The organism is Xylanibacter brevis ATCC 19188, assembly GCF_000621725.1.
GTDB classification, from domain to species: domain Bacteria; phylum Bacteroidota; class Bacteroidia; order Bacteroidales; family Bacteroidaceae; genus Prevotella; species Prevotella brevis.
In genome coordinates this window covers 1-87,933 of sequence record NZ_JHXM01000019.1, presented here as the reverse complement: position 1 = coordinate 87,933, position 87,933 = coordinate 1, and the positions used below count along the sequence as shown (strand labels likewise).

Here is an 87,933-nt window from a genome sequence, read left to right as displayed (position 1 = left end):
GGGGTGGCACTACCAACACCTGATGTATCAAGAACTGCTCAAAAAACATGGTATCGTGCAAAGCATGTCCAGAAAAGGAAATTGCTTGGATAATGCAATGATGGAGAACTTCTTCGGTCTGATGAAGAATGAACTGCTATACATTAATCAGTTTGACTCCGTAGAGGATTTTGAGCAGCAACTGAAGAAATATATTCTCTGGTATAACAATAAAAGAATAAAATTGAGGTTAAAAGGAATGAGCCCGGTACAATACCGAGCTCACTACTATAGAGAGATTAATAATTAACGATTAATTTAACGTCCAACTTTTCGGGGGCACTTCAGATTCGCTCTTTTTTATTTCAGAAAAAAAGCAATGCTACTTATATCAACTGGAAGTGTCGCAAGGCCTGTTGGATGCCATCCTCATCCACGGAGGTGGTGGTGTAGTCGGCCACCGCTTTTAATGATTCCAACGCATTGCCCATAGCCACACCTATGCCTGCTGCCTTGACCATCGAGGTATCATTGCCGCCGTCGCCAAAAGCCATGGTGTAGTTCATGTCAATGCCCAAACGCGCAGACAGGGTCCTGATGCCCTCGCCCTTATCGGCGCCCTTGGCCGTAATATCGGTGAAGGCAGGGTGCCATCGCCCTGAGGTGCAGCCAGGCATACGCAGCAGGATCTCGCGCTCGTAGTCCTGTGAGAAGAAAGGTGTGAGTTGAAGGATGCGCTGCTGCAGTACCACGTCTAGTGGCTTCGAGAGGTGAAGGTTCTCTACAGCTATCTCCCCACGAAAAACTCTATCCACCTCACCATGGGGGTCGAGCACGGCCACATCCTTTTCGCCTACCACAATCAATCCGTAGTCCTTCTGCTGCGCATCGTTTACCAAGGTCAGGACGTCCTCCTGGGGGATCGCTTTGCAGCTGACCACCTGGTTATCTACAAAGCATAAAGCACCATTGATGGTGACAAAGCCATCGATGAGCTGCTGGATAGCACCAAGATTGGTGATAATCAGCGGAGGCCTGCCGGTAGCAATGAAAATCTTGTGGCCATTGGCTTTGGCCTGAGTCAGAGCCGCTATCGTAGAGGCAGGGATGGTATGGGTCTTGAAACTGACCAGCGTACCATCGATATCAAAAAAGAGTGCATACTTGTGTCCGCACGCGTTGGGAAATGACGTTTGCTGATGGTCCATGCGCTATTACAGTTTAGACAAAAACTTCTCTCTATCTACCACAAAGCGCAGGTGGGTGCCTTCGCCAAGGAGCGTATCGCCACAATAGGCAGACACCCTGAACATGATTTTGCGACCATCAATCTGGGTCAGTTCGCTGGTATGTTTCAATCCTATTTCTATCATATCATTACGTTTGCATTCGCTAAAAGAGGATGCAAAAGTAAGCATTATTCTCCATTTGCGCAACAATTATGATCAAGAAGTCAATACAAACAGACAAATAATGCTTACTTTTCCTCACAGCGAACTTATGAGATAGGAAGCTCCAATACGAAGCGGCAACCGTCGTGATAGCTGGCATCCAGCGTCAGGTTTCCGCCCAGCGATTCGGCATGACGCTTAGACAGCGGCAGCCCCAAACCCAAGCCCTCGGTAAAGTCGTCGACCTTGCTAAAGAACCTGAATATTTTCTCCCTTTCCGCTTCCGGAATACCCTTACCCGTGTCGGTCACGATGAAGCTCACCGTCTGGTCGTGGCATTTCACCTGCAGCGCCACATGTTGCCGGTCGGAATAGCGCACCGCATTGTTCAGAAGTTCCTCGATGGTGTACTCCAGGTAGCGCCCGTTCGTGTGCAACAAGAAGTCGTCGGCCACCTCGCTCTCGAATCCCACAGGCACATCGGGGTTCTGCCTTGTGACGAATTTGATGGCCCTACGGCACACATCATTGCAGCCCACCGGCTCGCGCTTATTGATTTTGCTGGTTTTCACCTTGCCCACATCCGAGCTGTCGAACAGCATCATCACCATGCGCACCAGCAGATGACTGTTGTGAGTGATTGTGGCCGCTATGCTTTTGATTTCGTCCGATTCCATGGCATCGCCCAGCGACGCATCGTCTGTAGGAATGTTAAGCACCTGCGAGAATCCCATAATGATGTTCAGGGGTGTTCTGATCTGGTGCGACACGTTCTGAATGAACACAATCTTCTGCTGCTCGGCTTCCATGGCCAACTTGGTGGTGTGTTCCAGTCCACGATTGTAGCGCTGCGTCTGCTCCGTGGCATTGCGCACACTGTTGATGTAGTAGTTCAGCGACTCAAGCATCGTGGCAAAGCTGTTTTGCAGCACACCGATGATGTCCGTGCGACCGGTATGCGTGATGTCCACATCCAGTTTGCCGTTGGTCACGGCCTGCGCCTTCTCCAACAGGGGCTGCAGTGGTTGCAGCATGAAGGTGATGTCTTTGTGGCAATACACAAATATCAATATCAGACCAATGATGAGCAGCGCCACGACGACGTAGGTCAGCCGGTTGAAGCCCTTCATGATGTCGCTGTCAGGACAAACGATGGCCAGGCTCCACGGTGTTCCCTCTACGGGCATGTAGCACACCAGCGACTTGGTGTTGTTGATCACCACCGACATGTTGCCCTTCTTGCCCCTGGTCATCTCATAGCCCAGCGCTATCAAGTCCGACTCGCGTTGCGGATCGGCCACGCTGAAGATGGTCTTGCCCGACAGACGTGTAGAGTCAGGATGGCCCACAAAGCGCCCCTCTTCGTCGAGCATCATATAGTAAGAATGCGGATACGGTCGCACCTCGGCCAACAAATGCGAGATGTGGTTCAGCGAGAGCCATGTAGAGATGATGCCCACAAACTGTCTGTGCTCGTTGTAGAGCGGACGCGGATAGGAAGCAATCATCACCTCGTCGTCCATGTCCAGCTCGCTCTTTTTTTCGTTCGACACCACCCACACCGACTTCTGCTGCGCGCGAGGCACGGCATACCAGCGCTCCTGGAAATACACATGGTCTGTCTCAATTAAAGTCTTGATAGTGCCTTTGTCGTTGAACGACACAGCCATGAATCCATCGGGATGGCCCGGAATAGCCCCCGGTTCGGTACTGATGGCACATCCGTCTGTATAAGGGTTGGTGGTGGTGATGCGATTGGTGAACGACAGCAGCGAGTCGGCCCTGAGCGACTGTTCCACCAGCCACGCATTCGAGTTGGTGGCCGTTTGTGCCGTGATCAGATAGCGATTGATGCGGTGCATGGCCCCCACCAACACGTCGCTGGCCCTATGCACGGCCTCGTTGCGTATCATTTTGTGCGACTGCCAGAACAGCACGCCTACCGATGCCAGAAACAGAGGTACAGAAATGAGCAGTACCCACAAGCTGACCTTGGTCGAGAACGACAAACGAATGCGCCTCATAACTCACCTCCTTTCTTTTGTCTCTGTTCTATTTCCCGGTCTATCTCTTGACCTATCCTTATCTCATTGTCAATCTCGGCCTCTTTCTCCTGTTCTATCTCTTTCTCCGAGAGATTAATCAGGTTGTTCAGTATCAGCGTGATGGTGGTGCCGTTTTGCTGTATATCGTCCACCAGCTGGCCTACGCTCATAGCACTTGACTCGCGGTCGAAGTGGTTCAGCGCCGCCACATCGTTTTGTATGGCGAAGGCGGGGTTCAGCATCTGGTCCGTCATGTTGTGCAGAAAGGCCGTCTTCACCCTGTCGCCCTTCTTAGCCTGTTTGTAGGCAATGTGCAGTTCCTTGCTGCGCTTCTGGATGGTGTCGGTCAGTTCGTGCAGCTCGTTGATGTTGGTCGATACCGAGCGTTGCATTTTCTGGAAGTGGCGTTGCAGCATGCCTATCTCGTCGTTGTTCGTGTGTCGCTTGGGGAAAGGCTCATCATAGTGCCCCTGAGCTATTCGCTCGGTGAGCTGAGTCAGCGACTTCAGCGGTTTCAGTCGGTGGCGTATGATGAGGTGCGTGTGCAGACACATCAGCACGATGCCCACGATGGCAATAATCAGCACATAGTAGAGCAGCGCATTATAGCCGCCAAAAATCTCGGCCTCGGCAAAGGCCACCCCGAGGCTCCATTCCAGGTCGTCCATAGAGCGGTATGGCACCTTTGCCAGCGTGAAAGGCTTGTAGAACAAGATAAACTTGTGGCCGTTCACCTCGAACGGCATGCTGCCTTTGTCGCCAGACATCACCCTTTTCACAGCCTCTTGCAGCGACTCGCCAGGCAGGTTCTTGGCCTTGATCTTCTGCAGATGGCCGCCCGTGGGGTCAACGACGAACGACCCATGTCGGTCCAGCAATGCACAGTACGACTGTGGCGATGGCTTGGCAGCCACTATCAGGTTGGAAAGCAGCCCCGTAGATACAAACGTGCATATCACGCCATAGGGCTCACCTTTGGCATCTCTGATTGGTGCGCTGACGGCCGTGAGCGGCTCGATGTCTGTCTCCATGCCCTCGAGCGGGTTCAGCCAGATAGCCTTGTTCATGGTCATGGTGCGCGTGTACCATATCTGTCGGGTATAGGGTTTCGTGCCAAACGTGTCGGCGTGTACTATCAGAGCATTCTCACCGTCCTGCTGTGTGCTGTCCACCCGAAAGGCATAGGCCACAAACTCGTTGTGCCCCTTGAAATAGCCAGGCCTGAAGGCTATGGCGCAACCGCTGATATACGGGTTGCTCTCCACAATGCGGTGGGCAAAGCCATACATTTTCTCGGGGTCGTCGAACTTCATATTGAAGTACACGTTGCCGATGGTTTCCTCCACGCTCAGCAAGGTATTGTCGATGTTCGTATTGGCACGTTCCAGTGTGTTTTCGGCCCTTTTCAGCGCATCTTCTTTCATCGTCTGGCGTGTGAAGCGCAGCATGATAAATAGCGTGACGGCCAGCAGCACCGAAATGCCCACAGCTATTCTCAAACTGAGACGTAGCGGCAAGTCGCGGTTAATCTTTCCTTTGAGTGATGTCATATTAAGTTAATTCGTTAATAGATTAATTGACTTTGTATTCTTATCGCGGTTAGCAAACATGTACTTCCCAGTACGCGTTTATTATTAGATTTGGTGCAAAGATACATAATATAATTCTATCTACCATCGTTTTCCCAAACTTTTTTTTCATGCGCGACTTAATGCGAGAGAGAGAAAAGCGCAGGCTAAAATTTTGTTTTTCGCGTTTTTCATTGTATCTTTGCCCGGTAATAAGAATGATGTGTTTATGAAAGAACAATTAGAAGAAATGCTCACGGAGATGAAGGATGCTGCCGTACAGATGGCGCTGCATTGCGGCAAACTGCAGCTGGCTGCCTTTCGGTCAAACAATATAGGTATTGACACGAAGAGCAATGTCTATGATGTCGTCACGAAGGTGGACAAGGCCTGCGAGGACTATCTGCTGGCAGAGATTTCGCGCCTCTACCCCACACACTCTGTCATCGGCGAGGAGACGGGGCAGCACCTGCACGCCGAGAGCGAATGGGCCTGGGTGGTAGATCCGCTCGACGGCACCAACAGCTATTCGCAGGGCCTGCCCGTGTTCTGCGTCAGCATTGGCATCACCTACCGTGGTGAGTGCATGGTGGGCGTGGTCTATGCCCCCTATCTTGACGAGCTCTATACGGCCATCAAGGGCCAGGGCGCCTGGCTGGGAAAGGCCGGCAGCGAGCGCATCAACAGCCTGCACGTGTCTGCCAAGACGGCGCTGAAGGAATGTGTGGTGGCCTCGGGCTTTCCTTACGACAAGGCTACTCATCCCGTCAACAATATCCGCGAGGCTAGCATCGTCATTCCGCAGGTGCGTGGCTTCCGCAGAATGGGCAGTGCGGCCTACGACCTCTGTTGCACGGCGATGGGAACCATAGATGCCTACTGGGAGTACAACCTCAACCTCTGGGACGTGTGTGCCGGACAGCTCATCGTCAGCGAGGCCGGCGGCATCATCGTGCCCCTGGCTGAGAATCGCAAGATCAGCATCATCGCCGGACCCGAGAAGCTGGTACGACTACTGCAGGAGACCTTGACGCATTGTTAAGGCCTCTTCTGTGCTTTATTGTCTCATCGAGACTATCTGGTTAATCCAGAAGAAAAATTGTTTTTTAGGACCGTAGGTCCGAGGTTTTTCCTTTTTGAGCCAGACAGCCCCCAGAATGGGGCAACGCTGTTGGTGGAAGACTCGACAGAGGCTTCTGGCTCAGAAAGGGGTTTTCTTCGGTTTTTGTTATTCCACGAGGCGCAAAAAAAAGCTCCCTCTCCCTCGGAGAGGGCTGGGGAGAGGCTGTTCCCTCGGAGAGGGCTGGGGAGAGGCTTTTTTTTCAGTATCTTGAAAAGTGGCGACGCAGGAAATAATTGAGCGTAGCCAAAAACAGGCAGCAGAAGGCTAAACCGGGTACCACGCCGAAGCCCTCGGTGTGATGCAGCATGGCGTACAGCCCCTTCAGCAATGCCTCACCATAGCAATAACCCATGACCCCGATGCCCAACAGACTGCAGGCACCGATGGTCACCGTGGCCACCACTTTTTCATGCCGCTGGCGCGCCTGCTGCTCTTTCGCGATTCTGCGCATGGTAGTATAGGCAAAGTTCGATGGCAGCTCCATGGGGTGCTGCTCTGCCTGTTGGCGCAATGCCTCGTGTAGTGCACGGTCTGTCATAGCTTCTCTGTTTTTTTGATGATTAGATATAGTTTCTTGCGGATGCGGAAAAGCCGTGTAGCGATATTGCCCTGTTCGAGTCCCAGGATATAGGCGATGTCGCGTATGGGCTTTTCGTCGTAATAATATAGGTTGACGAGGGTTTGCTCGTCGGGCGTCAGTTGGGCGCAGGCATCGCGGAGCTGCTCTACGCGCGAATTATCGTCCAGCAGTCGGTCGATATCCGCATCGCTGATGTCCGGGCGCTCGTCTATGCTGATGTATTTCATCTTCTGCTTGCGCAGCCAGCTCACCGTGAGGTTGTAGGCAATGCGGCATAGCCACGTCTGAAACTGCGCCTCGCCGGTATAGGTGTCCAGACGGTTGAAGGCACGAACGAAGGCATCCTGCACCAGTTCCTCGGCATCCTGCTGCTGGGGAACCAGTCGGGCCACGAGCCGGAACACCTCCTGCCCGTAGCGCGTCAGGAAATAGCCGTAATCCTCGGCGTGTCCGTCGAGGATACGGGCTATCAGTTGCTGTTCGTCTGCCTGCTGCATCAGATTTGATTGTCGTCGTTCTTCTTATCCTCAGTCTGTTCAGCCTTGCGTTCTGTATAATATGATATAAGCAAGCCTAAGCCACCAAAGAAAGAGATGCTGGACACATAGATGATGCCACCTATTTTATTCATGAATTGCCACTCGGTGAGGGTTTCGAGGTTTCCACTAGCCGACACAAAGTTGAGAAAGAAGCCTACAAAGAAGCCCAAGCCCACTCCCATCAGAAGCCATGCAAAGCGCAGAGCTGTAAACTTATTGCCGCTGTTGTAGAGTTTGATACCCTTGAAATCGACGTTTGATATCTCCGTCAGTTTACTGATGAGCGTCAGTCGTTCGCGCTTGCGTACAAACAGTTCCACCACTTTGTAAATAGTGCCGAACACGATCAGGCAGTTCAGCGGAATCATGATCCAATCCATAACTTTCTTGTTTTAAAATTGTTGTTACTATTGTTTCGTTTCTCTATCCTTATATACGCAACATCAGAGGCAAATATTACAAACCATAAAAACTTTTTTCGTACTTTACGGTTAAAAATCCAAGGACTCCGCAGCCACTCCCCTCCCATGTAGGGGAGGGGAGTTCGCGGATGCTACATGCAAAGTTATAGAACATACCCAAAACGTACTATACGGTTGAATATCCAAGGACTCCGAAGCCACTCCCCTCCCATGTAGGGGAGGGGTCGGGGGTGGGGTCAGCATTGTTCTAACTGCAAATGGAGATACAGACCCCACCCCTGCCCCTCCCCTTCTTGCGTCCCTTCGGTAGCAAGCGAGCAGAGCTCGAGCGGGAAGGGAGGGGAGTTACGGATGCTATATGCAATTTATAGAACATACCCAAAAAAGGAATCTTTCGTACTATACGGTTGAAAAATCCAAGGACCCCGTAAGCGCTCCCCTCCCATGTAGGGGAGGGGGCGGGGGTGGGGTCAGTATTGTTCTAACTGCAAATGGAGATACAGACCCCACCCCTGCCCCTCCCCTTGAAGGGAGGGGAGTTCAGCGGATGATATATGCAATTTATAAAACATACCCAAAACGTACTATGCGGTTAAAAATCCAAGGACTCCGTAAGCCCTCCCCTCCCATGTAGGGGAGGGGTCGGAGGTGGGGTCAGCATTGTTCTAACTGCAAATAGAGATACAGACCCCACCCCTGCCCCTCCCCTACATGGGAGGGGAGTTCGCGGATGATATATGCAATTTATATGGGAATTGTCATACCAAAATTATGGTAGGCAGGCTTACAAATCAGGACATAGGGTAATACTGTTCAAGTTTCCACATAGAGTTAAACACCATTAAATTTTAAGGTAAAGAAAGACATAAACCGGAAATTATTAATAACTTTGCAACCGCAAATGAAGAGATTTAGCCACATATTGCTGCCTTTACTCCTCTCCGTAACGATATTGTTCATTGGGGCAGGTGTTGACATCGTACAATGCAGTTGTACGGGAATGGCAAAGGTGGTTCCATGTGGTATGAAGGTAAACGATAAAGGGTGTGCGCCTGATGAGGGCTGCCTGACGGTGGAACATGTAAATCTGTCACCAACGCTCACAGCGCAGTCCATCACTTACGACTTTCATGTCCTACAGCCTCTACTGGCTATTCTGCCAAGCCTTGCAACAGAATGGATTCTGCCTAACACTTGCAAGGCGAACGTTCGGTCTATCTATGTGGAGTGGAAGATTCCGCCCAGCGATTACCTGAACTTCATCCAAGTCCTGCTGATTTGATTCTTAATATGATTCAACGTTTTTTTTAGGAGATTGCCTTTTACTGGCAGTATCCTGACGAGTAATTGTATCATATTAAAATCAATATCTGAAAGAATGAAATTTTTACTGACTAGCATCATTATGATGCTTTGCATGTCCGTCTATGGACAGAATAATGATTCGTTGCAGGTTGACACGATGAAGACACAGAACTTGGGCAACGTCACCATCACCTCGCGCCGTGCAGGAACAAGGCGGATGGCAGGACCCGCTAACGCTGTGATGATAGGCCGCGAAGAGCTGTTCAAGGCTGCCTGCTGCAACCTCGGCGAGAGTTTTACCACCAACCCATCAGTCGATGTGAACTACAGCGACGCCGCTACTGGCGCCAAACAAATCAAGCTCTTGGGACTGAGTGGCACCTATGTGCAGATGCTCACAGAGAACCTGCCCAACTTTCGTGGAGCGGCTGCCCCCTATGCCCTCGACTACGTTCCCGGTCCCTGGATGAGTGGCATCCAGGTGTCGAAGGGTGCCTCGTCAGTCAAGAACGGTTATGAAAGCATCACCGGACAGATTGACGTGGAATATCTGAAGCCTGATGATGAACAAGGCATTACGCTGAACCTCTACGGAAACACGAAGAGCCGCATGGATGCCAATGCCGATGCCAATATACACCTGAATAGCCAACTGAGCACGGAGTTGTTGGTACACTATCAGGATGACTACGGAAACCACGACGAGAACAACGACGGTTTCCTCGACCAAGCCAACGTGCGCCAATGGAACCTGCAGAACCGCTGGCATTATAGGAATAGCCAATATATCTTTCATGGCGGCATAAGCATGATCAAGGAGAAGCGTGAAGGAGGACAGACGGGACACACCTCACACCTTTCACATCCTTATAATATAGGTATAGAGACCAATCGCTACGAGGGCTACATGAAGCATGCCTTCGTCCTCGACCCTGAGCACGGCACGAACATAGCCCTGATGACCAACCTCTCGATGCACCAGTTGGATGCCAACTATGGTCTCAAGCACTACGACGTGAACCAAAAGAATGCCTACGCACAACTGCTCTTCGAAACGAACTTTACGAAACAGCACAACCTGTCGGCAGGTCTTTCGCTGAACCACGACTACCTGACGAGCAACGAAAAGGAAACCACGCCAGGCGTCTATGCACAGTACACCTACAACCTCAATGACAAGCTTGTTGCGATGGCTGGCATTCGCGCCGACCATAGCAGCCGCTACGGCACGTTTGTGACACCCCGTTTCCACCTGAAACTGACACCCAACGAAATTGTCAACCTCCGACTGTCAGTAGGAAAAGGCTACCGTACCGTCTGGGCGCTGGCAGAGAATAACTATCTGTTGGCAAGCGGACGCCAGCTGGTCATCGACGACCTGAAACAGGAACAGGCTTGGAACTCAGGCGTTAGCAGCTCGTTCTATATCCCCTTGTTCAGCCATACGCTTAAGTTGAATGCCGAGTTCTATCATACGCATTTCAACGAGCAGGCCGTCATCGACTACGACAGCAACCCCACAGAGATTCGCATCGCCAACCTCAATGGAAAGTCCTATTCCAATACCTTCCAAATCGATGCTTCATATCCCATTGTCAAAGGCATGGAACTGACAGCCGCATGGCGTTGGAACGACGTGAAGTCCACCTATGGCGGCAAACTGATGGAGAAACCGTTGACCAGTCGCTATAAGGGTCTCGTCACAGCCAGTTACAAGACGCCCCTCGGCATCTGGCAGTTTGATGCCACGCTGCAACTGAACGGTGGCGGACGCATGCCAACACCTGTCAGTGGTCTTTGGGACGAGCACTTTCATGGTTACGAGCAAGTGTCTGCACAGATCACCCGCTGGTTCCGTCATTTCTCGGTCTATGTTGGTGGCGAGAACCTCACAGGCTTCCGCCAGAAACAGCCCATCGTCAATGCTGCCGACCCGTGGAGTAGCACCTTCGACCCCACGATGGTGTGGGGACCCGTTCATGGTGCCATGTTCTATGCAGGCATCCGCGTGAATATAGGAAGACTATAACAATCCCATAAAATAAGAGCAATGAAAAAAGTATTCGTATTAAGTGCCATGATGATGACCGCTATGGTTGCTCTGGCAAAAGACATCAAGACCGTTGTGTTCACCACCAATCCTGAGATGCATTGCGAAAGTTGCGAAAAGAAAATCAAGGGCAACCTTCGTTTCGAGAAAGGTATCAAAAATATCGTTACAGACCTCAATGTCAAGACTGTCACCATCGAGTATGATGCAGACAAGACCAACGTTCAGAACATCATCAAAGGCTTCAAGAAAATTAAATACGAGGCCTCGGAGGTGAAGAAGAAAGCTACAAACGAGCAAAAGCCCGTAAAAAAGTAGTGTCTTTGCGCCGCAAGGCGCACCACCTCTCACTTCTCACCTCTCACTTCTCACTTCTCTAAAAAGGTCAACTTTTCAAAAAACAGGCGCTGCGAGGTTAAAAATCGCTAATTCCAATTGACTTTTGGTGGTTTTAATAGTCGTATAAGTATATTTGCACCCGATTTTTTATGTTTAATCAATAAAAACTGAACGATTATGAAGAAGAACATGATGATGGTTGCAGCCGTGGCTGCCATACTGCTGAGCAGCTGTGCCAGCAAAAAAGAACTGACCGAATGTCGCGACGACAACAAGGCACTGACGGCCAACCTGCAGAACACACGCGAGGACCTGGCTGGCAAGAATGCACGCATCACCTCGCTCGAGGAACAGATCAAAAACCAGCAGAAAGCACTGGACGAACAAAAGGCTGCCTACGCCAAACTGCAGGCATCGCTCGACAAGAGCCTCTCAAACGCCTCGCAAAACAATGTGTCTATCGATAAACTCGTAGACCAGATCAACGAGTCGAACCAGTATATCCGCCACCTGGTAGAGGTGAAGTCAAAGAGCGACTCGCTGAACATGGTGCTCAGCAACAACCTCACCCGCTCGCTCTCGAAAGAGGAACTGAAAGAGGTTGACGTACAAGTGCTGAAAGGCGTGGTATATATCTCGCTGGCAGACAACATGTTATACAAGAGCGGCTCTTACGAAATCAACGACCGTGCCGCCGAGACCCTGTCTAAGATTGCCAAGATCATCACCGACTATAAAGACTACGACGTGCTGATCGAGGGTAACACGGACAACGTGCCCATTGCGCGCGAAAACATCCGCAACAACTGGGACCTCTCTTGTCTGCGTGCATCGTCGGTAGTACAGGCTCTCCAGACCAAGTATGGTGTTGATCCCAAGCGCCTCACCGCAGGCGGTCGTGGCGAGTACAACCCCTTGCAGAGCAACGACACCGAGCTGGGCAAGCAGCGCAACCGTCGCACCCAGATCATCATCACGCCAAAGCTCGACGAGTTTATGGAGCTCATCGGCGAGGCCCCCGAGACGAAGTAAGCCCTATATTAATATCATATTTGCAGAAAAGAGCGCTACCCCACCACAGATAGCGCTCTTTTCATTTTTTCGTTCGTCAGCAGTCCTCACCGCCGTTCGTCAATCATTTCCAGAAAGCTGTTCTTGATGTCCCTCAGATCATCCGTCAGCAGAGCATCACACCGCTCTGCTATCTCCTCAGGAATAGCATACCTACAAGCAGCAATAGCCCCAGCCATCGCACCTATCGTGTCAGAGTCGCCACCAAGCGAGATAGCCAGGCGTATAACCTCTTCAAACGAGTTCCCTTCCAAGAAAGCAATTATCGACTCAGGCACACTTCCCTGACACGACACGTCAAACCCGTATCGCGGACGAATCTCCGCTATCGTGCGATGCAGGTCGTAGCCAAACGTCCTCTCCACATACTCCCTCATCTCCTCCTTCGACCATCCTTGCCTACACAGGAACACACACGCCGCTATCGCCTGCGCCCCTTTTACTCCTTCAGGATGATTATGACTCACAGACGCCGTCAAAGCCCCTAGAGCCAATGCCTCGTCAAGCGTCCTGGCATACAGTCCCACAGGGCTCACCCTCATGCCAGCCCCGTTGCCCCAACTATTATACGGCTGAGGATTCTCCTCGCAGAGCCACCCCATGAATCGTCCGCCATACCCCGCATAAGGATGACGCCTGCCAAGCTCCTGCATGCAACAAACCAAATGGTGAATACTATGCGTCGCATCCTCCAGCAGCCATTTTGCCACCGCCAACGTCATCACCGAGTCATCCGTAAAACGGCACCCCCTCTCAAACATCACGAAGTCCGTTTTCTTCGTGTTATACCATTCATACGTAGAGCCAACGATGTCGCCCACCAAAGCCCCCAGCATCTTAATCTTTTCCATAACGTAATTGTTTAATACCATTATAATTTGTCATCATTAACAGAATCAGGCCCCACCTGGACGTACTGATGCTTTTCCCATACCACATTAAAGCCTGGATAATTTAATAGTGCTTTGTCCGTACAGTCGTCGGGCAAAAGACAATCCAGGACATCACCACCTATCATCCCCAAACCTTTATTCTGATTTTTTAGCTGGAGGAGCTTTGTACGCATCATCTGATTGGTACAATTGTCATAAACAACTTTCAATTCATCAGACAATTGTTCAGACACCTGACGTCGATAGTTCATCCATTCATTCCAAAGTTGCCACTCTTTACGGAGATTTTCCTGATAATCCATTCTGTAGTCATTATACTCATCTTCTCCTGCCACTTTTATGAATATCCTATAGGCTCTCGATATCATGCCCGAGGTAAACCTTGTTTTACTGAACGATGTACGTTTTCCTTGCATGTGGAGATAGAGATTTCGGAAAGACGCCTCCCTGAGACTTATTCCCTGTTTAAGCATATCATCAACAAACATGGGCGTTGAACTGCCATGATACTCACAACCCGCCAGTTCACGCACTCCCTTCTGATACCTCTTCCAGTACTTTTTCTCTTTGTTGAAGACATCCCGGTATTGAGGTAATAGCACCAACAACTGCTGAAACTCCCTCTCTATACTATCATTGTATTCAAGCATCCATGTTCCATGAAGATCGTTCAATTCTCTTTGATCTTGGTATTCATATCCCTGGTTCTCCTCCCTTACCGAATCTTTCTCTCCACCAACATCAACGCACGAGTCAGCCCCTGCCCCTTCAGCAACAGTTTCCACCTCATTATCCGCCACAGGCTTCTCCGCCGTCCCTTTACAGCAGGCGAAGAAAACAATGGCAAAAACGAAAGCAATATACACCTTTTTCATAACATAACAGTTTTGTTTGCAAGGCTGCGATTAAGCAAGTACAAAAGAGAGTTAGCTCTCATTTTGTCGAGCATTAGCAGCTTCGCACTTTTTTTGCTAAGATAGCAAAATCCAACCATTAAACCAAACCTTTTCGCCCCGCAAGGCTTGCGGATTTTTATTTTTCTCTCCTTAGAAAACACATATGTCACTCACCTGTCCCTAGACACAAAATTCGGCGTTCTTATAGCTGGGTGTCAAGATGCTGCCACCACCATTAAAACCATGCTCTCGCAATATGGCATCGTCAAGTTCATAGCCTTTATACTCATCCCGGTACTCCAATTTGTATGTAGGATCGTGTGATGGTGACACTTGCCAGTATTTGTCATCTTGTCTGTCACAATTCTCAGCAACGACCTGGGTTTTGAAACGGACACGGCGTTCATCTGAGACATATAGGTAAACGTAATCACCGATGTTCATTTTAAAGCTTTTTCTTGCTTTCCAGTTGACAAAGCCCAATTCATACAAGGCTTCTGCATGGTGACAGTAGTCTCGATTTGCAAATACTAACCAGTTCTTGTAACCTTTCATACGACCCAAAAATTAGAATGGCAATGTATCATCATTTATGTCAAGCCCCAAATCTCCAACAAGTTTCTTAACAGCAGGATTTTCGGCTATCAATTCTTTCAGAGCAGTAGGATCTGCAGGTTCAGGAAATTCAGGCTTCGACGGTCTCTTGATTCCTTCACGAATTTTGTTCTCTTTGAACCATTCATGTGGAGTAAGAATGCTATCGACATTAAAATTCTCTGTCTCTTTGTATTTGTCATCCAGTGCGAGATAAGCGTATTTCTTGGCTATTTTTGCCTTTGCTTCTCGTAAATCATATTCGAGTAAGTCCGCAGTTAAAACGGTCTTGTACTCTGAGCTGCTGAATACAGTTCTTTGCACGCCTTCATTCCACGTTTCAAACTGTCGTACAACGTCTATCAAATCCATCTGCCTCAAATAATAGACAGCCAGATTTACACTCTGGAAGAGGATAGGACTGATGATAGCATCTTTACCTACAGTCGCATACCTTGATAACTGAGTATAATAGCTGTCCTCAGTGCAGACATCGTGAACTGTTTTATAAAGCAGATCACGCGCTTCATCATCTGACAATGGCCTATCTGTATGATATAGCACAGATAGGTAGTCTGTTACCGAAAGCTTGCTTCTGTCAATAATATAGTTCTTATCCTCTGCTAATCGCAGACAAATGAAATAATAATCTCTATCATCGGTAAACTTATCGATGTTTTGAGATAGGTATTTTGTCGGGAAGTGGCGTGTTACCACCCAAGAGCACTTATCTTCATGCAACTGTTCCCATAGCTCCTTTATTCTAGGTTCAAATGATTTATCCCAGTTGTCAACAAGTTTAGAATATGCCCATAACCTATCGGTCTTTCCCGATTCAAGGAAAGCTTGCATGATCTTCTTCTGATCCTTCCAATCCAGATGGTCAAAACGTCTCTGAATTTCTTCACGGGACTCTGCGACTTTGCCACTTTTCTTGTTGATATAGTTCTTAATCAACGTGGCTACTGGGGTATTTCGTTTCTTTATATCGAATTTCATCTATGTATCTTATTAAAATGGTAAGTCATCTGTTGCGTCTGGCTCTGTGGCTTGGGGTATAATAGGCACCATAAATGGAGGCGCAGGATAAGGCATGACGGTTGGATCAAGAGGCATTCTTCCTGAACCTGGCATAATACCACAATCTGCATGTGGGTTTTCTATTTTCAGCCTATCTAAGTCATCCGCAGAGATATAAAGCCTAGACTTTCTCTTTACCTCCTTGAACTGACGTATTATACTTTCTTCATTTGCGTGACGCGGAACCTGTCCCCCTGTCACACTCACCTGTCCATAGACGCAATTTTACAAAACATATTCGTAATCTGTTATAACTTATAAAATTTCCGTTTTCACTTTTCTTTGCTTTTCCATTTCCCATTTCCACAGATAATCATCAAAAAGTTTCTCGATATTTTGGTTAACCAGTGGAAAGAACCTGTCCAAGTAAATCTTCTCATTTCTATTTTCAAAAGCATTCTCTAACCACACAAAGATACCAATAATAATCCAAGAAGAAATAAAACATATAGGAAGTCCCCATGCAGATTCTTGCTTATCTAGCCACAAAAATAACGCAGGAGTAACGGATAACGTTAATAATATACCTACAAAAGAAATGGCTATTATAACTCGTTTCTCACGTTTAGTATTCCATTCGTTATTTAATTTTTGACCTAACTTCAAATCTTCAGCATATTTTTTACATTCTTCCTCAGTTACATAATAATCCCTAGGATCGCAATATTTGTCATTGTATTTATTAATTGCAGATATAACGAAATCTGGATTTGTTTCATATCGATTAAAAAGTTCCATATCTATTATCTTCTCAAGAATTCTTTTAAAGAGATTGTGGCAATTCCCAATCCATTCGCTTTTACTTGTAATCCATTATCCGATGTCATTAATATCGGATTCTCATGTTTGAACTTTAATGCAACTGTTAAGATGCTATTATCTGGAGATTTCTTATTGAAATCTGAAGGAAGTAATTCGGGATTCGATAGTACCATCTTTACATTTCGTCTATCCATTGCCTTATTTATATTACGCAAGGCTTTTTCGACATTTTGTTTCTCTGTTTCTTTTGTTTAAACAACTATTCACTAAATCTATTGCTTTTGCAAAAATACTAATTTATTATCAGATATTTGTTAGTATTTACTCCGCAAGCCTTGTGAAAAAAGGCATTTTATAAGCTTTTAATTATTGGATGTTGCAAATATATGAAATAAACTCATAAGTTCCAAATCCAAACTGGACTTTTTTTCTTTTTGCATGTCATTAATTGCAGCAAACCATATGTCACTCACCTGTCCATATACACAATAAAACATATTATTTAATCTAAATTCCAAATTGCTTCCATATCACCACCAAGTGCATCATACATTGCTTCTTCATGGCTATAATGTTCCCACTCATTATAATCATCTTCTTTTTCGTTTGCTTCCTCTTCTTCGTCATATTCGTCATTATTGATTTTACCGAAGTTTTCAGTATCGAAGGGGAAAAAACAAAGAGAATCACCAGAGAATTTTATCCTCTCATTGTAGCATATAATTGAATTACATTCCTTTTCAAATTGTTCTTTATCTTCAAAATAAGCATGAACTTCATCTAATGTCTTACTTGTGAAGAGATTTATTCCAGTTGTATGAATAGAATCTTCTTTTTTTATTTGACTTCTTACTTTGATAACTTGACAGTCATATAAAACAGAATCATCGTCTTTGCTCGTTTCGATTATTCCAAGTGTGTAACCGTTTTGTGGTACGGCTATTGCATAATATTCAAATGGGAGTTTTAGTTTTGAAAATAATATTAGCCCAACTTTTTCATTTGGATTCTGAACGAAAGCTAATCCATTGGCTATTACATAGAATCTTTGATACAGAGATTTTGAAATAGCCATTTTCCTAATTGAAATTCTGAAAAACTCTTTTTCTTCATCATAAACAAGCGTATAGGCTCTATGTGGAGTTTTCTTTAATCCACCGATGCTATAGAGTAACTGCCCTTTTTTGTCGAATAAGTCCAATCCACGCCAATTCTTCCCTATCAAGAACCTACCGAAGTCATAAATTCTTCGGTATTCAAAGGGTACAAGTAATTGGTGAACCATGTTCACGCATCCCCATGCTTCTGCTTTTTCACAGTCCTCAACCTTTATGACAAATGCAATATCTTCATCTTCACAGAAATATGCTGTTTTATACAATCCTATTGGGTTGTATCTGCTTCGGACATAATGATTCACAAACTTTTGATGTTTTAGAGTTAATTTCTTTTTAAATATTCTCATAAAGACTAATAATAGGATGAAAAACCGAAATATTCATATGCTTTTACAGACTGGAAAATGTATCATGAATCACCCTTAAGTCTAGGGACAGTCCCCAGATATATGTGTCTCACACTTCACCTTCTCAGCCATCTCCAAGTCTTCGTATATATCACTACCAAGTAATATCTTTGTTAAAAAATCTTTTAACGCCATGTAACTTCTTTTTAATATATTAACCGATAATACTCTCGCTTTCGTCACTATGTTTATCTTTATTCTTAAGAACTGCCTTTTTGCTGGTATTTGCATAACAATACACACAGAAATGACGGCAGGTTTTATAAACTATTTCAAAACAAGGAATAAAATTGCAACAATAGTAGCAAGCGATACAGCATTGACGATTAAGCTGTACTTCAGTTTTGTTTGGATATCAACCAATGAGTCTTTAAACTCTTCTGATGCATTGGAAAGTTTTTCAGTTGCAGCAGTTGCAGCATTAATGACTGTTTCACGGTCTTTCTCAAACGCCTTTACTTTCTGAGAATAATCCTTGCCGATGGTATCAACAAGTTCCTGAATCTTAGTCGTAATAGTGCCGAGTTTACTGACATACTCAGCGGTAGTTGAATTAAGACCATCGTAGGAATTGACAGTCTTTTCCACTTGTTTTCGTGCGGACTCCATGCTTTTAAGTCCTTGCTCTAACTCTCTAAGTGAGTTGTTGATTTTCTCGTCGATCATATTTCATTGTATATTTGATTAATTCTATTGAGTTCTGCAACATGATCTTCCAGCTGAATGGCAAACTGCATCTTCTCTATATACACCTTGTCTTCTGAAAGTATGGCTGTATGCTGCAATAACAAATCAGTATATTCATTGAGAAGGCCAAGTTTCCCTTGGGATGCATACAATCTCATGACTGCTTTGTAGTCGTCATATAGTTCTTGCTCCAGCATCTCATTCTCATGTTGACCAAGGAACAGGATGCAGAATATATTCAAGAGGTTCAGCACAGGGTTCATTTCTGCGATAGCACGTCTGATGAGACGTACAGCACCTTGCAAGTGCTTGATATTGTCTTTTTGGGAATCATTGTTGACAATATCAGGATCAACCACCCTCATATACTTTCTCACAAGATTGAAATCTGATATTTCACTTTCACTGTGAATATCGTAATTGGTGTCATCTTTGAGTGAGAATGGTATTTCCTGGCGCACACTTGAATCATATGTAACGAAGCCTTCTCTTGCATATTTAGAATTGAAATAGTAATAAATAAAGTCCTTCAGTTCTTCATTCGTTTCTTTCCAGTCCTTGCCTGAGCTGATAGCCATATTACAGAATTGCTCCATATCCAAGATACCCCTGGCTCTCTTATCCGCAATACTCTTATATATAAAAGAGGTAAGGTGCTTCAAGCATGCCATGATGACACCATCATTGACCGCCATCTGCTTGACTTCATTAATCATGATGTCAACCCTATCCTCGGAGTAATATTTCCGATAGTATTGACTGAGGTAATCATAATAGTGCGATTCGTCCTGACATACTGTCGTAATACGGAAAGTCTTTTGGGCGTAGTCCTCTGTAAAGTCATCTATCAAGCCTATAATGCACATTCTGTAGATAGCCTTTTGAATTGCATCTTTGTATTCAGCCGAACCATAGTCCCGAATATAGCTGAATCCTCTGTCATTCTTTGCGTTCTTGGCATTCCATGTACTGAACAGAGGCATTTGCCTTTCTTTTAAATATGTATTATATTCGTCGAGAATATGCTCATTTTCTTCGTATGATACATAATATGTAAGGGTCGTTCCTTTGGCATATCTGTTGATGTATTGAAGAATACCTTTACTATTTCCATATTTCAGAGTCTCAATACCAGCAATCTCTTCATTGCTGATACGGATATTCAGACCATTCATCAAGAGTTCCATCACGTACAACTCAAACTCTTCACCAAGGAAGTTGCTGTCATAGAAGAACTTGTTATTTGTATAGTCTGCAGAGAAATGGCTCCATTGACGAGTCCTGGCATTTATGACAGGATAGGTTTTAGGCGAATACATGATGGTTGCTAAAGCCATCTTTTTGTCACGTCCAGCTCGTCCGGCTTCTTGAACAAATGATTCCAAAGATCCAGGGTAATTCAGGTGAACTGTCAAACGAACGTTTGGTTTGTCAATACCCATTCCAAAAGCTTTTGTCGCAACCATTAGATTTGTCTCACCTGCAAGGAAATCATCCTGACATGACGTATCATCGCCTCCTTTGTATGTCGAAATACGATTGATATTGTGTTCTCTTAGGGTATTGGCTACAGTAGGAACACTCAGTTTTACGTCAGGTTTTCCATCCTTGTTGGCTCGTAAGCAGAACACAATTCCGGCAACATCTGTATGCTTTGCAGTATACCAATCTTCATTAACATCTGTGTGCAGGTCAGTAGAATTGACTTCTGTGATTTTCCCTTCATCAGAGATATTCTCTCTTTCAAGGAATCGTTTCTTAATCTCACTGATGCTATCATCGTTTTGAATCTCTTGTATCTTCTCCGTTGCATCATTAATGGCATTAAGAACCAAATCCTCTTTAATTTCATCAACTTTTCGGGCTTTATCAGCAGCCGAAGCATCCACAGGATAGATATAATATTGGAGTTCCAGTCGATTGGTGTTTTCATATCTGACTGTGGCATCGTCTTCCAATGAATACGAATTACTTCCCGATAGTTCTCTTTCCACATCAGCGAGGACGTCAAACGATGCAGTTGCCGTCAGTCCAAACAGGGATATGTGATTATCTTCGCCTTCGACTTCTTTGGGTAGAACGTAGTTGAAAAGGTTCCGTCCCAGATGCAGGTAAGCAAGTCTGAAGTCATGGCCCCACTCAGAAACGCAGTGAACTTCATCGATAACACCATAAGCAAAGAAAACGTCAGATTCACGCATTGAACGCAAGACCTCTCTGAATCGGTGTATGCTTAGTCGCTCAGGCGATAAGAACATAATCTGTATTTGAGAACCAGTAAGTGCATTTTCCCTTCGTTCTCTTTCTTCTCTGTCCTTTGTGATGTCACTATTAATGTACGAGATACAATCGATACCCGTCTTTAGCAAACCATCATATTGGTCTTTCATAAGACCTCTTAACGGATCAACAACCAAGGTAACGCCAGGTTGTAGTATGGCAGCCAGCTGATAGGTAAGGGATTTACCACCACCTGTTGGCAATAGTCCGATGACACTCTTTAGCTGTAATGCCCGACTAAGGATGGGAAGCTGGCCAGGTCTGAAATCTTCTTTTCTGAAAATCAGGTTCAGAAAATAGCGCAGGTGGCCACAAACATCCTCAATATTGTGATAATTTCCTTGTGTGTCCTTTTCAACGAGAGGTTTATACTTGATTCTCTCAGTTGTATAGAGGAATCTCTCCGCATATACTGACTTTGAAGAGCGAACAATAAAGTAGCAGTCGTTGTTGGCCTTATATTTAGAGAATACCACTTCTTCAGGATTACATAATTGGTCGATAGACACATCAATGATAGCATCATAAGTTGTTTGTGTCTTAGCCTCACTCTTACCATATATGTTAATTTGGGGAAGGGTCATATTCGAATAATCCTGCGTCATGGCAACGATATGATGGTATAGCTCAACAAAATCGTTGATGGCAATCTTTGCCACTGACGTGTCATCTTCAATCACAAGAATATTCAAAGTATCCTTATTCAAATCCATGCGATCGGAAATCATTGCCTCTATGAAGGTCTTCTGAATACGAGCAACTGCATTAAGACTCTTTGCTTTATCCTTCGAACTGATGGTATCCAAGACCTTTTGGCTGGCCAATGTTGGACAACCACGTGAAATAAGATTGCTAACAAGGACATAGACCGGGCAAAGATTCTTATGTGCTGTCATATCAAATGGAGCCAGAATCTCAAAAGCACCTTCTAACAGATAGTGTCCCCTTAAACTTCTATCATAATATGATGCAAATTGCTCATTGGAAATGGTATCAGAATAAGAAGCAAATAGTTGAACGGGAGCAAAGTAACTGTATTTATGGAGAATGTCTTTGTTACGTGTCAGGCTATAGGTGAAACTCTTAATCAGACAACCATACGCTTTTCCATTCGGGTGATGGCCAAAATTAACATCGCGATATTCTGTGAATACCCGTAAGCCTTCCTTCTTAAAATAATAGGTGAAGGTATTGATTCGACTTTCATTTAGATTTGCTGGACCTATACACAGGGCTATATGCTGAGTGCCAGAAGATGTAATCATCTTGGAAACACCCTTCAAACTGACTTTTTCAATATCCAGAATATTCGAGAATATATGTATGGCACATGGTTCATGAACATCTATTTCCGTAATATGCTTATATTTGTCCCTTTCATCAGACGGTAGATAATCAGGAATATTCACTATCTCGGCATTGTGTTCTTCTAGTGCCTGCCTAACATGCAATACAGCTCGTTGCCTGGCCACATTAGAAGGTTCCTCTAATGTGACCTTCTTCAGCTTTGACAACCACCCAAACTGCCGTAATTTTTCAATGATAGCAACAGTACCAATACCCTGACCACATCCCCAATCATAAATCTCCACGCCATTGTTCAGGTTTTTGTATGGGAATTCATTCTCATCTAAGGCGCGAATTAGCTTGTGGCGATGCATCGGGCCATAGGCGGCCATGTATGCACAGCACTGTTCTTCTGTTTCGAGCACAGCGGTACCATGTTCCAACGTTCGTCCCTCGCTATCCCTATACGCCCAAGGACATGGCTTGAATAGATCAGGAACATAACGTAAGGAGACCTTGATAATATCATTTATAGTCAGGTCACTTATCTTTTGTATATCGGTTATGTAGCTCATAAAATCAACATTATCGTATTCCTTCAAGTCATGATGTTAAAATGGCAAGTCCTCGTTATCTAAATCATTTGTGTTATCAGGTGCGAAGCCGTTGTCCACCCAACTGCGTTGATAGAAAGCGAATCCTTGTGTCTCACTATACACACCCAATCTGATAAGCGCATCTATAGCCATATTTAGATGTTTTTCTGCTGCCATTTTATAATAGCTAACGGCTACATCCATGTTTTTTTCGATACCATTACCATTTTCATATGCAACCGCTAAATTGAACAATCCAAAGGGATGACCCATTACTGCCGCTTTTTTATAGTAAAGGACGGCCTTATCATAATCTTGAGCAACCCCATTTCCAAAATAGTAAGATACTCCAAGATTTGAATATGCTTCAGCAGTTCCTTTGCCAGAATCTATTATATATTTCCAGCATGTAACAGCCTGTTGCATCATCTCGCAGCGAGCAAAATCCGTTCCAATGTTGACTATGCTGTCGGTATCACCTTTTTGAGCCAACTTGTGCCATTGCTCATTATAATATAGGCAATTGGGATAATCGTTTATTACTTCGTTTATACTCATATTATTTGCCAGTTATTGTTTCACTAAATGGGTTTTCCTTGTGACATTTCCAGTTTTGTAATGCTAATTGCTTGGAGACATTGGCATAGCAATACTCGCAAAGATGTGGGCAGGTATTATATTCGCCAATGTCTTTTGATGCCATACATTCACAGAACTGTCTTTGCCCAGGATCTTTCTTATGCGTACTGATGAAGTAGTGATTATTAGGCAATACTATGGCTCCTTTAGGTAATTCTGGCTCACCAAACAAAGAAGGAGCAGGTACATCTTCAATCTTGACCTTCATAAAGTCCATGAGTTCTTTATCATCCCATGCAAGGCGGGTAATCAAATCACCATCAATGCAACGATTATGTAGGATGCCATGTTTGTTAATGTCGATTTTTTCGCCACAGGTAGCAAGTTGAAAGTTCCAGCCACGTTCATCATTCATGGCAGAAAGCTTTTCTGCGAAATCTTCCATCAGTCCAACTTCCCATTCATGATAAGGAACACCACTTGCTTCCAAATTGTGCTTCACATTTTTGTACATAGCGATGTCAGCATAGCTAAAAACCAACTTTTCAGTATAATCTTTCAGTTGGTCACCAATCTTCTGGACTTTCTGCAGCAAGTTGTCAACAGAAATATCATCAGTCAATATCATTGGGTCAAATCGCCAGATTACGGCATCTTTCCCAAGTTGATCAACAAGAAGTTTGAATGTTTCAATGCGATCAGTTAGAGAGGGTACTTTTTCTAGTTTCTCTTGCTCATAATCGTTCAGAGTATATTGAATGTAGCACTTGATATTCCGTTCTTTCAGTAAATGCAGATATGGTAATAGTGATTTTGGATTCTTCGACCAGAACACGATAAAGCGTGTATTCTTGTACGATACATAGCCTCTGACCCCATTGAAAGGATTCGTCCAAGCAGAATAACCAACCTTCAGGCGATGGAAAAACCAATCAGCATAAAAGGCAGGAATATCCGTACTTCTACTTGCAGAAACAATTTCAGGAACCTGCATCCATACTTGCTCTCCATTCTCTCTGGTCAATAATTCTTTATTCCAACTTGCCATACATCTATCATGCTATTTTGTTATGCCTACAAAAATACAACTTTATTTTGAAACAACAAGTTTATTTTGCAAAAACTATATCCCCTGCGGAGGGAAAAACAATCGGCCATTCATTATTTGAAGTCGGTAGCGTTTGAATAATTCCACGCCAAAGAGACCATCGGCACCATATAAAAATAACATCGTTGAGATTATCGCGGGAAGTATCCCGAATTGTTGTGAATATGATATGCCTCCTACTAGTAAATCAACGTCACAAGTAAATAATGGCGTTAGGAAGTTGCCTATGTATGGCGAAAAATCTTCGACATTATTTTCTTCCTTCATACCATTGACGAAGTTTGGGCTGATGTATGAGATCTTTGCACCTGAGTCAACAATCATCTTTGCTGTTCTCTTATTGACTTTTACCTTAATACAAAGCAAACCGCCCAGACTACGGCTCATGTTAAGATTACAAAACTCTGTGCCAAAGGGAGCATCATCGTTCATAAGCAAAAAGCCGTCTTTTAGACTAATGGTAGTTGAATGATTGTTAATGATATCCATAGCTATCAAACCCTGTACATCACAACCAATGTTTTGCGACAGGTATTCTGCCAATACTTCTGGAAGAGATGTAGGAACGGTTATGGTTTCATCTCCTATAAAAATATGACCTAAACTATGGAAACTAAGAGGGCTTCCTGTATCAAATACAAGTTTTTGTTCGTTATTAATAATTATATGATTATTTACCATTTTTATTAAATAATCTGTCATAATAGATAATAGTGCATTTTACTTGTTTTTATTCATCACCTCATCAAACCTCTCGCTTACCTCTACCATCCAGTCGGGGAGTTTTTTCATGGCCTGATAAACGAGGGCATCAGGCATCTTCTTGTAATAGGCGTAGGCCATGGGACCTGCAATATCGCCTATAGCTTCGCTAATCAGATAATTCTTCATAAGCATTAAATGTATTGATGTGGCAAAGATACTCTATTATTTTTTAATCTATAGTATATACACGCTCCGCAAGCCTTGTGAAAAAGGAATTTTATAGGCTTTAATTATTGGATTTTGCAAATAAATGAAATAATCGCATAAGTTCCAAATCCAAACTGGACTTTTTTCTTTTTCAAATACTAAAGGGGCACTTTTGCAACGCAAAAGCAGTGGTGTCGCGACTGAAAAGTGGCGCTTTGGTAACTTTCGACTTAAGTCGTGAGATCTTTCGACTTAAGTCGTGAGAACTGTTGACTTAAGTCGTGAGAACTGTTGACTTAAGTCGTGAGATCTTTCGACTTAAGTCGTAAATTGGAATAGTGGCACTTTTAGGTTAGCAAAGCAAAGGCGTTCTATCGTCATTCATAGTCGTCGATCACGGAATTCATCATGTCCATCATGGGCTTGGCGGCACGGAACATGGATGACATTTCGTCGAGCCAATGGTCGGTTTGGAAGAAATCGTTGGGCACACGATGCCAACAGCAATAGTCTTTCAGGCGCAGATAGTGCACATACGCCCAGTCGCGAGGGAAACCCGACGGACAGGTCTTCAGGCGGGTGAGGCCGAAACCCTGGGGCTGGTCCCAGCTATCGACATCGGTGGGAGTGGTGGTATGGTTTGCGTCGGTGCTGCCATAGTAGCTGAGGAACTCGGGACTCTCGACACACTGCAGCCACTGGTCTATGTTGGCCATGATCTCGTTGCGACAAGAGGTGAGGATGTTGGTGGGCAACCAGTAGTTGCCACATGCCACCATACAGTGGTCGGGCTCCAGATGCAGGTAGTAGCCACCGTGCAGCGCCTTCTTGCCATGGGCGGCGATGTAGGCCCCGAAGTGGTTTTTGTAGGGCGACTTGTCGGCAGAGAAGCGCGTGTCGCGATTGAAGCGGTAGGTGCAGTCTTTGACGCGCAGGTGCGACACGGTGGGGTCGAACGTGACGATGCGCTCGATGGCTTGTTGCACGCCACACTCGAAGTCGGCACGCACGGCGTCGTACTCGGCCTTATGCTCCAGATACCAAGCACGGTTGTTGTTGACCTGAATCTGGCGGAGGTATTTCAATATTCTTTTTGTATCCATGGACTCTATTTTTTTCGTTGTTTTACAGATGCAAAGATACTATTTTCTGTTGAAACAACAAAAAAAGGGGGCGTTACTCGTTGCTGATGGGCACGACGAGGGTGCCGTTGAACACAATCTCGCGACTGCTGTTCCAGCGGAACTTATAGTCGGAGAAGGCCACGGTGAAGCTCTCGGCATCGGCACGGGTGATCTGGGCAGAGCCAGAGACGTAGGTGCACTGGCGCTCGTTGATGCCTATGGTGACGCTGGTGGCATCGCGTTCGAAACCGTCGTAGCCCTCGCAAAAGAATGTATAGGGGTTGGTGTCGGCCGGAAACTCCATCAGGAAGTCGCAATAGATGGGGGTCACGATACTCAGGTAGCTGTCGTCGAGCGAGTGGACATACTCGCCAAAAAATCCCAGACAACGCATGTATTCCTGGTCGTAGTCGTGGCTCTGACCGTCAACGGTGATGGTCAGCGGGCCATCGGTCTCTACGTTGAAGTCTTCGTCTATGCTGCATGCCGTCATTGATGCAGCTACTATACACGTTAATATGATATTCAAAATACTCCACTTCTTCATAACAGTTATTCATTTTCATTAGGTTCGTTACCACTGTTAAGAGATTCATCGCTATGAATGGGAAGTCTATGGCATCGATTATGTTGCTACAAAAATAAGGAATAAAACTCGAACAACAAAAATAAAATGAAGAAAATTATCGAAAGCTGCACACAAGGCATAAAAGTGTGCACGAATTAACACGGAATAATTTGGCTCTTCACCGATTATTTTGTACTTTTGTGGCAAAATAAATCAAAATAAAAATACTGCATCATTGAATAGCATGAACATCGTAGAAAGATTTCTGAAATATACACAGTTTGACACGCAGTCGGCAGAAGATAGCGAGAGCGTGCCCAGCACGGAGAAACAGTTGGCTTTTGCAGCCTATCTGAAAGAGGAACTGAAAAGCGAGGGACTGGAAGACGTGGAACTGGACGAACAGGGATATCTGTATGCCACGCTGCCTGCCAACACAAAGGCTGAGGTGCCTACCATCGGATTTATATCGCACTATGACACCAGCCCCGACTGCTCGGGTGCCAACATCCGTCCGCGCATCGTGGAGCACTATGACGGGGGCGACATCGTGCTGAGCGAAGGCATGGTGTCGAGTCCGAAGATGTTTCCAGAACTGCTGGCGCACGTGGGCGAAGACCTGATCGTGACCGATGGCACTACGCTGCTGGGAGCCGACGACAAGGCGGGCATTGCCGAGATTGTGCAGGCCATGGTGTGGCTGAAGGCGCATCCGGAGGTGAAGCACGGCAAGATTCGTGTGGCCTTCAACCCCGACGAGGAGATTGGCATGGGGGCCCACCACTTCGATGTGGAGAAGTTTGGCTGCGAATGGGCCTACACCATGGACGGTGGCGAGGTGGGCGAACTGGAGTTCGAGAACTTCAACGCGGCCAGCGCTAAAATCACCATCAAGGGGCGCAGCGTGCACCCGGGCTATGCGAAAGGCAAAATGCTGAACGCCAGTTTGCTGGCGACTGAGTTCATCGGGATGATGCCTGCCGACGAGCGACCAGAGACCACCGAGGGCTATCAGGGGTTCTTCCACCTGACGGGCATGGCAGGACAAACCGAGCATGCCAAGCTGAGCTACATCATACGCGACCACGACCGCACCCGCTTCGAGGAGCGCAAGCGACTGATGGTGCGTGCGGCTGAACAGCTGAACGAGAAGTATGGCGAGGATACCGTCTGCATTGAACTGGCCGACCAATACTACAATATGAAGGAGAAGATAGACCCGCAGATGCACGTGATAGATCTGGTGCTGAAGGCGATGCAAGAGGCGGGAGTGGCTCCGAAGGTGAAACCCATACGCGGCGGCACCGACGGCGCACAGCTGTCGTTCATGGGACTGCCCTGCCCCAACATCTTTGCCGGTGGCATCAACTTCCACGGCCCATACGAGTTTGTGCCCATCCAGTCGATGGAAAAGGCACAGAACGTGATTATCAAGATATGTGAACTAGTAGGCGAATATAATGGCTGAACTCCCCCCAATGATACAAGACCTGGCGCTGATACTGATGGTGGCAGGCATCGTGACACTGGTGTTCAAAAAGCTGAAGCAACCACTGGTGCTGGGCTATATCGTGGCTGGCTTTCTGGTGTCGCCCCACATGCCATACACGACATCGGTGGTGGACATGTCTAACATCCACCTGTGGGCAGACATCGGCGTGATGTTCTTGCTGTTTTCGCTGGGACTGGACTTCTCGTTCAAAAAGATTCTGAAGATGGGGGCCTCGCCCATCATCTCGACCATCAGCATCATCTTCTCGATGTCGCTGCTGGGCGTCATTGTGGGACATCTGTTCCACTGGTCGCGCATGGACTGCATCTTCCTGGGGGGTATGCTGGCCATGAGCTCTACCACCATTATATATAAGGCGTTCGACGATCTGGGACTGCGACAACAGCAGTTTGCGGGCATGGTGATGTCGGTGCTGATACTCGAGGATATTCTGGCCATCGTGATGATGGTGATGCTGAGCGCCATAGCCAGTGGCAACAATCCCGACAGCGGCGAGATGCTGAGTTCGATACTGAAGATTGTGTTCTTCTTGGTGCTGTGGCTGGTGGTGGGCATCTTTGCGGTGCCTATCTTCCTGCGCAAGGTGCGCCAGCTGATCAACAGCGAGGTGCTGCTCATCGTGTCGCTGGGATTGTGTTGCGGCATGGCGGTATTCTCGTCGAAGGTGGGCTTCTCGTCGGCCTTTGGTGCTTTCATCATGGGCAGCATCCTGGCCGAGACGATCGAGGCCGAGCGCATCGAGAAGCTGGTGGACCCGGTGAAGAACCTGTTTGGTGCCATCTTCTTTGTGTCGGTAGGTATGCTGGTGGACCCACAGATACTGGCAGACTATGCCTTGCCTATCGTCTGTCTGGTGCTGACCATCATCGCAGGTCAGGCGGTGTTCGGCTCGCTGGCCTTCCTGTTGGGTGGCCAGAGTCTGAAGTCGGCCATGCGTTGCGGCTTCTCAATGGCGCAGATTGGTGAGTTCTCGTTCATCATTGCGTCGCTGGGCCTGTCGCTGGGCGTCATTGGCGACTTCCTCTACCCGGTAGTGGTGGCGGTGAGTGTCATCACCACATTCCTGACGCCCTACATGATCAGGCTGGCACTGCCCTCATACAACGTGATGGAGAAGCGCTTGCCAAAGCGCATCATCCGCATGATGAACCATCAGTCGATGAACCAGACCACAAGCAACAACCCCAATAAATGGAAAAAGCTGCTGCTGCAGATGTCGATGAACGTGGTGATATACTCAATCCTCTCGATTGCCGTCATCATCATCATGTTCACGTTCTTCAAGCCTTTGATGATGGAACTGCTAAGGCCGAGATATGCTAACGTGGCCACAGGACTGGTCACCATCTTGCTGATAGCGCCCTTCCTCAGGGCTATGGTGATGAAGAAAAACCGAAGCGAGGAATTCAAGGCGCTGTGGAAAGAGAGCAATCGCAACCGTCTGCCGCTGCTGTTCACCATTCTGTTCAGGATGATGATTGCGCTGGGCTTCGTGTTCTACATCGGACAGCATATTTCTACCTTCGGACCGGCCATCGTGCTCACCATCGGCGTGGTGGTGGTGATAGCCATCATCACCTCGCGCAGCATCAAGCGGCGCAGCATCTTGCTGGAACGTCTGTTTATCAACAACCTGCGCTCTCGCGACATCGAGGCACAGGTGCACGGCAAGAAGAAGCCTCTGTACGAGGGTAAGCTGCTGGATCGCGATATCCATATTGCCGACTTCGACGTGCCTGGCAACTCGATGTGGATGGGACACACGCTGAAACAGTTGAACCTGGGACGAAAGTATGGGGTACACATCAGCAGCATTCTGCGTGGCGGGCGCCGACTGAACATCCCCGATGGCGACTACATCATCTTCCCAGGCGACCGTCTGCAGGCTATCGGCAGCGATGAGCAGTTGGCTAAATTCGGTTTGGCAATAGAAACGGAACTGCTGGGCGAGGACATGGAAATGGAAAAGCGCGAGATGAAGTTGCGCCAGATCGTGATTGGTGCCGACAGTCGTTTCATTGGCAAGACCTTGCAAGAGAGTGGCATCCGCAATCGCTACAGTTGTATGGTGGTGGGAATGGAGGAAGGCAAGGAGAACCTGACAGCCGTGCCTCCTCAGCGCAAATTCGTAGAAGGCGACATCATCTGGATTGTAGGCGAAGAAGAGTCGTTGGAACAGCTGCTGAAAGGCGGTGCGCCTTCGGCGCAAGATGAGAGATGAGAGATGAGAGATGGTGCGCCTTTGGCGCAAACTGAGAGTTGAGAGTTGAGAAGTCTCCCCTTGGGGAGATTTAGAGGGGGTTGGTTGAAAATCCGAGGACTACGTAGGCACTCCCCTCCCTTCAAGGGGAGGGGTTGGGGTGGGGTCTGTAACTCCATTTGCAGTTAGAACAATACTGACCCCACCCCCAACCCCTCCCCTACATGGGAGGGGAGGAAAAACAGACCAGGAACCCCTCCCCGACCCTCCCAAGGGAGGGGGTTAAGTCTCCCCTCGGGGAGATTTAGAGGGGGTCCTTCTCACTTCTCACCTCTCACTTCTCACTTAGAAAAGCACTAATACCACTGGACGCTGTTGCTATAGCTGCTGCGTTTGTCGTACTTCAACGCATCGGTAAGGGTTGAAGCATTACAACGGAAAGAGAAGTTATAGCTGGTGTATGGCGCCAATACCACAGAACACGACATGTTGAAACAGTGAAGGTCGCGACTGAGCGATGCTGTGGTCATGGATATCTTCTTGTTTTCGAAATCATAGCCCGACGAGAAACTGATGTTCCATCCTTCCGACAGACGGACATTGCCACTGACGTTCAGGTTCTGCGAGAACTTGTAAGGATAGCGCATCGTGTTGTAGTTGAACTTGCTGACATCGGTATGCTCGCGCATGGTGACACCATAACCAAAACTCAGCGACCAGGGCAGCGAGAACTTCATGTAGCCATCCTCATCGGTCTCTGCCATATTACCCTGTCCCTTAGCCCCATGCTTACCTTTCTCAAGGTCGCGATCGAGGTTGGTCTCCACCTCGTTCTCGTCCTCGTCTTCTTCCTCATCATCACGCTTCTGCTTTTTCTCCACGCGCTCGCCACGAAGCCACTTGAAGAGGTTGGAAATCTTATTATTATCGAGGGTATAAGACAAGTTCTGCGACATACCCTGGAAACGACCTATCTTACCCTGCTGCCAATAGGTGGTGTGCTCGCTGACACGAGGTGTGGCACCAACAGAGTCGGCCTCATAGACATAGCTGGCAAAGACCGCATTCATGTTGAAGGTATAGCTCTTGGTCAGCTTCAGTCGCATACGCACGGAGAGGTCACTCAGCGGACGAATATCCGTAGCCATATTATAAGACATGGCAGCGCCCAACTCGTCGATAAGACTGATCTTCTTGAAGCCTGTGGTGTCTGCATCTGACTTAATCTTCATCTCTACGTTGTTCGACAAATCGAACGAGAGACTACCTGTCTTGCCTTTGCCCGGCACGCCATAGAGCGAGCCCTGATAGGGAGAATACTCGACCATAGAGACATTGCCATTGGCATCTGTCTTCATGTAGGTATCGTAATAGCCATAGCGCGAGGCGCTGAAGTCGGGCGCATAACTGAAGCTGACAGAGGGGGTCAGCACGTGGCGTACGGCCTGAACCTTATCGCCAAAGAGTTTGCGCGAGGGTATATAGAAACCATATAGTTTCGTAGAAGCAGAGAGCGACAGGTTCCAATTATAGACATTATAAAATCCATAGGTGGTGTCGCGAAGCTCTGTTTGGGCGGCATCGTCCCATGAGCGCTTCACCTTATTGGTATAGGTACGGTCGGTGAAGTTGAACGAGGGGTTGATGTTGATATAGTTAAACAGGGTGAAATTGGCCGAAACGGGGATGTTGTGCTGCATTCCGTTGCGCCAGTCTTTCACCAAACTGGAATGCATCAGCTTGTCTTCCTTTGTAGAGATAGAGTTAGAGAGACGACCCGTATAGCTCAACGCAATCTTCTCGTACCAACGCTCCTTGCCCACCATGTGCTTGCGCTTGAAGGGATAGAAGCGCGACACCGAGATGTTCAGGTCGGGCAGCGTCATGGCGATAGAAGAGTCGCGCATGTTCTGACTGAGGTTCATGGTGGTGCTCAGGCTGAGACCAAGACTGGAGAAGCCTGTGCTGTACGACACCGACGAAGTACGTGTGGACTGTGTCAGCGCCTGCGGATTATACATCGAGGTCAGGTTGTTGCGCTCGTAGCTGCTGGTGGCAAAGTTGACACTGGCAGAGAGGTTGGAATAAGGATTGGCCTTAGCATCCTGGCGATGCGACCACTGAATCTTGAAGCTGGTCTGCTTGGCATAGTCAGGCATGTTTTTCTCGCCGGTGATGGTGTTCTGATAGCTACCAAAGAACGAGCCACTGTACTTGTAGCGACGACGATAGTTGCTGGCTGCACTGATGCCCCATGACCCCTTGGTATAAATCTCGCCCAGGAGTTTCAGGTCCATCTTGTCGCTGATGGCAAAGTAGTAGCCACCATCGCGCAGATAGAAACCTCGTGAGGTCTCGTCGCCATAAGTTGGCATGATGAAACCACTGGAATAGCTCTTGGTGAAGGGGAAGAAGCCATAAGGGATTGCCAACGGAAGGGGCACGTCGGCCACCACCAGATAGGCGGGTCCGAAGACCACATCCTTGCCGGGGCGCACCTTGGCACGCGACAGAGCCAGATAGAAATCGGGATGGGGTTCGTCGCAAGTGGTGTAGCGTCCGTGGCGCAGATAGAGCTCGCCATTGGCACCACGCTTCGACAACTCACTGGTCAGGAAGCCATCCTCTTGCTGGGTGTAAACCTGCTGGATAAGTCCTTTCTTGGTCTTGAAGTTGAAGGCCATTGTATCGCTCTCGTAGCTATCGCTGCCCATCTTGAACACAGGCGTGCCGAACATCTCGCCAAGGGTGTCGCGGGCACCAGTGGCATGAACCAGCGAAGAGTCGAGACAGAGGTAAATCTTCTCGCTGGTGAGGTCCATGTTCTGATAGGTGACGTGCGATGAACCATAGAGATGAGCCATGCCTGCGCCAGCTTGGTAAACCAGCGAGTCTTCGGCAGAGAACTTCACCGGCGAATCGATACCGTTTTTCTTCTTGCGATTGATGCTATCCAGCGCCAGCGAATCGTCGATGGCCTTATTGTGCTTATAGATAGCCAGTTCGAGAGAATCCATCTGAGAGGTATCGCGCTTCAACGCCGCCGCAGCGGGCTTAGCATGAGGCGAGATAGAAGTGTCGTGAGGCAGTGTGTCGGCAAACAACGAGTCGTCCATCACCCTGTTAAGAATCATGTTCTGAAGGGGCGATGAAGGTATTTCCGCCAACACAAAGATGAAAGCGGAAAGCAAAACAAATATCGCATATTTGCGTTTCACGGGTGCAAAGATACGAAAAAGTTGAGAGTTAGAGGATAAGAGTTATGAGTTTTTTGACGTAGAGCCCATTATTTTACGCTTTATTCAAACATTTTGGCCCAGCCAAGAAACTTTTCGACGCCTTCATGACCAAAGCGTTCCAAACTCTGAGCGGCCTGTTCGACGGTAAGCACACGCTCGGGATGTGATTTTGAATAAAACTTGTCGGCATAGCACACCAGCTGTTCTTCAAGGGTCTCGGGCTCGAACCCCGGCAGTCCGGTACCGGTATGTCGTTCGCAGACACGGGCATGGCGCTCGAAACCCAGTTGGCGCAGCAAGCGTCCGCCAATCTGTCCATGCTCGATGTAAGGGGCTTCGCCTACACAAAAGATGGAAGGCGCGTGGCACCAGCGGATGCCGATGTCGTGGAGCATGGCTGCCTCTTCCACAAACTGTACGTCGAGCGACAACTCGGGATGCTGGCGACAGATAGCCAGACTGCGATCGGCCACCTGACGAGAATGAAAAAGCAGAAGACGACGCAACTGATCATCTTCTGCATAATACTGATTTATAATTGATTGATAGTCCACTTCCTTACTTGGCATCGCGCTCTATCCAAGCCAGCACATCGCCCTTGCGGACCTTTGCGCCCTGCTTGACACCAACCTCAACAAGTTTACCACCGAGTGCTGCGGGGATGGGCACAATCTCACCCCATTTCTCCATCAGGTAGCAGAAGGTCTGGCCTTCCTCGTACTTCTGACCGATGAATGGTTCGAGACAAGGTGCGCACTCGCCCTCGCCATTGAACTCGTAGAAAATCTGACCAGCAGAAGGACTTACCAATGCGTCGGCCTTAGCATGCTTGAAGGCTGCCAGCTCCTCAGCGCTCAGCTGGGTGCCAAGCTTAGCATCCTTAGCCTTCTGAAGGTCTGCCAGGAACTGCTTCTTGGCCTGACCACTCTTGTAGGCACGATACTGCTCGGGGTGCATGGCCAGCTCGAAGAGCTCTTCGTTGTCCTTACCATAGTCCCAACCGTTCTCGTCCATTTCCTTCTTGAAACCATCGAGGGCATTCTCGAGCAAGGTGTGAGGATCCACATCAGTGAACTCACGCTTCTGCTGCTTAGCCAACTCAACAAGCTCGGGATCAACAGTGCCGGGAATCTTACCACTCTTACCGAGGATCATGCCCCACATAGCGTCGTCCATCATCACGAAGCGACCCTTGCCCTGCTCGATGGTGAGAAGGTTCATCAGGGCAATGTTCTTGGTATATTGAGAGAATGGTGTTACCAATGGGGGATAACCTACGCGTGGCCATACATACTCAACCTCGTTGAAGAGCTTCACAAGCATGTCGTCCATGGTCAGCTCGGGCTCGCCTTTCTGAGCACGCAGCTTGTTGATCATGGTCTGGATGCCACCAAGGTCGGCCATCATAGAACCCATCATGCCGCCAGGCAGTCCGCAACCCAACAGGAGTGAAGACATGTGCTTGTTGGCAGGATTGATAAAGTAGCCCAGCCACTCGTCGATAAACTCCTGAGTGAGCGTACGTGCCTGCATATAGGCATTCATGTTAATCTCAGGAACATCGAAGCCCTCGTTCTTCAGCATAGACTGAACAGAGATGATATCGGGATGAACCTTACCCCATGACAGAGGCTCAATGGCTGTATCGATGATGTCGGCACCATTGTTACATACCTCGAGAATAGAAGCCATAGACAGACCAGGACCTGAGTGACCATGATACTGGATGATGATATCGGGATGCTTGGTCTTGATGGCCTTGGTCAGAGCACCCAGCATAGCGGGCTGACCAATACCGGCCATATCCTTCAGACAGATTTCCTCGGCACCAGCAGCAATCACTTCGTCGGCAATGTTTGAATAATAGTCAACGGTGTGAACGGGTGAGTTGGTGATACAAAGGGTGGCCTGAGGAATCATACCTGCAGCCTTGGCCCATTTGATAGAAGGAATGATATTACGTGTGTCGTTCAGACCACAGAAAATACGGGGGATATCAACACCCTGAGCCTTCTTGACCTTATACATCAGCTCACGAACATCGTCGGGCACAGGATACATGCGCAGTGCGTTCAAACCACGGTCCAACATGTGGGTCTGAATGCCTGCCTCGTTGAATGGCTTACAGAAAGCACGTACGGCATCGTTAGGATTCTCACCTGCCATGAGGTTCACCTGCTCGAAAGCGCCACCATTGGTCTCAACACGAGCGAAGCATCCCATCTCGATAATGACGGGAGCAATGCGCTCCAACTGATCCTTGCGTGGCTGGAACTTACCAGATGACTGCCACATGTCACGGTACACAAGACTAAACTTGATTTTCTTTTTTCCCATAGATTTATCAAATAGATTTTATCAAATATTTCGGTACTGAAAATTAAAATTGGTGCAAAGGTACTAAAGAGTTGGGAGTTAAGGACCTCGCAGATAAAGTAATTTGTACCATTTAACGTTTTTTTACTGAATGACAATAAAAAAATATCACATTAGCTATACTTTAACTGCCAACTTTTCATTACCTTTGCCCACAAAACCAGCATTCATAGATAATGAAACAGAAAGTTCTATCATTCGCATTGCTGCTGACCATCGGATGTTTCGTGGCTTGCGGCACAAGCAAAGAGAAAATAAGCAACGAGGAAGAGGAAGTGGTGTTCACCAGAATAGAAGGTGACTCTACCATCTATGGTATGGCTTGCGATGGATGCAACGACACCATCGTGGTCTATCTGGAGACGCCCTACTCAGGATCAGACCCCGACACACTGAATATTCTTGAAGCCTCGAAACAGCACAAGATTTTCGGTCATCCACGTATCGGCGACAAGCTGGCTATTGTTCGCAATGGCGTTGACACGACCAAGGCAGACATGGTGATTGTGACCGAAGACCTGCAAGGCAACTGGTGCTACAAGGTGCTCCCCACCCTACGCATGCGTGCTGACATGGAAGGACACACCATCAAGCAGAAGATAAGCCAATTGCCAGACACGATTGTCAAACTGCTGAAAGTGGAGCGCGAGTATGGCATCAGCATCAAGGCCGACAATGTGGCTTTCCCCATTGGTATGAGCAGAGGAAAGGCTACCAGCGATGAGGAATCGCCCGTGGAATACCCTAAACTGAAGTTTTACAACGAATGGTTTATCTATAACGGTAAAATCGTATTTCGCAGCGTAAGGCCCGACTCCCTGGGACAGCAGCAGGTTTTGCTGAGCGACACTGCCGACTTGGAGATGCTGACTCCCGACACTTTGGTCTTCCGATTTGCTGAAGGCTTGAGAGGTTACTACAAGAAAATTAAGGAAGAAAATTGATAGAATGAGAAATAACAAAAACAAGCGTGGCCTCCATGGGAAGTCACGCTTGTTTCTTTTATATAGTTTCTATTATAGCCTTGTTAATGTAACCTTTCAGCTATTAACTATATGCATTGATGCTGCATGAGGCGCTGTTCGGCCAACTTCTCGTACTTAGTACCGGGCTTACCATAGTTAGCATATGGATAGATGCTGATGCCACCACGGGGAGTGAACAATCCAACGACCTCGATGTATTTAGGCTCCATCAACTTCACCAAGTCCTTCATGATGACATTCACACAGTCTTCATGGAAGTCACCATGATTGCGGAACGAGAAAAGATAGAGTTTCAGACTCTTTGACTCCACCATTCGTTCTGCAGGAATATACATGATCTTGATTTCTGCAAAGTCGGGCTGGCCCGTGATGGGACACAACGAAGTGAACTCAGGACAGTTGAACTGTACCCAATAGTCGTTGTCAGGGTGCTTGTTGACAAAGGTCTCGAGCACCTCGGGTGCATAGTCGCTACGATATTCGGTCTTCTTACCGAGGGCATGAAGACCTTCTGACTCTCTTGTTGCCATTATTCTTTCAGTTTAAAGATGTTGTAATTGATGTCACGATCGAACACATCTTCGTGGTCGTGAGCTTTTGTAAATTTCACCACACGGATGGTCACAGGAAGAACCAGAATCTCATAGACGGTCTTCAACGTCACCTGAGTGATAACAAGCGAGGGCATCTCTTCCCAGGGGATAACGCCTCCTAAGGCCAAGGGGAAGAAGATGAGAGAATCGGTCAGCTCGCCAAAGACTGTACTTAGCACAGCACGAGCAGAAAAGTTTTGTCCGTTGGACGACAGTTTCATACGACTCATCACATAGGCATTGACGAACGAGCCGCAGAGGAATGCCAGAAAAGAGGCTGCTGCAATACGGGGTGCCAATCCGAAAATCTGATGGAAGCCCTCTTCACCATGCCAATAGGGTGCTCCAGGAATCCAATCGGCAATAGCGCCAAAGAGCACAAAGAGGAAGTTCATGGCGAAGCCCATCCAGATGAGCAGACGCGTGCGGCTATAGCCCCAAACTTCACACACTACATCATTGATGATATAACTAACTGGGAACACGATAAGTCCTGCCGTCATATTCATCGGACCAAACGAAATCTGTTTGGTTTCCAAAACGTTTGCCGTTATCAGACAAACGCAGAACAGTATGCCGTAGAACATAAACAGCACACTGATACGCTGATTCTTGTTTGTTTCCATAATCTTGTTTTGTTTGTCGCGAGCCAACGCCCAGCGAGAGGGGGTTTAGCAAGTACCCCTATTATAAATTAATATTCGAAGTTGTACACAACCGTGTCGCCACCAGTGGTGCTCACCGTCATTCGACTGATGCTCTTATCGGCGTTCAGCTGTACCTCGACGGTCTGATGACGCTTGCCCGAAGTAAGCTCGCTGAGAACACTCGTATGACGAGCATAGCGGAAGAGTGACATCAGCAAATAGGGGTCGCAATTGTCAATACCCTCCACAAGCTGGTTGACATCTACCGTCTGGCAGCGATTGTCCACATTGCTATACTTAGGCATCACCTTTTCAATAATCTCACCATTAGCATACTGATATACGCTGTCGGCCACATGCATGCTGTCGGCAGCAAGCGAACGGCCGTTGACGTAGTAGGTAGCAGCATTAACCACCTTACCGCTCTTATGATGTTCGTAGCTGAAAGCAGTATTAATAGGAAGATAATAGAACTTATTCTTCACCATGTAATAGCCGATAGTATCCGTAGATGACTTCAGCGAATAGGGCTGATAATCAGGAGAATACGTACAAGAATACGTTTCCTCGCCATCATAAACCACCAGCGAACTGTCTCTGTCATTGTAGTTCAGCGTCACACTGCGAAGCTGAGTGCCGTTCTTTGACATTGTGAGGTTGACCGGACGGTACAATCTGTCATAACTGAACTCAAAGAGGCTGCCATCGCTGCCAGTAATTTTCTTCACAGCAGGTGCGTTGCCCAAAGAGCCATCACCGCGAGTGGCATGCTGAATATAGTAGAATATGCTGGCCACATCGGGATGCTCTACGTCGTAGAAACGAACCATACACTGGCGACTCTTACCAGTGGTATTCTGATCAAAGGATACGGGAATGCGATATATCACGTTGCCCTTTCCCTCCGTCAGTCCCAGACGAGTCCAACTGCCGTCAGAAAGCGAGACGTTCCATTTACCATAACTAAACATCACCACTGAGTCGACAGTAGTGTTGGCATAAACGCCATTATTCAGATAACGAGGACGAGCAAAGTTGATGCCCGCACTATACGGATCTTTGTCGTCGAAACACGAAGTCATCATCATCAAGATGGCCATTGCTCCTAGAATTAGCTTTCCTATTTTCATTGTTTTAATGATTAAATAATTGGTAAATTGTTAGACTTCTTCTTCATCATCGTCATCGTCCCAACTATCGAAGTCGAAGGCGCCATACCCCTCGAGCGAAGGGGTTACAAAGGCATCCATGGCGCGACGGTCTTTCTTCGTGGGGCGTCCGGTACCACGAGCTCTATCCACGAATCCGCTGATGCGGTTCATCTCCAACAGCTCGTATTGGTCTTGTGGTGTGATATTCTCGTATATGCCCGGTATGAGCTTGGCACCGACACGCTGTTCGATGGTCTTCAGAATTCTGAAAGAATAGGTAACCGGAGGCTTACGCACACTGATGACATCACCCTCTTTCACCATTCGCGAGGGTTTCACCAACACATTGTTCACCCCAACGCGTCCGTTCTTGCAGGCATCGGCAGCAATGCTCCTTGTCTTAAAGATGCGTGCCGCCCAAAGCCACTTGTCTATTCTTGCCTCACCCATACGTTGACAGATTATTCGCTTTTTGTTTTTGCTCTTTTTCCCAGTTTGTTATACTGGTTCATCGTGATGTCAATACCAGCCAGCACAAAGCTCTTGATAATGTCCACTGCTAGGTCGATGCTGGGTTGCAGTTCTTTCTGCTCTTCCTCGGAATAGCGTCCCAACACCCAGTCTATCTGTCCGCCACGGGCATATTCATTGCCAATGCCCATACGCAGACGTGCATAGTTCTGACCTATCAGCTGCTGGATATGTCCCAAGCCATTGTGCCCACCATTCGAGCCATTACCCTTCAGGCGGAAGTCGCCCAATGGCAGAGCCACATCGTCGCTAATCACGAGCAGACGCTTCTGGTCGATATTCTCTTTAGTAAGCCAATAACGCACAGCATTACCACTCAGATTCATGTAGGTAGAAGGCTTCAGAAGAATCACCTTACGACCTTTGAGAGTAGTCTCTGCCACGAAACCATAGCGTTTGTCTTCAAAACAGATATTGGATGCTTTCGCAAAAGCATCCAATACCATAAAGCCAGTATTGTGGCGGGTTAAGTCGTATTCATCGCCGACATTACCCAAGCCAACAATTAAGTACTTGTCCATTTCTCCTGATATTATTCAGCAGCAGCGGCAGCAGCAGCCTTAGAAGCACGAGTCTCCTTAACTGAGCATACAACTACCTGAGCAGGAGTAGCCAACTTCAAACCGTCGAAGCTCAACTCACCAACCTTGATGGCCTTACCCAGACCGAGGTTTGTAACGTCAACGTTGAGGATCTCAGGAATCTGCTTATAAGGAGCGGTAACGTCAATCTTGCGGATGCTGAGGTTCAGCTTACCACCATCACGTACACCCTGAGCCAGACCGTTCAGCTTAACAGGAATACCTACAGTGATATCCTTCTGGTCGTTAACCTCATAGAAGTCAGCGTGCAGCAGAGCGTCGCTTGTGGGGTGGAACTGCAACTCCTTAACGATTGCCTTGCGCTCCTTACCATCGATGTTGATGTTTACAACATAAACGTGAGGAGTGTAAACAACCTTACGAAGCTCAGACATAGGAGCAGTGAAAGACAGTGCTACGGGCAGACCATTCTCACCCTTTGTTTCACCATACAGATTGCAGGGAACGAGACCCTCCTTGCGCAGCATCTTTGAGGCTTTCTTGCCTAAGGCCTCGCGCACCTGGCCATTGATTGAAATCTCTTTCATAACAATAAATGTGTTACTCTAAATTAAGTTGTTAAATAAAAATTAATTAGACTTAATTCGCCATCACACGAAAAAAGCGGTGCAAAGGTACAAATAATTTATGAAATACAATTCAACGAGCATGTTTTTTTTCAAAAAAAGAACGTTTTACTTGTATAATAGAGGAAAAATGCCTAAATTTGCATCCGATAAAATGACAATATAAAGATGATTAACAGAGAAATCATACGTATTAAGATTGTTCAGTTAACCTACGCGTACTATCAAAACGGTAACAAGAACATTGACAGTGCAGAAAAAGAACTCTTCTTTAGTCTCTCAAAGGCTTATGATTTATACAATCATTTGCTGTCGCTGATGGTGGCCATCACCAAGGAGTCACGTCGCCGACTGGAGATTCTTCAAGCTAAAGCTGAGCGTGAGGGAACAGAGGCTCCATCACAGAAGTTCGCCTACAACCGTTTTGCCATTCAACTGGAAAACAACCATCAACTGAACGAATTTCAGGAAACACAGAAGCATGCCTGGGCCGATTACCCAGAATTTATTGGAAAGATGTTCGAGAAGATCGAACAGAGTCAGATTTATCAGGAGTACATGGAAAGCACAGAAGACAGCTATGCCAACGACCGTGAGTTGTGGCGCCGTCTGTATCGTGCCCTGATTGAAGACAATGAAGACCTGGATGCCATTTTCGAGGAGCAGAGTCTTTATTGGAATGACGACAAGAACGTTGTTGACACCTTCGTACTGAAGACCATCAAGCGTTTCGACGAGAAGAATGGTGATGCCCAGACTCTGCTACCCGAGTACGATTCGGAGGAAGAGAAGGACTATGCACGCAAATTGTTCCGCGCCACCATCCTGAACGCCGACGAGTATCAGCGCTTCATGAGCGAGGCATCTCGCAACTGGGATTTCTCTCGCCTTGCTTATATGGACGTTATCATCATGCAGATAGCTATTGCCGAGATGATGACCTTCCCCAGCATTCCCGTTTCTGTAACCATCAACGAGTATGTAGAGCTGGCTAAGTTCTACTCTACCCCACGCAGTGCTGGCTACATCAATGGTATGCTCGACGCCATTGCTCGCCACCTGGTAAGCACAGGCCGACTGATGAAGCCCATCGAGAACAGAGAGACAAACAATGACTAACCAATTTTTATTATTACCATAAGATTATGACCAATATCGTTTTAGTTGCACAGGCTGGTGCACAGCAGGGTGGCATGATGATGCCCATCTTGATGATTGTGGCTATGTTTGCCATCATGTATTTCTTTATGTTCCGTCCTCAGCAGAAGAGACAGAAAGAGATTCAGAAGTTCCAGAACGAGTTGACCGAAGGAACAGCTGTTGTGACTGGTGGTGGTATCTATGGCACTGTGAAGAGCATCGACCTGGCAAAGAACACCGTCGAGGTGAAGATTGCACGCGATGTAGTCATCACAGTTGACAAGAGCTTTGTGTTCAAAGATATGGCAAACCTGCCTTTGCAGAAGTAAACCAAGCACATTGAGCCCATCTCATATTTTCCGCACAGCCAGTCATTTCCAGTTTAGCAAGGCTAACAGGGAATTTCTGGTTTTTCTTGCTTTCTTTGCGTTAGCAGGTATTTTTTGGCTACTCATGACGCTCGATGTTCAATACGAGCAAGAGTTAAAGATACCCGTTCGCTACGTCAACGTGCCCAAGAATGCCGTCATCACCTCGAACGAGATTGACACCGTGAGGGTTGTGGTAGGCGACAAAGGCATCACGCTGTTGGCGCTGCTCTATGGCAACAGCGACAAGTGTATCGATATTGACTTCGACAACTTTGCCAGAAGCAACGGTACAGGTGTCATTACCAACAGCGATCTTCAAAAACTCATCAGCAAAACATTACCTGCTTCTTCAAGGATTGTCAGTGTGAAACCCGAGAAGCTGGTGTTCTATTATAACTATGGTGAGAAGAAGAAGGTGCCCGTCCGCATCCAAGGACAAGTTATCCCCGAGCCCCTTTATTTCATTTCCGAGACCAGGTACTCGCCAGACTCTGTCACCATCTATGCTTCCAGAAAGAAGCTGGACAGCATTTCGGTGGTATATACAGAAGAGCTGCACTACGAGAACTTCCACGACACGCTCACCATCGAAACAAACCTGGCCCGCCTGTCGGGTGTGAAGATGGTACCCAACAAGGTTTCTGTTTGCTTTATCACCGATGTTCTGACAGAAGAGAGCATCGACAACATTCCCATCGTAGGCATCAACATGCCTGAAGGCAAAGTGCTGCGCACCTTCCCCGCAAAGGTCAAAATCACCTTTGTGACAGGCATGAAGGACTTCCAGTCGCTGACCCCCGACGATTTCCTCGTGGTGGCCGACTACGAGGAGTTCAGTCGTAGCGAATCGACGAAGTGCAACATATACCTGAAGAAGGTACCCACAGCCATCCAGCAGGCCAAGCTGAGTGTTAACCAAGTGGACTATCTGATTGAAGAGCAATGAGAATAGGAATCACAGGAGGCATCGGGAGCGGCAAGAGTTTTGTATGCCAGCTACTGAAGCAGCGAGGAATAGAAGTTTACGACTGTGATAGCGCTGCCAAACGGTTGATGCGCACCTCAGCCCCACTCCGCCAACAGCTCACTGCACTGATTGGTCCCGACACCTACCTCCAGAATGGCAGTCTCAACAAGGCCGCAGTAGCACAGTTTCTGTTAGCCTCAGAGGCAAACGCCAAGGCCATAGACAGCATTGTCCACCCCGCCGTCTTCGACGACTATGAGAAGAGCGGCATCGACTGGGTAGAGAGTGCAATTCTCTTTGAGTCAGGCCTCGACAAACTGCTCGACAAGGTCATTGTCGTGACAGCACCAGAAGATGTTCGCATCCAGCGCGTCATGCAGCGCGACCACATCAGCGAGGCGAAGGCCAAGGAATGGATAGCCCGACAACTACCGCAAGAGACGGTGAGAGCCAGAGCCGATTATGAAATTATCAACGACGGGCAGACGCCCCTCGAACCACAAATAGACAATTTAATTAAATAAACAAGAAGAAATATGCAACAGACCATTTTAGCAATTGCCGGTAAGCCCGGACTCTACAAATTAGTATCACGTGCCAAGAACAGCCTGATTGTGGAAGCACTCGATGCCACCCATCGTCGTCAGCCTGCTTTCGGCACCGACCGCATCACTTCTTTGGCCGACATCGCCATGTACACCGAAACAGACGATGTGCCCTTGATGGATGTGCTGGACAGCATGAAGAACCTGGAAGACGGCAAGAAGTCTTCTGTAGATTATAAGAAGGCAAGTGGCGACGAGCTGCGCGAGTATTTCGGCAAGGTGCTGCCCGAGTTCGACCGCGAGCGCGTGCAGACCAGCCACATCAAGAAGTTGATTCAGTGGTACAACATCCTCATCGAGAATGGCATCTCTGACTTCAAAGAAGAGATGAAGCCCACTGAGGGTGACAACATTGACGATAGAAAAGAATAATCTTTCTAAGAAACATAAAAAAGGCACGGACTTCAACATCCGTGCCTTTTTTGTATCTTAGAACATTCGTGGACCACCGAATCCGCCACCAGGACGTCCGCTGCCGCCACCGAATCCGCCGCGGTTGCCACGGCGTCCTTCACCGCCGGAACCGTTTGGTCCGCCAGCGTTACGCATGCTCTGTCGTGCCTCTTTCGTTCCAAACAGGTTCAGACGATAGTTCACGCGCAGCATCACGTAGCTGTTGATGGCGTTGGTCTCCGTATCCGAACGCATCATCGCATTCAGTGTACGCGAGAAGCTTGACTGCTGTCCCAGAATATCATAGAACTCCAGGCGAACAGACAGAGGGTTACCCTTCAGGAAGCTTTGTGAAATCTGTGCATTCCATATCAGTTCGTTGGTGTTCATCGACGCATCACTATAACCGCGACGCGAGCTCATGTTCAGATTGGTGGTCAGCTGCATACCCCAAGGCAACTGTGCCGTGGTGTTGAAACCATAGCTGAAGTTCCAGGTATCCTGGTTGCCCTGTTCCTGCAACTTGTTGCGACCAAAGGTATAGTTGATCGAACCATTGGGTTCAAACTCAAACCAGTCGTTACGATAGCTGAATCCCAGTCGCTGTCCCAGTGAGGTCTGGTTCACGGCATTCTTCTGAACATTACCATCCTGATTCACGTCCAGATAGCTCACACTGTGTGTATAGCCAGCCGTAGTGCGCGTGTTCATATTGAAACGACCCAACGTATCAAGTGCCGTGTTAAACATAAACTCGCCACGTGCGTTCCAGTTGCCATTGATATTATCGCGAGTAGAAGTGCGTCCGCCAGTCTCAGGATTATAGTAAACCTTGCTGGTCACGCTGTTACTTGTTGTCGAGAAGTTCAGGTTGGCGAACACGAAGCGTTGGTGCTTCTGATAGTAGTTGTTGAAACGCCAGCTGAAGTTCTGGGTGAACGAAGGTTTCAAGCCAGCATTACCAACCGTGACATTCAAGGGGTCGCTGTCGTCCCTGATTTCCAACAGGTCTGTCATCGAAGGCTGACTCGTAGAACCACGGTACTGGAAGCGCATCTGTCCCTGGTCCGAGATCTTCCAACGGAAGTTGGCTGTAGGACTCCAGTTCACCACCGTGCGAGTGGTTGTGCCATAGTCCACGCCCAGATAGCGATACGAGAACTTCGATGTCTGTGGAATCAGCTGCAGTCCCACGTTGAAGTTATAGTCCTTGCGAATCATGCGTAGCATCACCTCACCCGTGTGGATAAAGTTCTTATATTCCGAGAAGCGGCTCAGCTCATTGCTCAGATAGTCATCCATTGTCTTACCGCTCTCCACCAGTTGTCCTAGGTTATGATCCCATTGGCGATACTGGAAGTTAAAGTCATCTAGCGAGAAAGGTTGTCCAGCGGCATTAGCCAGCGTAGGCCACTCACTGAAGTCGTAAGTAGAGCGATCACTCTTCGTATAACGATACTGGAAGTCGTAGCTCAACTGCAGATAGATGCGGTCGGCCACAGGCTCATTATAGGTCAGTCGAGCCGAGTAGTCGTAGTTCTTCGTGGGAGTCACGTTATAACGGTTTCTGTAGTATTCGCTATAGCTGCCACCATAAAGGTCCATCGTGGTCTTATACAGGTCCACCTCTTGCAGCGAGAGCGACTTCGAGTCACCGTCAGAGTAGTTACCCGTCAAGCGTAAAGAGATATTCCGTCCCAGCGAGTTCAGCTTGCGTGTCATCTGCAGTTCACCGCCAAAGCGCGTGCTGTTGCTGTACGACATTGAAGCATTATCACGACTGTTCACCAACAGCTTGTCGTCCAAATAGTTCGTTTGCAGATAGTTGATGGCATTCTGCAACTGTGCCCTGCTGTCCAGTGCGTAGTTCACATAGTTATAGGGATCCTGCGCAAAAGATGCCGAGAACGACTGCGACAGACCATCATTCCTGTTGACACTGAACGAGGGGCGGAAGTGGATGTTCGTCATCGTGTCGGGTGTCCACTCCACGCGGAAATTACCGCTCCACGAGTTACTGCGCGAGTAGTTCTGATTCACACTGTTGGAGAAGGCGCCCGTCTTCGACACGAAGTTCTCTGTTGCCGTACGACTCCACGTGTCACCATCGTTGTGGTTCCAGCGCACGCCGCCATCCAACTTCAGCAAGTTCTTCTTCTCGTAGTTCATATTTACAGCAAACATCTTCGGTGCCTGCAGTCCCTGACCACCTCCGCCAAAGCGTCCGCCAGGACCGCCTCCGCCAAATCCACGGTCGCCCACATTGTTTGCGTTGGTGAATCCCATGATGCGGAAGTCATCCTTAAACGTCATACCCATCAGTCGGCCCGTGTAGCGCTCCTTGGTACCGATACCAAAGTCAGCATTGGCAAACGTGCCTCTGTTCATGCCGCGCTTCAGTCCGAAGTCCAGCACCATCTCCTCGTTGCCGTCGTCCACACCCGTGATACGCGTCTGGTCGCTCTTTTCATCGTAAGCCTTCACGCGCTCAACGATAGACGTAGGCAGGTTCTTCATCGCCGTCTGCGTGTCGCCGTTCATAAACTCCTTACCGTCCACCTTAATTTTCTTCACCTCCTTGCCGTTGATGGTAATCTTTCCATCATCGCTCAGTTCGGCACCGGGCAGGCGCTTTACCAATTCTTCGAGCACAGAGCCCTCGGGCGTCTTATACGCGCCCGCGTTATATATAATGGTGTCTTCTTTCGAATACACACGCGCCATGTTCTTCACAATTTCAGTACCTTTCAGCATGATGGCGTCCACCTGTATCTGCAGTGTCCCCATGTCGATGGGTTTCCCTGCCATGGTGATGGAGCGAAACAGCGACTTATAGCCCACATACGTGATGCGGAACAAGTACTTACCATCCTTAGGAGCTGTCACCGAGAACTGTCCCATAGCGTCAGTCACCGTGTTGCCCACCAGCGTACTGTCGGTTTTCAACAAAGCCACAGTGGCCTGTATCACGGGTTCCTTCACGTCGTCGATGACTTGTCCGCTTACAGTGCGCTGTGCCTGAACAGAGAGGGCCGTGGTCAAGAGTACGGCCATCAAAAGTATCAATTTTTTCATTTTGGGAATATTTATCCGTAAAACTTTAGTCTTTTGATGTTGCCGGGGCAAAAAAGTTTAATCGACAAAGAAAAAATTTGGATGTTTCGCAGAATTACCTTAACTTTGCAGACACTTATGGACAAGCAGAAAGTTATCATTTCCAATCATCTGGAACAAGTTTTAAGCGAAGCTATCCTTGCATGCAAGGCCGACCGCACCTTTATTCTCACCGACGAAACCACCCATCGTCTTTGTCTGCCACTTGTCAAGAACTTCAGTTGTCTGAAGGATGCTCAAGAGATTGTCATTGCCGCAGGCGACATCAACAAGTCGCTCGAGGCCGTCTCCCACGTATGGAGCAGTCTTCAACAGGGTGGTGCCTCGCGCCATTCGCTGATGGTCAACCTAGGTGGCGGCATGGTGACAGACCTTGGTGGCTTTGCTGCTTCCACCTTTAAACGCGGCATCCACTTCATCAACATACCCACCACGCTGCTTGCCATGGTCGATGCCTCTGTGGGTGGCAAGACGGGCATCAACTTCGGAGGTCTGAAAAACGAGATTGGCGTTTTCAACAATGCCGACTGCGTGATTCTGGATACCAACTTTCTGAAGACACTCGACACCGAGAACCTTCTTTCCGGCTATGCCGAGATGCTGAAGCATGGTCTCATCTCTACCGAGAAGCATTGGGCCGAACTGCTCAACTTCGACCTTGACGACGTCGAGAAGTTAGGAGCCATTGTGGGCGAAAGTGTCGGAGTGAAACAGCACATCGTGACCGAAGACCCCACCGAGAAAGGCATCCGCAAGGCGCTGAACTTGGGCCACACCGTGGGCCATGCGTTCGAGTCGCTAGCCTTGCAGCGCCAGCCTGTTCTCCATGGTTATGCCGTGGCCTGGGGACTGGTGTGCGAACTCTACCTCAGCGTCGCCAAAACGGGCTTCCCCGTTGACAAGATGCGCCAGACCGTTAAGTTCATCTTCGACAACTACGGCCGCATGCCCATCACTTGCGACGACTATCCCACGCTCCTCGAGCTGATGACTCACGACAAGAAGAACGTGGGTGGACAGATCAACTTCACACTTTTAGGTGGCATAGGCGACATACGCATCAATCAGACGGCCACGAAAGAAGAAATCGAGGAAGCCTTAGATTTCTTTCGCGAGGGCTGCTAGGCGCTCTGCCTCTTTGCGAGCCGGCTTTCCCGTTTCCGTCATCGGTATCTGTTCCACATACTGATAGTAGCGTGGTTGCCAGTATTTCGGCAACACCTGTTGGCAGACGCTTCGCTGTGCATCTAGCTGTGTATCTTCTGTCAGCAGCACCAGTGCTTCGCCAAACTTCTCGTCCTTTCGCTTTGTGACGACAAAGGCTGCGCCAAGATGTGGCCGCAACAGTCGTTCCACCTCCTCTATCTGTATCTTGATACCGCCCGAGCACACCACATTATCTTTGCGCCCGAGGATGCGAAACTGCGTCCCTCGCAGTTCCACGATATCATTAGTCACCAGTATTCCCTCATGCACAGCGGGAGCATCTATTGCCAGGCAGCCTTCGTCCGTCTGTGCGATGCCCACGCCATCGAAGGGCGTGTACCATTCGCTGGCCTCCGTTCCGTTCAGTCGGCGCAGGGCGATGTGCGAGAGCGTCTCCGTCATGCCATAGGTACTCCAGACGGCATGTGGAAAAGTCTTCAGCTCTTGTGCAAGTGCATCGTCGATAGCGCCGCCTCCGATAATCAGGTGGCGCACACTTCTCAGCCTTTTTCTGCCCTCTTCTGTCTTCAGGAGGTTATACACCTGCATGGGCACCATCGCAGCAAAATCAATCTTTCCATTCCACGATGGACATCCTGTAGGTTTTTCAGCAACCAGTCGGAGTCCGCATGTCTGAGCGCGAACCACCATCATCTTGCCTGCTATATAGTCAAGCGACATGCAAAGCAGAGCTGTATCACCAGGTTTCAGTCCGAGAAAGTCACATGTGATACGAGCCGAAACCTTCATGCGTTCCTTCTCAACCCACATAGGCTTCGGTTGTCCCGTGGAGCCACTGGTATGTACCAACACCGTCGGACTACTGTTATGCCACTCTTCTAAGAATTCTTCGAGATCCATAGCTTGTCGCCCTTTATCTCCAAAGGCATTGGAACATTATCTGTAAACAACATACCTGTGCCCAGTCCTTGAGGCATTGTCAATGGGAAGCTGCTAGCAAACTGTGCAATAGCATTCAGGCCGATATTACTTTCCAATGCCGATGTAATCCACCAGCCGATGCCCTCTTCTTTAGCTATATCTATCCATTCCCTACATCCCATCATGCCACCATGAAGCGAAGGCTTTAACACAATGTAGGCAGGTTTGATGATGCGAAGCATCTGTCGTTTCATTTCAGGATCGTTCACGCCTATCAACTCCTCATCGAGCGCTATCGGCAATGGTGCATCCCTACACAGCTCAGCCATCTTCGCCCATTGTTTTTGTTTGATAGGTTGTTCAATGCTATGAATAGCATATTGAGAAAGAAGCTCCAACTGATAAAGAGCCTCATCAGGTTTGAAACCGCCATTAGCATCCAAGCGTAGTTCCACCTCACGATGTGAGAAACGTTCGCGAATACGTTTCACCAGGTCCAGCTCCTTATAAAAGTCGATGGCACCCACCTTCAGCTTCACACAGCGGAAGCCCTTTTTCAGTTTCTCTTCCATCCGACCGAGCATCTCTTCGTAGGAACCCATCCACACCAGTCCGTTGATGGTGATGCCTTTCTCGCCTCGTGCGAACGGCGTGTCAAACAGCAGGCCGTTGCCATTCTTCTTACTTTCCATATCCAGCAGAGCTGTCTCCAGTCCGAAGAGCATCGACGGATAGTCGCGCATCTCCTCATAGGGTATCTGCATGCTGCTGGCCAGCTGGTCACAGAACTGCTGCAACGCTGCTTCATACTGTTGGTCGGGCAACGCATCACAACTGAGGTCGGGCAGCGGTGCGCACTCGCCTACACCGCTTGCCTCTCCGTCAGAGATCGTAACCATCCATGACTTGCGCTCCGTATATACACCGCGAGAGGTGCCTGCCGGCTGCTTGAAATGGAAAATGCGTTTTGCAATACTTATCTTGTACATATTAACTATTTGTTTTTAAGACATAATAACGAAGGGGTTAAAGACATAATAACTGATATTAAAGACATAATAACAAACGAACAGACTTTTTTTAAAAGACATAATTGCTCGGCTCTGCCGCTTTCACCAAGCGAAGCGACTGAAAGAACAAACGAACAAACTTTTTTTACGAACATACTATTTTTCAAAGCGTTTACGATAGACGCGGAATTTGCGTTTGAATTGTATTTCTTCTGAGCCAAAGTTGATGAGCAGTCCATTGTCGATGCCTGTTGCAGTCAGGTAGTTTACGAGCTGTAGTTCGTGGGCCACATGTAATGAATTGACTGCCTTTAGTTCCAATATCAATTGCTTTTCCACAACGATATCAGCTTTATAATCCCCCACTACAATTCCGTCGTAATACACAGAGATTGGACGTTCTACCTCATAGCCCAGATTATTCTTACGCAATTCTATCAACATAGCATTTTTATAGACAGCCTCCAGATATCCAGGACCTAACTGCCTACGCACCTTTCCAGCGCAGTCCATCACCCGTTTTATCAGTAATTCACCGTCCATCATCGTATATCAATATATATATTCATAAAACAAGTATTTTCACCAAAAAGTATGTTCGTGTTCGTTTGTTATTATGTCTTTAAAAGAAGTTATTATGTCTTTAAAAAAAGTTATTATGTCTTTCCCTTCCGTTATTCTGTCTTCAAGGAATCTTTGGATATTGGTCAAAGTTTGGCTTACGCTTCTCAAGGAAAGCCTTTCCTCCCTCCTGAGCCTCGTCAAGGAAATAATAAAGCATGGTACAGTCGCCAGCCAATTGCTGGATACCAGCCTGTCCGTCCAGTTCCGCATTCAATCCTGCCTTAATCATTCGCAGAGCGATAGGCGAACGCTCCATCATGGTCTCTGCCCAACTAACACACTCATCTTCCAATTGCTCGATAGGTACGACCTTGTTTACCATACCCATCTCTTCAGCTTCCTTGGCAGAGTACTGTCGACACATAAACCAAATCTCACGTGCTTTTTTCTGACCAACGATGCGAGCCAGATAGCTGGAACCAAAGCCTGCATCGAAAGAGCCCACCTTAGGACCTGTCTGTCCGAAAATAGCATTCTCTGAAGCAATCGTCAAATCGCACACCAAGTGAAGAACGTGTCCTCCACCAATGGCATAACCATTCACCATTGCAATGACGGGCTTGGGCAGTCGACGAATCTGCATCTGAACATCAAGAACACTCAGACGTGGCACACCATCGTCATCAATATAGCCACCACGTCCTTTAACATGCATGTCACCTCCTGAGCAAAAAGCATGTTTCACATCAGCCAGGCTCTTTCCTTCGGGCACCTCGCTCATGGCGCCAGTCAGCAGCACCACACGTATGTTCTGCATCTCACGGCAGGCAGCAAATGCCTGACTCAGCTCCAAGGTTGTCTTTGGTGTGAAGGCATTGCGATAGCGTGAACGGTTTATTGTAATTTTCGCAATACCATTATACTCTTCGAAGAGAATCTCCTCAAACTTCCTTATCTCTTTCCATTCTCTTTGTGCCATATCTCTTTTTTATTTTCAACGAGCAAAATTACAAAGAAAAAATGAGCAAACCATCAGGTTTGCTCACTTTCTTTTATTATTATACTAGAAATTATAACGACTCTCTATGACTTTCCAATCTATTATCTGCCAAAGAGCAGACAAATGATCGGGACGACGATTCTGATAATCAAGATAATAAGCATGTTCCCATACATCGAAAGTCAACAGTGGTTTTAGTCCTTTCTGAATGGGGTTGCCTGCATTCGTCTCCTGTGTGATAATGAGTTTGCCATCCTTATCGGCAGATAGCCATACCCATCCACTGCCAAAAAGGGTAGCACCTTTTTTCTGAAATTCATCCTTAAATGACTCAAACGAACCAAAGTCACGCTTAATCGCCTCTGCTAAGGCACCAGCAGGTGCAGGCTTTGACTGGTTACCAGTAAACTGAGCGAAATACATTTCGTGATTCATAATCTGTCCGGCATTATTCTGCATACCACCACTTGACTTGCATACAATATCCTCTAAGGATGCCTCTTCAAATCCGCTGCCATCTAACAGACCATTCAGATTATTCACATAAGCAGCCAGGTGTTTGCCATGATGAAATTCCAAAGTCTGCTTACTAATCACTGTTCCCAGTGCATCCATTGCATAAGGCAATGCCATTAATTGAAATTTGCCCATAATCGTTTAATTTTTGGTTTAACGTAATATTTGGTTAATAGCGTATTTTCCCAAGTTCATGTTGCAAAGATACAAGAAAAACTTTATTTCACCAAACATTCCTTTATTAATATCAAACCTATTTTTTGATGTGCGAATCTATCTGTGCCGTAATCTCGCAGGCCAACCCGTAGTCATAGCCCACACGCAGACGAATGGTGGAATAGTCGGTATCTTTTGTGCTGAGAATAACTGCACACTCATCTACCGTATAAGGCGTAGCCATGTTCTTTGGCATCACACCCACAAGGTCGCTAAGTTTCAACTCCATGCCAGAGATGATCATCACATCGATAGCATCATAAAACAAGATAAGCGATGGTATTTCATTGGCACGCGAGGCATTCAGCACCACCACGTCATCGGGTGCTCCATACTTCCGCTCCACTTCCTCCATTGTTGTATAGGTCACCCTCTGCACTTCCATGTTCTCCTTTCTGCTACCAATGAAATATGCAATTGGGAGCACCAGCAGCAACAACACATACGGTCCCAGATACATAGCCAGACAGAGAATTGCAACGACAGCAAGAATAATGTTTCGTTTCATACTACTTCGTTTATAATATATTCAATTATTTATCAATAATATCTCGTCGAGCTTCTTCAACACACAGAAGGGATTTCTCTTTACCTCTTCCTTTGTCAAAGTTTTAATATAGGCCTCCATTTCCGGATACATATAGAAGGTATCCAACAATGTCTTTCTACGTCGCTCGTTGAACTTCTGAAATGGTTTCATAAAAGCCATTGCATAAGGCATATCATCTAACATAAAGAAATATTTAAACCCATATAATGGATGAGAAGACAAATATCCCCTCACCTTTTTCCCTTTATAAAGCAACAATAGCATAACGGGATGCTCCATAACAAAGGGTTTGCTTCCACCAAAAGCAAAATTCGCAGGACGAGACTCCCATTTGAATTTCAAATCAGGTTTGTCATCATACCATGTTACCATACTATCAATCTCACTATTGGGTATTCTGGTAGTCCGTTCAAACAGTTTATTGCCTTTTGTGAAAATCATCGTCGAGTCTGACGCATCCGGTAGATGATATGAGCCATACAAGGCAGGAGTGATATTTTTCAGATAGCCCTCGAACGTAGTTCCGTCTTTCTTATAAGCCACAGCATGCATCCAATCCTTTATTTCTTTTTTTTTCTCGGTTTCCTGGGCCATTAATGAAAAGGAGCCCATCATGCATATAGCTACAATTAAAAGGAAAACATTTTTTTTCATTATTTTTTAGTTTATTGGTTGATGCTGCAAAGGTAGCACTATTTGCGTAATCCGCCAAGAAAATAATAAATATTAACAATATAACTGTACCTATATCTCACAATACAATCGTCGTTGCAACTCGTAGTAATGGTTACGTATCTCCGTGACTGACATGTTTAGCCTCTCCTTAGCATCCCTCATCGAGTTAAACCGGATGTTGATGAAGGTTTTCAGTTTGTCTGCACCCAGTTCCTTGAAGCCGTTGCTGGCATAGTATTCCAGAATCAGGTTGTCGAACTCTCGCTGTTCCTTATTCAACGCATCTACATACTGCTTCTTCACAAGCTCCACTCTCTTTGCCCGCTCCATAGGTGTAGAGTCGTAGGCAATATACTCCAGCACATCAAGCAAGTCGCACTTTTGCATCTTCAGCATATTCTTCAGCATATTCAGTTTCTCCTCTGCAAATCCAGCCTCATCCAACGTTTTTAGCAGTTGCTCACGAGTTTCCGGATTTGCCCATTTCTCCCTGAGGTCATCAGCATCTGAGAAAAGGTCAGGTATTCTTCCGAAGAGTTTTTTTACATATTCATCAAGACCGATAAATTCGTCGCCAAAGAATATTTTCTGCTCCCAAGTCGTTTCAAGAGTCACCCTTCTTCCTACAGAAAGTTTGATATCTATGAGATTATTTCTGGGCCCTTCGCAAGTACAAGGCAGATGACCACATACAGGGCAAACCTCGTGTTCAGAAGCTTTATCGCCCCCACCATTATTTGTATCTGTATGTTTTTTCTTTTTGCACGTGCAGGGCCAGTTTCCACATACGGGGCAGTAGGTATCGCCATCCCAGTCTGGATCCTTAAACATGTCGCAAGCACCCACAAAGTCATAGATCGTGAAATAATACTTTCCGTCAAATAAGCGCGTGCCTCTACCTATAATCTGCTTAAACTCTACGATGTTCTGCACAGGGCGCATCAGTACGATGTTTCGCACATTGCGGGCATCAACGCCAGTGCTCAGTTTATAAGAGGTGGTCAGGATAGTAGGCAACAGCTTTTCGTTGTCTTGGAATGTTCTCAGGGTGGCTTCGCCCACCTCGCCATCATCGGCCGTAACGCGCTCACAATAGTTATTGGCAGGGCGCTGCTTATGCTTGTTCACCATGTCACGCACTATCATGGCATGCTTCTGAGTGGCACAGAAGATGATGGTCTTTTCGTCTGGATCAATCTTGCTCAGCAGTTCCTTCACACGATGTTCATCGCGCTCTTTGATCTGGATTCTGCCATTATAGAAATCCGACTCCGTGTAGGTCTTCTCGGGATCTATCTCTCCACTTTTCACGACGTCGCCCTTCTCCCACTTGTAGTCATCAATGTTGCTCGTAGATAGTTCCACGCGGAAGGGAACCAGGAAACCATCCTCGATGCCTTGTTTCAGCGAGTAGCTATATACAGGAGTGCCAAAGTAGGCATAGGTATTGGCATTATCCTTTCTTTTGGGAGTAGCAGTCATACCCAACTGATAGGCACTGTCGAAGTATTCCATCAACTTGCGCCACTCACTTTCATCATTAGCACCACCACGATGGCACTCATCAATAATGATGAAATCGAAGAAGTCGCGCTCATACTGCATGTAATATGGCTGGTCGTCTGCGCCTTCAGGCAACTTGATGCCTTGCTCCTCTGCTTTCTGTGCATTGGGCGAAGTCATCATTGTCTGGAAAATGGTGAAGTAAAGATTGCGTGCCGTGGGCACCTTGTAGTTGTTCTTTTTCAGCTCCTTGGGAGTTATGCGGCACATCGCATCCTCGGGGAACTGGTCGAAGTCGTTGATGGCCTGATTAGCCAGAATGTTTCTGTCAGCTATAAACAGGATTCTTGGCGCACGCTCCACACCCTTCGTGGTGACTACGTCTTCATCCGTCGAGACTCGGCCATCCTTGAGCGAGTTCAGATGGCCCTCGCTTCTCCGGATGTTCCACTTCGTCTGCGTCAGCTTCCAACAAATCTGGAATGCCGTATAGGTCTTACCCGTACCAGTGGCCATAGTCAGCAAGATGCGATTGCGCTGCTTGGCCACAGCCTCCAACACACTCTTGATGGCTATCTCCTGATAGTAACGAGGCTGGCGACCGCCACTGCGATTCAGTGCACACAGATTAAACTTGTCTCGCCAGGGATTCTCCTCCGGGAAAGTCATCTGCCACAAGTCCTGTGGCGACGGGAAGGCGTCAATATCATGCTCCTTGCTGGGGATGATATACTCGCCCTGATTGTTCTTGATTCCCATGTCGATGAACCAGATCTCATCGCCATTGGTACTATAGGTATAGCGAATCTTCAGCGCATCGGCATAGAGCTTGGCTTGCCCTACGCCCTCAGACACGTCTTTCTCGTCGCTCTTGGCCTCTATCACAGCCAGTTTCTGCCCCTTATATTCCAGGATGTAGTCAGCCTTCTTCGGGTTCTTGTGCCCAGTAGTCGTGATGCGACCAGGCGCAATATACGCACTCTGCTCCACCAGAATATTACTTCCAGGAACTATCCCCCAACCGGCTTCCCTCAGTTTGGGGTCTATCTTGTTGAATCGTGTCTGAGCTTCGTTCATATGATTCTTTTATTTAGGTATTCTGACAAGTATTACAGGATATTTCGACCCCATATACTCATGACTTATATAAGATTCTTCGAAAAAATGAGCTACCATTTTCTCTGAACAGTCTTCTTCATCATCTTTAAGCCAAGACTCAGGAAAAAACGCTCTCATCTTTTTTCCTGCTTCTATATAATAATCTTCATGATAATGAACGTAATCTCCATTCGTACCCAAAAAGCTGCATCCTCTATTCTCGTCTGTGAATTTATCTTGAATAATCCTACAATTATCTGTTAGCTCGTAAAACTGCTCTTTAGTTGGAATGTTTAACTTTGCTGCCTCATTATAAGAAAGATATAGGATATTCCCTTCCTCATCCTTAAGGTAGTCAATCGCCCATTTTGTTCCACTTGGCAACGCCAAATCGACAAAATCAATCATCATATCATTAATATCGTTCATATTCTATTCAAATACTTGTCTTAATATTGCTTGTTTCAATGCGTCACACTCCTGAGAAATCTTGTCGTAGTTCTCTTGGAGGCGGTCAACCTTGGATTTGAGAGAGTCGAGAGTGGCAACGATGGATTGCTGCTCAGAGAGGGAAGGATAATCGAAAGAGAGCCCTTCAATGAATTTAATTTTAACGCCCTTCACCGTTGCTCCGATGCCATTATCTACTATATATTTTGTTTTGTGCTTGAAATAATAAAAAATAAAGTCCCTTAATATATTATTATTCTTAGGAATGATACCTTTCAAATCTTGGTTGATCGCAGTGTCAACAGCTAATTTGCACACCTTTCCTAAACCTACTCTAGTTGCAATTATTATTTCTCCTGTTTTAATAATTCTGCTTGAACTTTCATTTAATCCTTTATCGGTAATATAGTAACCTGTAGACTTTAATACGTCACAGTTCATATCACTCACAGTAGCCCATGGAATATTGCCACTCCAATAGTCTTTATTCTTGGTATCTGGCGTACCTCCACCAACGACATTGCAAACATCCCCTAACTTATTATGTACCCACCCTTCTTTTGGTTCAAGCATTTCTTTGAGTGATGCTTGGAAGAGGGCTTTGGCTTCATTGAGGGCTTTTTCTGCATTAGCCTTCATCGCATCTATCTTTGCAAAAGCAGAGTCAAGATAATCAACGATGGATTGTTGCTCGGAGAGAGAGGGTATTGCAATTTCATAATTGGACAACCAAACCGTACTTAGATTTAATTGAGCAGCACCTGATGAATTCTTCGTACAAATATTTTCAAAATAGTCTGAATTAAGGAAATGATACAGGTATTGCTTATCTACTTCGTTCCCCTTTAATCTCAAACAAGCTACTCGCTGATTCAATGCCGCAGGCAAAAGCCTTTGAGACAATCGCCCAACGCGGCCAACATTTCCAGTAAGAGATACTAACAAATCACCTTCCCTAAGTAGATATCTTTCGATTTCTTTTTTGGAACTCAGTGGATAATATTTTGGATCATTATCTTCAACTCGGCCTTTTTGAACATTAGTTATACGTATAATACGTATTCCCTCCGAAACGTATCTGCTACTTTTAAATGCAAATCCATTTAGAATCTCGCAAATATCCCCTAACTTCTTATATTCCCAACCTTCTTTCATTTCACCATCTCCATGATTTCGTTAATAAGCGTCTGATTCTCCTGCTCAAGGGCAAGGATGGTCTCTGCTATCTCGCTGGGGGTACGCTCATCTACTTCTTCTACCTTGTTGGGGTTCTTCACGCTGAGGTCGCAACTGTCGTCGAGGGTGCTCACGTCGAGTGTCCACGAATGTTCGCTCTCGGCTTGGGTCTTCTGCAAAGTCAGGAACTCCTCCATATCAGCCTCCGTCAGTGGCTGCGTCTTGGTGAAGTGCTTATCCACTTGATAGTACCATATCTTCTCTGTTGGCTCACCCTTAGTAAAGAACAAAACAACAGTCTTTACACCAGCACCGGTGAATACGCCCGAAGGGAGGTCGAGGATGGTATGCAGGTTGCAGTTCTCCAAAAGCATCTTGCGGATGGCACTTGCATCGCCATTGCTCAGGAAGGTGTTCTTGATAACGATACCGGCACGACCACCAGCCTTCAGCATCTTGATGAAGTGCTGCATAAACATATAGGCCGTCTCAGAGGTGCGAATTTCAAAGTTCTGCAACACCTCGCCTCGCTCATTACCTCCAAAGGGCGGATTAGCCAAGATGACATGCTTGCGATCGCTCTCCTGAATCTGGCTAAGGTTCATCGCCAGGGTGTTACCATGCGTAATATTAGGAGCCGATACACCATGGAATATCATATTCATGGTAGCAATGATATAGGGCAGCCCTTTCTTCTCCTTGCCATAGAAGGTGGATTTCTGCAATATCTCGTGGTCTTTCACGCTCTTAATCTTTTCCTTCATATAGAGGAAGGCCTCGCAGAGGAAACCAGCCGAACCGCATGCAGGGTCATAGACCGTTTCACCTATCTTGGGGTCAACCACCTTGATGATGCTACGAATCAGGGGGCGAGGCGTGTAATACTCACCACCATTGCGACCTGCATTACCCATGCGCTGGATGTTGCTCTCATAGAGCACCGTCATCTCGTGCTTATCCTCAGCACTCTGGAAGTGGAGTTCATCAATCATGTTGATAATCTCACGCATGTTGAAGCCTGAGCGAATCTTATTGTGCAGTTCGCCGAAAATCTCACCAATCTTGTATTCAAGGCTATCGGTACTGGTAGCCGTGTTTTGGAAGTCTTTGAGGTATGGGAAGAGCTTCTGGTCAACAAATTCCACCAGGTCATCGCCACTCATGGCGTTGACGGTATCCAGCACCATCTTGCCCGTCTGCGGGTCGCGCTTCTTAGGCGTTGCCCATTGGCTCCAACGATAGAAACCCGACACCAGTCGCTTGTAGCTCTTGCCGTCAAGTTCAGCTTCTTCTTCGCGTTCCGTTTCCAGGTCGTCGAGGTATTTCAGGAACAGCATCCATGATTTCTGCTCCAGATAGTCCAATTCACTACCACAACCCTGCTCTTTCCACAGGATCTGGTCTATAGCCTTAAATGTATTTTCGTATTTCATTTACCTGTTTATATAGTCGCACCATACTATATCTCCAGGTTTGCTTACAGGTATATTTCAAAGGACCTCAGGACACAAAAGAAGCGCGAACAATGACTCTTCTCTTGAATCGTGAGGTCCTAGGAATAACCTGTAGTATTAAGATACAAGTCATGCCCGCGCTATCGCACGGGCATCGAGCAGACTTATTCAAATACTACTTATCGTTGAAATTTCCTAGGTTTCACGATTCTCTGAACAAATAGCTGATGCTATTAATTTTACCCTCAAAAATCGTACCCCACCCTGCGCTCAGGGAATCATGCCAAGGCATGGGTTGTTTACAACCATCGGGAAATACTTGCGACAAAGGTACAAAGAAACAAGAACAATACAAAACAAATTGGTATTTATTTTGTGGAAAAACGAGACCCCCTCCTAGCCTCCCCCTGTGATGGGGAGGAATAAATAGAAAAAGGGGATTGAGGTGTAACACAAAATGTGTAGTCGCGATATAATTCACGAGGATGATTACATTTTTTTGTGTCAACGCGCGGAATTCCGCAGTCGCTCATTCAGTATGTTGAGCAGTTCTTGAGGCTTCATGCCGAGGCCCGTGGTGGAGATATGCTCCTGGGCGCCCGTCAGTTTGTTGTTGAACCGGCGAAGCAGGCGCAAGAAGAAATTGCCTTCCTCTATTTTGGCCAGTTCCACGTTGGGTTTAAAGTGTATGGATATGAACGTCTGAGAGTTCATCTTAATCAATTGAAAAGCCTCAACATCGCAGAAATGAACCACAAAAGGGCGGACACCCCTGACGATGACCTGCTGGTCCGTCACCGAAATATAGGGACTACCCATCAGGCGCTCCATGATGAGCATATAAGAAATGACAAAGAAGCCAAAGCCGAAAAACAAAACAGTGAGCACACCGCAAATCATACGCGGGATGCGATCATCACCACACATCAGTATTGCAACATAAACAAAGGTTACACATCCTGTCATCATCAAGAGCATTCGCCACAAAGAGTGATAGATACGGATTTCTTTCATAATGATTATAGTTTTACGATTGGTGCGACAAAGATAATACTAAAAACTGAAACTGACAAAAGAAAGCAGGAAATTTAACGACACGGCATCGTGATAGTGGCACTATTGCAACGCAAAAGTGGCACTATTATCATGCAAAAGTGCCACTTTTGACATGCAATACTAACGCTTTTGGTTACGATCTAGAGTCTAGACGGAGGCATTCTAGAGTCTAGACGGAGGCATTCTAGAGTCTAGAAAGGCGTGTTCTAGACTCTACACTGGATGCAAGAGTATAGCTATGGCAAGTCGAAAACGTTAAAACTACGAAATAAAAGTAGAAGTTTTGTGGCTAAATAGAATAAAAACTGTAACTTTGGCTTGCAGCCGAAGGTACTTGCGCTCGACAATAAAAACAAAAAAAAGCATTTTTATTTTGCATTGTCCTCGCTTATTCGTACCTTTGCACTAATACAATAACCGGTTATCCTTATGCTTCAAATTCGCTGTAAAAACAACAATGTGACCAAGAGCTTCCCCGAGGGGACCTCGCTGCTCGACGTCTATCAGGAGTTTGCCGACGACATCAAACTGCCCTACCCCGTGGTTTCGGCCAAGGTGAACAATGCCTCGCAAGGACTGAAGTTCCGCCTGTATCAAAACCGTGACGTAGAGTTTCTGGATGCGCGCGCCGGATCGGGCCACCGCGTATATGTGCGCTCGCTGTGCTTCCTGCTCTACAAGGCCACCCAGGACTTGTTTCCCGGGTCAAAGCTCTTCATAGAGCATGCCATCTCGCGTGGCTTCTACTGCAACTTCAAGAAGCGCACCAGCGAGCCACTGACCGAAGAGGACGTGGCGAACATTAAAAAGCGAATGCAGGAGATTGTGGGCCTCGACATGCCCTTCCGCCGCAACGAAGCAACGATAGAAGAGGCTGTACGCGTGTTCTCGGAACGTGGTTTCAGCGACAAGGTGAAACTGCTGGAAACCAGCGGACAGCTATACAGCGACTACTATACACTGGGCGACACACCCGACTACTACTACGGGCCGCTGGTGCCGTCGGCCAGCTATCTGAAGGTGTGGGACCTGCAAAGCTACGAGGACGGCATGCTGCTGCGCGTGCCCGACTGGAACGACCCCAGCAAGGTGGCAGAATATGTGGATATGCCCAAGACCTACAGCATGTTTGCCGAGAAGACGCGCTGGGACATCATCATGCGACTGTCGAATGCGGGCGATGTGAACAAGGCTATACTGAAGGGACATGCATCGGACCTGATACAGGTGTCGGAAGCACTGCAAGAGAAGAAGATTGTGCAGATAGCCGAAGAGATTGAACGTCGCTTCCACCGCGAGGAGAAGCCCGTCAGACTGGTGCTCATCACGGGACCGTCGAGCTCGGGAAAGACCACGTTCTGCAAGCGACTGAGCATCCAGCTGCAGGCCTGCGGACTGCGTCCTATCTCGGTTTCGACCGACGATTACTTCGTAAACCGTCTGGACACGCCTAAGCTTCCAAACGGCGACTATGACTTTGACAATATCGAAACCGTGGACTATCGAATGCTGGAAGACCACCTGATAAGGCTGATGAAGGGTGAACGCGTAGAGGTGCCGGAATACAACTTCGTGACGGGCATGCGCGAATGGAATGGCAAGAAACTGAAACTGTCTAACGACACGGTGCTGATTATTGAGGGCATTCACGCCCTGAACCCACAGCTGACCAAGAGCATCGACGACTCGGCTAAGTTCAAGATTTACATCTCGGCGCTGACGAGCATCTCGTTGGACGACCACAACTGGATTCCAACGCAAGACAACCGACTGCTGCGCCGCATCATTCGCGACTATAACAAGGGGGCTTTCACGGCGCGTGAGACCATTGCGCAGTGGAAAAACGTGTGCGAAGCGGAAGATAAATGGATATTCCCCTATCAGGAGACGGCCGACGTGATGTTCAACTCGGCACTCAACATTGAGTTTGCCGTGCTGCGCACCCACGCGGAAATCATATTGGCTTCGGTGCCCAGAAACTGTCCGGAATATGCCGAGGCACACCGACTGATGAAGTTCATACATTTGTTCCTGCCCATCAGCGACAAAGAAATACCACCTACGTCAATCATGCGAGAGTTCGTAGGTGGCTCGAGCTTTAAATATGTGCGATAGAAGCCTCCCCCAGCCCCTCCGAAGGAGGGAAGCCATTCTCAAACTATGGACACGGTATGTACACCCCATGAAAAAGCTACTGAGACAGCATCACTTCTAACAGCATAGGGCATTGACTATCGGCACTGACCAACCAGTCGATGCCTTTTTTCATGTCTTCCATTGTGCTGGCTTGACGATAGGCAACATGGTTCTGACGACAGATGCCTTCAGCCGAGGTGTGGTGCTGGGCTGCTACAAAACGGTCGCGGGCAGGGCTCTGGTCGAGCCCAGGCAGGTTGTCGAAGATGACGCCCTTGCCGTTGTTCAGCAGCAGGATGCGGAAGTTGCCCTTGAGATTCTGGTTCCACAAGGCATTCTGGTCGTAGAAGAAACTGAGGTCACCAATGACGCAGAAGACGCGATCATCGGTGACGCACGAGAAGCCGGCAGCTGTGGATAGCGACCCTTCGATACCGTTGACGCCGCGATTACAAAAGACCTTTGAGTGGGAATAGATGTTAGCCAGACGAATGGCCATGCTGTTGGCATACTGTACCGTGGGCTGAGAGCCTGCTGCTGTCTGCACCACTGAGCACTGCTGCTCGAAATATTTCACCACGGCGGCCTGCGAATAGGGCAACACCTCGGCTTCTTTCTGCTGCCGGACATCGGCCAACAGGGCCTCCCACTTCTGCACAAAGGGATGGGGCATCTCTTCCAGATTGAAGCGTATAAGGTCGGCTACGACCTCTGGGTCGCCCTGAACGACGTGGGTCAGATTCATGAAGGTGTCGTTCACCTCGCCCGTGAGGTTGACAGCCCAGGTTTCCTTGGCCCGGCGCAAGAAGCGCTTCACGTGCTTACTGACAATAGATCCACCGGTGTAAAGCACGAAATCGGGCACATAGGCCTCGTCGTCTTTCACCCGCAGCACAGCCTCTTCCAGCAGCGGGTTCATGGGCTGACCGGCTATCAGCATGGGGCGCTGGGCCTGCAGAAACATGCGGCAGACGTGCGTCAGGGTGATATTGCTGGCTTCGGCAGGGGTGAAATCAATCTTGCGTTCGTCGGGAAGCGACGGTGTGGTGAAACTAAACAAGGGCTCGGAGATGGGCACATTGATATGTACAGGCCCCCGCTTCTCCATCAGGGCCTCGTTGATCAGGCGGTTGCAGTACCAGTGCTCTTCTTCGTCGCGGGGTTCCACCAGCGTCACGGCCTTCTTGACAAAGCGCCCGAGGGCGTCGGGCTGTGGCAGCGTCTGACCATCGAGCTGGTCGATCCACTGCTGAGGACGGTCGGCCGAGATGACCACCACGGGGCGATGCTGATAGAAAGCCTCTGCCACGGCAGGTGCTAGGTTGAGCAGTGCCGTGCCACTGGTCACGCAGACCACCACAGGTTGCTGCAGTGCCTGGGTCATACCTAGGGCATAGAAACCAGCCGAACGTTCGTCGGTGACGGGATAGCACTGAATATCGGGACATTCGTTGAGGTTGTGCACGATGGCCGCATTGCGACTGCCGGGACACACCACCGCATGGCGAATGCCGTGCTTCACGAGCAATGCCGTGAGGATATTTACATTTTCTTTGTTGCAATACATTGTCTCATTGTTTCGAGTTTGGCCTCGGTCTCCAGCCATTCCTGTTCTTCCACGCTGTCTTTCAGCAGTCCGCCGCCGGCATAGAGTCGATACTGGCCTTCGGCAATCTGCATGCAGCGCAGCGTGACGTAGAGATGGGTGGACGACTGCAGGTTCAGCGGACCCATGAAGCCGCTGTAGTAGCGGCGGGGGGTATGCTCATGTGTCTGGATGAAACGATAGGTCTCGGCCTTGGGGAGTCCGCAGACGGCAGGTGTGGGGTGCAGCTGACTGATCAGGTTGCCCACACAGTCACGGTCGAGAAGGGTGAAGGTGAAGTCGCTGCGCAGGTGAACCAGGTTGGCAGCACGCACGGTTCGAGGTCCCTCCTCGCGGATATCGGTGGCCTGATGACTCAGGCAGTCCATGATATAACTGGCCACATAGCGCTGTTCCTGTATGTTCTTGTCGGACCACTGTACGCGCTCGCCTTCGCCGTTCAGGTCGTCGCCCTCCAGTTTCATGGTGCCAGCCAGCGCCATGGTGTGCCATCGGTCGGCCTCGCCCTCGAGCAACACCTCGGGGGTTGCCGTGAGCCAATAGCCACTTTGGGGCGTATAGACCAGCGAGATAAACAGGCGTGGGTAGTACTCGCAGGCGCGAGCAAACAGCTGTAGCGGGTCGGCATCGTCGATGAACGACTGTTCAGCACACCGGCTGAGCACAATCTTGCGGAAGCGTCCGTCGAGCAGTTGCTGATGGAAGCTGGCAAAGTCGGAGGCATAGTCGGCACGCTCGCTTTGGGATGAGGCCACTTTTCGGGGTGAATGGGGGCACTTTACGGGTAGAAAAGCGGCCCTTTTCTCGGCGAAAAGGGGCACTATTCCAAGGGCATAGTTGCGGAAGGTCTGCACACGATCGGGACGGATAAGCAGCACGGGACAATCAGCGGTGGCCTGAAAGGGTGCCAACACAAATCCCTGGCGCCCGTTCAAGTCCTGCAATGAGGTAATCTCCGTTGGAAGTCCGGCGGTCTGCTCCACCAAGGTAACCTCCTGCTGGTGGGGCAGTCTGTAGAGTGCGAATGCTGTCATTTGCTCTTTATCACATAGTTGGTGACACGAACATTCGAGATAAGGTCACCAGCCGTATCCTTGATATCAACATTCCACACATGGAGCGTGCTGCCACGATGCAACAGGCGGGCATAGGCTGTGACAGTGTCGCCCTCGGCAACAGCCTTGACATGGCTGCCGCTGACCTCGATGCCCACACAGGCACAACCGGGACATAGCGACGACGAAGCCACACCGGCTACATTCTCGGCCAGAGCCAGCGAAGCGCCACCACTGAGGAAGCCAAAGGGCTGGCGGTTGCGCTCGTCAACTTTCATACGGGCCATACACGTATCGTCCTCGGGTGTGGAGAAGAACTCCATCCCGAGGGCGGTACTTAAATTGGGTTTTGAACTGATTATCTGATTAATCTTGTCAACGTTCATTGAATTTACTTAAACAGAGAATACTCCTTAACGTTCCATGCTAATGCGCTGGCACCCAGCAAGTCACGGTCGTTTTCGTTAAGATTTGAGAGAAGTATCTTCACCTTTCCACTCATGTTATGGAAGACATGTTCTTCGAAAGACTGATCGGTGGGCTCGAGCAACCATTTACCGGCATGAGCCACACCACCACAAAGGATGATGGCTTCGGGATTGAGCACGGTGGCATAGTTGGCCAAACTGATACCCAACAGGTGGCCTGTGCGACGATAGACCTCGATAGAAAGCTCGTCGCCCTGCTCACAGAAATCGAAAATCAACTTGGGATCCAGCTCGTCAATCTTGTCGCGCATCAATGAAGGACGCTTGTCTTCTTCCAACAGCTCCCTGGCCGTCTGGACAATACCCTTTGCACCTGCATAGGCTTCAAGACATCCTCGATTGCCGCAACCGCAAAGGCGCCCGCCATCAACGACACAAGAGTGGCCTACCTCGCCAGCAAAGCCTTCGATGCCCAGATAGGGCTTGCCTTTCAGCGTGATGCAACTGCCCACGCCGTGGCCCAGGTTGACAACCAAGAAATCACTTAAACCGTGAGCACTGCCATAGACGTACTCACCCAATGCACGAGCATGAACATCATTGCCGAGAGCCACTGCCAGGCCCAGACGGTCGCGCAGCATGGCTGCCATCGGAATCTGACCCTTCCACTCGAGGTTGGGCGGATTCTCAATACATCCCGTCAGGAAGTTTCCACTGGGCGAACTGACACCAACAGAACGGATACTTTCGTAGCCACCGTTGCTCTCTACCAATTCGATGATACAGTTACTCAGATAAGTAACATACTCGTTAACATTAGGATAGGTTTTGGTCGGAAAACCATCGCGGGCTATGATATTGCCTCGCACGTCAACAATGGCAAAGACGGTCTTGTCTATGCTAATGTCTACACCAACAACTCTGGTTTTTATTGAATCTTGTGTCATCGTTAATTATCGTAGTTATTGACAGGGCAAAAATAACAATTAAATTAGATATTACCAAAGGATTTATGCATTTTTTTTGCGCATTCAAATAATAATATGTAATTTTGCGCCAATTAAGGCTTATAATTAATAACCAAAACTCAAAAACAATGAAAAAGTATTTTGTAATGGTCATAATGGCGCTGGCCGTTGGTTTCGCTTCATGTGACAACAACAAGAAAACGGAAGTGCAAGAAGAAGCAACAGCTACAGTGGTTGACGAACTGCTCAACGAGGTAGGAAACGAAGACACTGCTGCCGTCAAGGCCTCGCTGGAAGCTGTGCAGGAAGAGATCAACACGCTGGCTGCCGAAGACCCGGAAGCTGCTAAGGAATATATTAATAAGGTGCAGGCGTACCTAAAAGATAATACTGAGAAGATCAATGCCCTGGTGGCTGGCGACGAAGAGGCTTTGTCACTGGTGAACACTCTGGTGAACGCACCTGCAGAGGCTGTGTTGAATGCAGTCACTGCCGGACAATCGGTGGTGGACAATGCTGAAGCAACCGCCGAGAGCGTGAAAAGCGCTGCCGAAGAAGCCGTGCAGAACAAGGCCAACGAGATCGTGAACGAAGCCAACAAAAAGGCCGAGGAGCAGAAAGCGGAAGCCAACAAGAAGGTGAACGAAGCTAAGCAGAAGGCCAACGAGGAGGTGAACAAAGCTGCAAAGAAGGCTAACCAGGAGGTGAACAAAGCTGCCGAGAAACTGCTGAAAGAGGCTGGACTGAAATAAACACGACGAGAAGACATGAAAAGAACAATACTGTCAACACTAGCATTGCTGCTGAGCACAACAGCATCGTTTGCCGTGAGCAACAACACCGTGGAGATCATCTTCAACGGCACAACAGCCACCGTCAACATCGCCGAGAACATCAGCAGCTACGTGACTCTGCAGAGTGGCACCTCATCGCACGTGAAACTGATTCAGAGCGAGAACTTTGCAGGCGTGAATCCCACCAGCAGCAATACCGACGGTGAGATCATCTATGTGCTCTCTGGCTCTTCTACCAATGGCAGCTTCTACATGGAAGGCAGCTATAAGGCGACGGTCAACCTGAACGGTGTGACGCTGACCAACCCCAACGGGGCAGCAATCATGCTGATGGACGGCAAGCGCGTGGAGGTGAGCATCAAGAGTGCTACCACCAACACACTCACAGATGGTGCCAACGAGGACTACAACGGCTGTTTCCACTGTAAGGGTCACACCAAGTTCAAGGGCAAGGGCACACTGAACGTGAAAGGCAACAGTCGTCACGGCATCTACAGCAAGGAGTATCTTGAGATTAAGAACTGCACCATCAATGTGACGGGGGCTGCGAAAGACGGCATCCACTGCAAGGAGTACTTCATGATGGAAAGTGGCACCGTGAGCATCAATGGTGCTGGCGACGACGGCATCCAGGTGGAACAGAGCAGCGACCCGCTGACCAACGAGACCACCGATCACGAGGACGAAAACACGGGCAACTTCTATCTAGACGGCGGCACACTGAGCATCCAGAACGTGACGGGCAAGGCTATCAAGGCCGACGGCATCATCAAGTATAATGGTGGAACCAAGAATTTCGACACGACCAACACGGAGATCAGTGCCGACATTCAGGGCGTGAAGACGGCTCCTGGCCGCACATCGACGTTCGACCTGATGGGTCGTCGACTGAACGATGCCACAAAGACGAAAGGCATCGTCATCATGAAGAGCAACGGAAAGATTGTAAAGGTCGTTAGACACTAAAGCTTTATTGACAGGATAATACAAACAATACAATGATCAACAAACAAACACGCGAACAGATTATTGCTCTGATACACAAAGAAGTAGTACCTGCCATTGGTTGTACTGAACCAATGGCAGTGGCTCTTTGTACGGCACGAGCAACAGAACTACTAGGACAAAAACCAGAGCACATCGAGGTTTACCTAAGTGCAAATATCCTGAAAAACGCCATGGGCGTGGGTATTCCTGGCACGGGCATGATCGGACTGCCCATCGCCATTGCACTGGGAGCACTGATTGGTAAAAGTGAATACGAGCTGGAGGTACTGAAAGACCTGACACCTGAGGCCATCGAACAGGGCAAGCAGTTTATTGCTGAAGAGCGCATCTGCATTCATCTGAAAGAGGGTATCAGCGAGAAACTGTACATCGAGGTGATAGTCAGTGCTGGTCAGCAGGAGAAGAAGGCTATCATTGCTGGCAGTCATACGAACTTTGTGGAGGAATATAAAGAGGGAAAGGAGGAGCAAAGCGGTGCCGACGACATTCAACTGAACATGCGACTGGTTTACGACTTTGCCACTACGGCTCCGCTGGAAGAGATACGATTTATCGAGGCTACACGCGAATATAACATGAATGCGGCGCGCGAAGCTCTGAAAGGCAACTACGGACATAATCTGGGAAAGACAATAGACAGACCGCTGGCTAAGGGTATCTTCGGAGGCAGCATCTTCTCGCACATCATTGCCCGCACGGCTTCTGCCTGCGATGCACGTATGGGCGGAGCCATGATTCCGGTGATGTCGAACTCGGGGTCGGGCAACCAGGGCATCTGCGCCACCAATCCGGTATGCGTCTATGCCAAAGAGAACGAGAACACGGAGGAGGAGCTGATACGTGCGCTGATGCTCAGTCACCTCACAGCCATCTATATCAAACAGTCGCTGGGCAAGCTATCGGCTCTCTGCGGATGCGTGGTAGCATCGATTGGTTCGAGCGTAGGCATCACCTACCTGATGGGTGGCGACTATGAGCACGTGTGTCGCAGCGTGAAGAACATGATTGCCAACCTGACTGGCATGATCTGCGACGGTGCAAAGCCATCGTGCTCACTGAAGATCACTTCGGGGGTTTCTACGGCTGTCCTCTCTGCCCTACTCTCGATGGAAGGCAAATGTGTTACTTCGGAAGAAGGTATTGTGGACGACTGTGTGGATAAGAGTATTCATAACCTAACAGCCATTGGTGCCAACGGTATGGGAGTCACCGACGAAATGGTGCTTCGCATCATGACGACCAAGGGCTGTTAGGCCGAGACTTCTACTTCAACTTAGGCTTCAACTCGTCGGGCGAGTCGTTGGTGAACATGTTGACAGCGGGGGCCTGCTTGCTGTAGAAATCGAGTATGGTTTGCGTATCGAGTTCCAAAGACGGACGGAAATCATCACTTTGCATATAAGAAAGGATTGCCTGGCGCATCTGACGCGCTACAGGACGATTCTCCAGACGATTGCTGATGTCCATAGTGGTCATCAGCAATCGTCCTTTTCCGACCTTTGCTTCGACAAGCATACCGAGCTTGCGCGACACATGCCACGTGTCGATGGGCTGGATGGGCGACTGATAGTTGCGTGGCAACTCCATCAGGTTCATAACCTGCGCCTTGTTGAGGAGCTCCCACCAGTTGAGGTTCGACCAGTCGTCGGTGGGGAAACCGTACTTAAACAGCGGATGGGTGGTGTCGATATAGGCACCGGTGGTATGCGGCGGACGCATCTTAAACCACGAGGTGTTCCAGAACACTGGCAGGTAGCTCTGCTTCACATCGCTACCCAGCGTCACCTTACCTGCAGCCGTCAGCAGCACGGTGCCGCCTTTACGCAACACTTTCTGCGCCTTGGCATCCAGGGAGTCAGCGATATAGACAGAGCCTGCATCAGCAGTGGTCTGTGCGGGATAGACCCAAAAGTCCCAATGGTTCTTGTAGGAAGGCGACAGCTGTACCTCGAGGGTGAACTTGGCTGGCGCCTGCACATTGGCAAGAGGCATGGTGACTGTGCCTAACGCGTGATTTTTGCCTACAGGAAGGGACGTCAATTCGCTTAATCGTCCGCTTGCCACCACACTGGCACTATCACTCTGATAGATAGAATAGGTGGCATTGACGTCGGTCAGCGTGGCGAAGGTGGCATTATAAGCCTCTACAGGCACACGCAAGGTGTCGGCAGTGGTATAGACAAACTGAGGGAATCGGGCCAAGGGAACTATGGCATTGCAGAACTGCGTCCAGTCGCGAGCGGTGCAATAGCCTTTCTCGCGCCAGAAGACATTCAGCACACCAACGAGTGCGGTGCCCTGTCCGCTGTAGTCGTTGAGGCCCAACAGTTGGAAACCGGCATAGTCTTTTGTGCGGAGGTTGCGCTCTATCTCGTACTTATAGCAGAGTGTCTGCAACTTTCCACTAGCCATAAGGAACTTACGATCCATCTGCTCCATGCCATTGTCGCGCAACAGATCACGGAAGATTTCGAAGTTGCCAGGATGATAGGCACCCGTGTATTGAGTCACTTCGCCAAAGTCGGGGAAGGCACACCATTGTCCTTTCTCGTGGGTCACGATAGGACTTTCATTGGGCGTGTCGCCCTTGTAATTGCGTGGAAAGAGGATGCCATCGAAATAGTCATCGGCCGACTGAGGTGCTTTCTTGTCCCAGTTCAGGCCTCGGGCCCCACCCTTCACGTGGTAGTCGGACTCAGAATCCCATGCCCAACCGCCACCTACAGAGGCACCAGCATAGAGTTTGGTGGGGTCATATTTCCGCATCTCTTTCACCCAGTCGTTGCAATAGCTCACCCAATCGCCTGCGGGCTCGTTGCCTGCTGCCATCATCACAAACGAAGGATGGTGGCCATACTCATCGATGATGCGCTTTGACTCATCCATCAAGTACTTGTCGATGGCCATGCCACGACGCAACTTCACACCGTGGTTGGGCCAGGTGGGACCCTCGGGCTGAAGATAGATGCCCAACTTATCGGCAGCGGCGAAGGCTGCTTCGGGAGGACAATAGGAATGGAAGCGTACATGATTGAGGCCATACTCCTTGCACTTCTTGAAGATGCGCAACCACTCGGCCTCGTCTGTGGGCGGATAACCGGTTTCGGGGAAACAGCAGTTCTCTACCGTGCCGCGCAAGAACAGCGGGCGACCGTTGATGAAGAGCTGGCGCTGGCGGGTGGTAATCTCACGCAGACCGAAGGTGGTCTGGTAGATATCCTCGCCGGCCTCGATGGTGAGCTGATAGAGGTGGGGATGGAACTCGTCCCACAACTGGGCATTGCTACCCAGTTTGACCTTGAACACTTTCTTGTTTCCCAGGGCCTCTTTGCTCATCGTGGTTTGATAATGTCTGCCTGTCATGCTGCTCACCTCTACATGGACATCATACTCCCACTTGGGCAGCACGCGGACACCATCGGTGTGGTTCTCCAGCTCGACCTCAATCTGAGCCGAGCGTTCGGCCACATTGGGGACGATGCGTACGTGTTTGATGTTCAGCTTCTTCCACTGAGCCTGTAGCTCTATCCTACCAGCTATGCCGTTCCAGTTGCCTTGGGTCTGGTCGGTCACGGAATGGGAGTCCTGGCCCACACATACATTCTCGATACCATTATACACCTTGACGGCAATATCGTTCTTGCCACCAAAGGTGATATACTTGGTTACATCATAGCGATGGGGCACCGACAGCGACATCTGGTGGCCCACCTCCTTACCGTTGACATAGACCGTGGTCTCGATATGGGGACGCTCCAGAAACAGCGTGATGCGCTGGTTGCTCCACGAGCGGGGCACATAGACCTGCTTACGATACCAGGCATTACCCACATAGTGGCGATTGGGAGTCAGGAAGAACGGGAATTTCATGTCGCCTTCCTGGCGATATTTCGCCATATAAGGATTGAAGTAATAGGAAGAGTCGTAGAGCGAGCCCGTCCACTGGGTGTGCACCGACACACGATGACCTTTTTCGTTAGTCAGCATAGAGCCGGGCAACATCACATAATCGTTGTACTGAGGGGTGTCGCCCATCGCGAAGTCCCAGGCGCCAGCCAGCGAGATGACCTGTTGGGCATGAATGGTTAAAGTAGCAATGACTGCCATCAACAGGAAACTGATTCGTTTCATATTTACTGATTAGTTTTAGTTTTACGCGCCAAAGTTACTAATTTATCGGCGAAAAAACAAAAAAATGGCCCGAAAAGGCGTGATTTCCTTTCGAGCCAGAGCTATCTTCGAACTGATGACTATTCGATACCTTCATAGCGATAGATGTCCTGTCGCCACTCATCGGGGAAAGCCATGGACTGATGGTTCACCAAATCATAGAGCACCATGATGGAGAAACAGCGACATTTTATCTCGTTTGTATCAACATCAATAATATCCTGTTCCAGATGCAGACTTTTATTGCCCACCTTCACAGCACGTGTACGGGCGGCAATATGGTCGGCACCCTTGATCTGTGAAAAGAACTCTGACTCGATCTTGACAACCACAATAGCCACACGCTCCCAATCCACATTCTTACAAACACTGGCAAAATACTCGGTCTTTGCAGTATCATAGAACTGGAAATAGATGGTGTTGTTGACATGACCGAATTTATCTACATCATTGAATCGGATTTGAATGGGCAACACATGCCGATAGTCTTTGTTTAATTCTTGTGCCATTCCTGAATATTATTACGGTTACTATTTCAAGCGGCAAAATTACTAATTATTTGTGAGATAATCTCTATTTCAGCGAGATTATTTCGGTTTTGACAGACCGCAAACAAAAAAGTCAGCCCTACAAAGGACTGACTTTTACTGACTTTACACTTTCGCCTGGAGTGGGATCGGCTTCGCGAGGAAGATAGATGGGGGCGCCACTTTGAAGCGGCAGTATGCGGAGTTCCAGGGTGCTACAACCCTTGGGTAGGCGCCATAGTCCGTAGAGGAACGGACGACCATACTGGAAGTGGTCTGCTATCAACTTGCCATCGGCATAGAGACGAGCACAATCGCCTTGATAATTGATTGTCAGCAACTGTTGGCCTATGGGGTGCGCTTCCTGAAGGAAAGGCAGATCGATACGATAGACAGCAGCCTGCTGCCAGTCGGCTTCGGTGGGGGCCTCAGCCACTTTCTGGGCACCAATGGTGATTTGTCGCAGAGGACCTGCCTCACGTACTTTCTCGCAGGTGGCTAGGTAGTAGATGTACGTATGAACACGTTCGTCGAGGAACAGATGCTCGGCCTCTTGCTGGCTCAGCAGATAGAGATTCTGATGGATGGGTGTCTCCGTTCCTTTCGCCTTCACGTTTTTCAACACCTTGCCGTTCTGCATACAAATGGTTGTGGGGATGCCGGGTATCTGCATCAGGTAAATCTTACCGTCGCGCTTAGCCACCAGTTGGGCTGTGGCATAACGGATGCCATCGATTTTGACAGGGAAGATGGCCATAGCACCAGCAGGAATGGTGAGCTTTGGCAAGCGAACACCGCAAGCTTCGAGGCGAACGCCACGCTTGGCAGACAGCTGTTGCAGACGCTCGTAGTTGTTGACGAAGATGAAGCCGCTGCCCTGCTGACTTCTCACCGACCAGCGCAACTGCTTGTCGTCGCCTTTCTTCAGGTCTTGACTCACAGGAAACGAGGGTTCCATCGTTGCTAGCAGCTGACCATAGTCGTGCATGAACAAATGAAGGGGACGCAGGGCGTAGAAGTGAGGATTGGTCTGTCCAAACTCTCCAATAGGTGCCTGAAAGTCGTAGTTCTTCACCGGCATATCGTTATAGTTGGTGGCTGGCGTGCGCTGGTTCTCGTTCAGCGTTGTGATGCCTTCAGGATTGGTTCCACCATGATACATGTAGTAGCCCAACAGGTTTGATCCTGAGCCCAACTTCACGAGCGCCATGGCATAGGCATCCTCGGTATAGACATACGGACGACGATGATAGGCCGTGGCCATACCGCCACCCAACTCACAAGTAAAGTAAGGATAAGTGCCATTGTCGGCAGTAGTAGAGGAAGCGGCTGGACCATCGGAAGAGGCTGATGGCGACTCGCCCATCGCTGTGGCAGGCTTCACACCTTCTTTAAAGTTGAAAGCTTTATAATAGCTACCCACAGTCTCCTGCTGCGAACGCTCCCAAAAGCCATCGGCATAGTCGCCATAGAGGGGAATCATCTCGCCAAAGGGCACCGGCGTGGCCAGTTCGGGCCAACCAGTACGTGTATAGAAAGGCAGGTCATAGCCAATCTGAAGGGCCATCTGCTTCAACGCCATCAGATACTCACCGCGTCCACGATATTCGTTGTCAAACTGAGCGGCTACCACCGGACCACCGTCTTTCCATTGCAGACCTTGTACCTGTGTGAATATCTGGCGATAGAGACGCTCTACATAATATAAAAAGGTGGGATTCTGCTGGCGCACCTTGCAGCCCTTTGAGAATATCCAATCGGGAATGCCACCGTTGCGTACCTCACCATGACAGAACGGACCCAGGCGCAGAACCACGGGCATCTCTTCCGCCTTACACACCTCAAGGAAACGACGCAGGTTGCGCTGACCATCCCAACGGAAGATGCCTTCCTGCTCTTCCACATGGTTCCAGAACACATAGGTGGCAATCATGGTGACGCCACCCTCTTTCATCAAGTGTACCTCGCGCTGCCACTCTTCGGCAGGCACACGCGAATAGTGTATCTCGCCCATTACGGGACAGATGCGACGACCATCAACGATGAGACTATGACGGTCCCACGTGACGGGTTTTCCAAAATCAGAAGCATAACTGCCCATGGCCATCAGCCATAGACACGTAGATAGTAGTAGTTTGTACATGATAGTTATTATTTCAGTATCAGTTCCACTGGACAATGGTCGCTACCCATCACGTCGGTGTGAATCTTTGCATCTTCAATCTGGGATGACAACCGCTCGGAAGCAACAAAATAGTCAATGCGCCACCCCACGTTCTTCTGACGTGCCTGGAAGCGATAAGACCACCACGAGTACACTACCTCGTCGGGATACTTCCAACGGAAGGTATCAATGAAGCCTGAAGCCAACAACTCACTGAACTTGCCACGCTCCTCGTCGGTGAAGCCAGGATTCATATGGTTGGTCTTGGGGTTCTTCAGGTCAATCTCCTGATGAGCCACATTGAGGTCGCCACAAAGAATGACAGGCTTCTGTTCGTCTAAGCGTTTCAGGTACTGACGGAACTGGTCTTCCCACGACATGCGATAGTCCAGGCGCTTCAATCCGTCTTGCGAATTGGGCGTATAGCAGCACACCAAAAAGAACTCGGGCATCTCAAGAGTGATAACACGACCCTCGTGATCGTGCTCATCAATGCCAATGCCATAGGTCACGCTCAGCGGCTGGTGCTTTGTATAGATTGCCGTACCAGAATAGCCTTTCTTATCGGCATAGTTCCAAAAGGACTGATAGCCCTCAAACTGCAGATCCAACTGTCCGGCCTGCATCTTCGTCTCTTGCAGACAGAAGAAGTCGGCATCCAACTCGCGAAAGATTTCACTGAAGCCCTTGCCTGCGCAAGCCCTCAGTCCATTTACGTTCCAACTAACAAATTTCATGTTTAGAAAGCTATACCAATAGTAAACTGATGCATCTTGGGTGCCTGGCTCTTCTTAAAGAACGACATAGGCGAATACTTACAATAGACAGATGGCAGATGGGGGGCGTGCACCTGCATGAATGCATCGATGGTGACAGGACGCTGCCCGATGGATTTCGTATTGATATCATACTCCTCCTCGCCCAGTTCATACTGGCGATTGGCATGCGCCCAGAAGTTGAAGTTCACGATGCCACCCAGCGTGACATAGCACTTTTCTTCACAACCGAAATAGTGCGTATAGAGCACTGGCACCTGAACACTGGTAACATGCAGAGCCACTTTTCTATCAGAAGCATTGATGGGGAAAGCAGACAGTCCCATGATGCCTTCAGCATCTTTCAGCCACCAGCCATCGTTGGGCGACATGCGATAGTTGCGCCAATCGATGCCCACACCTAAACTCCATGCGTTCTTGGCACCAAAGGGATGCCAATTGGTCTTTACACCCAGTGCCAAATCAAAAGAGGGCCACAGATTGAACGAACCCATATCGGTGTCGAGCATCGTGTTCAAACCTATCTGAAAATAAGGTTCGGTGTTCACCTCACCTCTCTTTGCCTTGTTGTTTTTCCAATGATTAACATGTATTCCGCACCATGCCTTATTGTTAATTTCTATCGTGTCGCGGACAATTATTTTCTTAGAGTTATCGCGAGTCACAATGGTTACTTTCTCTACGTTGTCTGCCACAATAGTATCAGCTGTCTCGGCAGCCATTGACGATGAAGAGGCTGCAAGAAGTAGAGCCGCAAGAATAGTTTTAGCTTTCATAAAATGATTGGTTTAATAATTAAAGTTATGCAAAGGTAAGCATTATTTATGAAAACAGCAATGAAAGAGACAAAAAAAATGGCAGCACCGCTGACGCGGGACTGCCATTATAGAAACCATTCAAGAATTAGAACTTTGCCATCTTTATGGCAACCACAGCACATTCATCGCCCTTATTGCCCAACTTGCCGCCAGCGCGATCCAGCGCCTGCTGCAAATCATTGGTGGTCAGCAGACCATAGATAACGGGGATATTGCTTGTAGCATTCAGGCGAGCGATACCTGCAGTCACACCCTGACAGATATAGTCGAAGTGGGGTGTCTCACCACGAATCACACTGCCCAAGATAATGACAGCATCGTAACCATCATTGAGCGTCATCTGATGTGCGCCATAGATCAGTTCAAACGAACCGGGAACAGTCTTCACGTGGATATTCTCGGTCAGTGCGCCATGCTTCTCGAGTGTTTTCACGCAACCTTCGAGAAGGGCACCCGTGATCTCGGGATTCCACTCTGCCACCACGATACCAAAAATCATGTTTGAGGCATCGGGAACAGCATTGAAGTCGTAGTCGCTCAAATTATGCAGAACTGTAGCCATCGTCTTTAATTCTAATATGTATATTTACTCTTTAACACGCTCGATGTAAGCATCGATGGTGCTATACTTCACCCACTGATAGTAATTGTCCTTGATGCGCTGATAGAGCTCCAGAGCCTCGGCCTTCTTACCCTGGCTCTCCAGGATCTCACCAGCCTGAATCAGGAAACCAGGAGACAGTGTGTTGTTGTCTGCCATGTCAGCAGCCTTAACCAATGTCTTTACAGCATCGTCCAGATTGTTCTGGCTAGCCTCGATGTTGCCCACTGCAGCCTTAGCTGAAGGAGAAATCATCTGGTCGTCTTCGGTATCGAACTCATCGAAGTATTCAGCAGCCTCATCAAGCTGACCCAGACGTGCGCAGCAAATACCGGCATAGAGGTTGGCCAAGTTACCAGCCTTTGTAGAACTGTACTCGTCAGCGATAGTCTTGAAACCAGCGTGACCCAGGCTGTCGCCCTCAAGAGCCATCTTGAACAGCTCAGGCATATCGCCCTGAACAGCCATGCCATAATACTCCTGGGCCTTAGCCATCTCGGTGCTGGCCTTCACCTGCTGCTTGTCGCTATAGTTATTCCACAACAGACAAGCCAATACAGCTACGACAGCTACGCTAACACCGCAAATAATTGCTTTCTTGTACTTGAGGATGAATGCCTCACTCTGATTCAGTGTCTCCTTGATTTCAGAAGCACCGTTGTTGTTATTTTCTGCCATTTTTATATTATTTTTATTTTATGTTCGCACAACTTTTGCGGGCGCAAAGATAATGAAATTATTGCACATGGTGAAATTTATTTCCTGTTTTTTTCTTTTTTAAGTCTGAAAAGCAGTAACTTTGCACTGAAAAAGACAGAAAAAGCATGATTCTGGAGCGTTTATCCATTATTAATTATAAAAACATCGAGGGAGCCGATTTAAAGCTCTCTCCTAAATTCAATTGTTTCATTGGTCACAACGGTGCAGGAAAGACCAATGTGCTCGATGCCATCTATTTTCTGTCGTTCTGCCACTCGGCACAGTCGGTACAGGACTCGCTGGCCATTCAGCACGACAAGGACTTTTTCCTGTTGGAAGGACGTTATACCGACTTCAACATTTCCTGCGGCATGAAGCGAGGCACCAAGAAGGTGTTCAAACGCGACAAAAAAGCCTACCAGCGACTATCTGAACACATCGGACTGATTCCCATTGTGCTGGTATCTCCTGCCGATGCGTTGCTGATTGAAGGAGGCAGCGAGGAGCGCCGCCGACTGATGGACCAAGTGATTGCCCAACTGGACAGAACGTATATAGAATCGCTGAATCGCTATAACAAGGCGCTGATGCAGCGCAATGCCATGCTGAAGATGGAAGACCAAGAGCCTGACCCTGCCCTACTCTCGTTGTGGGAGGAACAGATGGCGCACGAGGGTGAGAATATTTTCCACAAACGACAGGCTTTTGTAGAACAGTTGGTGCCCATGTTTCAACAGTTCTACAACATGATTTCGGACGGGCGCGAACAGGTGTCACTCAGTTACACCTCTCACTGTCAACGGGGACCGCTGCTCGAGGTTATTCAGCGCGACCGCATGAAGGATCGTGCTGTGGGCTATTCGCTCCATGGCATTCATCGTGACGACCTCGAGATATTATTGGACGGGCATCCTATGCGTAGAGAAGGTTCGCAGGGACAGCTCAAAACGTTTGTCATAGCACTAAAGCTGGCCCAGTTCAATTTCCTGAAACAGACCAACGCGCGCACCACACCCATCCTACTGCTGGACGACATCTTCGACAAGCTGGACGCACAACGCGTGGAACAGATTATCAGACTTGTGTCTGGCGAACAGTTTGGACAGATTTTTATCACCGACACCAACCGCGACCACCTGGACCAGATACTGGCACAGGGGCACTTTGACTACCAACTTTTCAACGTAGAAAACGGTAGTATCACAACCAAATAAAAAGACATCATTTATGTTTAAACGCGACGTACAAGAGCTCAAGAACTTGGTTTTGCGCAACATACGCAAACAGGGATTGGAGACGCCTCTGCTGCAGAAGCGACTGATAGAGGCATGGCCCATTGTGGCTGGCGAGATGATTGCTCGCTACACCACCGATGTGCGCATCTACAACCAGACGCTACTGGTGCGACTGAGCATCCCTGCCCTGCGTGCAGACCTTTCCATGCGCCGCCAGGAATATGTGCGTCGTTTAAACGAATATGTCGGCAATCAAGTGATTACCGACATACAGTTTCGTTGATATTCTTTTTTACGAAAGACCTAAGGGAAGTTGATTAAACGTCAACTTCCTATTTTTTTTGATACAGATAGACAGTAGGCTTCAGGTCGGCACTACATGCCTCATTGCCCAACACGACAACCTCCACCAACTGATTCTCCATCTCGGGAGTCACATTAATATAATAGGTATAGTTACGATCTCTACGCTCTACATTGCTCTCGAACGTGTTAGACGGATAACTGGGAGCACGATCGTCTGCTGCCACAATGCGTTCGCCAACACGTGCCATGGCATAGGCGCCCTCTACACCATGCTGACCTTCGAGGGCTACACATAGCTTGGCTTCGCCATCTACCTTTGGCACCTTCACTTGCATGGTCCAGGCACGGACAGCGTGGAACGATGGGGCGAAGAGGTTATTGGCCTTAAAACCGGTAGCAGTCAGTTTCTTACCACCAGCATATACTTCCACTTCGCTTAACTGCTGTGGGGCGTTATAAACCTTCAGATAGCGCATCTTACGCTGTACAGGGAGTGTGGTCAACGTGTCGGCCAGAAACATCTGTTCCTGCCACAGGTTCAGGTCTGACGATATCGCAGCCATCTGTCCTTCAAAGGGCTGCATTGGGCGCAGGCCGAAATAGCTTGGGGTATAAAGCCTTATACTATCTACATAGATGTCACTGCCTAAATCCACACGCAGGCAACCGCCTGCGACACGCTGATCGCCCTGACAACTGCTGGGGAAGAAGCCTGTTGAAGGGTTCTCGTCGAAGAGATAGTCGTCCCATATACCACGCTCAACGAATGTGGGCTGATGAAAGAACGCATCGCGGGCTGCTTGCACTTGCGGTACTGCCGTCTGTCCAGCACGTTGCAGTGAGCGAACCTCCAGGGCATTGTTGTCCAAGGCAAACATGAGCGACTCGTAAAGACAATCTGCATCGGCAGGTACATCTGTAGGAGTCATCTCGCCACACACCTCCACGTTGACATCAGAGCGATAAGCCTTCACAGGCAATAAGCCCGCCGTCTTTGTGGTGGCCACCAACAACAGTGCACGGAAGGGCTGCACTGTGACCTTGACAGTGCTGCCAAAAGCAAAAGAGCCAATCTTGCGTTCGTTGGGATGATACTCCAACAGCGTCACTCTGCCATGCTTGGTAAGTCCCATCTCGTCGTCCAGTTTCAGTTGTACGGTGCGAGGTGTCCACTCGAGGTTGCGCAATACGATGACACGCAACTGCTCATTACCACGAGACACGGCAAAGTCACCATAACGACTAGGTAGGATAAGGCCTGTATTCATCAAGGGTGCATAATGGCGATGGATATTAAACAAGCGCGCCATGCGGGCCTGTTCGTCATCGCGCAAGAGCCAGGGGTTACCATAGATCTGAGGAGCCAGCACCAAGTTGCGGCCGAAGGCGCTGAGCACCAACTCATCGTCCCAACCATCGAGGCACGACGACAGGCAGACGCCATGATCCTCGACCGTGCGACGCAGTTCGGGTACCAACGTACGACTCATGGCCCCGGCACGATGATGCGGAGCCGTCTGCCAGTTGGTAGAGTTCACATCGGTATAACTCTCACGTCCTTCCCACAACTGTGTGGTGGCGTAGCTGTCGGCCTCAGCAAGTCCGAGTCGATGGTTCAAGAGGATGAGGTCGGGCGAATAACTGCGACAACGACCTAACATATCGGCAAAGTCGGCAGCATGCGATGGTTGCAAAGGACCGCAAACGGCATCAAACTTAAACAGTGCCCAGCCGTACTTACGACACAAGTCTGCAAGCATCTGTTTGCGAGCTTCAGCTGTTGCTGGTGTCTGTCCAAAACCGTCAGGACCTCCCCAAAGCCCCATACGTGTGCCCATACGGTTGGCTTTCTCGTTAATGACATCAAAGCTATGAGGGAAATGGATCTTGAAACGTTCACTGTCCATGGTGCCATACCAGCGACTGCCGTCAACTGCGCCTGCGTCGAAGGCGTAGATGTCCAACTGCATGCCATAGGTATTCTTCAACCATTGAAAATAGTCGAGGTTGACCAGTGTCTGCTGTTCGTCGGCTCCCTCGTTCGTATTGTTTATCCACGAGAAATACTCGGCACGTGCAGGCATATAGTCATACAACCGGAGCGACTGCTGTTCGCCCGTATAACGGACCGTAGCCTGGGCTGGCAGTCCTTTCCAACTGATGGTATAGTGCACTGGAGCTACTGGCGCAGCGCTTTCTCCAATGGTCAGCAGCGAACGGGCATGATCCCAGTGGAAGGCCACGGAAGGATGACTACCAACACAGAATGACGAGTCACGTTGCGGGGTGATTTGAATATTCATTGTCCGCAAAGCCTTTTGAGCTTGTGACGGTAAGGAGAGTGCCATGCTAAAAAGCAGACACATCATCAGGGGCTTTTTCATTACTTATCTATTACTTGTAATTAGTGAAACTATTATCTCTTTCAAAAACAAAATAGGAGGCAGAAATGGGTATCATGTTCCCATTTCTGCCTCCTACCTATCTCCTACTCTGCCTTTGGAAAGGCACTTCCCTCCTTGAACACGCGGAGTGTCTCGCGAATGGCGGGATCGTTCTGGTTGAGATATTTCAACCACGACTCCTCGTCAAGCATATTGTAGATGATGCGGCTCTCAACAAACTGTTCCAGCAGTTTGAACGAGCGTTGAATCATCAGGTTGCGGCGCTTCAATCCGTGTTTGTCGGCATAGGTTGCAAACTTATCCACGATGTTTTGTCGGCGCAGGAATTTTGCCAGCGACAGCACGTCGTCGTATTCGCGCAACTTAGCGCGGTTCTCATCGGTATAGTCATAGCCGAACTGCAGGATGAGTCCCGACATGGTAGCCTCCTTATAGTACGACGTGTAGTGGGTGGTGTCCTCAGGAACAAAGATATCTGGTGTGATACCGCCTCCACCATAAACCACACGACCGTTCTTGGTGTGATACTCAGGACCATCATGCTTGATACTGTCTTGCGAGAAGAACTCACCATGCTGATAGCGAATCATAAGGTCTTCCTCATAGTTTCTGTCCATACCACTGGTATAGGGTTTCTGGATGCATCGACCCGAGGGTGAGTAGTAGCGAGCAATGGTTAGTCGCATCATCGAACCGTCGTTGAACTCTACGGGCTGCTGCACCAATCCTTTACCAAACGAGCGTCGGCCAATGATCGTACCGCGGTCGTTGTCCTGAATGGCACCTGCCAGAATTTCGCTGGCCGAGGCAGAGCCTTCGTCGATCAGCACCACGAGTGGCATGTTCTGGTAGCTGCCACGACCATCACTGCGATAGTCCTGACGGGGCGAACGACGTCCCTGTGTATAGACGATGAGTCGATTCTTTGGTAGGAACTCGTTGGCAATCTGTACAGCCGATTGCAGATAACCACCCGTGTTACCGCGCAAGTCGATAACCAACTGTTGGAAGCCCTCTTGCGAGAGTTCGGCCAGTGCCACCAGCATCTCAGGATAGGTATTCTCGCCAAAGTTCTTGATCTTTACGTAGCCAGTCTCGTCGTCCAACATATAGGCTGCTGTGACGCTCTTCATCGGTATCTCACCACGAGTCACGGTAATCTGACGCAGTTTGTTCTCACCATAGCGCATAATGCCCAGTTTCACTTTCGTGCCCTTAGGACCTTTCAAGCGGTGCATGGCTTCTTCGTTGGTCAGAATACTGCCTGTGAAAGTCTCGTCATTGACCGTGACGATCTTATCGCCTGCCAGCACGCCAGCCTGCTCAGAAGGACCATCCTTCACAACATTCTGTACACGTAGTGTATCGTTACGAATGGTGAACTCGATGCCTACCCCCGAGAACGAACCACGCAGGTCGTCATTGGCCGTCATCACATCCTTAGCCGAGATATAGACCGAATGAGGATCCAGTTCACTAAGGATGATGGGCATAGCCTTCTCAACGAGGTCAGCCATATCGATGGTGTCCACATACTGATCATCGATGATGTAGAGCAGGTTGCTCAGCTTATTGCTGCCCGAGTTGATAATGTTCAGTCGATTGCCCGAAAAGTGGTTGGCATAGAATGTGCCGATGAAGATACCCACCACGGCACTCAGCGCCAGCCACAAGGGCGAAAAACGATTTTTGCTGTTCATTGTCTTGTTTATTCTAATCGCCAAGATATACTACCTCGATGCCTGCACGTTCGAGCAGTTCGATACCATCCGTCAGACGGTATTTCTCACCATAAACCACACGTTTAATGCCGGCCTGGATGATCAGCTTAGCACACTCGATACAGGGCGATGCCGTGATGTAGATGGTAGCACCATCGCTGTTGTTCGACGAGCGAGCCAACTTGGTGATGGCATTGGCTTCGGCATGCAGCACATAGGGTTTTGATACGTTGTTCTCGTCCTCGCACACGTTCTCAAAACCCGTAGGTGTGCCATTGTAGCCATCGCTGATGATCATCTTGTTTTTCACCACCAGTGCACCCACCTTTCGGCGTGTACAATAGCTATTCTCTGCCCAGATGCGGGCCATGCGCAGATAGCGCGAGTCCAGTTTACTTTGTTTGTCGTTTGATTCCATTTCTCTTTAATAGTGCGTTGATGGTTGGTTCGCCTCCACGGAAGCGTTTATAGAGCGTCATCGGATCTTCCGTTCCGCCCTTCGAGAGGACGTTATCGCGGAAGCTCTGCGCCGTTTTCTGATCAAAGATGCCATGGCGTTTGAACACAGCAAAAGCGTCGGCATCCAATACCTCGGCCCACTTATAACTATAGTATCCTGCAGCATAGCCGCCTGCCATGATATGCGAGAACTGCACCGTCATGCATGTATCTGTGCGCTGGCGACCAATGATTGCTTTCTTCCAGGCTTTCTTCTCGAAGGGAATGATATCCTCGTCGAAAACATCTTTTTTGGTGTAATAAGCCATATCCAGCAGACCGAAACTGACCTGTCGCAGACAAGCCGTAGCAGCCATAAAGTTGCGACTCTTTACGATGCGACGAATCAACTCGTCAGGCAAAGGCTCGCCCGTCTGGTAGTGATAAGCGAAGGTGCTGAGGAAGTCTTTTTCCACCGCATAGTTCTCCATAAACTGTGAAGGCAACTCCACGAAGTCCCACCACACATTAGTACCACTGAGACTCTCGAATCGGGTATTGGCAAACATGCCGTGCAACGAGTGTCCAAACTCATGCAGGAAGGTCTCCACCTCGCCGAGCGTCAGCAATGCAGGTTTCTCGGCCGTGGGCTTGGTGAGGTTCATCACCACCGACACATGAGGTCGCACATTGACGCACTTGCGGTCGATATACTGTCCCTGATACTCAGTCATCCAGGCTCCGCCCTGCTTACCTTTACGGGGATGGAAGTCGGCATAGAACACGGCCAGATAGGAACCGTCTTTATCATACACCTCATAGGCTTTCACGTCGGGGTGATATACAGGGATATCCTTATTCTCTTTGAAAGTGATGCCATACAGGCGGTTAGCCAGTCCGAATACACCATCTATCACTTTGTCCAACTGGAAGTAAGGACGCAGCATCTCGGCATCGAGGTTATACTTCTTCAACTTTAACTTATGCGAATAGAAGGCAGTATCCCAAGGTTCCATCGTCAGCTTCTGTCCTTTGACCTTTGATGTCTGACGTTCAAAGAGCTTATGCAGTTCGTCGCGTTCTTCCAAGGCTGTTGGCTTGTAAGCATCCACCAGATCGTTCAAGAGTCGATAAACACTCTTCACATTGCCTGCCATACGATGTTTCAATACATAGTCGGCATAAGTCTTATAGCCTAATAGCTGCGCAATCTCTCGACGCAAGTTGACCAGTCGTTTACAGATATCCAGATTGTTTTGCTCGTTGTCGTGAATACACTTGGTATTGTAGGCCATATACATCTGCTCACGCAGCTCGCGCTGGGTGCTATAGGTCATAAATGGCTGGTACGAAGGTCCGTCCAACGTAAAGAGCCAGCCCTCGCCCGTTGCCTGAGGGTTATCCTCTTTCCATGCCAATGCAGCTGCATCAATGGCCGACTGTGGCAGTCCGTCCAGTTGGGCGGGGTCCGTGATAACCAGTTTAAAGGCTTTATTCTCCTTCAACAGGTTCTGTGAGAACTGGAGCGACAACAGCGAGGCCTCCTCGGTCAACTGGCGCAGACGTTCTTTACCAGCCTTGTCAAGCAGTGCGCCACTACGCACGAAGCCATCATACGTAGAGTCCAACAATCTTTTTTCCTCAGGTGTCAGTTTTCGGTGATGGCGATGCACATATTTTATACGTTCAAACAATCGCTCATTCAGTCGCACATCGTTGGCATGCTGTGTCAATATGGGCTGCATCTTCTGTGCCAGCGCATCCATCTCGTCGTTGGTCTCAGCGCTCAGCAGGTTGAAGAACACGGTCGATACCCTATCCAACAGATCGTAATAGCCTTCACGCTCTTCTTCGGCATTGATAATCGTATTGTCAAAGGTCGGCTTGGCAGGGTTGTTGATGGTCTTATCTATCTGCTCGTTATCACGTCGTATTCCCTCCATAAAGGCCTCTTCATAATCCTCCAGACGGATACGATCGAAAGGCACCGCATCGTGAGGTGTTTTATAGTCCTCAAAAAACGGATTTATCCTCTTCTCTATATTTTCGCTCATACTTTCTCTTTCTCTATATAATTACGGCATGCAAAGATACAAAATAAATCCGAGAATAGCAATAATCCAGTCAACTATTTTATCATTATTTAATCATAATTTCGCATACATTAAAAAAGCCACTATCCTCACAGACGGTGGATAATAAGAATCAACCAGTTAAAGTGTTAAACAAGGCACAAATATGCCTCACGATTACACGTGCCACAAAGTGGCTGGTTTCAAGTTTCGGGTTTCAAGATTCAGGTTTCAGGTTTCAAGTTTCAGTTGATAGCTCTCGTGTTGCAGCGTTGCAGCGTTGCAGTTATAAAAACAAATACTGTATATATCAAAATTTAACTCTATATTTATATATAAATATAGAAGTATTT

The 87,933-nt window shown here is 48.3% G+C and carries 80 protein-coding genes and 1 pseudogene; 22 read left to right on the top strand and 59 right to left on the bottom strand.

Features of this window, described 5'->3' with window-relative positions; all coding sequences use genetic code 11:
- Positions 1 to 289 (top strand): IS3 family transposase (locus tag T433_RS0110660; RefSeq protein WP_027455791.1); only part of this gene is annotated, 289 nt, incomplete at its 5' end.
- 76 nt (positions 290 to 365) lie between these two features.
- On the opposite strand, the gene T433_RS0110655 is transcribed toward T433_RS0110660, so the two are convergent.
- From T433_RS0110655 to T433_RS0110640, 4 genes are all read right to left on the bottom strand, one after another.
- Positions 366 to 1,187 (bottom strand): Cof-type HAD-IIB family hydrolase, encoded by an 822-nt coding sequence (locus T433_RS0110655; RefSeq protein WP_044109714.1) that lies wholly within the window; start codon positions 1,185 to 1,187, stop codon positions 366 to 368.
- A gap of 6 nt (positions 1,188 to 1,193) precedes the next feature.
- Entirely contained in the window at positions 1,194 to 1,352 is a 159-nt protein-coding gene (locus tag T433_RS16535) for a thioesterase family protein (RefSeq protein WP_155808480.1), read from the bottom strand.
- Positions 1,353 to 1,477: 125 nt separating this feature from the next.
- Positions 1,478 to 3,394, bottom strand: coding sequence for an ATP-binding protein (locus tag T433_RS0110645; RefSeq protein WP_081778460.1), 1,917 nt, complete (start codon positions 3,392 to 3,394; stop codon positions 1,478 to 1,480).
- Entirely contained in the window at positions 3,391 to 4,965 is a 1,575-nt protein-coding gene (locus tag T433_RS0110640) for a HAMP domain-containing protein (protein ID WP_027455788.1), read from the bottom strand. The genes T433_RS0110645 and T433_RS0110640 overlap by 4 nt, the downstream gene beginning before the upstream one ends.
- Positions 4,966 to 5,212: 247 nt before the next feature.
- Here T433_RS0110640 and T433_RS0110635 point away from each other — a divergent pair, with 247 nt between their 5' ends.
- A complete protein-coding gene (locus tag T433_RS0110635; RefSeq protein ID WP_316928896.1) occupies positions 5,213 to 6,025 on the top strand; it encodes an inositol monophosphatase family protein in 813 nt (270 codons plus the stop codon).
- A gap of 280 nt (positions 6,026 to 6,305) precedes the next feature.
- Here T433_RS0110635 and T433_RS0110630 read toward each other — a convergent pair whose 3' ends face one another.
- The 3 genes from T433_RS0110630 to T433_RS0110620 are packed head-to-tail and all read right to left on the bottom strand — an operon-like array spanning position 6,306 to position 7,605.
- On the bottom strand, positions 6,306 to 6,644 hold the full coding sequence (locus tag T433_RS0110630) for a hypothetical protein (protein WP_027455787.1): 339 nt from the start codon (positions 6,642 to 6,644) through the stop codon (positions 6,306 to 6,308).
- Positions 6,641 to 7,183, bottom strand: a complete 543-nt coding sequence (locus T433_RS0110625) for an RNA polymerase sigma factor (RefSeq protein WP_044109711.1) — start codon at positions 7,181 to 7,183, stop codon at positions 6,641 to 6,643. Before T433_RS0110625 ends, T433_RS0110630 begins: the two co-directional genes overlap by 4 nt.
- On the bottom strand, positions 7,183 to 7,605 hold the full coding sequence (locus T433_RS0110620; protein WP_027455785.1) for a DUF6249 domain-containing protein: 423 nt from the start codon (positions 7,603 to 7,605) through the stop codon (positions 7,183 to 7,185). The genes T433_RS0110625 and T433_RS0110620 overlap by 1 nt, the downstream gene beginning before the upstream one ends.
- A gap of 943 nt (positions 7,606 to 8,548) precedes the next feature.
- Between T433_RS0110620 and T433_RS0110610 the strand changes: the two genes are divergently transcribed.
- The 4 genes from T433_RS0110610 (at position 8,549) to T433_RS0110595 (ending at position 12,373) form a co-directional block, all read left to right on the top strand.
- Entirely contained in the window at positions 8,549 to 8,929 is a 381-nt protein-coding gene (locus tag T433_RS0110610) for a hypothetical protein (RefSeq protein ID WP_027455784.1), read from the top strand.
- Positions 8,930 to 9,025: 96 nt separating this feature from the next.
- The gene (locus T433_RS0110605) at positions 9,026 to 10,981 is read left to right on the top strand and encodes a TonB-dependent receptor plug domain-containing protein (protein WP_027455783.1); all 1,956 of its coding nucleotides are present in this window, start codon (positions 9,026 to 9,028) and stop codon (positions 10,979 to 10,981) included.
- Positions 10,982 to 11,002: 21 nt separating this feature from the next.
- The gene (locus tag T433_RS0110600; protein ID WP_027455782.1) at positions 11,003 to 11,320 is read left to right on the top strand and encodes a heavy-metal-associated domain-containing protein; all 318 of its coding nucleotides are present in this window, start codon (positions 11,003 to 11,005) and stop codon (positions 11,318 to 11,320) included.
- 198 nt (positions 11,321 to 11,518) lie between these two features.
- On the top strand, positions 11,519 to 12,373 hold the full coding sequence (locus T433_RS0110595; RefSeq protein WP_027455781.1) for an OmpA/MotB family protein: 855 nt from the start codon (positions 11,519 to 11,521) through the stop codon (positions 12,371 to 12,373).
- 86 nt (positions 12,374 to 12,459) lie between these two features.
- Here the strand turns inward: T433_RS0110595 and T433_RS15190 are convergent, their stop codons facing one another.
- The 15 genes and pseudogenes from T433_RS15190 to T433_RS0110510 form a co-directional block, all read right to left on the bottom strand.
- A complete protein-coding gene (locus T433_RS15190; RefSeq protein ID WP_248616514.1) occupies positions 12,460 to 13,263 on the bottom strand; it encodes an ADP-ribosylglycohydrolase family protein in 804 nt (267 codons plus the stop codon).
- Positions 13,264 to 13,283: 20 nt separating this feature from the next.
- Positions 13,284 to 14,180, bottom strand: a complete 897-nt coding sequence (locus T433_RS0110585) for a hypothetical protein (RefSeq protein ID WP_027455780.1) — start codon at positions 14,178 to 14,180, stop codon at positions 13,284 to 13,286.
- Between the two features lie 201 nt (positions 14,181 to 14,381).
- Positions 14,382 to 14,756 (bottom strand): hypothetical protein, encoded by a 375-nt coding sequence (locus T433_RS0110575; protein ID WP_027455778.1) that lies wholly within the window; start codon positions 14,754 to 14,756, stop codon positions 14,382 to 14,384.
- 12 nt (positions 14,757 to 14,768) lie between these two features.
- Positions 14,769 to 15,794, bottom strand: a complete 1,026-nt coding sequence (locus T433_RS0110570; protein WP_027455777.1) for a hypothetical protein — start codon at positions 15,792 to 15,794, stop codon at positions 14,769 to 14,771.
- Between the two features lie 336 nt (positions 15,795 to 16,130).
- Positions 16,131 to 16,613 (bottom strand): hypothetical protein, encoded by a 483-nt coding sequence (locus T433_RS0110560; RefSeq protein WP_027455775.1) that lies wholly within the window; start codon positions 16,611 to 16,613, stop codon positions 16,131 to 16,133.
- Between the two features lie 5 nt (positions 16,614 to 16,618).
- A pseudogene (locus tag T433_RS16260) lies at positions 16,619 to 16,861 on the bottom strand (PIN domain-containing protein); the annotation flags it as partial.
- 278 nt (positions 16,862 to 17,139) lie between these two features.
- Entirely contained in the window at positions 17,140 to 18,102 is a 963-nt protein-coding gene (locus T433_RS0110555; RefSeq protein WP_027455774.1) for a hypothetical protein, read from the bottom strand.
- A 327-nt stretch (positions 18,103 to 18,429) separates the two neighbouring features.
- Complete coding sequence (locus tag T433_RS15185; protein WP_044109706.1) at positions 18,430 to 18,828, bottom strand: hypothetical protein; 399 nt, start codon at positions 18,826 to 18,828, stop codon at positions 18,430 to 18,432.
- On the bottom strand, positions 18,825 to 22,991 hold the full coding sequence (locus T433_RS15180) for a DEAD/DEAH box helicase (protein ID WP_044109718.1): 4,167 nt from the start codon (positions 22,989 to 22,991) through the stop codon (positions 18,825 to 18,827). Before T433_RS15180 ends, T433_RS15185 begins: the two co-directional genes overlap by 4 nt.
- Positions 22,992 to 23,027: 36 nt before the next feature.
- A complete protein-coding gene (locus tag T433_RS15960) occupies positions 23,028 to 23,570 on the bottom strand; it encodes a tetratricopeptide repeat protein (protein WP_052357082.1) in 543 nt (180 codons plus the stop codon).
- 1 nt (position 23,571) lies between these two features.
- Entirely contained in the window at positions 23,572 to 24,639 is a 1,068-nt protein-coding gene (locus T433_RS0110530; RefSeq protein WP_027455772.1) for a DUF1848 domain-containing protein, read from the bottom strand.
- A 75-nt stretch (positions 24,640 to 24,714) separates the two neighbouring features.
- Positions 24,715 to 25,401: a pepsin/retropepsin-like aspartic protease family protein gene (locus tag T433_RS0110525; RefSeq protein ID WP_027455771.1), complete on the bottom strand. Its 687-nt coding sequence runs from the start codon at positions 25,399 to 25,401 to the stop codon at positions 24,715 to 24,717.
- Positions 25,402 to 25,419: 18 nt separating this feature from the next.
- A complete protein-coding gene (locus T433_RS16530; RefSeq protein ID WP_155808479.1) occupies positions 25,420 to 25,590 on the bottom strand; it encodes a hypothetical protein in 171 nt (56 codons plus the stop codon).
- Positions 25,591 to 25,988: 398 nt separating this feature from the next.
- On the bottom strand, positions 25,989 to 26,714 hold the full coding sequence (locus T433_RS0110515; protein ID WP_027455770.1) for a DUF2461 domain-containing protein: 726 nt from the start codon (positions 26,712 to 26,714) through the stop codon (positions 25,989 to 25,991).
- Between the two features lie 73 nt (positions 26,715 to 26,787).
- Complete coding sequence (locus T433_RS0110510) at positions 26,788 to 27,264, bottom strand: hypothetical protein (RefSeq protein WP_155808478.1); 477 nt, start codon at positions 27,262 to 27,264, stop codon at positions 26,788 to 26,790.
- Between the two features lie 283 nt (positions 27,265 to 27,547).
- Between T433_RS0110510 and pepT the strand changes: the two genes are divergently transcribed.
- Both pepT and T433_RS0110500 read left to right on the top strand, forming a co-directional pair.
- The gene (gene pepT / locus T433_RS0110505) at positions 27,548 to 28,771 is read left to right on the top strand and encodes a peptidase T (protein ID WP_027455768.1); all 1,224 of its coding nucleotides are present in this window, start codon (positions 27,548 to 27,550) and stop codon (positions 28,769 to 28,771) included.
- Positions 28,764 to 31,037, top strand: coding sequence for a cation:proton antiporter (locus tag T433_RS0110500; protein ID WP_027455767.1), 2,274 nt, complete (start codon positions 28,764 to 28,766; stop codon positions 31,035 to 31,037). The genes pepT and T433_RS0110500 overlap by 8 nt, the downstream gene beginning before the upstream one ends.
- A 335-nt stretch (positions 31,038 to 31,372) precedes the next feature.
- On the opposite strand, the gene T433_RS0110495 is transcribed toward T433_RS0110500, so the two are convergent.
- The 3 genes from T433_RS0110495 to T433_RS0110485 form a co-directional block, all read right to left on the bottom strand.
- Positions 31,373 to 34,234, bottom strand: coding sequence for a putative LPS assembly protein LptD (locus tag T433_RS0110495; RefSeq protein ID WP_027455766.1), 2,862 nt, complete (start codon positions 34,232 to 34,234; stop codon positions 31,373 to 31,375).
- An 80-nt stretch (positions 34,235 to 34,314) separates the two neighbouring features.
- Positions 34,315 to 34,809, bottom strand: coding sequence for an HDIG domain-containing metalloprotein (locus T433_RS0110490; RefSeq protein WP_027455765.1), 495 nt, complete (start codon positions 34,807 to 34,809; stop codon positions 34,315 to 34,317).
- 4 nt (positions 34,810 to 34,813) lie between these two features.
- Positions 34,814 to 36,592, bottom strand: a complete 1,779-nt coding sequence (locus T433_RS0110485) for a biotin/lipoyl-binding protein (RefSeq protein WP_027455764.1) — start codon at positions 36,590 to 36,592, stop codon at positions 34,814 to 34,816.
- A gap of 215 nt (positions 36,593 to 36,807) precedes the next feature.
- Between T433_RS0110485 and T433_RS0110480 the strand changes: the two genes are divergently transcribed.
- A complete protein-coding gene (locus T433_RS0110480) occupies positions 36,808 to 37,575 on the top strand; it encodes a lipocalin-like domain-containing protein (protein WP_027455763.1) in 768 nt (255 codons plus the stop codon).
- Between the two features lie 107 nt (positions 37,576 to 37,682).
- On the opposite strand, the gene queF is transcribed toward T433_RS0110480, so the two are convergent.
- The 6 genes from queF to T433_RS0110450 form a co-directional block, all read right to left on the bottom strand.
- Positions 37,683 to 38,147 (bottom strand): preQ(1) synthase, encoded by a 465-nt coding sequence (gene queF, locus T433_RS0110475; RefSeq protein ID WP_044109704.1) that lies wholly within the window; start codon positions 38,145 to 38,147, stop codon positions 37,683 to 37,685.
- A complete protein-coding gene (locus T433_RS0110470; protein ID WP_027450123.1) occupies positions 38,147 to 38,836 on the bottom strand; it encodes a queuosine precursor transporter in 690 nt (229 codons plus the stop codon). Before T433_RS0110470 ends, queF begins: the two co-directional genes overlap by 1 nt.
- A 68-nt stretch (positions 38,837 to 38,904) precedes the next feature.
- On the bottom strand, positions 38,905 to 39,987 hold the full coding sequence (locus tag T433_RS0110465) for a hypothetical protein (protein ID WP_155808477.1): 1,083 nt from the start codon (positions 39,985 to 39,987) through the stop codon (positions 38,905 to 38,907).
- A 30-nt stretch (positions 39,988 to 40,017) separates the two neighbouring features.
- Positions 40,018 to 40,458: an RNA-binding S4 domain-containing protein gene (locus T433_RS0110460; protein WP_027455760.1), complete on the bottom strand. Its 441-nt coding sequence runs from the start codon at positions 40,456 to 40,458 to the stop codon at positions 40,018 to 40,020.
- A gap of 11 nt (positions 40,459 to 40,469) precedes the next feature.
- Positions 40,470 to 41,060, bottom strand: coding sequence for an aminoacyl-tRNA hydrolase (pth, locus tag T433_RS0110455; protein WP_027455759.1), 591 nt, complete (start codon positions 41,058 to 41,060; stop codon positions 40,470 to 40,472).
- A gap of 11 nt (positions 41,061 to 41,071) precedes the next feature.
- A complete protein-coding gene (locus T433_RS0110450) occupies positions 41,072 to 41,668 on the bottom strand; it encodes a 50S ribosomal protein L25/general stress protein Ctc (RefSeq protein ID WP_027450127.1) in 597 nt (198 codons plus the stop codon).
- Between the two features lie 207 nt (positions 41,669 to 41,875).
- Between T433_RS0110450 and nusB the strand changes: the two genes are divergently transcribed.
- The 5 genes from nusB to T433_RS0110425 all read left to right on the top strand — a co-directional run bounded on the left by nusB (position 41,876) and on the right by T433_RS0110425 (position 45,162).
- Positions 41,876 to 42,826, top strand: a complete 951-nt coding sequence (gene nusB / locus T433_RS0110445; RefSeq protein ID WP_027450128.1) for a transcription antitermination factor NusB — start codon at positions 41,876 to 41,878, stop codon at positions 42,824 to 42,826.
- A gap of 26 nt (positions 42,827 to 42,852) precedes the next feature.
- On the top strand, positions 42,853 to 43,176 hold the full coding sequence (gene yajC, locus T433_RS0110440) for a preprotein translocase subunit YajC (RefSeq protein ID WP_027450129.1): 324 nt from the start codon (positions 42,853 to 42,855) through the stop codon (positions 43,174 to 43,176).
- A gap of 124 nt (positions 43,177 to 43,300) precedes the next feature.
- Positions 43,301 to 44,164, top strand: a complete 864-nt coding sequence (locus T433_RS0110435; RefSeq protein WP_248616513.1) for a CdaR family protein — start codon at positions 43,301 to 43,303, stop codon at positions 44,162 to 44,164.
- Positions 44,161 to 44,709: a dephospho-CoA kinase gene (gene coaE / locus T433_RS0110430; protein WP_027455757.1), complete on the top strand. Its 549-nt coding sequence runs from the start codon at positions 44,161 to 44,163 to the stop codon at positions 44,707 to 44,709. Before T433_RS0110435 ends, coaE begins: the two co-directional genes overlap by 4 nt.
- 12 nt (positions 44,710 to 44,721) lie before the next feature.
- The gene (locus T433_RS0110425) at positions 44,722 to 45,162 is read left to right on the top strand and encodes a DUF5606 family protein (RefSeq protein WP_027455756.1); all 441 of its coding nucleotides are present in this window, start codon (positions 44,722 to 44,724) and stop codon (positions 45,160 to 45,162) included.
- Positions 45,163 to 45,219: 57 nt separating this feature from the next.
- On the opposite strand, the gene T433_RS0110420 is transcribed toward T433_RS0110425, so the two are convergent.
- The gene (locus T433_RS0110420; protein WP_027455755.1) at positions 45,220 to 48,258 is read right to left on the bottom strand and encodes an outer membrane beta-barrel protein; all 3,039 of its coding nucleotides are present in this window, start codon (positions 48,256 to 48,258) and stop codon (positions 45,220 to 45,222) included.
- 117 nt (positions 48,259 to 48,375) lie between these two features.
- Here T433_RS0110420 and aroB point away from each other — a divergent pair, with 117 nt between their 5' ends.
- On the top strand, positions 48,376 to 49,422 hold the full coding sequence (gene aroB, locus T433_RS0110415; protein WP_027455754.1) for a 3-dehydroquinate synthase: 1,047 nt from the start codon (positions 48,376 to 48,378) through the stop codon (positions 49,420 to 49,422).
- Here the strand turns inward: aroB and T433_RS0110410 are convergent.
- The 12 genes from T433_RS0110410 to T433_RS0110355 form a co-directional block, all read right to left on the bottom strand.
- Positions 49,396 to 50,364 carry an AMP-binding protein gene (locus tag T433_RS0110410; protein WP_027455753.1) on the bottom strand — a complete coding sequence of 323 codons (969 nt, stop codon included), beginning with the start codon at positions 50,362 to 50,364 and terminating at the stop codon, positions 49,396 to 49,398. The two genes, aroB and T433_RS0110410, sit on opposite strands and share 27 nt — an antisense overlap.
- Positions 50,343 to 51,374, bottom strand: a complete 1,032-nt coding sequence (menC, locus tag T433_RS0110405) for an o-succinylbenzoate synthase (protein ID WP_027455752.1) — start codon at positions 51,372 to 51,374, stop codon at positions 50,343 to 50,345. The genes T433_RS0110410 and menC overlap by 22 nt, the downstream gene beginning before the upstream one ends.
- A 177-nt stretch (positions 51,375 to 51,551) precedes the next feature.
- A complete protein-coding gene (locus T433_RS0110400; protein WP_027455751.1) occupies positions 51,552 to 51,938 on the bottom strand; it encodes a GxxExxY protein in 387 nt (128 codons plus the stop codon).
- A gap of 142 nt (positions 51,939 to 52,080) precedes the next feature.
- A complete protein-coding gene (gene menB, locus T433_RS0110395; RefSeq protein ID WP_027455750.1) occupies positions 52,081 to 52,938 on the bottom strand; it encodes a 1,4-dihydroxy-2-naphthoyl-CoA synthase in 858 nt (285 codons plus the stop codon).
- An 84-nt stretch (positions 52,939 to 53,022) separates the two neighbouring features.
- Positions 53,023 to 53,610, bottom strand: a complete 588-nt coding sequence (locus tag T433_RS0110390; RefSeq protein ID WP_027450138.1) for a superoxide dismutase — start codon at positions 53,608 to 53,610, stop codon at positions 53,023 to 53,025.
- Between the two features lie 118 nt (positions 53,611 to 53,728).
- Positions 53,729 to 54,199 carry a hypothetical protein gene (locus tag T433_RS0110385; protein ID WP_155808476.1) on the bottom strand — a complete coding sequence of 157 codons (471 nt, stop codon included), beginning with the start codon at positions 54,197 to 54,199 and terminating at the stop codon, positions 53,729 to 53,731.
- Positions 54,200 to 54,220: 21 nt separating this feature from the next.
- Positions 54,221 to 54,895, bottom strand: coding sequence for a hypothetical protein (locus tag T433_RS0110380; protein WP_027455748.1), 675 nt, complete (start codon positions 54,893 to 54,895; stop codon positions 54,221 to 54,223).
- Between the two features lie 90 nt (positions 54,896 to 54,985).
- Positions 54,986 to 57,496: an EcoAI/FtnUII family type I restriction enzme subunit R gene (gene hsdR / locus T433_RS0110375; RefSeq protein WP_027455747.1), complete on the bottom strand. Its 2,511-nt coding sequence runs from the start codon at positions 57,494 to 57,496 to the stop codon at positions 54,986 to 54,988.
- Between the two features lie 9 nt (positions 57,497 to 57,505).
- A complete protein-coding gene (locus tag T433_RS0110370; RefSeq protein WP_027455746.1) occupies positions 57,506 to 57,946 on the bottom strand; it encodes a hypothetical protein in 441 nt (146 codons plus the stop codon).
- Positions 57,947 to 57,949: 3 nt separating this feature from the next.
- Positions 57,950 to 59,122 (bottom strand): restriction endonuclease subunit S, encoded by a 1,173-nt coding sequence (locus T433_RS16255; protein ID WP_081778458.1) that lies wholly within the window; start codon positions 59,120 to 59,122, stop codon positions 57,950 to 57,952.
- Complete coding sequence (locus T433_RS0110360; RefSeq protein ID WP_027455745.1) at positions 59,119 to 60,576, bottom strand: class I SAM-dependent DNA methyltransferase; 1,458 nt, start codon at positions 60,574 to 60,576, stop codon at positions 59,119 to 59,121. The genes T433_RS16255 and T433_RS0110360 overlap by 4 nt, the downstream gene beginning before the upstream one ends.
- A 525-nt stretch (positions 60,577 to 61,101) precedes the next feature.
- Positions 61,102 to 61,611, bottom strand: coding sequence for an STM3941 family protein (locus tag T433_RS0110355; protein WP_027455744.1), 510 nt, complete (start codon positions 61,609 to 61,611; stop codon positions 61,102 to 61,104).
- Positions 61,612 to 62,082: 471 nt separating this feature from the next.
- Here T433_RS0110355 and T433_RS0110350 point away from each other — a divergent pair, with 471 nt between their 5' ends.
- Entirely contained in the window at positions 62,083 to 63,768 is a 1,686-nt protein-coding gene (locus T433_RS0110350; RefSeq protein WP_027455743.1) for a nucleoside kinase, read from the top strand.
- Positions 63,769 to 63,844: 76 nt separating this feature from the next.
- On the opposite strand, the gene menD is transcribed toward T433_RS0110350, so the two are convergent.
- From menD to T433_RS0110330, 4 genes are read right to left on the bottom strand one after another with little or no spacing between them, the layout of a single operon-like run.
- Positions 63,845 to 65,356: a 2-succinyl-5-enolpyruvyl-6-hydroxy-3-cyclohexene-1-carboxylate synthase gene (gene menD / locus T433_RS0110345; RefSeq protein WP_027455742.1), complete on the bottom strand. Its 1,512-nt coding sequence runs from the start codon at positions 65,354 to 65,356 to the stop codon at positions 63,845 to 63,847.
- Positions 65,332 to 66,429, bottom strand: a complete 1,098-nt coding sequence (locus tag T433_RS0110340) for an isochorismate synthase (protein WP_027455741.1) — start codon at positions 66,427 to 66,429, stop codon at positions 65,332 to 65,334. Before T433_RS0110340 ends, menD begins: the two co-directional genes overlap by 25 nt.
- On the bottom strand, positions 66,426 to 66,836 hold the full coding sequence (locus T433_RS0110335) for a PaaI family thioesterase (protein ID WP_027450144.1): 411 nt from the start codon (positions 66,834 to 66,836) through the stop codon (positions 66,426 to 66,428). Before T433_RS0110335 ends, T433_RS0110340 begins: the two co-directional genes overlap by 4 nt.
- A gap of 5 nt (positions 66,837 to 66,841) precedes the next feature.
- Positions 66,842 to 67,825: an ROK family protein gene (locus tag T433_RS0110330; RefSeq protein ID WP_027450145.1), complete on the bottom strand. Its 984-nt coding sequence runs from the start codon at positions 67,823 to 67,825 to the stop codon at positions 66,842 to 66,844.
- A 149-nt stretch (positions 67,826 to 67,974) separates the two neighbouring features.
- Here T433_RS0110330 and T433_RS0110325 point away from each other — a divergent pair, with 149 nt between their 5' ends.
- The 3 genes from T433_RS0110325 to T433_RS0110315 are packed head-to-tail and all read left to right on the top strand — an operon-like array spanning position 67,975 to position 70,901.
- Positions 67,975 to 68,598, top strand: a complete 624-nt coding sequence (locus tag T433_RS0110325) for a hypothetical protein (protein ID WP_155808475.1) — start codon at positions 67,975 to 67,977, stop codon at positions 68,596 to 68,598.
- 15 nt (positions 68,599 to 68,613) lie between these two features.
- Positions 68,614 to 69,606 (top strand): carbohydrate-binding domain-containing protein, encoded by a 993-nt coding sequence (locus T433_RS0110320; RefSeq protein ID WP_081778457.1) that lies wholly within the window; start codon positions 68,614 to 68,616, stop codon positions 69,604 to 69,606.
- A 32-nt stretch (positions 69,607 to 69,638) separates the two neighbouring features.
- Positions 69,639 to 70,901 (top strand): L-cysteine desulfidase family protein, encoded by a 1,263-nt coding sequence (locus tag T433_RS0110315; protein ID WP_027455738.1) that lies wholly within the window; start codon positions 69,639 to 69,641, stop codon positions 70,899 to 70,901.
- A 10-nt stretch (positions 70,902 to 70,911) separates the two neighbouring features.
- Here the strand turns inward: T433_RS0110315 and T433_RS0110310 are convergent, their stop codons facing one another.
- The 7 genes from T433_RS0110310 to T433_RS0110280 form a co-directional block, all read right to left on the bottom strand.
- The gene (locus T433_RS0110310; protein ID WP_027455737.1) at positions 70,912 to 73,779 is read right to left on the bottom strand and encodes a sugar-binding domain-containing protein; all 2,868 of its coding nucleotides are present in this window, start codon (positions 73,777 to 73,779) and stop codon (positions 70,912 to 70,914) included.
- Between the two features lie 119 nt (positions 73,780 to 73,898).
- On the bottom strand, positions 73,899 to 74,327 hold the full coding sequence (locus tag T433_RS0110305) for an acyl-CoA thioesterase (protein WP_027455736.1): 429 nt from the start codon (positions 74,325 to 74,327) through the stop codon (positions 73,899 to 73,901).
- Positions 74,328 to 74,445: 118 nt separating this feature from the next.
- Positions 74,446 to 76,488 carry a beta-galactosidase gene (locus tag T433_RS0110300; RefSeq protein ID WP_044109699.1) on the bottom strand — a complete coding sequence of 681 codons (2,043 nt, stop codon included), beginning with the start codon at positions 76,486 to 76,488 and terminating at the stop codon, positions 74,446 to 74,448.
- Positions 76,489 to 76,496: 8 nt separating this feature from the next.
- Entirely contained in the window at positions 76,497 to 77,246 is a 750-nt protein-coding gene (locus T433_RS0110295; RefSeq protein WP_027455734.1) for an exodeoxyribonuclease III, read from the bottom strand.
- A gap of 2 nt (positions 77,247 to 77,248) precedes the next feature.
- Positions 77,249 to 78,061 carry a hypothetical protein gene (locus T433_RS0110290; RefSeq protein WP_155808474.1) on the bottom strand — a complete coding sequence of 271 codons (813 nt, stop codon included), beginning with the start codon at positions 78,059 to 78,061 and terminating at the stop codon, positions 77,249 to 77,251.
- A 127-nt stretch (positions 78,062 to 78,188) separates the two neighbouring features.
- Positions 78,189 to 78,665, bottom strand: coding sequence for a 6,7-dimethyl-8-ribityllumazine synthase (gene ribH / locus T433_RS0110285; RefSeq protein ID WP_027455732.1), 477 nt, complete (start codon positions 78,663 to 78,665; stop codon positions 78,189 to 78,191).
- Positions 78,666 to 78,689: 24 nt separating this feature from the next.
- Positions 78,690 to 79,382: a tetratricopeptide repeat protein gene (locus tag T433_RS0110280; protein WP_027455731.1), complete on the bottom strand. Its 693-nt coding sequence runs from the start codon at positions 79,380 to 79,382 to the stop codon at positions 78,690 to 78,692.
- Between the two features lie 146 nt (positions 79,383 to 79,528).
- On the opposite strand from T433_RS0110280, the gene recF reads away from it, so the two are divergent.
- Positions 79,529 to 80,617, top strand: a complete 1,089-nt coding sequence (gene recF / locus T433_RS0110275; RefSeq protein WP_027450156.1) for a DNA replication/repair protein RecF — start codon at positions 79,529 to 79,531, stop codon at positions 80,615 to 80,617.
- A 13-nt stretch (positions 80,618 to 80,630) separates the two neighbouring features.
- A complete protein-coding gene (locus tag T433_RS0110270) occupies positions 80,631 to 80,921 on the top strand; it encodes a DciA family protein (RefSeq protein ID WP_027450157.1) in 291 nt (96 codons plus the stop codon).
- A 49-nt stretch (positions 80,922 to 80,970) separates the two neighbouring features.
- Here the strand turns inward: T433_RS0110270 and T433_RS0110265 are convergent, their stop codons facing one another.
- From T433_RS0110265 to T433_RS0110250, 4 genes are all read right to left on the bottom strand, one after another.
- Positions 80,971 to 83,247: a hypothetical protein gene (locus T433_RS0110265; protein WP_027455730.1), complete on the bottom strand. Its 2,277-nt coding sequence runs from the start codon at positions 83,245 to 83,247 to the stop codon at positions 80,971 to 80,973.
- 185 nt (positions 83,248 to 83,432) lie between these two features.
- Positions 83,433 to 85,049 carry a S41 family peptidase gene (locus T433_RS15165; protein WP_081778455.1) on the bottom strand — a complete coding sequence of 539 codons (1,617 nt, stop codon included), beginning with the start codon at positions 85,047 to 85,049 and terminating at the stop codon, positions 83,433 to 83,435.
- A gap of 13 nt (positions 85,050 to 85,062) precedes the next feature.
- Positions 85,063 to 85,488, bottom strand: coding sequence for a dCMP deaminase family protein (locus tag T433_RS0110255; RefSeq protein ID WP_027450159.1), 426 nt, complete (start codon positions 85,486 to 85,488; stop codon positions 85,063 to 85,065).
- Positions 85,463 to 87,562: a M3 family metallopeptidase gene (locus T433_RS0110250; RefSeq protein ID WP_027455729.1), complete on the bottom strand. Its 2,100-nt coding sequence runs from the start codon at positions 87,560 to 87,562 to the stop codon at positions 85,463 to 85,465. The genes T433_RS0110255 and T433_RS0110250 overlap by 26 nt, the downstream gene beginning before the upstream one ends.
- Positions 87,563 to 87,699: 137 nt before the next feature.
- On the opposite strand from T433_RS0110250, the gene T433_RS16765 reads away from it, so the two are divergent.
- On the top strand, positions 87,700 to 87,933 hold a 234-nt coding region (locus tag T433_RS16765; RefSeq protein WP_211249753.1), incomplete at its 3' end, for a hypothetical protein.

Bases quoted from the DNA above. Each gene is read 5' to 3' on its own strand.
- T433_RS0110655 (WP_044109714.1), bottom strand. From the start codon at position 1,187: ATGGACCATCAGCAAACGTCATTTCCCAACGCGTGCGGACACAAGTAT.
- T433_RS16535 (WP_155808480.1), bottom strand. From the start codon at position 1,352: ATGATAGAAATAGGATTGAAACATACCAGCGAACTGACCCAGATTGAT.
- T433_RS0110645 (WP_081778460.1), bottom strand. From the start codon at position 3,394: ATGAGGCGCATTCGTTTGTCGTTCTCGACCAAGGTCAGCTTGTGGGTA.
- T433_RS0110640 (WP_027455788.1), bottom strand. From the start codon at position 4,965: ATGACATCACTCAAAGGAAAGATTAACCGCGACTTGCCGCTACGTCTC.
- T433_RS0110635 (WP_316928896.1), top strand. From the start codon at position 5,213: ATGAAAGAACAATTAGAAGAAATGCTCACGGAGATGAAGGATGCTGCC.
- T433_RS0110630 (WP_027455787.1), bottom strand. From the start codon at position 6,644: ATGACAGACCGTGCACTACACGAGGCATTGCGCCAACAGGCAGAGCAG.
- T433_RS0110625 (WP_044109711.1), bottom strand. From the start codon at position 7,183: ATGCAGCAGGCAGACGAACAGCAACTGATAGCCCGTATCCTCGACGGA.
- T433_RS0110620 (WP_027455785.1), bottom strand. From the start codon at position 7,605: ATGGATTGGATCATGATTCCGCTGAACTGCCTGATCGTGTTCGGCACT.
- T433_RS0110610 (WP_027455784.1), top strand. From the start codon at position 8,549: ATGAAGAGATTTAGCCACATATTGCTGCCTTTACTCCTCTCCGTAACG.
- T433_RS0110605 (WP_027455783.1), top strand. From the start codon at position 9,026: ATGAAATTTTTACTGACTAGCATCATTATGATGCTTTGCATGTCCGTC.
- T433_RS0110600 (WP_027455782.1), top strand. From the start codon at position 11,003: ATGAAAAAAGTATTCGTATTAAGTGCCATGATGATGACCGCTATGGTT.
- T433_RS0110595 (WP_027455781.1), top strand. From the start codon at position 11,519: ATGAAGAAGAACATGATGATGGTTGCAGCCGTGGCTGCCATACTGCTG.
- T433_RS15190 (WP_248616514.1), bottom strand. From the start codon at position 13,263: ATGGAAAAGATTAAGATGCTGGGGGCTTTGGTGGGCGACATCGTTGGC.
- T433_RS0110585 (WP_027455780.1), bottom strand. From the start codon at position 14,180: ATGAAAAAGGTGTATATTGCTTTCGTTTTTGCCATTGTTTTCTTCGCC.
- T433_RS0110575 (WP_027455778.1), bottom strand. From the start codon at position 14,756: ATGAAAGGTTACAAGAACTGGTTAGTATTTGCAAATCGAGACTACTGT.
- T433_RS0110570 (WP_027455777.1), bottom strand. From the start codon at position 15,794: ATGAAATTCGATATAAAGAAACGAAATACCCCAGTAGCCACGTTGATT.
- T433_RS0110560 (WP_027455775.1), bottom strand. From the start codon at position 16,613: ATGGAACTTTTTAATCGATATGAAACAAATCCAGATTTCGTTATATCT.
- T433_RS0110555 (WP_027455774.1), bottom strand. From the start codon at position 18,102: ATGAGAATATTTAAAAAGAAATTAACTCTAAAACATCAAAAGTTTGTG.
- T433_RS15185 (WP_044109706.1), bottom strand. From the start codon at position 18,828: ATGATCGACGAGAAAATCAACAACTCACTTAGAGAGTTAGAGCAAGGA.
- T433_RS15180 (WP_044109718.1), bottom strand. From the start codon at position 22,991: ATGAGCTACATAACCGATATACAAAAGATAAGTGACCTGACTATAAAT.
- T433_RS15960 (WP_052357082.1), bottom strand. From the start codon at position 23,570: ATGAGTATAAACGAAGTAATAAACGATTATCCCAATTGCCTATATTAT.
- T433_RS0110530 (WP_027455772.1), bottom strand. From the start codon at position 24,639: ATGGCAAGTTGGAATAAAGAATTATTGACCAGAGAGAATGGAGAGCAA.
- T433_RS0110525 (WP_027455771.1), bottom strand. From the start codon at position 25,401: ATGACAGATTATTTAATAAAAATGGTAAATAATCATATAATTATTAAT.
- T433_RS16530 (WP_155808479.1), bottom strand. From the start codon at position 25,590: ATGAAGAATTATCTGATTAGCGAAGCTATAGGCGATATTGCAGGTCCC.
- T433_RS0110515 (WP_027455770.1), bottom strand. From the start codon at position 26,714: ATGGATACAAAAAGAATATTGAAATACCTCCGCCAGATTCAGGTCAAC.
- pepT (WP_027455768.1), top strand. From the start codon at position 27,548: ATGAACATCGTAGAAAGATTTCTGAAATATACACAGTTTGACACGCAG.
- T433_RS0110500 (WP_027455767.1), top strand. From the start codon at position 28,764: ATGGCTGAACTCCCCCCAATGATACAAGACCTGGCGCTGATACTGATG.
- T433_RS0110485 (WP_027455764.1), bottom strand. From the start codon at position 36,592: ATGGGAAAAAAGAAAATCAAGTTTAGTCTTGTGTACCGTGACATGTGG.
- T433_RS0110480 (WP_027455763.1), top strand. From the start codon at position 36,808: ATGAAACAGAAAGTTCTATCATTCGCATTGCTGCTGACCATCGGATGT.
- queF (WP_044109704.1), bottom strand. From the start codon at position 38,147: ATGGCAACAAGAGAGTCAGAAGGTCTTCATGCCCTCGGTAAGAAGACC.
- T433_RS0110470 (WP_027450123.1), bottom strand. From the start codon at position 38,836: ATGGAAACAAACAAGAATCAGCGTATCAGTGTGCTGTTTATGTTCTAC.
- T433_RS0110465 (WP_155808477.1), bottom strand. From the start codon at position 39,987: ATGAAAATAGGAAAGCTAATTCTAGGAGCAATGGCCATCTTGATGATG.
- T433_RS0110460 (WP_027455760.1), bottom strand. From the start codon at position 40,458: ATGGGTGAGGCAAGAATAGACAAGTGGCTTTGGGCGGCACGCATCTTT.
- pth (WP_027455759.1), bottom strand. From the start codon at position 41,060: ATGGACAAGTACTTAATTGTTGGCTTGGGTAATGTCGGCGATGAATAC.
- T433_RS0110450 (WP_027450127.1), bottom strand. From the start codon at position 41,668: ATGAAAGAGATTTCAATCAATGGCCAGGTGCGCGAGGCCTTAGGCAAG.
- nusB (WP_027450128.1), top strand. From the start codon at position 41,876: ATGATTAACAGAGAAATCATACGTATTAAGATTGTTCAGTTAACCTAC.
- yajC (WP_027450129.1), top strand. From the start codon at position 42,853: ATGACCAATATCGTTTTAGTTGCACAGGCTGGTGCACAGCAGGGTGGC.
- T433_RS0110435 (WP_248616513.1), top strand. From the start codon at position 43,301: ATGACGCTCGATGTTCAATACGAGCAAGAGTTAAAGATACCCGTTCGC.
- coaE (WP_027455757.1), top strand. From the start codon at position 44,161: ATGAGAATAGGAATCACAGGAGGCATCGGGAGCGGCAAGAGTTTTGTA.
- T433_RS0110425 (WP_027455756.1), top strand. From the start codon at position 44,722: ATGCAACAGACCATTTTAGCAATTGCCGGTAAGCCCGGACTCTACAAA.
- T433_RS0110420 (WP_027455755.1), bottom strand. From the start codon at position 48,258: ATGAAAAAATTGATACTTTTGATGGCCGTACTCTTGACCACGGCCCTC.
- aroB (WP_027455754.1), top strand. From the start codon at position 48,376: ATGGACAAGCAGAAAGTTATCATTTCCAATCATCTGGAACAAGTTTTA.
- T433_RS0110410 (WP_027455753.1), bottom strand. From the start codon at position 50,364: ATGGATCTCGAAGAATTCTTAGAAGAGTGGCATAACAGTAGTCCGACG.
- menC (WP_027455752.1), bottom strand. From the start codon at position 51,374: ATGTACAAGATAAGTATTGCAAAACGCATTTTCCATTTCAAGCAGCCG.
- T433_RS0110400 (WP_027455751.1), bottom strand. From the start codon at position 51,938: ATGGACGGTGAATTACTGATAAAACGGGTGATGGACTGCGCTGGAAAG.
- menB (WP_027455750.1), bottom strand. From the start codon at position 52,938: ATGGCACAAAGAGAATGGAAAGAGATAAGGAAGTTTGAGGAGATTCTC.
- T433_RS0110390 (WP_027450138.1), bottom strand. From the start codon at position 53,610: ATGGGCAAATTTCAATTAATGGCATTGCCTTATGCAATGGATGCACTG.
- T433_RS0110385 (WP_155808476.1), bottom strand. From the start codon at position 54,199: ATGAAACGAAACATTATTCTTGCTGTCGTTGCAATTCTCTGTCTGGCT.
- T433_RS0110380 (WP_027455748.1), bottom strand. From the start codon at position 54,895: ATGAAAAAAAATGTTTTCCTTTTAATTGTAGCTATATGCATGATGGGC.
- hsdR (WP_027455747.1), bottom strand. From the start codon at position 57,496: ATGAACGAAGCTCAGACACGATTCAACAAGATAGACCCCAAACTGAGG.
- T433_RS0110370 (WP_027455746.1), bottom strand. From the start codon at position 57,946: ATGAACGATATTAATGATATGATGATTGATTTTGTCGATTTGGCGTTG.
- T433_RS16255 (WP_081778458.1), bottom strand. From the start codon at position 59,122: ATGAAAGAAGGTTGGGAATATAAGAAGTTAGGGGATATTTGCGAGATT.
- T433_RS0110360 (WP_027455745.1), bottom strand. From the start codon at position 60,576: ATGAAATACGAAAATACATTTAAGGCTATAGACCAGATCCTGTGGAAA.
- T433_RS0110355 (WP_027455744.1), bottom strand. From the start codon at position 61,611: ATGAAAGAAATCCGTATCTATCACTCTTTGTGGCGAATGCTCTTGATG.
- T433_RS0110350 (WP_027455743.1), top strand. From the start codon at position 62,083: ATGCTTCAAATTCGCTGTAAAAACAACAATGTGACCAAGAGCTTCCCC.
- menD (WP_027455742.1), bottom strand. From the start codon at position 65,356: ATGTATTGCAACAAAGAAAATGTAAATATCCTCACGGCATTGCTCGTG.
- T433_RS0110340 (WP_027455741.1), bottom strand. From the start codon at position 66,429: ATGACAGCATTCGCACTCTACAGACTGCCCCACCAGCAGGAGGTTACC.
- T433_RS0110335 (WP_027450144.1), bottom strand. From the start codon at position 66,836: ATGAACGTTGACAAGATTAATCAGATAATCAGTTCAAAACCCAATTTA.
- T433_RS0110330 (WP_027450145.1), bottom strand. From the start codon at position 67,825: ATGACACAAGATTCAATAAAAACCAGAGTTGTTGGTGTAGACATTAGC.
- T433_RS0110325 (WP_155808475.1), top strand. From the start codon at position 67,975: ATGAAAAAGTATTTTGTAATGGTCATAATGGCGCTGGCCGTTGGTTTC.
- T433_RS0110320 (WP_081778457.1), top strand. From the start codon at position 68,614: ATGAAAAGAACAATACTGTCAACACTAGCATTGCTGCTGAGCACAACA.
- T433_RS0110315 (WP_027455738.1), top strand. From the start codon at position 69,639: ATGATCAACAAACAAACACGCGAACAGATTATTGCTCTGATACACAAA.
- T433_RS0110310 (WP_027455737.1), bottom strand. From the start codon at position 73,779: ATGAAACGAATCAGTTTCCTGTTGATGGCAGTCATTGCTACTTTAACC.
- T433_RS0110305 (WP_027455736.1), bottom strand. From the start codon at position 74,327: ATGGCACAAGAATTAAACAAAGACTATCGGCATGTGTTGCCCATTCAA.
- T433_RS0110300 (WP_044109699.1), bottom strand. From the start codon at position 76,488: ATGTACAAACTACTACTATCTACGTGTCTATGGCTGATGGCCATGGGC.
- T433_RS0110295 (WP_027455734.1), bottom strand. From the start codon at position 77,246: ATGAAATTTGTTAGTTGGAACGTAAATGGACTGAGGGCTTGCGCAGGC.
- T433_RS0110290 (WP_155808474.1), bottom strand. From the start codon at position 78,061: ATGAAAGCTAAAACTATTCTTGCGGCTCTACTTCTTGCAGCCTCTTCA.
- ribH (WP_027455732.1), bottom strand. From the start codon at position 78,665: ATGGCTACAGTTCTGCATAATTTGAGCGACTACGACTTCAATGCTGTT.
- T433_RS0110280 (WP_027455731.1), bottom strand. From the start codon at position 79,382: ATGGCAGAAAATAACAACAACGGTGCTTCTGAAATCAAGGAGACACTG.
- recF (WP_027450156.1), top strand. From the start codon at position 79,529: ATGATTCTGGAGCGTTTATCCATTATTAATTATAAAAACATCGAGGGA.
- T433_RS0110270 (WP_027450157.1), top strand. From the start codon at position 80,631: ATGTTTAAACGCGACGTACAAGAGCTCAAGAACTTGGTTTTGCGCAAC.
- T433_RS0110265 (WP_027455730.1), bottom strand. From the start codon at position 83,247: ATGAATATTCAAATCACCCCGCAACGTGACTCGTCATTCTGTGTTGGT.
- T433_RS15165 (WP_081778455.1), bottom strand. From the start codon at position 85,049: ATGAACAGCAAAAATCGTTTTTCGCCCTTGTGGCTGGCGCTGAGTGCC.
- T433_RS0110255 (WP_027450159.1), bottom strand. From the start codon at position 85,488: ATGGAATCAAACGACAAACAAAGTAAACTGGACTCGCGCTATCTGCGC.
- T433_RS0110250 (WP_027455729.1), bottom strand. From the start codon at position 87,562: ATGAGCGAAAATATAGAGAAGAGGATAAATCCGTTTTTTGAGGACTAT.